This window comes from Streptomyces sp. P9-A2 (genome assembly GCF_036634175.1).
GTDB classification, from domain to species: Bacteria; Actinomycetota; Actinomycetes; order Streptomycetales; family Streptomycetaceae; genus Streptomyces; species Streptomyces pratens.
Map to the genome: position 1 here is coordinate 5089358 of NZ_JAZIFX010000001.1, position 115343 is coordinate 5204700.

97 protein-coding genes and 5 pseudogenes (2 of these 102 running past the window's edge) are annotated in these 115343 nt (G+C 70.9%); 56 read left to right on the top strand and 46 right to left on the bottom strand.

The features are described 5' to 3' along the window. Both V4Y04_RS23285 and afsQ1 read right to left on the bottom strand, forming a co-directional pair. Positions 1 to 433 carry the 5' end (the start) of an ATP-binding protein gene (locus tag V4Y04_RS23285; protein ID WP_332430258.1) on the bottom strand. 1385 nt of this gene lie to the left of the window's left edge, so 433 of the gene's 1818 nt are visible here — the first part of the coding sequence; the start codon lies at positions 431 to 433; its stop codon lies off the left edge, out of view. Then, on the bottom strand, positions 430 to 1107 hold the full coding sequence (gene afsQ1, locus V4Y04_RS23290) for a two-component system response regulator AfsQ1 (protein WP_332432972.1): 678 nt from the start codon (positions 1105 to 1107) through the stop codon (positions 430 to 432). The genes V4Y04_RS23285 and afsQ1 overlap by 4 nt, the downstream gene beginning before the upstream one ends. Before the next feature lie 267 nt (positions 1108 to 1374). On the opposite strand from afsQ1, the gene V4Y04_RS23295 reads away from it, so the two are divergent. Next, complete coding sequence (locus V4Y04_RS23295; protein WP_332430259.1) at positions 1375 to 2127, top strand: SigE family RNA polymerase sigma factor; 753 nt, start codon at positions 1375 to 1377, stop codon at positions 2125 to 2127. Positions 2128 to 2422: 295 nt separating this feature from the next. Here V4Y04_RS23295 and V4Y04_RS23300 read toward each other — a convergent pair whose 3' ends face one another. Then, positions 2423 to 3094, bottom strand: coding sequence for a uridine kinase (locus V4Y04_RS23300; RefSeq protein ID WP_443080068.1), 672 nt, complete (start codon positions 3092 to 3094; stop codon positions 2423 to 2425). A 143-nt stretch (positions 3095 to 3237) separates the two neighbouring features. On the opposite strand from V4Y04_RS23300, the gene V4Y04_RS23305 reads away from it, so the two are divergent. Then, entirely contained in the window at positions 3238 to 3645 is a 408-nt protein-coding gene (locus V4Y04_RS23305) for a hypothetical protein (protein ID WP_332430261.1), read from the top strand. 112 nt (positions 3646 to 3757) lie between these two features. On the opposite strand, the gene V4Y04_RS23310 is transcribed toward V4Y04_RS23305, so the two are convergent. Genes V4Y04_RS23310 through deoC form a run of 3 tightly spaced genes read right to left on the bottom strand, consistent with a single transcriptional unit; the run spans position 3758 to position 7306 of the window. After that, the gene (locus V4Y04_RS23310) at positions 3758 to 4714 is read right to left on the bottom strand and encodes an aldehyde dehydrogenase family protein (RefSeq protein WP_332430262.1); all 957 of its coding nucleotides are present in this window, start codon (positions 4712 to 4714) and stop codon (positions 3758 to 3760) included. Next, the gene (locus V4Y04_RS23315; RefSeq protein ID WP_332430263.1) at positions 4707 to 6302 is read right to left on the bottom strand and encodes an aldehyde dehydrogenase family protein; all 1596 of its coding nucleotides are present in this window, start codon (positions 6300 to 6302) and stop codon (positions 4707 to 4709) included. Before V4Y04_RS23315 ends, V4Y04_RS23310 begins: the two co-directional genes overlap by 8 nt. Before the next feature lie 5 nt (positions 6303 to 6307). Continuing rightward, entirely contained in the window at positions 6308 to 7306 is a 999-nt protein-coding gene (deoC, locus tag V4Y04_RS23320; protein ID WP_332432973.1) for a deoxyribose-phosphate aldolase, read from the bottom strand. 247 nt (positions 7307 to 7553) lie between these two features. On the opposite strand from deoC, the gene V4Y04_RS23325 reads away from it, so the two are divergent. Beyond that, positions 7554 to 8378, top strand: a complete 825-nt coding sequence (locus V4Y04_RS23325) for a PH domain-containing protein (RefSeq protein ID WP_332430264.1) — start codon at positions 7554 to 7556, stop codon at positions 8376 to 8378. 136 nt (positions 8379 to 8514) lie between these two features. On the opposite strand, the gene V4Y04_RS23330 is transcribed toward V4Y04_RS23325, so the two are convergent. The 4 genes and pseudogenes from V4Y04_RS23330 to V4Y04_RS37805 form a co-directional block, all read right to left on the bottom strand. Further along, positions 8515 to 10161 (bottom strand): phospho-sugar mutase, encoded by a 1647-nt coding sequence (locus V4Y04_RS23330; protein ID WP_332430265.1) that lies wholly within the window; start codon positions 10159 to 10161, stop codon positions 8515 to 8517. Positions 10162 to 10300: 139 nt separating this feature from the next. After that, a complete protein-coding gene (locus tag V4Y04_RS23335; protein ID WP_332430266.1) occupies positions 10301 to 11125 on the bottom strand; it encodes a purine-nucleoside phosphorylase in 825 nt (274 codons plus the stop codon). A 257-nt stretch (positions 11126 to 11382) separates the two neighbouring features. Next, a pseudogene (locus V4Y04_RS37800) lies at positions 11383 to 11685 on the bottom strand (gamma-glutamylcyclotransferase); the annotation flags it as partial. A gap of 105 nt (positions 11686 to 11790) precedes the next feature. Beyond that, a pseudogene (locus V4Y04_RS37805) lies at positions 11791 to 11931 on the bottom strand (gamma-glutamylcyclotransferase); the annotation flags it as partial. A 97-nt stretch (positions 11932 to 12028) separates the two neighbouring features. On the opposite strand from V4Y04_RS37805, the gene V4Y04_RS23345 reads away from it, so the two are divergent. Then, on the top strand, positions 12029 to 13477 hold the full coding sequence (locus V4Y04_RS23345; protein WP_332430268.1) for an NAD(P)H-quinone dehydrogenase: 1449 nt from the start codon (positions 12029 to 12031) through the stop codon (positions 13475 to 13477). 210 nt (positions 13478 to 13687) lie between these two features. Beyond that, the gene (locus tag V4Y04_RS23350; protein ID WP_332430269.1) at positions 13688 to 14650 is read left to right on the top strand and encodes a DeoR/GlpR family DNA-binding transcription regulator; all 963 of its coding nucleotides are present in this window, start codon (positions 13688 to 13690) and stop codon (positions 14648 to 14650) included. Positions 14651 to 14781: 131 nt separating this feature from the next. Here the strand turns inward: V4Y04_RS23350 and V4Y04_RS23355 are convergent, their stop codons facing one another. Next, positions 14782 to 16554, bottom strand: coding sequence for an acetyl/propionyl/methylcrotonyl-CoA carboxylase subunit alpha (locus V4Y04_RS23355; protein ID WP_332430270.1), 1773 nt, complete (start codon positions 16552 to 16554; stop codon positions 14782 to 14784). Positions 16555 to 16918: 364 nt separating this feature from the next. On the opposite strand from V4Y04_RS23355, the gene V4Y04_RS23360 reads away from it, so the two are divergent. Beyond that, complete coding sequence (locus tag V4Y04_RS23360; protein WP_332432974.1) at positions 16919 to 17443, top strand: hypothetical protein; 525 nt, start codon at positions 16919 to 16921, stop codon at positions 17441 to 17443. On the opposite strand, the gene V4Y04_RS23365 is transcribed toward V4Y04_RS23360, so the two are convergent. From V4Y04_RS23365 to V4Y04_RS23380, 4 genes are all read right to left on the bottom strand, one after another. Beyond that, positions 17412 to 18038 (bottom strand): Maf family protein, encoded by a 627-nt coding sequence (locus V4Y04_RS23365; RefSeq protein ID WP_332430271.1) that lies wholly within the window; start codon positions 18036 to 18038, stop codon positions 17412 to 17414. The two genes, V4Y04_RS23360 and V4Y04_RS23365, sit on opposite strands and share 32 nt — an antisense overlap. 77 nt (positions 18039 to 18115) lie before the next feature. Beyond that, positions 18116 to 18244 (bottom strand): morphogenic membrane protein MmpB, encoded by a 129-nt coding sequence (mmpB, locus tag V4Y04_RS23370; protein WP_332430272.1) that lies wholly within the window; start codon positions 18242 to 18244, stop codon positions 18116 to 18118. 326 nt (positions 18245 to 18570) lie between these two features. Further along, on the bottom strand, positions 18571 to 18783 hold the full coding sequence (locus V4Y04_RS23375) for an acyl-CoA carboxylase epsilon subunit (protein WP_332430273.1): 213 nt from the start codon (positions 18781 to 18783) through the stop codon (positions 18571 to 18573). A 16-nt stretch (positions 18784 to 18799) separates the two neighbouring features. Then, the gene (locus V4Y04_RS23380; RefSeq protein ID WP_332430274.1) at positions 18800 to 20404 is read right to left on the bottom strand and encodes an acyl-CoA carboxylase subunit beta; all 1605 of its coding nucleotides are present in this window, start codon (positions 20402 to 20404) and stop codon (positions 18800 to 18802) included. A gap of 267 nt (positions 20405 to 20671) precedes the next feature. Here V4Y04_RS23380 and V4Y04_RS23385 point away from each other — a divergent pair, with 267 nt between their 5' ends. Together V4Y04_RS23385 and V4Y04_RS23390 are read left to right on the top strand one after the other, a co-directional pair. Beyond that, the gene (locus tag V4Y04_RS23385; RefSeq protein ID WP_332430275.1) at positions 20672 to 21568 is read left to right on the top strand and encodes a biotin--[acetyl-CoA-carboxylase] ligase; all 897 of its coding nucleotides are present in this window, start codon (positions 20672 to 20674) and stop codon (positions 21566 to 21568) included. 211 nt (positions 21569 to 21779) lie between these two features. After that, positions 21780 to 22949 carry an adenylate/guanylate cyclase domain-containing protein gene (locus V4Y04_RS23390; protein ID WP_332430276.1) on the top strand — a complete coding sequence of 390 codons (1170 nt, stop codon included), beginning with the start codon at positions 21780 to 21782 and terminating at the stop codon, positions 22947 to 22949. A gap of 33 nt (positions 22950 to 22982) precedes the next feature. Here the strand turns inward: V4Y04_RS23390 and V4Y04_RS23395 are convergent, their stop codons facing one another. After that, on the bottom strand, positions 22983 to 23735 hold the full coding sequence (locus V4Y04_RS23395) for a hypothetical protein (RefSeq protein WP_332430277.1): 753 nt from the start codon (positions 23733 to 23735) through the stop codon (positions 22983 to 22985). A 213-nt stretch (positions 23736 to 23948) separates the two neighbouring features. Here V4Y04_RS23395 and V4Y04_RS23400 point away from each other — a divergent pair, with 213 nt between their 5' ends. From V4Y04_RS23400 to hutH, 3 genes are all read left to right on the top strand, one after another. After that, positions 23949 to 24749 carry an enoyl-CoA hydratase/isomerase family protein gene (locus V4Y04_RS23400; RefSeq protein ID WP_332430278.1) on the top strand — a complete coding sequence of 267 codons (801 nt, stop codon included), beginning with the start codon at positions 23949 to 23951 and terminating at the stop codon, positions 24747 to 24749. Positions 24750 to 25015: 266 nt separating this feature from the next. Further along, on the top strand, positions 25016 to 26167 hold the full coding sequence (locus V4Y04_RS23405) for a GGDEF domain-containing protein (protein WP_332430279.1): 1152 nt from the start codon (positions 25016 to 25018) through the stop codon (positions 26165 to 26167). Positions 26168 to 26345: 178 nt separating this feature from the next. Beyond that, on the top strand, positions 26346 to 27926 hold the full coding sequence (gene hutH / locus V4Y04_RS23410) for a histidine ammonia-lyase (RefSeq protein ID WP_443080199.1): 1581 nt from the start codon (positions 26346 to 26348) through the stop codon (positions 27924 to 27926). Positions 27927 to 27984: 58 nt separating this feature from the next. On the opposite strand, the gene V4Y04_RS23415 is transcribed toward hutH, so the two are convergent. After that, entirely contained in the window at positions 27985 to 28323 is a 339-nt protein-coding gene (locus tag V4Y04_RS23415; RefSeq protein WP_332430281.1) for an LPXTG cell wall anchor domain-containing protein, read from the bottom strand. Between the two features lie 108 nt (positions 28324 to 28431). On the opposite strand from V4Y04_RS23415, the gene V4Y04_RS23420 reads away from it, so the two are divergent. From V4Y04_RS23420 to V4Y04_RS23435, 4 genes are all read left to right on the top strand, one after another. Continuing rightward, positions 28432 to 28890, top strand: coding sequence for a hypothetical protein (locus V4Y04_RS23420; protein WP_332430282.1), 459 nt, complete (start codon positions 28432 to 28434; stop codon positions 28888 to 28890). Positions 28891 to 29223: 333 nt separating this feature from the next. Continuing rightward, positions 29224 to 30477 (top strand): L,D-transpeptidase, encoded by a 1254-nt coding sequence (locus V4Y04_RS23425; RefSeq protein WP_332430283.1) that lies wholly within the window; start codon positions 29224 to 29226, stop codon positions 30475 to 30477. A gap of 315 nt (positions 30478 to 30792) precedes the next feature. Further along, positions 30793 to 32001, top strand: a complete 1209-nt coding sequence (locus V4Y04_RS23430) for an RNA-guided endonuclease InsQ/TnpB family protein (RefSeq protein WP_332432975.1) — start codon at positions 30793 to 30795, stop codon at positions 31999 to 32001. Between the two features lie 164 nt (positions 32002 to 32165). Beyond that, complete coding sequence (locus V4Y04_RS23435; protein WP_332430284.1) at positions 32166 to 32849, top strand: ABC transporter ATP-binding protein; 684 nt, start codon at positions 32166 to 32168, stop codon at positions 32847 to 32849. 372 nt (positions 32850 to 33221) lie between these two features. Here V4Y04_RS23435 and V4Y04_RS23440 read toward each other — a convergent pair whose 3' ends face one another. From V4Y04_RS23440 to V4Y04_RS23460, 5 genes are all read right to left on the bottom strand, one after another. Beyond that, a complete protein-coding gene (locus tag V4Y04_RS23440) occupies positions 33222 to 36236 on the bottom strand; it encodes a hypothetical protein (RefSeq protein WP_332430285.1) in 3015 nt (1004 codons plus the stop codon). After that, on the bottom strand, positions 36233 to 37354 hold the full coding sequence (locus V4Y04_RS23445) for an ATP-binding protein (RefSeq protein ID WP_332430286.1): 1122 nt from the start codon (positions 37352 to 37354) through the stop codon (positions 36233 to 36235). Before V4Y04_RS23445 ends, V4Y04_RS23440 begins: the two co-directional genes overlap by 4 nt. Positions 37355 to 37458: 104 nt before the next feature. Next, positions 37459 to 38943, bottom strand: a complete 1485-nt coding sequence (locus tag V4Y04_RS23450; RefSeq protein ID WP_332430287.1) for a vWA domain-containing protein — start codon at positions 38941 to 38943, stop codon at positions 37459 to 37461. Next, on the bottom strand, positions 38940 to 40364 hold the full coding sequence (locus tag V4Y04_RS23455) for a hypothetical protein (RefSeq protein ID WP_332430288.1): 1425 nt from the start codon (positions 40362 to 40364) through the stop codon (positions 38940 to 38942). Before V4Y04_RS23455 ends, V4Y04_RS23450 begins: the two co-directional genes overlap by 4 nt. Next, positions 40334 to 40837, bottom strand: coding sequence for a hypothetical protein (locus tag V4Y04_RS23460; RefSeq protein WP_332430289.1), 504 nt, complete (start codon positions 40835 to 40837; stop codon positions 40334 to 40336). Before V4Y04_RS23460 ends, V4Y04_RS23455 begins: the two co-directional genes overlap by 31 nt. A gap of 412 nt (positions 40838 to 41249) precedes the next feature. Here V4Y04_RS23460 and V4Y04_RS23465 point away from each other — a divergent pair, with 412 nt between their 5' ends. Next, positions 41250 to 44561: a S8 family peptidase gene (locus V4Y04_RS23465; protein ID WP_332432976.1), complete on the top strand. Its 3312-nt coding sequence runs from the start codon at positions 41250 to 41252 to the stop codon at positions 44559 to 44561. An 80-nt stretch (positions 44562 to 44641) separates the two neighbouring features. On the opposite strand, the gene V4Y04_RS23470 is transcribed toward V4Y04_RS23465, so the two are convergent. After that, on the bottom strand, positions 44642 to 45760 hold the full coding sequence (locus V4Y04_RS23470; RefSeq protein WP_332430290.1) for a hypothetical protein: 1119 nt from the start codon (positions 45758 to 45760) through the stop codon (positions 44642 to 44644). A 106-nt stretch (positions 45761 to 45866) separates the two neighbouring features. Between V4Y04_RS23470 and V4Y04_RS23475 the strand changes: the two genes are divergently transcribed. Beyond that, positions 45867 to 47024 carry a cystathionine gamma-synthase gene (locus tag V4Y04_RS23475; RefSeq protein ID WP_332430291.1) on the top strand — a complete coding sequence of 386 codons (1158 nt, stop codon included), beginning with the start codon at positions 45867 to 45869 and terminating at the stop codon, positions 47022 to 47024. Between the two features lie 284 nt (positions 47025 to 47308). Here the strand turns inward: V4Y04_RS23475 and V4Y04_RS23480 are convergent, their stop codons facing one another. Continuing rightward, complete coding sequence (locus V4Y04_RS23480; protein ID WP_332432977.1) at positions 47309 to 47815, bottom strand: MarR family winged helix-turn-helix transcriptional regulator; 507 nt, start codon at positions 47813 to 47815, stop codon at positions 47309 to 47311. Positions 47816 to 47977: 162 nt separating this feature from the next. Between V4Y04_RS23480 and ilvA the strand changes: the two genes are divergently transcribed. The 3 genes from ilvA (at position 47978) to V4Y04_RS23495 (ending at position 51350) form a co-directional block, all read left to right on the top strand. Further along, positions 47978 to 49207 carry a threonine ammonia-lyase gene (ilvA, locus tag V4Y04_RS23485; RefSeq protein ID WP_332430292.1) on the top strand — a complete coding sequence of 410 codons (1230 nt, stop codon included), beginning with the start codon at positions 47978 to 47980 and terminating at the stop codon, positions 49205 to 49207. A 200-nt stretch (positions 49208 to 49407) separates the two neighbouring features. Further along, positions 49408 to 50508, top strand: a complete 1101-nt coding sequence (locus V4Y04_RS23490) for an ATP-binding cassette domain-containing protein (protein WP_332430293.1) — start codon at positions 49408 to 49410, stop codon at positions 50506 to 50508. Then, positions 50505 to 51350 (top strand): ABC transporter permease, encoded by an 846-nt coding sequence (locus V4Y04_RS23495; RefSeq protein WP_332430294.1) that lies wholly within the window; start codon positions 50505 to 50507, stop codon positions 51348 to 51350. The genes V4Y04_RS23490 and V4Y04_RS23495 overlap by 4 nt, the downstream gene beginning before the upstream one ends. Positions 51351 to 51450: 100 nt before the next feature. Here V4Y04_RS23495 and greA read toward each other — a convergent pair whose 3' ends face one another. Together greA and V4Y04_RS23505 are read right to left on the bottom strand one after the other, a co-directional pair. Next, entirely contained in the window at positions 51451 to 51948 is a 498-nt protein-coding gene (gene greA, locus V4Y04_RS23500; protein WP_332430295.1) for a transcription elongation factor GreA, read from the bottom strand. A gap of 183 nt (positions 51949 to 52131) precedes the next feature. After that, a complete protein-coding gene (locus tag V4Y04_RS23505) occupies positions 52132 to 52530 on the bottom strand; it encodes a DUF4307 domain-containing protein (RefSeq protein ID WP_332430296.1) in 399 nt (132 codons plus the stop codon). Between the two features lie 207 nt (positions 52531 to 52737). On the opposite strand from V4Y04_RS23505, the gene mca reads away from it, so the two are divergent. Together mca and V4Y04_RS23515 are read left to right on the top strand one after the other, a co-directional pair. Further along, positions 52738 to 53619, top strand: a complete 882-nt coding sequence (gene mca, locus V4Y04_RS23510) for a mycothiol conjugate amidase Mca (RefSeq protein WP_332430297.1) — start codon at positions 52738 to 52740, stop codon at positions 53617 to 53619. Beyond that, positions 53612 to 53869, top strand: coding sequence for a hypothetical protein (locus V4Y04_RS23515; RefSeq protein ID WP_332430298.1), 258 nt, complete (start codon positions 53612 to 53614; stop codon positions 53867 to 53869). The genes mca and V4Y04_RS23515 overlap by 8 nt, the downstream gene beginning before the upstream one ends. A gap of 565 nt (positions 53870 to 54434) precedes the next feature. On the opposite strand, the gene V4Y04_RS23520 is transcribed toward V4Y04_RS23515, so the two are convergent. Then, positions 54435 to 57653, bottom strand: coding sequence for a tetratricopeptide repeat protein (locus V4Y04_RS23520; protein ID WP_332430299.1), 3219 nt, complete (start codon positions 57651 to 57653; stop codon positions 54435 to 54437). Between the two features lie 326 nt (positions 57654 to 57979). Here V4Y04_RS23520 and V4Y04_RS23525 point away from each other — a divergent pair, with 326 nt between their 5' ends. After that, complete coding sequence (locus V4Y04_RS23525) at positions 57980 to 60022, top strand: thioredoxin domain-containing protein (RefSeq protein WP_332430300.1); 2043 nt, start codon at positions 57980 to 57982, stop codon at positions 60020 to 60022. Between the two features lie 256 nt (positions 60023 to 60278). Here V4Y04_RS23525 and V4Y04_RS23530 read toward each other — a convergent pair whose 3' ends face one another. The 3 genes from V4Y04_RS23530 to trhA all read right to left on the bottom strand — a co-directional run bounded on the left by V4Y04_RS23530 (position 60279) and on the right by trhA (position 64162). After that, the gene (locus tag V4Y04_RS23530; RefSeq protein WP_332430301.1) at positions 60279 to 62366 is read right to left on the bottom strand and encodes a serine/threonine-protein kinase; all 2088 of its coding nucleotides are present in this window, start codon (positions 62364 to 62366) and stop codon (positions 60279 to 60281) included. 230 nt (positions 62367 to 62596) lie between these two features. Beyond that, positions 62597 to 63349, bottom strand: a complete 753-nt coding sequence (locus tag V4Y04_RS23535) for a Mut7-C RNAse domain-containing protein (RefSeq protein ID WP_332430302.1) — start codon at positions 63347 to 63349, stop codon at positions 62597 to 62599. 81 nt (positions 63350 to 63430) lie between these two features. Beyond that, positions 63431 to 64162, bottom strand: a complete 732-nt coding sequence (trhA, locus tag V4Y04_RS23540) for a PAQR family membrane homeostasis protein TrhA (RefSeq protein ID WP_332430303.1) — start codon at positions 64160 to 64162, stop codon at positions 63431 to 63433. Between the two features lie 1048 nt (positions 64163 to 65210). Here trhA and V4Y04_RS23545 point away from each other — a divergent pair. Together V4Y04_RS23545 and V4Y04_RS37810 are read left to right on the top strand one after the other, a co-directional pair. Further along, positions 65211 to 67031 (top strand): phosphoenolpyruvate carboxykinase (GTP), encoded by a 1821-nt coding sequence (locus V4Y04_RS23545; RefSeq protein WP_332430304.1) that lies wholly within the window; start codon positions 65211 to 65213, stop codon positions 67029 to 67031. Between the two features lie 784 nt (positions 67032 to 67815). Continuing rightward, positions 67816 to 68004, top strand: a pseudogene (locus V4Y04_RS37810) (Tn3 family transposase); the annotation flags it as partial. Between the two features lie 198 nt (positions 68005 to 68202). Here V4Y04_RS37810 and V4Y04_RS23550 read toward each other — a convergent pair. Further along, positions 68203 to 68805 (bottom strand): TetR/AcrR family transcriptional regulator, encoded by a 603-nt coding sequence (locus V4Y04_RS23550; RefSeq protein WP_332430305.1) that lies wholly within the window; start codon positions 68803 to 68805, stop codon positions 68203 to 68205. 82 nt (positions 68806 to 68887) lie between these two features. Here V4Y04_RS23550 and V4Y04_RS23555 point away from each other — a divergent pair, with 82 nt between their 5' ends. Both V4Y04_RS23555 and V4Y04_RS23560 read left to right on the top strand, forming a co-directional pair. Further along, positions 68888 to 69733, top strand: coding sequence for an SDR family oxidoreductase (locus tag V4Y04_RS23555; RefSeq protein WP_332430306.1), 846 nt, complete (start codon positions 68888 to 68890; stop codon positions 69731 to 69733). Between the two features lie 507 nt (positions 69734 to 70240). After that, the gene (locus V4Y04_RS23560; protein WP_443080200.1) at positions 70241 to 71047 is read left to right on the top strand and encodes a DUF3152 domain-containing protein; all 807 of its coding nucleotides are present in this window, start codon (positions 70241 to 70243) and stop codon (positions 71045 to 71047) included. 340 nt (positions 71048 to 71387) lie between these two features. Here V4Y04_RS23560 and V4Y04_RS23565 read toward each other — a convergent pair whose 3' ends face one another. The 4 genes from V4Y04_RS23565 to V4Y04_RS23580 all read right to left on the bottom strand — a co-directional run bounded on the left by V4Y04_RS23565 (position 71388) and on the right by V4Y04_RS23580 (position 76428). Beyond that, a complete protein-coding gene (locus tag V4Y04_RS23565) occupies positions 71388 to 71810 on the bottom strand; it encodes an SCO4983 family protein (RefSeq protein WP_332430307.1) in 423 nt (140 codons plus the stop codon). Between the two features lie 95 nt (positions 71811 to 71905). Then, positions 71906 to 73117, bottom strand: a complete 1212-nt coding sequence (locus tag V4Y04_RS23570) for a pyridoxal phosphate-dependent aminotransferase (protein WP_332430308.1) — start codon at positions 73115 to 73117, stop codon at positions 71906 to 71908. A gap of 411 nt (positions 73118 to 73528) precedes the next feature. Then, a complete protein-coding gene (locus V4Y04_RS23575) occupies positions 73529 to 75139 on the bottom strand; it encodes an N-acyl-D-amino-acid deacylase family protein (protein ID WP_332430309.1) in 1611 nt (536 codons plus the stop codon). Positions 75140 to 75150: 11 nt separating this feature from the next. Next, the gene (locus V4Y04_RS23580) at positions 75151 to 76428 is read right to left on the bottom strand and encodes an amino acid deaminase (RefSeq protein WP_332430310.1); all 1278 of its coding nucleotides are present in this window, start codon (positions 76426 to 76428) and stop codon (positions 75151 to 75153) included. Positions 76429 to 76793: 365 nt separating this feature from the next. On the opposite strand from V4Y04_RS23580, the gene V4Y04_RS23585 reads away from it, so the two are divergent. The 5 genes and pseudogenes from V4Y04_RS23585 to V4Y04_RS23605 all read left to right on the top strand — a co-directional run. Next, positions 76794 to 77903 (top strand): sugar kinase, encoded by a 1110-nt coding sequence (locus V4Y04_RS23585; RefSeq protein WP_332430311.1) that lies wholly within the window; start codon positions 76794 to 76796, stop codon positions 77901 to 77903. Then, positions 77900 to 78658, top strand: coding sequence for an IclR family transcriptional regulator (locus V4Y04_RS23590; protein ID WP_332430312.1), 759 nt, complete (start codon positions 77900 to 77902; stop codon positions 78656 to 78658). The genes V4Y04_RS23585 and V4Y04_RS23590 overlap by 4 nt, the downstream gene beginning before the upstream one ends. A gap of 59 nt (positions 78659 to 78717) precedes the next feature. After that, the gene (locus tag V4Y04_RS23595) at positions 78718 to 79164 is read left to right on the top strand and encodes a RidA family protein (protein WP_332430313.1); all 447 of its coding nucleotides are present in this window, start codon (positions 78718 to 78720) and stop codon (positions 79162 to 79164) included. Between the two features lie 130 nt (positions 79165 to 79294). After that, a complete protein-coding gene (locus V4Y04_RS23600; protein ID WP_332430314.1) occupies positions 79295 to 80782 on the top strand; it encodes a GntP family permease in 1488 nt (495 codons plus the stop codon). Positions 80783 to 80928: 146 nt separating this feature from the next. After that, positions 80929 to 81672, top strand: a pseudogene (locus V4Y04_RS23605) (hypothetical protein); the annotation flags it as partial. Positions 81673 to 81992: 320 nt separating this feature from the next. Here the strand turns inward: V4Y04_RS23605 and V4Y04_RS23610 are convergent. Then, entirely contained in the window at positions 81993 to 83339 is a 1347-nt protein-coding gene (locus V4Y04_RS23610) for a M14 family metallopeptidase (RefSeq protein ID WP_332430315.1), read from the bottom strand. A gap of 227 nt (positions 83340 to 83566) precedes the next feature. Here V4Y04_RS23610 and V4Y04_RS23615 point away from each other — a divergent pair, with 227 nt between their 5' ends. Further along, positions 83567 to 84898 carry an Nramp family divalent metal transporter gene (locus tag V4Y04_RS23615; protein ID WP_332430316.1) on the top strand — a complete coding sequence of 444 codons (1332 nt, stop codon included), beginning with the start codon at positions 83567 to 83569 and terminating at the stop codon, positions 84896 to 84898. 48 nt (positions 84899 to 84946) lie between these two features. Here V4Y04_RS23615 and V4Y04_RS23620 read toward each other — a convergent pair whose 3' ends face one another. The 4 genes from V4Y04_RS23620 to V4Y04_RS23635 form a co-directional block, all read right to left on the bottom strand. After that, positions 84947 to 86191 (bottom strand): hypothetical protein, encoded by a 1245-nt coding sequence (locus V4Y04_RS23620; protein ID WP_332430317.1) that lies wholly within the window; start codon positions 86189 to 86191, stop codon positions 84947 to 84949. Positions 86192 to 86258: 67 nt separating this feature from the next. Further along, on the bottom strand, positions 86259 to 86768 hold the full coding sequence (locus tag V4Y04_RS23625) for a SigE family RNA polymerase sigma factor (protein ID WP_332430318.1): 510 nt from the start codon (positions 86766 to 86768) through the stop codon (positions 86259 to 86261). A 78-nt stretch (positions 86769 to 86846) separates the two neighbouring features. Beyond that, entirely contained in the window at positions 86847 to 87038 is a 192-nt protein-coding gene (locus V4Y04_RS23630) for a hypothetical protein (protein WP_332430319.1), read from the bottom strand. Between the two features lie 12 nt (positions 87039 to 87050). Further along, complete coding sequence (locus tag V4Y04_RS23635) at positions 87051 to 87902, bottom strand: helix-turn-helix domain-containing protein (RefSeq protein ID WP_332430320.1); 852 nt, start codon at positions 87900 to 87902, stop codon at positions 87051 to 87053. A gap of 239 nt (positions 87903 to 88141) precedes the next feature. Here V4Y04_RS23635 and V4Y04_RS23640 point away from each other — a divergent pair, with 239 nt between their 5' ends. Further along, positions 88142 to 88645, top strand: a complete 504-nt coding sequence (locus tag V4Y04_RS23640) for an ATP-binding protein (RefSeq protein WP_332430321.1) — start codon at positions 88142 to 88144, stop codon at positions 88643 to 88645. Between the two features lie 217 nt (positions 88646 to 88862). Here V4Y04_RS23640 and V4Y04_RS23645 read toward each other — a convergent pair whose 3' ends face one another. Next, positions 88863 to 90626 (bottom strand): chitinase, encoded by a 1764-nt coding sequence (locus V4Y04_RS23645; RefSeq protein ID WP_443080070.1) that lies wholly within the window; start codon positions 90624 to 90626, stop codon positions 88863 to 88865. 478 nt (positions 90627 to 91104) lie between these two features. Here V4Y04_RS23645 and V4Y04_RS23650 point away from each other — a divergent pair, with 478 nt between their 5' ends. The 16 genes and pseudogenes from V4Y04_RS23650 to V4Y04_RS23725 all read left to right on the top strand — a co-directional run. Further along, positions 91105 to 92010 carry a hypothetical protein gene (locus V4Y04_RS23650; protein WP_332432979.1) on the top strand — a complete coding sequence of 302 codons (906 nt, stop codon included), beginning with the start codon at positions 91105 to 91107 and terminating at the stop codon, positions 92008 to 92010. Between the two features lie 104 nt (positions 92011 to 92114). Beyond that, complete coding sequence (gene cpaB / locus V4Y04_RS23655) at positions 92115 to 92822, top strand: Flp pilus assembly protein CpaB (RefSeq protein WP_332430323.1); 708 nt, start codon at positions 92115 to 92117, stop codon at positions 92820 to 92822. A gap of 9 nt (positions 92823 to 92831) precedes the next feature. Beyond that, the gene (locus tag V4Y04_RS23660) at positions 92832 to 94100 is read left to right on the top strand and encodes an AAA family ATPase (RefSeq protein WP_332430324.1); all 1269 of its coding nucleotides are present in this window, start codon (positions 92832 to 92834) and stop codon (positions 94098 to 94100) included. Between the two features lie 106 nt (positions 94101 to 94206). Next, the gene (locus V4Y04_RS23665; protein ID WP_332432980.1) at positions 94207 to 94539 is read left to right on the top strand and encodes a pilus assembly protein; all 333 of its coding nucleotides are present in this window, start codon (positions 94207 to 94209) and stop codon (positions 94537 to 94539) included. A gap of 241 nt (positions 94540 to 94780) precedes the next feature. Then, positions 94781 to 95101 carry a TadE/TadG family type IV pilus assembly protein gene (locus V4Y04_RS23670; protein WP_332430325.1) on the top strand — a complete coding sequence of 107 codons (321 nt, stop codon included), beginning with the start codon at positions 94781 to 94783 and terminating at the stop codon, positions 95099 to 95101. Positions 95102 to 95243: 142 nt separating this feature from the next. Next, a complete protein-coding gene (locus tag V4Y04_RS23675) occupies positions 95244 to 96581 on the top strand; it encodes a CpaF family protein (protein WP_332430326.1) in 1338 nt (445 codons plus the stop codon). A 10-nt stretch (positions 96582 to 96591) separates the two neighbouring features. Next, on the top strand, positions 96592 to 97536 hold the full coding sequence (locus V4Y04_RS23680; RefSeq protein ID WP_332430327.1) for a type II secretion system F family protein: 945 nt from the start codon (positions 96592 to 96594) through the stop codon (positions 97534 to 97536). Positions 97537 to 97594: 58 nt separating this feature from the next. Further along, positions 97595 to 98482 carry a DUF5936 domain-containing protein gene (locus tag V4Y04_RS23685; RefSeq protein ID WP_332430328.1) on the top strand — a complete coding sequence of 296 codons (888 nt, stop codon included), beginning with the start codon at positions 97595 to 97597 and terminating at the stop codon, positions 98480 to 98482. A 279-nt stretch (positions 98483 to 98761) separates the two neighbouring features. Then, on the top strand, positions 98762 to 100192 hold the full coding sequence (locus V4Y04_RS23690; protein WP_332430329.1) for a sensor histidine kinase: 1431 nt from the start codon (positions 98762 to 98764) through the stop codon (positions 100190 to 100192). A 77-nt stretch (positions 100193 to 100269) separates the two neighbouring features. Beyond that, positions 100270 to 101181, top strand: coding sequence for a response regulator transcription factor (locus V4Y04_RS23695; RefSeq protein WP_332430330.1), 912 nt, complete (start codon positions 100270 to 100272; stop codon positions 101179 to 101181). A gap of 160 nt (positions 101182 to 101341) precedes the next feature. Further along, positions 101342 to 101536, top strand: a complete 195-nt coding sequence (locus tag V4Y04_RS23700; protein ID WP_332430331.1) for a hypothetical protein — start codon at positions 101342 to 101344, stop codon at positions 101534 to 101536. Next, complete coding sequence (locus tag V4Y04_RS23705) at positions 101533 to 102135, top strand: pilus assembly protein TadG-related protein (protein ID WP_332430332.1); 603 nt, start codon at positions 101533 to 101535, stop codon at positions 102133 to 102135. The genes V4Y04_RS23700 and V4Y04_RS23705 overlap by 4 nt, the downstream gene beginning before the upstream one ends. A 34-nt stretch (positions 102136 to 102169) precedes the next feature. After that, entirely contained in the window at positions 102170 to 102751 is a 582-nt protein-coding gene (locus V4Y04_RS23710; RefSeq protein ID WP_332430333.1) for a hypothetical protein, read from the top strand. Positions 102752 to 102806: 55 nt separating this feature from the next. Beyond that, positions 102807 to 103403 (top strand): OmpA family protein, encoded by a 597-nt coding sequence (locus tag V4Y04_RS23715; protein ID WP_332430334.1) that lies wholly within the window; start codon positions 102807 to 102809, stop codon positions 103401 to 103403. Between the two features lie 610 nt (positions 103404 to 104013). After that, entirely contained in the window at positions 104014 to 104727 is a 714-nt protein-coding gene (locus V4Y04_RS23720; RefSeq protein WP_332430335.1) for a hypothetical protein, read from the top strand. A 110-nt stretch (positions 104728 to 104837) separates the two neighbouring features. After that, a pseudogene (locus tag V4Y04_RS23725) lies at positions 104838 to 104972 on the top strand (IS5/IS1182 family transposase); the annotation flags it as partial. A gap of 19 nt (positions 104973 to 104991) precedes the next feature. Here the strand turns inward: V4Y04_RS23725 and V4Y04_RS23730 are convergent. The 3 genes from V4Y04_RS23730 to V4Y04_RS23740 form a co-directional block, all read right to left on the bottom strand. Next, entirely contained in the window at positions 104992 to 105606 is a 615-nt protein-coding gene (locus V4Y04_RS23730; RefSeq protein WP_332430336.1) for a HEAT repeat domain-containing protein, read from the bottom strand. A 359-nt stretch (positions 105607 to 105965) separates the two neighbouring features. After that, on the bottom strand, positions 105966 to 106157 hold the full coding sequence (locus V4Y04_RS23735) for a hypothetical protein (protein ID WP_332430337.1): 192 nt from the start codon (positions 106155 to 106157) through the stop codon (positions 105966 to 105968). A gap of 10 nt (positions 106158 to 106167) precedes the next feature. Beyond that, positions 106168 to 107019: a helix-turn-helix domain-containing protein gene (locus V4Y04_RS23740; RefSeq protein ID WP_332430338.1), complete on the bottom strand. Its 852-nt coding sequence runs from the start codon at positions 107017 to 107019 to the stop codon at positions 106168 to 106170. 286 nt (positions 107020 to 107305) lie between these two features. Here V4Y04_RS23740 and V4Y04_RS23745 point away from each other — a divergent pair, with 286 nt between their 5' ends. Continuing rightward, positions 107306 to 107806, top strand: a complete 501-nt coding sequence (locus V4Y04_RS23745; RefSeq protein ID WP_332430339.1) for an ATP-binding protein — start codon at positions 107306 to 107308, stop codon at positions 107804 to 107806. A 14-nt stretch (positions 107807 to 107820) separates the two neighbouring features. On the opposite strand, the gene V4Y04_RS23750 is transcribed toward V4Y04_RS23745, so the two are convergent. Together V4Y04_RS23750 and V4Y04_RS23755 are read right to left on the bottom strand one after the other, a co-directional pair. Beyond that, a complete protein-coding gene (locus V4Y04_RS23750; protein WP_332432981.1) occupies positions 107821 to 108204 on the bottom strand; it encodes a DUF192 domain-containing protein in 384 nt (127 codons plus the stop codon). Positions 108205 to 108255: 51 nt separating this feature from the next. Beyond that, on the bottom strand, positions 108256 to 109800 hold the full coding sequence (locus tag V4Y04_RS23755) for an alpha-1,2-mannosidase (protein ID WP_332430340.1): 1545 nt from the start codon (positions 109798 to 109800) through the stop codon (positions 108256 to 108258). A 304-nt stretch (positions 109801 to 110104) separates the two neighbouring features. Here V4Y04_RS23755 and V4Y04_RS23760 point away from each other — a divergent pair, with 304 nt between their 5' ends. From V4Y04_RS23760 to V4Y04_RS23780, 5 genes are all read left to right on the top strand, one after another. Next, positions 110105 to 110779: a hypothetical protein gene (locus tag V4Y04_RS23760; protein WP_332430341.1), complete on the top strand. Its 675-nt coding sequence runs from the start codon at positions 110105 to 110107 to the stop codon at positions 110777 to 110779. Continuing rightward, entirely contained in the window at positions 110767 to 111801 is a 1035-nt protein-coding gene (locus tag V4Y04_RS23765; protein WP_443080071.1) for a hypothetical protein, read from the top strand. The genes V4Y04_RS23760 and V4Y04_RS23765 overlap by 13 nt, the downstream gene beginning before the upstream one ends. 230 nt (positions 111802 to 112031) lie before the next feature. Next, positions 112032 to 113663, top strand: a complete 1632-nt coding sequence (locus V4Y04_RS23770; protein WP_332430342.1) for an alpha/beta hydrolase — start codon at positions 112032 to 112034, stop codon at positions 113661 to 113663. A gap of 238 nt (positions 113664 to 113901) precedes the next feature. Then, the gene (locus V4Y04_RS23775; protein WP_332430343.1) at positions 113902 to 114228 is read left to right on the top strand and encodes a hypothetical protein; all 327 of its coding nucleotides are present in this window, start codon (positions 113902 to 113904) and stop codon (positions 114226 to 114228) included. After that, positions 114225 to 115343, top strand: partial view of a hypothetical protein gene (locus tag V4Y04_RS23780; RefSeq protein WP_332430344.1) — the 5' portion only. The gene runs 237 nt beyond the window's last position; the window shows 1119 of its 1356 coding nt (coding positions 1–1119); the start codon lies at positions 114225 to 114227; its stop codon lies off the right edge, out of view. Before V4Y04_RS23775 ends, V4Y04_RS23780 begins: the two co-directional genes overlap by 4 nt.

Genomic DNA, 115343 nt, shown 5'->3' on the forward strand with positions numbered 1-115343 from the left:
CCGGTACGTCCTGCAGCGAGAAGCCGCTCAGCCCGCCCGAACCGCCGTACACGGTACGGCCCTCGGGGTCCTCGGCGATCAGCAGTACCGAGAACCGCTGGCTGCTGTTGGCCATCTGTCCCGCGGTGTACTGCAGTTCCTCCTGCGTCGGCTGCTCGGGCAGCGCACCCGCCCGGTTCTGCATCTCCTGCTCGAAGTCGCCCAGGACCGCGTCCTGCGCGCGGGTGAGCACCGCCTCGCGGTTGAGCCAGTACGCGATGCCCGACGCGGACACCGCGGCGGTGAGCGCGACCAGCCCGAAGACGACGACGAGCCGCAGCCGCAGACTGGTGAAGCGCAGCCGGGACCAGACGCCCTTGCGCGCCGCGGACCAGCCGCGGGACCCGCCCTGTTGCTCCCGGTGTTCCTGTTGCTCTTGGTGCTTCTGTGTCACTGGGGCGGGTCCAGCCGGTAGCCCACGCCCCGCACCGTACGGATCAAGGTCGGGGACGACGGCACGTCCTCGACCTTGGCGCGCAGCCGCTGGACGCAGGCGTCCACGAGCCGCGAGTCACCCAGGTAGTCGTGCTCCCACACCAGTCGCAGCAACTGCTGCCGGGACAGTGCCTGGCCCGGACGCCGGCTCAGTTCGAGCAGCAGGCGCAGCTCGGTCGGCGTCAGCTGCAGGTCCTCGCCGTTCTTCGTCACGGTCATCGCCGAACGGTCGATGACCAGGCTGCCGAAGCTCGCCGAGTCGCTGGACTCCCGCTCCCCGCGGCGCAGCACCGCCCGGATCCGGGCGTCCAGCACCCTGCCCTGTACGGGTTTGACCACGTAGTCGTCGGCGCCGGACTCCAGGCCGACCACGACGTCGATGTCGTCGTTGCGGGCGGTCAGCAGAATGATCGGCAACTGGTCGGTGCGCCGGATGCGCCGGCACACCTCGAATCCGTCGATGCCGGGCAGCATCACGTCCAGCACGATCAGATCCGGCCGCTGCTCGCGCAGCAGCTTCAGACCGTCCTCACCGCTGGCAGCGGTCGCCACGTGGTGACCCTGGCGCGTCAGTGAGAGCTCCAGGGCCGTGCGGATGGCGTCGTCGTCCTCGATCAGCAACAGGGAAGGCACAGCATCATTCTGGCCCATGGAGGGCTCCCTGTCCGACCCGTGGGGGCAGATGCCCGTTGGGACCGGATAAGAGCGGCTACGCGCACCGACGCGTGTGAAGAAGGTGTGCGCGGTGACGGCTCCGCATCACGGACGGCTCCTGTGACAGGTCTGTGACAGTCGGCGGACACGGCGATGAAGTCGCCCGGGCAGGATTCTCGTCATCGGCAGGACGGCGAGCGGCACCGCAAGGCGAACACACCGGAAGTCCACGACGGGGGGCGCGAGATGAGCACGCTGCACGGCATCAGCACCAGCGCAGTTGTCACGCGCCTGCACGACGTGCACCGGGGTGGCGAGAAGGCCGGTGCCGCGACCAAACGGGGGTGCGGTCGCGGCACCGGGCGTCACACCGGCTTCATGACGGTGATCGACGCGCCCACGGGGGGCACGGGGAACACGGGGGAAACGCACGGGGGAAACGCGTACGGGGAGGAGCAGGGGGAGCGCCGTTCACCGGCGGAGGTGGAATTCACCACCTACGTCCAGGAGCGGCGAGCCTCCCTGTACGCGACCGCCTATCACCTGACCGGCGACCGCTTCGAGGCCGAGGACCTGCTGCAGAGCGCACTGTTCTCGACCTACCGGGCGTGGGACCGGATCAGTGACAAGGCCGCGGTCGGCGGATACCTCCGCCGCACCATGACCAACCTGCACATCAGCGCGTGGCGCCGCCGCAAGCTGAACGAATACCCGACCGAGGAACTGCCGGAGACGGTGGGCGACACGGACGCGATGCGGGGCACCGAGCTGCGCGCGGTCCTGTGGCAGGCGCTGGCCCGGCTGCCGGAGCTCCAGCGCACCATGCTGGTCCTGCGCTACTACGAGGGCCGTACGGACCCGGAGATCGCGGACATCCTCGGCATCAGTGTCGGCACGGTGAAGTCGAGCATCTGGCGGTCGCTCCGCCGGCTGCGCGACGACGAGGTTCTCAGCTTCGGCCGTGACGAGGAGGACGCCTTCGGCGAGTTGGTCGCCTGAAGGTACGGGGGGAGCCCGGGGGCACGGGGGAAACGGGAAACCGAGGGGATCGGGGGATCTCCAGGGGAACCGGGTGAATCCGGGGGAACGAGTAACGGGGGACGCGAGGACGTCGGGGGACGTCACCGCGGAGTGGGGGAGCCGCAAGGGATCCGGGGGAGCCCGAGGGGATACGGGGGAGCACAGGGGAGCGGGACGGGAAGGCCGGGGGGCCTTCCGGTCCCGCTTCTGTGTGCGAGGGGGTCGTGTGCGGTGGGTCAGGTCGGTGTAGTGGCGGCTGTGCGAGCTGTGCGGACTACGCGGGCTGTGCCGGCTGTGCGGCCGTATGAGCCGCGGCCGTACCGGTTTCGACCCGCCCGCTGCCGCCCCGCGCGGCCGCCAGGCGGGTCAGGGCCTCGTCGCGGTCGCAGGCGTGGGCGCCGAGCGCGGTCTGGCGGGCGACGATCGACCGCTCCAGCCGCATCAGCCGCCAGCCGCGGCGCAGCAGGAGCGGCACGGACTTGCGGCCCTCCCTGAGGTCCCGCAGGAAGCGGCGGCGGAAGGTCTTCACCGGACCCCGGCTCAGGCACAGCGCGTCGGCCAGGAGGCCCAGTTCGCCGCAGCGCGTGACGATCTCCGCGGCGAAGATGCCCTCCGCGATGAACAGCGGGGCGGCGCCGAAGTCCACGTGCGACGCGCCCGTACGGGCGCTCAGCCCGATGTCGTAGACGGGCACATCTGTGCGGCCCGTACGGCACAGCCGGTCGATCGCGGCGACGGCGGCGTCCGCGTCCCAGGAGCCGGGGTGGTCCCAGTCGATGTCGGAACTGCCCGTCACGAGGGGCAGGGACGGGTCGTCGCCCTCCTTGTAGAAATCGTCGAGCCGCAGCACGGGCAGGCCGGAGCGGGCCGAGAGGAGGGACTTGCCGGAGCCGGAGGGGCCGCAGAGCAGCACGACACGCGCGGAGAAGGGCGACTGGGAACTCACGGGACACCAGTCTGAGGCATCGAACGGGTGTTGTACGACCGTACGGGTCCGTTTTGAGGCGCGTACCACATCTCAACTACGCTGCGCACCGACCCGATTACTCGCTGGGAGTGAGTCGGTGAAGGCAAGAGGTGGAAGCAGCGATGGCCCGACACGCAGCACCCCGGAAGCCGGCCGCCCGGCGCGCCCTGGTCGCCCTGGCGACCGCGGGAGTGGCCCTGGGAGCGAGCGCGACGACGGCGGCAGCGGTGGACTCGGAGGCGACCCAGGGCCCGCGCACCACGCGTCCCGCGTCGCTCGGCGCCGTCGACCCGCAGGCCGGTGTCCAGCCCCTGACGGGCACGGTCGGCCATGTCGCGGGCCCGGTCTCCGGCCTGAAGCCCAACCCGCTGGCCGGTACGGGCGTCGACCCGCTCGACAACGGCGTCGGCACCCAGGTCGCCGATTTCAGGCCGGTGTCCTCCCAGGACCTGACCGGCCCGGTGGCCCAGGCGGAGTCGGTCGACGGCATTCCGGTCGCCGGGCAGGCGACCGGAATACTGGGCGGCTGAGCCACGGCGCGTTCACCGGAACATACGGAATACCCGGAGCGTCCGGAGCGTCCGGAGAGCCGCGCCCCTTCCGGACGGGGGCGCGGCTCTCCGGGCTGCGGCGGCTTCTCCGTCAGTAGGCGGAGCCCGAGGCGCCCAGTGAACCCGTCGGGTGCCAGACCGTCTTGGTCTCCAGGAACGCCGTCATGCGGTCGGTGCCCGGCGTCGCCGTCCAGTTGTCCACAGGCTGTGGACGCAGGACGCGCTTGAGGTTGTCGGCCGCGGCGATCTCCAGTTCCTTCGCGAGCGCCTCGTCGGCGCCCGCCAGGTCGATCGCGTTGACGTCCTGGTGCGCGGCCAGCGGCGCGGCGATCTCCGCCGTACGGCCGGACAGGATGTTGACCACACCGCCCGGCACGTCGGAGGTGGCCAGGACCTCGCCGAGCGACAGCGCGGGCAGCGGGAACTTCTCCGAGGCCACCACGACCGCCGTGTTGCCCGTGGCGATCACCGGGGCGATCACCGAGACCAGGCCCAGGAAGGACGACTCCTGGGGCGCCAGGACGGTGACCACGCCGGTCGGTTCGGGGGAGGACAGGTTGAAGAACGGGCCCGCGACCGGGTTCCCGCCGCCGACGATCTGGGCGATCTTGTCGGTCCAGCCCGCGTACCAGACCCAGCGGTCGACCGCCGCGTCCACCTGCGCCGCGGCCTGCGCCTGTGACAGGCCCTCCGCGTCGGCGACCTCCGCGGCGAACTGCTCCCGGCGGCCCTCCAGCATCTCCGCGACACGGTAGAGGACCTGACCGCGGTTGTACGCCGTCGCCCCAGACCAGCCGCCGAACGCCTTGCGGGCGGCGACCACCGCGTCACGGGCGTCCTTGCGGGACGACAGCGGGGCGTTCGCCAGCCAGTTGCCCTTCGAGTCCGTCACCTCGTACACCCGGCCGCTCTCGGAACGCGGGAACTTCCCGCCGACGTACAGCTTGTAGGTCTTGAAGACGCTCAGCCGCCGCTGCCCGGTCCGGCCGGCCGTGTCGGCTGCGTCGGCCGTGTCGGTCTTCACGTTCTTGCCGGTCTTCTCAGACATCGAGGTACGCCTCCAGGCCGTGGCGGCCGCCCTCGCGGCCGAATCCCGACTCCTTGTAGCCGCCGAACGGCGAGGTGGGGTCGAACTTGTTGAACGTGTTGGACCAGACGACACCCGCGCGGAGCTTGTTCGCCACGGCCAGGATGCGGGAGCCCTTCTCCGTCCAGATGCCCGCCGACAGGCCGTACGGCGTGTTGTTGGCCTTGGCGACGGCCTCGTCCGGGGTGCGGAAGGTGAGGACGGACAGCACCGGGCCGAAGATCTCGTCCCGCGCGACCGTGTGCGCCTGGGTGACGCCGGTGAACAGCGTCGGCGCGAACCAGTAGCCGTTCTCGGGGAGTTCGCAGGGCACCGACCAGCGCTCGGCGCCCTCCGCCTCGCCCTGTTCGACGAGCGAGGTGATCCGCGCGAGCTGCTCCGCGGAGTTGATCGCGCCGATGTCGGTGTTCTTGTCCAGCGGGTCGCCCAGGCGCAGGGTGGAGAGCCTGCGCTTGAGGGAGTCGAGCAGCTCGTCGTGGATCGACTCCTGGACCAGCAGGCGGGAGCCCGCGCAGCAGACCTGGCCCTGGTTGAAGAAGATGCCGTTCACGATGCCCTCGACGGCCTGGTCGATCGGGGCATCGTCGAAGACGATGTTGGCGCCCTTGCCGCCGAGTTCGAGCGTGAGCTTCTTGCGGGTCCCGGCGACGGTCCGCGCGATCTGCTTGCCGACCGCCGTGGAGCCGGTGAAGGCGACCTTGTTCACGTCCGGGTGGGCGACCAGCGCGGCGCCCGCGTCGCCGTATCCGGGAAGGATGTTGACGACGCCCCGGGGCAGACCCGCCTGGCGGCAGACGTCCGCGAAGAACAGGGCGGAGAGGGGGGTGGTCTCGGCCGGCTTGAGGACGACCGTGTTGCCGGTGGCGAGCGCCGGGGCGATCTTCCACGCGAGCATGAGCAGCGGGAAGTTCCAGGGAATGACCTGGCCGGCCACGCCCAGGGGGCGCGGGTCGGCTCCGTAGCCGGCGTGGTCGAGCTTGTCGGCCCAGCCCGCGTAGTAGAAGAAGTGCGCGGCGACCAGGGGCAGGTCGGCGTCCCGGGTCTCCTTGATCGGCTTGCCGTTGTCCAGCGTCTCCAGGACGGCCAGCTCGCGGCTGCGCTCCTGGATGATCCGGGCGATGCGGAACAGGTACTTGGCCCGTTCGGCGCCGGGCAGCGCCGACCAGGTCGCGAAGGCCTTCCCCGCCGCCTTCACCGCGCGGTCCACGTCCGCCTCACCGGCCTGCGCGACCTCGGAGAGGACCTCCTCGGTGGCGGGGCTGACGGTCTTGAAGACCCGGCCGTCGGCCGCCTCGGTGAACTCGCCGTCGATGAACAGGCCGTAGGACGGGGCGATGTCGACGACCGCGCGGGACTCGGGCGCCGGTGCGTACTCGAACACGGACGGCCGCTTCGGCACGGCCTGCGTGGCCTGTGGGGTCTGCGTGACCTGTGCGGCCGTTGCGCTCCGCGTGGTGCGTGTGGCCGACATGGCGGCGGCGGTGGTCCCGTCGGCCTCGGTGGCCGCCTCGACGGCTGCCTGCCTGGTCTTCTTGGTCTTCTTGGTCATGGTGATCAGTCCACCGTCACGTAGTCGGGGCCGGAGTAGCGGCCGGTGGCCAGCTTCTGGCGCTGCATCAGCAGGTCGTTCAGAAGCGAGGAGGCGCCGAAGCGGAACCAGTGGTTGTCCAGCCAGTCCTCGCCGACGGTCTCGTTGACCAGGACGAGGAACTTGATCGCGTCCTTGGTGGTGCGGATACCGCCGGCCGGCTTCACACCGACCTGGACCCCGGTCTGCGCGCGGAAGTCGCGGACCGCCTCCAGCATCAGGAGCGTGTTCGCGGGCGTGGCGTTCACCGCCACCTTGCCGGTCGAGGTCTTGATGAAGTCCGCGCCGGCCAGCATGCCGAGCCAGCTCGCCCGGCGGATGTTGTCGTACGTCGACAGCTCGCCCGTCTCGAAGATGACCTTCAGCCGGGCGCTCGTCCCGCAGGTCTCCTTCACGGCGGTGATCTCGTCGAACACCTTCCGGTAGTTCCCCGCGAGGAACGCGCCGCGGTCGATGACCATGTCGATCTCGTCGGCACCGGCGGCGACGGCCTCCCGGACGTCGGCCAGCTTGACGGCGAGTGGGGCGCGGCCGGCCGGGAAGGCGGTCGCGACGGAGGCCACCTTGACCGTGGAGCCGGCGACGGCCTCCTTGGCCGTGGTCACCATGTCGGGGTAGACGCAGACCGCGGCCGCGGCGGGGGCCGTACGGTCGGACGGGTCGGGGCGGACCGCCTTCGCGCCGAGCGCCCGGACCTTGCCCGGCGTGTCCGCGCCTTCCAGCGTCGTCAGGTCGACCATCGAGATGGCGAGGTCGATGGCGTACGCCTTCGCGGTCGTCTTGATCGAGCGGGTGCCGAGAGAGGCGGCACGCGCCTCCAGACCGACCGCGTCGACGCCGGGCAGTCCGTGCAGGAAGCGGCGCAGCGCGCTGTCGGACGCGGTGACGTCACTCAGCGCGGCGGGAGCACCGCCTCGCTCGGGTGCCGGTGAGGGCTGGGGGGAGGTGGGTGCAGTGGAGGACATGGTCACCAGCCGAGCATATCTACGCGCGTAGCGGCTGTACAGCCCTTCGGCCGGTCCGGGGACAGGGGCGGGCCCCGTCCTTGTTTCCGCCGGATCCCCGCCTTGCCCCCGCCGGATCCCCGCCTTGCCCCCGCCGGATCCCCGCCTTGCCCCCGCCGGGTTTCCGCCCTTGTCCCCGCCGGGTTTCCGCCCTGTCCCTGCCCACCGCCTGCCTGCGCGGATGCGGGCGTCGGGCAGAATCGGGGGCATGACGACCCCCGAGCCTCAGCCGTCCGACCGGGAGCCCACCGAGCCTGCCCAGTCCACCGAGCCCGCCGACTCTGCCGACTCCGCCACCTCCTCCGAACCGTCGGAGTCTTCGGCGGCGTCGGAACCCGCGGACTCTCCGGCAGCGGCTTCAGCGGCGTCGGAGGGATCGGCGGCCTCGGAGCCCAAGTACGCCGACCGGGTCTACCGGTCGACCTCGGGGTTCGTCGGCGGCGTGCTGATCCTCGGCCTCGCCTGCTGGCTCGGTGTCGACGCCGTGGTCGTCGGTGAGGGCGACACCCCGTGGCTGGCGCTCGCCGCGCTGCTGTTCCTCGTGCCCCTGGTAGCCGCCTACACCCTGGTCCCCGCGGTGTACGCCAACGAGGACCGGCTGCGCGTCCGCAACCCCTTCCGCACGATCACGCTGCCCTGGGGGCGGGTGGTCTCGCTGCGCTCCGGCTACACCAACGAGGTCTTCTCGGACGAGGGCGACAAGTACCAGCTGTGGGCCCTGCCCGTGTCGCTGCGGGCCCGCAAGAAGGCGTCACGGCGGGACCTGCGGGCCATGGGGGACCGGGCGCTGGGCGCCGAGGCATCCCTGGGAGGGGGCGCGGCCCGGCGCGGGAGTTCCGCCGCGGGCGTCTCGGACCGGCAGGTCGAGCGGGCGCAGACCGACCGCTCGATGGACGAACTGCGTGAGCTGCACGAGAGCCGTGGAAGCGGGGCGGGCGCGCAGGGCGAGGCGAGCGTGCGGTGGTCCTACGAGATCATCGCCCCCTCGGTGGCCGGCGCCGTGCTGCTGGCGGTCCTGCTGGGGCTCGGCTGAGGGACCTCGGCCGACCGGGGGGCGCGGTACGTCAGGAGGGGCTGCCGGATCCGGCAGCCCCTCCTGACGCTTTTCCGCATGCTTCCCCGCGCGTTCTCCCGTGCGTTCTCCGGCGTGTGGTCCCCACGCCGGTCGCTCAGATGCCGGCCGCCGCCTTCAGGTCCCGCTTGATCGCGGTCAGCAGGGCCGCCGCCTCGGTGCGGGCCGCGGGAAGATCGTCCCGGGCGGTGACCGGGACGACGACCTCCAGGTAGCACTTCAGCTTGGGCTCCGTACCGCTCGGACGGACGATGACGCGGGCGCCCCGGAGGGCGTAACGCAGGCCGTCGGTGGGCGGCAGGGCGTCCGTGCCCCGGGTCAGGTCCTCGGCCTCGGTGACCGGCAGGCCGGCCAGTTCGGCCGGGGGGTTCTCCCGCAGCCGGCGCATCGCGTCCGCGATGAGGGAGAGGTCCTCGACGCGGGCGGAGAGCTGGTCGGTGGCGTGCAGGCCGTGGGTCACGGCGAGGTCGTCGAGGAGGTCCAGGAGGGTGCGGCCCTCCTCCTTCAGCTCGGACGCCAGCTCGGTGAGGAGCAGAGCGGCCGTGATGCCGTCCTTGTCGCGGACGCCGTCCGGGTCGACGCAGTAGCCCAGCGCCTCCTCGTAGCCGTAGCGCAGGCCCTCGACCCTGGCGATCCACTTGAAGCCGGTCAGCGTCTCCTCGTACGGCAGACCCGCCTGCTCGGCGATGCGGGCGAGGAGGGACGACGAGACGATCGACTCGGCGAACGTGCCGGTCGCCCCGCGGCGGACCAGATGGGCGGCGAGCAGCGCCCCCACCTCGTCGCCGCGCAGCATGCGCCAGCCGCCGTCACCGCTCGTGCTCAGGTTCTTGACGGCCGCGGCGCAGCGGTCGGCGTCCGGGTCGTTGGCGATGACCAGGTCCGGCTCCGCCTCACGGGCCGCCGCGAAGGCCAGGTCCATCGCCCCGGGCTCCTCCGGGTTGGGGAACGCGACGGTGGGGAAGTCAGGGTCGGGTTCGGCCTGCTCGGCGACCAGGACCGGTTCGGGGAAACCGGCCCGCGCGAAGGCGGCGAGCAGAACGTCCTTGCCGACGCCGTGCATCGCCGTGTAGACCGTGCGGGCGGTACGGGGGGAGCCCTCGGCCAGGACCGCGTCCGTGCGGGCGAGGTAGGCGTCCAGGACGGAGTCGTCCAGGGTCTCCCAGCCGGCGTCGGGGCGGGGTACGTCGTTCAGGGACCCGACGGCCGCGATCTCGGCGGCGATCTCCGCGTCGGCCGGGGGGACGATCTGGGAGCCGTCGCCGAGGTACACCTTGTAACCGTTGTCGCGGGGCGGGTTGTGACTGGCGGTGACCTCGACCCCGGCGACCGCGCCGAGGTGCCGTACGGCGAAGGCGAGCACCGGCGTGGGCAGGGGCCGGGGCAGGACGGCGGCCCGGAGCCCGGCGCCCGTCATGACGGCGGCGGTGTCGCGGGCGAAGTCCGCCGACTTGTGGCGGGCGTCGTAACCGATCACGACGAGGCCGCCGGTGTGCCCCTGCCGCTCGAGGTACGCGGCGAGGCCGGCGGCGGCGCGGATGACGACGGTGCGGTTCATCCGCTGGGGGCCGGCACCCAGCTCGCCGCGCAGGCCCGCGGTGCCGAACTGGAGGGTGCCGCTGAAACGGGCGGTGAGTTCGGTGACGTCGCCGGCGTCGAGGAGCGCCGCGAGTTCCGCGCGGGTCTCGGGGTCGGGGTCCTCGGCGAGCCAGGTGCGGGCGCGAGCGGTCAGGTCGTCGTGCACGTGTCGGTCAGCCTCTCGAATGGTTCGTTGTGTCGTCCCGCCCCGCGAAGAGGCCCCGTCGCAGGGCCCCGGGCGCGGGGCCCGGCACGGGCCCCGCGGAAGGGCGCCGGGAGAAGGGGTCCTGCCGGAGGGGGTTCCCCTACAGGCGGCCCAGTACCTGGGTCAGGAGGGTGCCCATCCGGGTGGCCGAGTCGCGGCCTGCCTGGAGGACCTCCTCGTGGTTGAGGGGTTCACCGGTCATACCGGCGGCGAGGTTGGTGACCAGGGAGATGCCGAGCACCTCGGCGCCCGCCTCCCGCGCCGCGATGGCCTCGAGCACCGTCGACATGCCCACGAGGTCCGCTCCGATCACCCGTGCCATGCGGATCTCCGCCGGGGTCTCGTAGTGCGGGCCGGGGAACTGGGCGTAGACGCCCTCCTCCAGGCTCGCGTCGATCTCCTTGCACAGGGCCCGCAGCCGCGGGGAGTACAGGTCGGTGAGGTCGACGAAGTTGGCACCGACGATGGGGGAGGTGGCGGTGAGGTTGATGTGGTCGCTGATCAGGACCGGCTGGCCGGGGCGCATGCCCTCGCGCAGTCCGCCGCAGCCGTTGGTCAGGACGACCGTCTTGGCGCCGGCGGCGACGGCGGTGCGGACGCCGTGCGCGACGGAGGCCACGCCGCGGCCCTCGTAGTAGTGGGTGCGGCCCAGGAAGACCAGGGCGCGCTTGGTGCCGATGCGGTAGGACCGGATCGTGCCCCCGTGGCCCTCGACCGCGGGCGGCGGGAAACCGGGCAGCTCGGTGACCGGGAACTCGGCGTCGGGGGTGCCGAGGGCGTCCACGGCCGGTGCCCAGCCGGAGCCCATCACGAGGGCGACGTCGTGGGTCTCGGCGCCCGTGAGCTCACGCAGGCGCGCGGCTGCGGCGTCGGCTGCGGCGTGGGGGTCGCCCTGGATGTCGTCCGGAAGAAGAGAAGCGTTCACGCGGATGAGAGTAGCCGGTGTTCGCCTACGCGCGTAGATGTCGTAGCTCACGGGCTTGCGATCGTTGTCCTGTCGTTTCCGGCGAGGAGGCGGGGAACGGGTCGAATCCGATGCCCGCCGTCGCGCGCCCGCCGTCGCGCCCGCCATCGCGCCCACCGTCGTACGGGCGGCGTCGCACGGGCGACGTCAAGGAGGAAGCGTCCACGGGCGGGCCCCACGGGCCGGTGCGCGAAGCCGCTCCGTGTGAGCGCCCGCGCTCAGCAGGGGCGCTTGCGCAGTTCCATCACGTAGTCGTGGGGCGCGCCCGCGGATTCCGCCGCGTCGGCGACCTGGCCCAGGTAGCGGGCCGAGGGCAGACCGCCCTCGTAGGTGTTCAGGACGTAGGTCCAGGCGGATTCCTCGCCGTCCAGGGTGTGCACGCGGACGCGGGTGCGCCGGTATATGTCCAGGCTCGTGCCCTCCCAGCGGTCCATGGACTCCTCGTCCATGGGGGCGATGTCGTACAGCGCGACGAAGACCTGTGCGAAGTGGTCCTCGACGATCGTCGCGAGCGCCCCGGCCCCGCTCTCCTTCGGGTTCCCGGTTCCGCTCCCGAACCCGGTTCCGCTCCCGACTCCTGTCCCGGTTCCGTCCTCGGCAGACAGGCCGCCGTCCGGTCCGTCCGGCCAGGGAAGACCCCAGGTGTCGCCCCCGAAGGTCAGCCGCCACCCGTTCAGCCAACCGGTGGCACGCAGCGGCGAATGCGGGGCGCGGCGGGACATCAGCCGCGCGTCGAGGTTGCCGGCGTACGCGGCGTAGAGCGACATGGTGGAGAGCGTACGGCAGCCGCACCGAGGGCCACTCCGGTAACAAGGGAGCCACGGCCGGACCCCGGGGCGGTCGCACGGTGAAGTGTGCGGGACAATGGAGTACGTGACTCGGATCGTGATCATCGGTGGCGGACCCGGCGGATACGAAGCGGCGCTGGTGGCCGCTCAGCTCGGCGCGGAGGTGACCGTCGTCGACAGTGACGGCCTGGGCGGGGCGTCGGTCCTCACCGACTGCGTGCCGTCCAAGACTCTGATCGCCACGGCCGAGGTGATGACCACCTTCGACTCCTCCTACGAGGAACTGGGCATCATCGTCGCCGACGACACCCCGCACATCGAGCAGGCCGCCCGAGTGGTGGGCGTGGACCTGGGCAAGGTGAACCGCCGTGTGAAGCGGCTGGCCCTGGCCCAGTCGCACGACATCACCGCGTCCGTGACGCGGGCCGGCGCGCGGGTGCTGCGCGGCCGCGGACGGCTCGAGGGCATGCAGGCCCTGGACGGATCGCGCAAGGTCGTCGTCCGGGCCGCCGACGGGACCGAGGAGACGCTGACCGCCGACGCGGTGCTCATCGCCACCGGCGGCCACCCGCGCGAACTGGCCGACGCCAGGCCGGACGGCGAGCGCATCCTGAACTGGACCCAGGTGTACGACCTGAACGAGCTCCCCGAGGAGCTCATCGTGGTCGGTTCCGGTGTGACCGGTGCCGAGTTCGCCGGCGCGTACCAGGCGCTGGGCTCGAAGGTCACGCTCGTGTCGTCGCGCGACCGGGTGCTGCCGGGCGAGGACCCGGACGCCGCCGTGGTGCTGGAGGACGTCTTCCGCCGCCGCGGGATGAACGTCATGGCGCGCTCGCGCGCCCAGTCCGCCAAACGGGTCGGGGACCGGGTGGAGGTGACGCTCGCGGACGGGCGGGTCATCACCGGGTCGCACTGCCTGATGGCGGTGGGCGCCGTCCCGAACTCCGCGGGCATGGGGCTCGAGGAGGCCGGGGTCAGGCTGCGCGACTCGGGGCACATCTGGACCGACCGGGTCTCCCGTACCGGCGCCCCCGGCGTGTACGCGGCCGGTGACGTCACCGGGGTCTTCGCGTTGGCGTCGGTGGCGGCGATGCAGGGACGCATCGCCATGTACCACTTCCTGGGCGACGCGGTCGCCCCGCTGAACCTGAAGACCGTCTCGTCGAACGTGTTCACCGACCCGGAGATCGCCACCGTCGGCTACACCCAGGCCGACGTCGACGCGGGCAAGATCGAGGCGCGGGTCGTGAAGCTGCCGCTGCTGCGCAACCCCCGCGCGAAGATGCAGGGCATCCGCGACGGGTTCGTCAAGATCTTCTGCCGGCCGGGCACCGAGATCGTGGTGGGCGGCGTCGTGGTCGCACCACGCGCCTCGGAGCTGATCCACCCCATCTCGCTCGCGGTCGACAACAACCTGACGGTCGAGCAGATCGCGAACGCCTTCACCGTGTACCCCTCGCTGTCGGGTTCGATCGCCGAGGTGGCACGGCAGTTGCACACGCGGAAGGTGCCCGGGGAAGCCTGACGAGCCCGGCCCGGCCCCGCCGAGGCCTTACCGACTCGCCGTCAACTCCCCGTTGGTCACAGGGAGTTGCGGGACGTGTGTGCGGTATGAGCGACACAACCAAGCCATCACTTGGCGCTTATACCACTTGACGGTCGGGTGTGCGAACAACTTCTGCTATTCAGCGTAAAGTGCTGAAAGTGGACGGTCGCTGGAGTTACTGTCAGTTTCGTGTTCGCTGCAGAACGTCGCCAATTGATCCTCGAAATGGTGCGAGCGAACGGGGCCGTGTCGCTCCGTGAACTCGCCCGCGTCGTCCAGACCTCCGAAGTGACCGTACGGCGGGACGTGCGCGCGCTGGAGGCAGAAGGACTCCTCGACCGACGGCATGGCGGTGCGGTACTGCCGGGTGGTTTCACGCGAGAGTCCGGCTTCCCGCAGAAGTCCCATCTCGCGACCGCCGAGAAGACCGCCATCGCCGACCTCGCCGCGAGTTTCGTGGAGGAGGGCGAGGCCGTCGTGGTCGGTGCGGGCACCACCACGCAGGAGCTGGCGCGCCGGCTGGCCCGGGTGCCCGGGCTGACCGTCGTCACCAACTCCCTGCTCGTGGCCCAGGTGCTGGCGCACGCCAACCGGGTCGAGGTCGTGATGACCGGCGGCACGCTGCGCGGTTCGAACTACGCCCTCGTCGGCAGCGGTGCCGAACAGTCCCTCCAGGGGCTGCGGGTGTCCAGGGCCTTCCTCTCCGGCAGCGGGCTGACCGCCGAGCGCGGGCTGTCCACGTCCAACATGCTGTCGGCCTCCGTCGACCGGGCGCTGGTGCAGGCCGCCGCGGAGGTGGTGGTCCTCGCCGACCACGGCAAGCTCGGCATGGACACCATGTTCCAGACCGTGCCCACGGACCTCATCACCCGCCTGGTGACGGACGAGCCGCCCGCGCACGACGACCGCGCGGGCACGGAGTTGCAGGCGCTCGCCGACCAGGGCGTCCAGATCGCCGTGGCCGGAGCGCCGGGAGGCACCGCGGGCCCGGGGGGTGACGGGGCCCCGGCACGTCAGCAGCAGCGCCGGGACATGCCGCTGCCGGGGCCCCGTCGACAGGGTCCGGGACTGCGGTCGGCGGTGGGCCTGGGAGCGGCCGAGCAGGCCCAGAACACGGAGCGGGCACGGGTCGCGGACCTGCGCAGACGGTGAGCACACGGCAGGCGGTGAACGCGGGGTGGCCCGTGGGCACTCGATAGCCGCGTAGACCTGAGGTGGGCCCGTACGCACGAGGCGCCCGGCGGACCTACCTGGTCCGCCGGGCGCCTCGTGCGTCGTACGGATCAGTCCTTGATCTCGCAGATGGCCGCGCCGGAGGTGACGGAGGCGCCGACCTGTGCGCTGAGGCCCTTGACGGTGCCGGAGCGGTGGGCGTTCAGCGGCTGTTCCATCTTCATGGCCTCCAGGACGACGACGAGGTCGCCTTCCTTGACCTGCTGGCCCTCCTCCACCGCGATCTTGACGATGGTGCCCTGCATCGGGGAGGCGAGGGTGTCGCCGGAGGCGACGGGACCGGACTTCTTCGCCGCGCGGCGTTTGGGTTTGGCCCCGGCCGCGAGGCCGGTGCGGGCCAGCGACATGCCCAGCGAGACGGGCAGGGAGACCTCCAGGCGTTTGCCGCCGACCTCGACGACGACCGTCTCGCGGTCGGCCTCCTCGTCGGTCTCGGTGTCCACGGCCGCGGTGAAGGGTTTGATCTCGTTGACGAACCCGGTCTCGATCCAGCGGGTGTGGACCGTGAAGGGATCGGCGGAGCCGGTGAGCTCGGGGGCGAACGCGGGGTCCCTGACCACGGCGCGGTGGAAGGGGATGGCGGTGGCCATCCCCTCGACCTGGAACTCGTCCAGGGCGCGGGCCGCCCGCTGGAGCGCTTCCTGACGGGTGCGGCCGGTGACGATCAGCTTGGCCAGCAGGGAGTCCCAGGCCGGGCCGATCACGCTGCCGGGTTCGACGCCAGTGTCCAGGCGCACGCCCGGGCCGGTCGGCGGGGCGAACGTGGTGACGGTGCCGGGGGCGGGCAGGAAGCCGCGGCCCGGGTCCTCGCCGTTGATGCGGAACTCGAAGGAGTGGCCGCGCAGCGGCGGGTCGTCGTAGCCGAGTGCCTCGCCGTCGGCGATGCGGAACATCTCGCGCACCAGGTCGACGCCGGCGACCTCCTCGGTGACCGGGTGTTCCACCTGGAGGCGGGTGTTGACCTCCAGGAAGGAGATCGTGCCGTCGGCGCCGACCAGGAACTCCACCGTGCCGGCGCCGACGTAGCCGGCCTCCTTGAGGATGGCCTTGGACGCCGCGTACAGCTCTGCGGTCTGCGCGTCGGACAGGAACGGCGCCGGGGCCTCCTCGACCAGCTTCTGGTGCCGGCGCTGCAGCGAGCAGTCGCGGGTGGAGACGACGACCACGTTGCCGTGGGTGTCGGCCAGGCACTGGGTCTCCACGTGCCGCGGCTGGTCGAGGTAGCGCTCGACGAAGCACTCGCCGCGGCCGAAGGCGGCCACCGCCTCGCGGACCGCGGAGTCGTACAGCTCGGGGATCTCCTCGAGGGTGCGGGCGACCTTCAGGCCGCGGCCGCCACCGCCGAACGCGGCCTTGATCGCGATGGGCAGGCCGTGCTCCTTCGCGAAGGCGACGACCTCGTCGGCGCCGGAGACCGGGTCGGGGGTGCCCGCGACCAGGGGCGCGCCGGCGCGCTGGGCGATGTGGCGGGCGGCGACCTTGTCGCCGAGGTCGCGGATGGCCTGCGGCGGCGGGCCGATCCAGACCAGTCCGGCGTCGAGGACGGCCTGGGCGAAGCCGGCGTTCTCGGAGAGGAAGCCGTAGCCGGGGTGGAGGGCGTCGGCCCCCGATTCGCGGGCGGCCTTCAGCACCTTGTCGATGTCGAGATAGCTGGTCGCGGGAGTGTCACCGCCCAGGGCGAACGCCTCGTCCGCGGCGCGGACATGCAGAGCGTCCCGGTCCGGGTCCGCGTAGACGGCCACGCTCGAGATACCGGCATCCCGACAGGCTCGGGCCACGCGGACAGCGATTTCGCCACGGTTGGCGATGAGCACCTTGCGCACGATTGAGGCTCCCTCCTTGAATCAAGCCGAGTTTAGGGACTGCCGACACGGCACTACGACCCGTCCCCAAGGGTGAGCTTGCCCACACGGAGCGTGATTCGAGGCTCGCTCGACCCGCGAAATCCCATGTCACACCTTGGTACGCAAGACTCCTCCGGGAAACCCTAACCGTCCCATGTGGTCAAGGTCTCTGTGAGAGCGTGCTGCGGCCCACTCTGTTTTTTTGTCGAGTCCCTACGAATGGCCCAATGATTCTTTGCCGTTCGCGGGACCCTTGTCCCTGGCTTTACTTATCAGTAACGTTCGCGCTGCCTCGAACGCACTCGGGGTAACCACAGTCGTGCTCGGAAGTGGGCGGGGGCCGGTGGTCCGCAGGCCGGTGGCGTGGATCGTGGCACTCGTGCTCTTCGCCGAAGGGCTCGGCGTCGCCGCCCTGAACTGGTTGCTCGGGGTCGTCGTCGACCGGCAGCACATGTCACTGGCAGGCCTCGACCCGCACATGACGTCGGTGTCCTCGAAGGCCTCCGGCGTCGTCCTCGGGCTCTGTTTCGCCCTGTGCGGCCTCGTCGCGCTGCTGGTCGCCCTGCGCGACCGCGCGCCCGCCGGGGCGGGCCGGGCCCTGCTGATCAGCGCCGCCGTGGTGCACGCGCTGCTGGGTGCCTTCGCGTGGGGACTGGTCGGCGCGTCCGCGTTCCTCTCCATGGTGACGGTGCTCGCCCTCATCGTGCTGCTCCTGATGACGTACGACCCCGAGGGCCGCCTCGGAGGACCCGCCGACGTCACCGGACCCGCAGACGTCACCGGACCCGCCGTACCCGCGGGCGGGGGCGGTGGATCCGGTGACGACGGGTCCCCGGTCACCTCTCCGGCGGCGCCCACAGCTGCGTGATGCCCACGCCCAGCCGGGCCAGCAGACGGCGCACCAGCGGCAGGCTGATGCCGATGACGTTTCCGTGGTCGCCGTCGATGCCCTCGATGAACGGGGCCGAGCGGCCGTCCAGGGTGAACGCCCCCGCGACATGGAGCGGTTCGCCGGACGCGACGTAGGCGGCGATCTCCTCGTCCGAGGGCTCGCCGAAGCGGACGACGGTCGACGCGGTGGCGGAGGCGTACCGGCTGCCGTCCGCGGTGGTGTCGTAGACGCAGTGGCCGGTCTGGAGGATGCCCGCGCGGCCCCGCATCGACTTCCAGCGCGCGGTGGCCTCCTCCGCGTCCGCGGGCTTGCCCAGGGCCCGCCCGTCCAGTTCGAGCACCGAGTCGCAGCCGATCACCAGGGCGCCCAGCGCCTCCGGCTTCGCCGCGACCACGGAGGCCTTCGCCTCGGCGAGGGCGAGGGCCAGCTCGGCCGGGGTGGGCGCGGTGACGGCGTCCTCGTCGACTCCGCTGACGATCACTTCGGGGGTGAGTCCGGCCTGGCGGAGCAGCCCGAGCCGGGCGGGGGACTGGGAGGCGAGCACGAGCCGACGGCGGGGCTGATCTGTCATGCGATCAGCGTATCGGCGGATCCGCCCCCCGGCGTGGCGGCCGGACGCCCCGCCCGGCCGCCCGACGACCGCACGCCTCACCGCACGCCGATCACGATCATCGCCAGCACCATGGCCAGCGCCACGAGAACGCCCAGCCGCCGCAGCATCTCCTGCGCATCCCGCAGTTCCTTCGGCGGTTCGTTCTCGGGGTCGGACCACAGCATGCTCTCCATCGTCCGGCCGCCCGTCCCGGCACCGCCTGAGTACGCGTACTCAACTTCCCGGCATGCCGGCGCGGTCATCACGCGGGGCCCGCGAGCCCGGCCCGATCCGGACGACGGGCTCGGGCTCGGGCTCGGGCTCCAGGGTCTGTCCGGCGGATCAAGCCGGAGGAGGGAGTAGACACGATGGGGGTACCCCCTGCTCGAGCTCGTCGAGAGCTCGGGGGAGTCGGCGAGTGACGACAACGCCGCTGGGGGTCCCCCCTGCTCGAAGAGCTTGGGGGAGGGCGTGCCGGCCCCCGCGTCTCCGGCATGATCCGCCGGACGCCCTAGGCCCCCGGCCAGTACGTCCGCGACCAGGCCGCCTGCCCCGGCCGGGGCAGGAGCCGGCCGGCGAGGCGGGACGGGTCGGACCAGGAGTCGCGGGGAGCGGGCGCGCCGGACGGCACGGCGGACGCCGCCGCGGCGCGTGCGCGGACCACCGCCAGTGCGGCGGCGAGTTCCTCCGGGGTCGGGTTGCCCCGTACGACCTTGATCGTCATGGTGGCTCCAACAGGTTCAGAGGGGGATGTTGCCGTGCTTCTTCGGGGGCAGGGATTCTCGTTTGGTGCGCAGCTGGCGCAGTCCGCGGACGATGTGGCGGCGGGTGTCGGACGGCATGATCACCGCGTCGATGTAGCCGCGTTCGGCCGCCGCGTAGGGGTTGAGCAGCGCGTCCTCGTACTCCTGGATCAGCCGGGCGCGGGTGGCCGCCGCTTCTCCTTCTCCGGCGGACTGCGATTGGGTGAGGGTGCGGCGGTGCAGGATGTTGACGGCGCCCTGGGCGCCCATCACCGCGATCTGCGCGGTGGGCCACGCCAGGTTGAGGTCGGCGCCCAGGTGCTTGGAGCCCATGACGTCGTAGGCGCCGCCGAAGGCCTTGCGGGTGATGACGGTGATCAGCGGGACGGTCGCCTCCGCGTACGCGAAGATCAGCTTGGCGCCGCGCCGGATGATGCCGTCGTGCTCCTGGTCGACACCGGGCAGGAAACCGGGCACGTCGACGAAGGTCAGCACCGGCACGTTGAAGGCGTCGCAGGTGCGCACGAAGCGGGCCGCCTTCTCGGAGGCGGTGATGTCCAGGCACCCGGCGAACCGCATCGGCTGGTTGGCGACGATGCCGACCGGGCGGCCCTCCACCCGGCCGTAGCCGGTGACGATGTTCGGCGCGAACAGCGGCTGCGTCTCGAGGAACTCGCCGTCGTCCAGGATGTGCTCGATCACCGTGTGCATGTCGTAGGGCTGGTTCGCGCTGTCCGGGACGATCGTGTCCAGCTCGCGGTCCTCGGCGGTGACGGTGAGGTCCGCCTCCTCCGGGTAGGCCGGGGGGTCGGAGAGGTTGTTGGACGGCAGGTACGACAGCAGCTGCTTGACGTACTCGATGGCGTCCTTCTCGTCCCCGGCCATGTGGTGGGCCACGCCCGAGGCGGTGTTGTGGGTGCGGGCGCCGCCCAGCTCCTCGAAGCCGACGTCCTCGCCGGTGACCGTCTTGATGACGTCGGGGCCGGTGATGAACATGTGCGAGGTCTGATCGACCATGACCGTGAAGTCGGTGATCGCGGGGGAGTAGACCGCGCCGCCCGCGCACGGGCCGACGACCAGGCTGATCTGCGGGATCACCCCGGAGGCGTGGGTGTTGCGGCGGAAGATCTCGCCGTAGGCGCCCAGCGAGGCCACGCCCTCCTGGATCCGGGCGCCGCCGGAGTCGTTGATCCCGATGACCGGGCAGCCGGTCTTCAGGGCGAAGTCCATGACCTTGACGATCTTCTGTCCGTACACCTCGCCCAGCGCCCCGCCGAAGACCGTGAAGTCCTGTGAGAACACGGCGACGGGACGGCCGTCGACCGTGCCGTACCCGGTGACGACGCCGTCGCCGTAGGGACGGTTGGCCTCCAGCCCGAAGTCGGTGGAACGGTGCCGGGCGAACTCGTCCAGCTCGGCGAACGACCCCTCGTCGAGCAGCAGATCGATCCGCTCACGGGCCGTCAGTTTGCCCTTGGCGTGCTGCTTCTCCACGGCCCGTTGCGAACCGGCGTGCGTCGCCTCGTGAATGCGCCGCTGGAGGTCCGCGAGCTTGCCCGCGGTCGTACGAATGTCGGGCTGCTGCACTTCCGGCTCGGACATCGGGATACGGCTCCCTGCCTGCTCAAAAGGGGGGACGGTTACTCATCCGTAGCGTAGTGGGGGCCCTGCGGATCGGCAGTGCGGTGTTTCCCACACCGCACCCCCCTTCACAGACCGGGCAACGGACTCGGGCCCGCCCCTGATCCGCCCTCGCGATCCGGCCCCCTGATCCGCCCTCATGATCCGTCCCCCGGGCCCGACCCGATGATCTGTTCTCCTGATCCGTCCCCGATGCGGGGCGGAGGACGTCGTACCTAGGCTGGCGGTATGACGAAGCCACCGGATGACGATGACCCGACCGGCCCGGCCCTCCCGCCGGCCCCGGGACGCTGGACCGACCTCGACCGCCCGCCGCTGAACGCCGTCGGCCTGCGCAGGGGCCTGGTGCGCGACGGCGGGCTGTGGCGGCAGATCGACGTGGTGCAGCGCACCGGTTCCACCAACTCCGACCTGGTGGCCCGTGCCGAGAAGGGGACGGCCGACGAGGGGTCCGTGCTCGTCGCGGAGGAGCAGACCGCCGCGCGGGGCCGCCTGGACCGGCAGTGGACGGCCCCGGCCCGCTCCGGCCTCTTCTTCTCCGTCCTGCTCAGGCCCGTCGAGGTGCCGGTGGCCCGCTGGGGCTGGCTGCCGTTGCTCACAGGCGTCGCGGTGGCCACCGGACTGTCCCGGACGGCGGGCATCGACACGGCCCTGAAGTGGCCCAACGACCTCCTCGTCACCGTCGGCGGCGAGGAGCGCAAGGCCGCCGGAATCCTCGCGGAGCGGGCCGGGGACGGCGGGGTGGTGATCGGCGTCGGAGTCAATGTCAGCCTGCGCGCCGACGAACTGCCGGTGCCCACCGCCGGGTCCCTGGCACTGGCGGGCGCGGTGACCACGGACCGGGACCCCCTGCTGCGGGGCGTGCTGCGGTCGCTGGAGGACTGGTACGGGCGCTGGCGGACGGCAGGCGGCGACCCGGCCGCGAGCGGCCTGCAGGAGACGTACACGGCGGGGTGCGCGACCCTCGGGCGGGCGGTGCGGGCCGAGCTGCCGGGCGACCGGGTGCTGGTGGGCGAGGCGGTCGCCGTCGACGGGGACGGGCGCCTGGTGCTGGCCACGGAGGAGGGGGTCCAGGAACCGGTGGGGGCGGGCGACATCGTGCACGTACGCCCCGTCGTCCCGTAGGCCCCGCCGTCCCGTGGACCCCGTTGACCCGGGGGGCGGGTGAGGGGCGCACGCGGGCACGGGTGCGGATGCGTACGGTGGGTACCCCGATGCCGGGTGCGCCGGTCGTGCCTCCCGTCGGCGCGACCGGACGGAGTGAGCTGGGGCACACCTGCCGTAGAGTTGAGGCCGGTCGAGACATGGCCGTGGCAGATCGGAAGGGCAGCAACGCGTGACCGTCGACGACTCGGGCTCCGGAACGGAAGCGCAGGGCCGCGCGGAGCCTTCGCCATCCTCGGCCTCGCGCAAGCAGCGCGAGCGGGGGGACGACTCCCGTCCCGCCGACAACGGCGAGGACCCGCTCGCTCTGCGTCTCGAACAGCTCATCCTGGGTGCCGAGCGCCGTTACACCCCCTTCCAGGCGGCCCGCAGTGCCAGCGTCACCGTGGAAATGGCCACGCGCTTCTGGCGGGCCATGGGGTTCGCCGACGTCGGACAGGCCAAGGCATTGACCGAGGCCGACGTCCTGGCCCTGCGCCGGCTGGCCGGTCTGGTGGAGGCGGGGCTGCTGAGCGAGGCCATGGCCGTGCAGGTGGCGCGGTCCACGGGACAGACCACCGCGCGACTGGCCGAGTGGCAGATCGACTCCTTCCTGGAAGGGCTGACCGAGCCGCCCGAGCTGGGCATGACCCGCACCGAGGTCACGTATCCCATCATCGAGCTGCTCCTGCCCGAGCTGGAGGAGTTCCTCGTCTACGTCTGGCGGCGGCAGCTCGCCGCCTCGGCCGGGCGGGTGCTCCAGGCCGCCGACGACGAGGAGATGGTGGACCGGCGGCTCGCCGTCGCGTTCGCCGACCTCGTCGGGTTCACGCGGCTGACCCGGCGGATGGAGGAGGAGGAGCTCGGCGAACTCGTCGAGGCCTTCGAGACGACCGCCGCCGACCTCGTGGCCGCGCGCGGCGGGCGGCTCATCAAGACCCTCGGTGACGAGGTGCTCTACGCCGCCGACGACGCGGGAACGGCCGCGGAGATCGCCCTGCGGCTGATCGAGACCATGGCGAACGACGAGACGATGCCGGAACTCCGGGTCGGCATGGCCTTCGGCACCGTCACCACCCGGATGGGCGATGTCTTCGGGACGACGGTGAACCTGGCCTCCCGGCTCACCTCGATAGCTCCTCGGGACGCCGTACTCATCGACACCGCCTTCGCCGAGGAACTGATCCGCACCGGTGACGCGCCCGCCTCCGAGGCCGCCGCTGCCGAGGCGGCGGCCGCGGCGGAGAAGGAGGGCGAGGAGCCGCCGACGTACCGCTTCGGGCTGCAGCCGATGTGGCAGCGGCCCGTGCGTGGCCTGGGCGTGGTGGAGCCGTGGCTGCTCACGCGCCGGGACAGTCCCTAGAGGTTTTCGGAGTTCTCCGGCCACCCTTGGGGGTCAGCCCTTGAGGTGGGGGCCGCCGCCCACGCACAGGCCGATGACCGGTACGCAGAGGACGGGGTCGTCGTCCGGTGCGCCCGGCCGGTCCGGCGGTGGGGGCGGGGTCTGCCGGTCCGGGGGCCGAGGCCGCGGCGGTGTGCGGGCCGGAGGCGTCGGCGGGGGAGTGGGGCCGTCCGGCGGGGCGCCGGCGGGGGCCGGCGGCTTCGGGGCCCCTGGCGTGTCCGGGGTGCTCGGGGCGCCCGGAGCGCCCGGAGCGCCCGGAGTGGTGGGGGACGAGGCCACGACGGTCGGTGCGGCGGTGCTGCCCGGGGTGGCCGGGGTGAGCAGTGGCGCGCTCTGACCGCCCAGGGCGGTGGTCGAGGAGGGACCGGCCCCCGGGGCCGGGACGGCCGGAGCAGTGGCGCCGCCCGTGCCGGGGCCCGTGGCGCCCGTGCCGGGGCCCGTGGCGGGGCTCGTGGCGGTCGAGGGGTCCGGGACGACCGGGCGGGGGCCGGCCTCCGCGCCGATGTCCGCGGGCCCCGGGGCGGACGCCAGGCGTACGAGGCTCAGGGCGCCCGCGGTCAGCGCCAGCCCGCCGCCGGCCAGCAGGAGTTTCCGGGGGCGGGGTCTGCGGTGGCGGCCCCGGATGCGCGCGCTGAAGAGGCCGAATCCGGTGTGTGCCGGTGAGTCCTCGGCCGTCTCCGGTCCGATGGACCGCGGTTCGGTCGCTCTGGTCGGTTCGGTCGCTCTGGTCGGCGTGTTCGTCGGCATGGTGATTCCTCCCCCTGCGTACGCGCCCCCACGCGCCGCTGTGCATCGCACGCTAGGGCTTCCCGTACGGGACCGGACCCGAGTGGCCGGAATGTCACTCGAACGGGTGGACGGGGGGTGATGAGGGAACTGGACGCGCGCCCTTTTGCCGGAGGGTGTCCGACTGCGATGATCGGGACGACGGATGTTAGCCAGCGTTAACCGGAGGCTGTCGTGAGTGAGGAACGGTTCGGGGAGTTCGTGCTGGTGCGGCGGCATGAGCAAGGGCATGTCGCGGAGCTCGTCCTCGACCGGCCCCAGGCCATGAACGCCGTCTCGACCGCGATGGCCCGGTCCCTCGCCGGAGCCTGCGCGGCGCTGGGGAGGGACCCGGCCGTACGAGTGGTGGTGCTGACCTCGTCGCACGAGCGGGCCTTCTGCGTGGGGGCCGATCTGAAGGAGCGCAATTCCTTCAGCGACGCCGATCTGGTGCGTCAGCGGCCGGTGGCACGCGGGGCCTACACCGGCGTGCTGGAGCTGCCGGTGCCGACGGTGGCGGCGGTGCACGGGTTCGCGCTGGGCGGCGGATTCGAACTGGCCTTGTCCTGCGATGTGATCGTCGCCGACCGTACGGCCGTGGTGGGTCTGCCCGAGGTTTCCGTCGGGGTGATTCCGGGCGGCGGCGGTACCCAGCTGCTGCCCAGACGGGTGGGCGCGGCGCGGGCCGCCGAGCTGATCTTCACGGCGCGCCGGGTGGAGGCCGCCGAGGCCCGGGAGCTGGGACTCGTCGACGAACTGGTGGAGACGGGCCGGGACCGGGAGGAGGCGCTGGTCCTGGCTGCCCGGATAGCCGCCAACTCGCCGGTGGGGCTGCGGGCGGCCAAGCGGGCGCTGAGGCTCGGGCAAGGGCTGGACCTGCCCGCCGGCCTCGAGGTGGAGGACGCCGCCTGGCGGTCGGTGGCGTTCTCGGGCGACCGTGCGGAGGGCGTTGCCGCCTTCAACGAGAAGCGCAGGCCGAACTGGCCGGGGGAGTAGAAGCGGCGCCGGACCGCTGGAGCGGAGCATCCGCCGCCGGGGGGAGTGTCGCCGGTCAGAGCGGAGCGGTGGAGCGGGAGGGGTGGCAGAGGGGGAGGGCGGGAGGAGCGGGCGAAGCGGCGGAGCATCCGCCACCGGGGAGAGCGTCGCCGGTCCGAGCAGAGCGGTAGGGGCGGGAGGAGCGGGAGGGGCGGCGGGGCATGGTGGTACTTCCCGTTTGCTCCTTAAATATCCCTGTTCGCGCTGAACGTCCTTAGCCTGGAGGGATGGGTGAGGACAGCCGGCTGGCGGCGGTGGTGACGCTGGCGCAGGGCATGGCCGCCGCGCACAGTTCGCGGGAGGTCTGGCGGGCCGCGGCCCGCGGGGCCCGCCGGGCGCTCGGCGGGAGTTTTGCCGCACTGTCGGTGTGGGAGCGCGAGCTGGGGCGGCTGCGGGTCCTGGTCAACGTCGGTGAACTGGCCGAGGGTGAGGAGGAGTTCCCGGACGATGAGGCCTACCCGGTGCACCAGTTCGCCGAGATCACCGAGTTCCTGCATGAGCGGTGGGCGGCCGGTGGCGGCGAGCCGGACGCCTGGGTGGAGACCGCCCGGGGAACGACGGAGGGACAACCCGGCTACACCCACCAGAGGGTGGCGGCCCTGCGCCGGCGAGGGCGCGGCTGCTGCGTGGTCGCCCCGATCGTGCTGCACGGGCGGGCGTGGGGCGAGCTGTATGTGGCCCGGCCGACCGGTGCCCCCGTCTTCGCGCGGGGTGACGCCGACTTCGCGACGGTGCTGGCCGCCGTCGTCGCCGCCGGGATCGCGCAGACCGAGCGGCTGGAGGAGGCGCGGCGGCTCGCGTACACGGACGCGCTCACCGGGCTGGCCAACCGCCGGGCCGTGGACGTGCGGCTCGACGAGGCGATCGAGCGGCACCGCCGGGACGGAGCTGTCGTCAGCCTCGTCGTGTGCGATCTGAACGGGCTCAAGCGGGTCAACGACACGCTGGGGCATGCCGTCGGCGACCGGCTCCTCGAGCGGTTCGGGACCGTGCTGTCCCTGTGCGGGGCCATGCTGCCCGGTGCCCTGGCGGCGAGGCTGGGCGGGGACGAGTTCTGTCTGCTGGCGGTGGGGCCGTCCGCCGACGAGGTCGTCAAGGCGGCCGACGAAGTCTGCCGTCGCGCCGTGGAGTTGGAGATCGGGGACGGGGTGGCCTGCGGGGTGGCCTCCACCGGGGACGCCATCGGGCCGGTGCGCTCCGCCCGGCGGCTGCTCCGGTTGGCCGACGCGGCGCAGTACCGCGCGAAGGCCGAGCGGGCGTCCCGTCCCGTCGTGGCCGGACGTGAGGGCCCGGGTGACCCGGTCGTGAGCCTGGTGGACGAGCCGGCGGGGAAGCCGGACGGGGAGCGGCGCCGGTTCCGGGGGCGGCACTCGCCGTAGGGCCTGTCCGGCACACACCCGTCGTTCGCCCGGAGGGCGGGCGTATCGGTGACAAGGGGGCGGGCGTGTCGGTAAGGGGTGATCGCGGTCCCCGGTGATGACATCATTGAATTCACTGCGTACGCTCCTGAATATGGATATGCATACCGTGATGAACGGGGAAGACGTGAAGCGCGGCCTGGAAAGGGTGGTGGTGGGTGACGGACGGGCGGCCGGGGTAACCGCGTCCGACGTGCTCGCCGTGGCGCGCGGCGGTGCCCGCGTCGAGCTCTCCGGCGAGGCACTCACCGCCCTCGCCGCGTCCCGCAGGATCGTGGACGCCCTGGCCGCCGAGCCGGACCCCGTGTACGGGGTGAGCACCGGCTTCGGCGCCCTGGCGACCCGGCACATCGGCCCCGAGCTGCGTGCCCGGTTGCAGCGCAACATCGTCCGCTCGCACGCCGCGGGCATGGGACCCCGCGTCGAGCGCGAGGTCGTCCGCGCCCTGATGTTCCTGCGGCTGAAGACCCTCTGCTCCGGGCACACCGGCGTACGCCCCGAGGTCGCGCAGATGATCGCCGACGTGCTGAACGCCGGGATCACCCCCGTGGTGCACGAGTACGGTTCCCTCGGCTGTTCCGGCGATCTGGCTCCGCTGTCCCACTGCGCGCTCACCCTGATGGGGGAGGGGGAGGCCGAGGGGCCCGACGGGGCCCTGCGGCCCGCCGGCGATCTGCTCGCCGAGCACGGGATCCGGCCCGTCGAACTGCGCGAGAAGGAAGGGCTCGCCCTCCTCAACGGCACCGACGGCATGCTCGGCATGCTGATCATGGCCCTCGCCGACCTCGACACCCTCTACCGGTCCGCCGACGTCACGGCCGCGATGAGTCTGGAGGCGCTGCTCGGCACCGACAAGGTGCTCGCCCCCGAACTCCACGCCATCCGCCCCCACCCGGGCCAGGCCGCCAGCGCCGCCAACATGCTGGCCGTGCTCGCCGGTTCGGGGATGACGGGGCATCACCAGGACGACGCCCCCCGTGTCCAGGACGCCTACTCGGTGCGCTGCGCCCCGCAGGTGGCGGGCGCCGGACGGGACACGATCGCGCACGCCCGGCTGGTCGCCGATCGCGAACTCGCCGCTGCCATCGACAATCCGGTGGTGCTGCCCGGCGGCACGGGTTCAGGGACGTTCGGCTCCGAGGGCGGGCGGGTGGAGTCCAACGGCAACTTCCACGGCGCCCCGGTGGCCTATGTGCTGGACTTCCTCGCCATCGCCGTCGCCGATCTCGGCTCCATCGCCGAGCGCCGTACCGACCGGCTGCTGGACAAGAACCGCAGCCATGGGCTGCCGCCGTTCCTCGCCGACGACCCCGGTGTCGACTCCGGTCTGATGATCGCTCAGTACACGCAGGCCGCGCTGGTGAGCGAGCTGAAGCGGCTGGCCGTACCGGCGTCGGCGGACTCGATCCCGTCCTCCGCGATGCAGGAGGACCACGTCTCGATGGGCTGGTCGGCCGCGCGCAAGCTGCGTACCTCGGTCGACAACCTCACCCGGGTCATCGCCGTCGAACTGTACGCCGCCGCGCGTGCGGTGGAGCTGCGCGAGGGGCTCACCCCGGCGCCCGCGACCCGGGCCGTCGTCGAGGCCGCGCGACAGGCCGGTGTGGGCGGGCCCGGCCCGGACCGTCATCTCGCGCCCGACCTCGCCGCCGCGGAGGCGTTCGTACGGGACGGACGACTGCTGACGGCGGTGGAGAAGATCACAGGCCCGCTGCGGTGACACACCGGGGCCGCCCGGAGATCACGGTCAAGGTCATCTCAAGGCAACGTCAAGCGAGTTAAAAGTCGAGGCGCTCCCGGCGTACCGAGTAGACGACGAAGCCCGCGCCGAGGGTGAGGCAGGCGGTGCCGCCCACGACGTACGGCGTGCTGTTGAAGCTGCCGGTGTCGGCGAGTCGGACCTCGCCGGCGGTGCCGTCGTACGACGCGGTCGAGGTGCTGGTCGAGGTGCTGGAGATGACCCTCGCCTGCTCTGTGACCTGCGGAGACGGGCTTGCCGGAGTGGTTCCTTCAGCCGGGGTGTCCGAGGTCGCGTTGGCGGACGGGACGAACCACAGGGCGCACAGGAGGGTGCCTGCGGCGGTGGCTGTCAGCAACGGGCGGAGAGCGGATGACACGGAATATCGATCCCCTTGTGGCGCTGGCGAATTGGCCGTGTGGACTGATGTTAGTGAAAATCTCGGGTCACGGGAAAGTCACGGGAGCGGGAGTCGTACGCTCCGGGCATGAGCACTCCAGAGACATCGCGATTTGTACGGCTTCGGGTTGACCTCGTTCTCGAGGTCGACGATGTGGACGCCGTGACCGGCGCCGCGCTTGCCAGGGTCGCGGACGACGACGACCTGTCCGCGGAGGAGCGGGTGCCCGCCCGGGACGCGGTGGCCGCCGACATGGCCGAGGCGCTCGCGTACCTCGTCGACCCGTTCGGTCTGGTCGGCGACGTGCCGGGGGTGGAACTCCAGCAGGCCTCGTGGAGCAGTGAGCAGATCGCCTACGACCCGGACTCGCCCGAGTGGGACCTCGACGAGGACCTCAATGAGGACCTCGACGGGGACGGCGACGAGGTCCTCGACGGGGACGGCGGCGAGTTCTACGGCAACGGGTCCGATGGGGCGTCAGGTAGCGACATGAGTGACATTTCGGGCGAAAGCGGCAGATGGCTGGAAGTAGGCATTGCTCGTTAATCCACCAATGGTGACGAACTGTGAAATATGACGCAATGCTCGCAAGTGGGGGGCGTGGAAGGCGGGTTGCGTCGAGGGGAGGTGACTGGCCGGCACGGTTTGGGGAAATCGTGACCCCGGGCGGCAACCGTCGCCCGGGCCGTGACGTCTCAGGTGACGCGCGGGCCGAACAACCCCCTCCCCGGCCGCGATGGACGTGGTGAGCCCCACATTCGCGGCCCGTATGGAACGGGATCTACCGGTCGTAGCGTTGAAGTGTTTGACGGGGACTCTCGGCTTCGGGTGCGGGGGCCCGTGGGGTTCGGGGAAGCGGCGACGATGGAGAAGCGTGTGATGACGGAAGGTAAGCGGCGCAGGGGTCTGATGGCTGCGTCCGCTCTGCTCGGTGGAGTGATGGTGCTCTCGGCGTGTTCCGGCGGCGGTGAGGACGCCGACTCCGGTGGGAGCGGCAAGGGCACATCGCAGGCCCAGGTCGACGAGGCGGCGGCCAAGAAGACCTCCGAGGCCCAGATCAAGATCACGCCGAAGGGCGGCTCGACCAACGCCTCCATCAACAACTCCGCCGCGGTCGCCGTCACCAAGGGCACGCTCACCGAGGTCACGATGACGACCTCCGACGGCACCGCCGTCGAGGGTGAGATCACCGCGGACAAGAAGAGCTGGAAGCCCAGTGTTCAGCTGGAGCGCGCCACCACCTACAAGCTGACGGCCACCGCCGAGGACTCCAAGGGGCGCGCCGCCCACGAGAACGCCTCGTTCACCACGGTCTCCCAGGACAACAGTTTCATAGGCAACTTCACCCCGGACGACGGCTCGACCGTGGGCGTCGGCATGCCGGTGTCGATCAACTTCGACAAGGCGATCGCCAACAAGGCCGAGGTCCAGAAGGGCATCACCGTCTCCAGCAGCAGCGGCCAGGAGGTCGCCTGCCACTGGTTCAACGCCAACCGCATGGACTGCCGTCCCGAGGACTACTGGCAGGAGAACTCCACCGTCACCCTGAAGCTGGCGCTCGACGGGGTCGAGGGTGCCGAGGGCGTCTTCGGCGTCCAGCAGAAGACGGTCAACTTCAAGATCGGCCGCAACCAGGTCTCGATCGTCGACGCCGCGACCAAGCAGATGAAGGTCACGCAGGACGGCAAGACCGTCCGGACGATCCCGATTTCCGCCGGCTCCCCCGAGAACAAGACGTGGGAGGGCCAGATGGTCGTCTCCGAGAAGTTCAAGGAGACCCGGATGGACGGCGCGACCGTCGGCTTCACCGACGACGACGGCAAGGGCGAGTACGACATCAAGGACGTGCCGCACGCCATGCGCCTGAGCAACTCCGGCACCTTCCTCCACGGCAACTACTGGGGCGCCAAGTCCATCTTCGGCAGCGCCAACACCAGCCACGGCTGCATCGGCCTGGCCGACACCCAGGGCGCCGACGACCCGAACACGCCGGGCGCCTGGTTCTACGACAACTCGATCGTCGGTGACGTGGTCGTCGTGAAGAACACCGGCGACAAGACCGTCGCCCCGGACAACGGCCTCAACGGCTGGAACATGGACTGGGCCCAGTGGAAGGCGGGCTCGGAGGTCTGACACCGGCCGCCCGGCACCAGCCGGTACCCCTGCCCGACCCACCCGACCGATGCCGCCGTCCGCCCTTCCGGGCGGGCGGCGGCATCGGTCCGTTCAGGCGGCCCGGACCTCTTCTCATGCGGCTCTTATCCCGGGCTCAACACTTCATCACGAGGCGTCCCTGGCTTGCCCTCATCGAATCCTCCTTGCGTGGAAATCCCCGACTCCAGCTGGGGGAGGAAACGCATCCCTGTTTCGGAGCCGCGCAGCGGCGGAGTGCACTCCGCCGACTACCCGACACGGATTGCTCACACAGAAACTGATAGAATGTGAGACATAGCGCAGCAGGTCAAGCGGGCTTTCAAGTACCGCTTCTACCCCACGGACGAGCAGGCAGCAGAGCTGTCCCGCACGTTCGGCTGCGCCCGCCTCGTGTACAACAAGGCGCTGGAAGAGCGCACCACCGCCTGGTACGGCGAGCAGCGCCGCATCTCCTACATCCAGTCGTCGGCCGCCCTGACGGAGTGGAAGAAGACCGAGGAACTCGCCTTCCTGACGGAGGTGTCCTCGGTGCCGCTTCAGCAGGCCCTGCGCCACCTGCAGACGGCGTTCGCGAACTTCTTCGCCGAGCGGGCGAAGTACCCGCGCTTCAAGTCGAAGAAGAAGTCCCGGCAGTCGGCCGAGTACACGCGCTCCGGCTTCACGTGGCGTGACGGCAGGCTGACGTTGGCAAAGATGTCCGCCCCGTTGGACATCCGCTGGTCCCGTCCCCTTCCCGAGGATGCCAAGCCGTCCACGGTGACCGTTTCCCGCGACGCCGCGGGCCGCTGGTTCGTGTCCCTGTTGTGCGAGGACACCATCACCCCGGCTCCGGCCACCGATCAGGCGGTCGGCATCGACGCCGGGATCACGTCGCTGGTGACGCTGTCCACCGGGGAGAAGGTCACCAACCCCCGCCATGAACGCCGTGACCGGGCCCAGCTGGCTCGCGCGCAGCGGGAACTGTCCCGGAAGACGAAGGGATCGGCGAACCGGGAGAAGGCCCGCCGGAAGGTGGCCCGCGTCCATGCGCGGATCGCCGACCGGCGCCGGGACTTCCTGCACAAACTGTCGACTCGACTCGTCCGTGAGAACCAAACGGTCGTGATCGAGGACCTCACCGTCCGCAACCTGGTCAAGAACCACACGCTGGCGCGCGCCATCTCGGACGCGTCGTGGACCGAGCTGCGGACGATGCTGGAGTACAAGTGCGCCTGGTACGGGCGCACCCTCGTGACCGTCGACCGCTTCTTCCCCAGCTCGAAGCTGTGCGGGGTCTGCGGCACGGTGCGGGAGAAGCTGCCGTTGAGCGTCCGCGAGTGGACGTGTGACTGCGGCGCGGTGCATGACCGCGACGTGAACGCGGCACGCAACATCCTGGCCGCCGGGCTGGCGGCGTCTGCCTGTGGAGACGGTGTAAGACCTCAACGGGAGTCCTCCCGGACGGGGCGGTCGTCGGTGAAGCAGGAAACCCGGCGGGCAACCGCTGGACTCCCCCGCTTCTAGGCGGAGGAGGAAGTCAAGTTCTTCACCTACCTGAGGCGCGAACTGCGCCGCCGCAGAAAGGCGGCCCTCGTCGTCGCCTCCGGTCTCGCACTCGGCATCGCGCTGGTCATCGTCGTCAGCTCCGTGTCCTCCGGGATGGGCAAGGCGCAGGAAGGAGTTGACCCATGTACGAACTCAAAGGCGTCACCCGGCGCTACCCCCGGGGCAAGGAAACCGTTCACGCCCTCGACGGCGTCGACCTGACGATCCCCGACGGCGACCGGCTCGTCATCCAGGACCCCACCGGCGGCGGCAAGTCCACCCTGCTGCAGATGCTCGGCGGACTCGACCGTCCCAGCTCCGGCGAGATCATCCTCGACGGCACCGACCTGGCCAGGCTGCCCGAGGCCCGGCTCACCCGGGTGCGCAGCGAGAGCATCGGCTTCGTCTTCCAGTCCTTCAACCTGATCCCGACCCTCACCGCACAGGAGAACGTCGAGACCGCGCTGGTCCCGCTCGGGGTGAGGACGAAGGAGCGGCGCGAGAAGGCGGCCGAGGCGCTGGCCGCGGTCGGACTCGGCGAGCGGCTCGGGCACCTGCCCGCCGAGATGTCCGGCGGCCAGCAGCAGCGGGTGGCCATCGCGCGGGCGCTGGTGAAGGAGCCGAAGGTGCTGCTCGCCGACGAACCCACCGGAAACCTCGACGAGTCGATGCGCGACGAGATCATGGAGGTCCTGATCCGGATGTGGAAGGAACTCGGGCTCACCTTCGTCATGGTCACCCACGACTCGACCCTGGCGAAGCAGGCCCCGCGCGTGGCGACCATCCGCAAGGGCCGCATCACGGTCGAGGAGAACCCGGGCGCCTGACCGCCACCGCCGCGCGGCAGCGTTCCCCGTACGCGGAACGCACGGGGAACGCACGGGGAACGACGCACGCTTCCGATCCGGGGTACGAGCCCCGCGGCCGGGAGCGTGTGGCCGCCCGTCACTTTCCCGCGGAGAGCTGTTCGTCGGCCGTCGCGGGGTCCGGGCACGGGGCGCAGGGTTCGCGCGTTCCGGCGCGGCGGCCGGCGGCCGGTGGTCGACGGTCGGCGGCAGTGCCTGAGTGCGGTCGTCGGCCGTGTCGGACACGGGGCCGCGTGCGCGGGAGGCCCGAGCGGGCGGGCCAGCACGCGGGGCGCCCGACGGTGCGCTCCCGGCCGGGGTGGGACCTCGCGGCCGGGAGCGCGTTGTCGTCGGTCAGGTGCCGGCGAGGAGGGACTCCAGCGCCGTCGCCGAGTCCGGATGACGGGCGGTCAGGACCGCGCCCGCCGGGGCCGCCGGGGCGGCGGTGGGTGCCCAGCCCTCCGTGCAGCCGAGCAGGTCCGCCACCGCGTCGCAGGTCGCCGGATGCGCGGTCAGCAGCGCTGTGCCCGCCACGCCCGCCGTGCCCGCCGGGGCGGTGGCCGGTGCCCACCCTTCCGCGCGGCCCAGCAGCTCCGCCAGCGCGTCGAACGCGGCGGGATGAGCCGGTGCCAGCGCGACGCCTCGGCGGACACCGGCCGCCTGCCCCGCCGCCCGTGCCGCGCGGCGTACAGGGACCGGAGCCGGTGCGCGCCACGGCGGCACCCACGCGTCCAGCGCCGCGAGCCGGGCCGGGAAGATCCGTCCGGCCTCGCGGATCAGCAGCGGGGCCAGGTCCGCGGCGCCCGCCCGCAGCGTGCCGATCAGCGTCGGGAGCCATGGCAGCAGCACCGCGTCGGGCAGCCGCCCGAACGCGTTCGACACCGCCTCCACGACCACGTCCGCCAGACCCGGCACCGGCTCCAGCGCGTGCACGAAGCCGCTCAGGTAGCGCGGATACGCGGGCACCACCAGCGGGTTGGCCAGCAGTTCGTCGCACCGCGCCCGCAACCGCTCGCGGGAGAGGGTGCCGAGCTGCACCTGCGCCGCCCACAGCAGTGCCGTCTTCGACGGGTCCTCGGGGTGGGACTGCGCGACCGACAGCTCCAACTGCGTCCTGTCGCAGCCCAGCGAAAGCGCCAGGCTCTCCATGCTGAACAGGAAGCCCAGCATCGCGGCGACCTGACCCGTCGTCGCGTCCTCGTCCGTGAACGCGGTCGGCAGCAGGGTGCAGTAGTGCGCGTAACCGGCCTTGACGAAGGACTCGAGCCACGGCGGCAGCACCGGCTCGCTCGTCCGGTAGTACGCGAGCAGCCGGCGCACCCGGCGCAGCACCTCCGGCGCCCCGTCGACACTGCGCTCGGACGTCAGGACCGCCAGCGCGCGCGTGCCCAGCTCGTCGGTGAGACGCCGGCCGCCGCCCAGGTACAACGCCGCGTCCTCGACGGCTTCCAGGACCGCCGCCGCCGTCGCCTGCGGAGCGTAGGCGGCGCGGCGCAGGCGCTGCTCCAGGACCTGCTCGATGCTGACGCCGTCGTAGCCGAGCTCGATGAGGGCCCGCTGGTGGGTGCCGAGCGCCAGGTCCCACGACTCCTGGACCGACCGCTCGCCCAGCGCGCGCTCGCCCATGACGGTCCGGGCCGCGCCCTGCGGCAGCAGCCGGCGCAGCATCCACAGCACGTCGGAGCAGTCCCGCAGCTCCGGCCGGGACGCCATGTCCAGCAGGGCCCGCCGCACGCCCCGCTGCTGGAGTTTCAGCCCCAGCGGCTCCAGCCGGTCGTGCACGTCGCGGGCCAGGGGAGGCAGCGAGTCGTAGCCGACCCGGCCGACCCGGTCGCCGCCCATCATGATCTCGACGAGCCGCCGGACGTCCCGCCGGCCCGGCACCGCGTCCTTCTCGATGCAGGTGACCGCCGCGTCCTGGAAGTCGTACGGCGTGGGCTTGGCCCGGTCCCGCATCCCGGCGAGCAGGATCGACGTCTCGAAGACGGCGATCGCGTCGGCGGTGGAGGCGAGATAGCCGCCTCGCCGGGCCGCGCTCACGATGTCCACGGACCAGCCGACGAGTTCGGCCTCGTCCAGCGCGTCCAGGACCGGCCGACGGCCCAGGAAGCCGGACAGCATGTCCGTCGCGGCGGGCCGCGCCGCCCCCGCCGCCGGTACGGCGGTCTGCTTCGCCCGGGACTTCTTCGTCCCGGCCTGGCCCGCCAGCCGGTACGGCCGGACCCGGGTGCGCTCGAGGCTCTTCGCCCACTCGGTCGCCGCGATGGACACCGAGCCGGCGGCGAGACCGAACTGCGCCTCGATCGCCGCGTGACTGGACGGGATGAGCCCGTGCTGCCAGGTGGTGGCGGAGCGCGGCGAGATCTCGTACGCGGCGGAGCCGGCCACGCCGAACTCCTCCACCCTGCTGGCCGCGTGGAACGCGCCGCAGACGTACAGGCAGTCCTCGGGGTCGGTGCCGGTCGCGGCCAGGTGCTCCCGCATCCGGGTCCACATGTACCGCTCGCGGTCCTCGTCGACCCGCACCCGTGACGGGTCGCCGGGGGCGAGCCGCCGGAACAGGCTGCCGATGAGGAACATGACCTGGCGGTAGGTGTCGTGGTCGCCGTCGCCGAGCGGCAGCTCGACGTACTGGTGCCACCACTCCGACCAGTGCCGCACCTTGCCGTGCCGCAGCAGGTGCTCCTCCAGTTCGGCGAAACGCGGCCGCAGGTCGCCGATCTCCACGCCGACGGCCTCGCCGTGCAGCGCGGTCTCCGTCGCGTCCTCGTCCGCGGCGGTCCCGTCCGCGGCGGTCCTGTCCCCGTCCGGCCCGTCCCCGGCCGTCTCCGGGGTGTCGCGGCCCCGGCTGTCCCACTGGAAGACGTGGTCGGAGGACCGGTCGACGAGGACCAGCTCGACGTCCGGCGTGTCCAGCGCGTACGCGATCGCCTGGTACTCGGCGGACGCCTCGGTGATCGGTGCGACCACCGACAGCGGCGCCCACTCGGGCGGGAAGCCGTCCACCTCGCTCGCGAACGCCTGGACGGCCACCGGGAGACGGCAGTTGCGCAGTTCGGTGAGGAGCGGCGCCATGTCCTCGCACAGCTCCAGGTACACCACCTTGGGCTGCTTCTCGCGCAGCCGGCGGGCCATCGCGAGGGCGGAGGCGGGCGAGTGGTGGCAGACGGGGAAGATCTCCAGCGGCTCGCGCACCGCGCGGTCCACGTCGTCGACCATGCCGAGGAGGATGCCCTCCAGGGCGTCCGGCCCGCCGGCGAACGTGGCCGCGGCCTCGTGGAGCTGTCCGCGCAGCCCCGCGAACGTGTTCTCCCGCGCCGCGCGCGTGCTCTCCCGCACGACGGGCGCGCTCTCGGGTGCGGCGCTCATGACAGCGTCGCGATCGCGTCCCGGCCGCCCTCCAGGAACTCGGGCCACGAGCCGCCCTGCTCCTTGCTGCGCGGCTCGACGACACCGTGCAGGTACTTGTTGAGGATGGCCAGGTCCTCCGGCTCACGGCGGGCGAGGGAGCCGACGAGCGAGGAGGCGAGGGAACGGGCGGTCAGGGTGCGCTCACCGAAGAAGTTGCTGTGCAGGACCGCGTCCTCCAGCACACCGATCTGCTCGGCCGTCGACAGCGCGGACTCCAGCTTCTCGTCGTCGCTGCCGGCCGCGGCGGCGGAGGCGCGCAGGTCGGCGAAGCTCTGGAGCAGCACGTCGAGCAGGGTCGGCGGCACCTCCAGCTCTATCGAGTGACGGCGCAGCAGCTCCTCGGTGCGGAAGCGGACGATCTCGGCCTCGCTCTTCTTGTTCGTCATGACCGGGATGCGGACGAAGTTGAAGCGGCGCTTCAGCGCGGACGAGAGGTCGTTGACCCCGCGGTCGCGGCTGTTGGCGGTGGCGATGACCGAGAAGCCGGGCTTGGCGAAGACGATGTTGTCGCTGCCGCCGCTCTCCAGCTCCGGCACCGAGATGTACTTCTCGGAGAGGATGGAGATCAGCGCGTCCTGGACGTCGCTGGTGGAACGCGTCAGCTCCTCGAAACGGCCGATCGACCCGGTCTCCATCGCGGTCATGATCGGCGAGGGGATCATCGACTCCCTGGACTGGCCCTTGGCGATGACCATGGACACGTTCCAGGAGTACTTGATGTGGTCCTCGGTGGTGCCGGCCGTGCCCTGCACCACGAGGGTGGAGTTGCGGCTGATCGCGGCGGACAGCAGCTCGGCCAGCCAGCTCTTGCCGGTGCCGGGGTCACCGATCAGGAGCAGGCCGCGGTCGGAGGCGAGGGTGACGATGGAACGCTCGACGAAGCTCCGGTCGCCGAACCACTTCTGGGAGACCTCCCGGTCCAGGCTGTCGGAGCGCTCCGAGCCGAGGACGAACAGCCGGACCATCTTCGGCGACAGCCGCCAGGAGAAAGGCTTGGGACCGTCGTCGACCGACTCCAGCCAGTCCAGCTCCTCGGCGTACTTGATCTCGGCGGGCGCGCGCAGCAGGTCGGACATCAGGTGAGGGCCTTTCCGTTCAGGGCTCGAAGAAAGAAGTCGGGAGAAGCTGGGGAGAAGTCGCGAGAAGGGGAGGGAAGTCCGGGCGGGAGGGAACGGACGGATCAGGTGAGAAACGTCTTGAGCTCGTGCACGAGCTTCTTGATGTGACCGGAGATCACCGGCGTGCCGAGGTCCTTGAAGCGCTCCCGGAACCACGGGTTGACGCTGCCGCGCCCGGCGCTGGTCACCGAACCGACCGGGATGAACTTCGCGCCCGAGCGATGGACGGCGGACATGCTCTCGAACAGCTCGTCGGTACGCCATTCGTAGAAGTCGGAGATCCACACCACGACGGTGTTGCGCGGCTCGGCGATCTTCGGCTGGGCCAGCGCCATGGCCACGGTGCCGTCCGTGCCGCCGCCGAGCTTGGTGCGCAGCAGGGTCTCGAACGGGTCGTGCGCCCAGGGCGTGAGGTCCAGCGCCTGGGTGTCGTAGGCGATCAGGTGGACGTCCACCTTCGGCAGCCCGGCGAAGATGGAGGCCAGGATGGTGCAGTTGACCATCGAGTCGACCATGGAGCCCGACTGGTCCACGACGACGATCAGCCGCTGCGGTGTCGTCTTGCGGCTGGTGTGCCGGTAGTAGAGGCGGTCGACGTAGAGCCGCTCCTCCTCCGGGCTCCAGTTGGTGAGGTTCTTCCAGATGGTCCGGTCGATGTCGAGGTTGCGGAAGACCCGCTTCGGCGGGACGGACCGGTCGATGTCGCCGACCGTTGCCTTCTCCACCTGGGTGCGCAGGACAGCGGAGACCTCGTCCACATAGCGGCGGATCAGCGACTTGGCGTTCGCCAGGGCCACGCCGGAGAGGTTGTCCTTGTCCCGCAGCAGCTGCTCGATCAGGGACATGCTCGGGGTCAGCCGCGCGGCCAGCCGCGGGTCGGCCAGCACCTCGCGCAGCCGCATCCGTTTGACCAGACCGGCCTCGAGGGAGCCGAGTTCCGGGCCGATGGCGGGGATCAGCCGGCTGAGGTCGGGTGTGCGCCGGCCACCGCCGGTACCGGTGGGGCTGACACCCTGGCCGCCCGCGCCGGCACCCACCGCCCCGACGCCGCCCGCGCCGGCGCGTCCGCCCCGCAGGTCGCCGGGCCGGCAGCCGAGCGCCCGCTCCAGCCAGCCCGCGTCGGACTGCCAGCGGGACAGCTGCTCGGCGGTGACGGCGCCGCAGCCGGTGGAGAAGACGTTCAGCAGGACCTTGGAGACGAGGGCCGCGCGCCGCACCTCGGCGGCCCGGTCGCGGGTGTCGTCCTCCTCCGGCCCGGGGGCCATCAGCCCGTCGAACTCGGCGGCCAGCTCCGGGTGCCGCTGCACCACGGAGTCGACGGAGGCGCCCGGGTCGAGCAGCGCGGACGGCAGCCCGATGTCCTCGACCACGGCCAGGCTCGCCGACTCCAGCGAGGCCTGCTCCTCGGGGTCGAACAGCCGGGCCAGCAGCCGCCAGTAGAGCACCTGGCGCCGGTTGTCGTTCGGGTCGGGCACGGCGGACTCCGCAGGTGCGGAGGGCCGGGACGGGCCGGGCACAGTGGTCGGTGCGGTGGTGGGGTCGGTCATTTCCGGAGCAGCCTTCCGGCTCGTTCGCGGAGCGCGTCGACGGCGCCGGTGGCGGCCTTCTCCGCGCGGACGCCGGCCTTGTCGGTGGTGCCTCCGGCCCACGCCCCGGCGTGCACCGCGACGGCCTTCTTCCGCACGGTCTTCTCCACGGCCAGCGGCTGGACGTGGAACTCCCCGGCGTCCCACCGGAGCAGCGCGATGCACGCGCCGGACACGGCGACGGCCTCGGCGGTGAGCGGTCCGGCGGCCGGTATCCGGTCGGTGTCGACGGCCAGGCGGTGCCCGGCGATCCGGAACGCGACCCCGTCGTCGTCCTGCTCCGCCTCGTACCCCTCCAGCAGGACGGGGACGGAGATCCGGGCCGGGTGCCGGTCCAGCGGCGCGGTCGCCGCCGCGGCGGCGGTGGGCAGGGCCACGCGCGCGGTGGCGAGGGAGTCGGCCGGCTCGCCCATGCGGGCGTGCGCGCCGTCCCAGACCAGGTCGCCCTCGGCGGTGACGGGCATCGCGCCGAGGTCCATCGCGCGGCCCTCGCTCACCGCGGTCAGCAGGGACAGGTGGGGGCGCAGCAGCTGCCACAGGCCCGCCCCGACGACGGTGTCGGGCTTCGGGACGGACGCGGCGGCCCGTACCAGCCGGGACGCGCCGCCGTCGGCGGGCTCGAACACCGCGTGGACCTGGGCCTGTACGGCGGTCGCGTGCTCCTGCACGTCGATCCCGAGCGGCAGCAGACGACCGGTGGCCGTGTCCGCCGCGGGGGCGCCGGTCGCACCCGGCAGCGTCAGGAGCAGAGCGCGCGACCACAGGTCCGCCCACCGGCGTACCGGGATCCGCTCCAGGGTGGCCCCCGGGCAGGACGCGGCGAGTTCGGCGGCGAACCCGTCCAGCAGCGTGGCCTGCCGGCGCAGCGCCGGGTCGGGCAGCATCGCCGTGACGACGGGCGCGGCGCCGCCGACCAGCTCGTGGTCGATGCCCTGCCAGCCGGCGCGCGCGAGGTCGCTCAGCCAACTGCGGGCGGCGGCGAGGAGGTTCGCGGTGTGGTCCGCGCCACCGGCCCCGCCCGGGGCGGCCTCCTCGGCGACGGGCCGGCCGACGGCCTCCGTCACGCGGGCGGTCAGCGCGTCGTGCACCGAGCCGAGCAGGGCGGCTCGGGCGGCGGCGAGCGCGACGAAGTGGTCCTCGCCCGCGGCCCCGGCCACCGTCTTGTCGGCCGCCTCGGCGACGCGCGCGGCGAGCGGGGTTCCGGCGACGGCGTCGGCCAGTTCCACCACACCGGCGGCCTGGTCGGGCTGCGGCCGGAGCAGACCGGCGACGAGCGCCGCGTCGAAGGCGTCCACGGCCGCGAGGGCCTCGTCGAGACCGTCGACGGGGTCGAACAGCAGATCGGCACGCATCAGGCCACCGCCCTCGTCGTCGGGAACCACTGCATCTCGGGCAGCGGCGCGGTGCTCGGCGCGAGCTCCAGGTACGCCAGGTGCCGCAGGAACCGGCTGAACACGGGCGCCGCGGCCGAGGTGTCGCCCTGCGCGGGCCGCGTGCGCGTCATGGCGGTGGTGACGGAGTCCGCGTCGAGCCCGCCGTCCGCCACCTCGACCTTCAGGTACCGGGCCACGCGCTCGGCGCCGTACTGCAGCACGGCCTCGTCGACCAGCGCCCGGATGTGGTTGCAGAACCACCCGCGCGCGCCGCCGCAGGGGCGGTTGTTGTTGGTGCTGCACGCGAACGCGTAGGTCCCGGCGGCGACGGACGACACGTACACGCGCCCGATGTCCGACCCGCTGGAGACCACCCCCTGCAGCCGGCCGTCCGCCAGCTCGACGAACGGCACCTTGGACAGCTTCCGCGGCCTCGCGGGCGGCACCACCCGCGCCGTGCTCGACTTCTCCCAGACGGACAACGCACCATCTCCCCTGCATGCGAAAGCAGATGTCCACGCCACCTCGGCGCAACACGATCGAAGCTATCCCCGACCACTGACATCGAGAGTGGTGCGCAGGTCCCGGGAGGCGGGGCTCGGGGTTCGGGCCCCGGCAGCCGGACGCGGATCCCACGCGCCCGTCCGCGCGCCCCCAATTCGTCGATCCCGTAACGGAAGCCCGGCGGTGGTGTCACAGATTCCCGTCGACTTGGGGTTCTCCCCAGCAGCCCCTTGAGGCGCTTGAACACGGCTCGGCATACTGCATCATCCGGGGGGTGCGCACATGCGTACGAGACCACCCCCGGCCGGGTGATGGGGAATCAGCCCGGTACATCAGCTAGGGGGAACCTTGCGCAGACAAGTGAAGAGAGCGCGCGCGACGGGCGCGGCCATGGTCGCCACGGCAGCCGCCGTGGCGCTCGTGGCGGGCATGACCGGCCCGGCGTCGGCGAACGGGGAACGGACGGCCGCGGACACCGCGGCCGGTACCGCCGCACAGACGTCGTCCTCGCTGAAGGCCAAGCACCGCATCACCCTCATCACCGGCGACCGGGTCGCCGTGGACGCCAAGGGCCGCGTCGTCGGCCTGGAGCGGGCCAAGGGCCGGGAGCACATACCCGTCCAGATCCGCAGGTCCGGCGGCCACACCCACGTACTGCCGGCGGACGCCGCCCGGCTGATCGCGAGCGGCCGGCTCGACCGGCGGCTCTTCGACATCACCGAACTCGGCAAGGACTCCACCCGACGCTCCCAGCAGCGCGGTCTGAAGGTCATCGTCGGGTACCAGGGCCGCGCCGCCGCCGCGAAGTCCGACGTCCGCGACGCGGGCACGCTCCGCCGGACCCTCGGCACCCTGAACGCGGACGCCGTGCAGACCCCGCACGAGGACACGCCCGACCTGTGGAAGGCGGTCACCGACGGCGACCGGACCGCGTCCGGCATCGCCCACGTCTGGCTCGACGGCGTCCGCAAGGCCGCCCTGGACAAGTCCGTCGCGCAGATCGGCACCCCCAAGGCGTGGGCCGCCGGCTACGACGGCAAGGGCGTGAAGATCGCCGTCCTGGACACCGGTGTCGACGCGACCCACCCGGACCTGAAGGGCCAGGTGACCGCGTCCAAGAACTTCACCACCGCGCCGAACACCGGCGACAAGGTCGGCCACGGCACCCACGTCGCCTCCATCGCGGCCGGTACCGGCGCCAAGGGCGGCGGTAAGTACAAGGGTGTCGCCCCCGGTGCCAAGATCCTCAACGGCAAGGTCCTCGACGACTCCGGCTTCGGTGACGACTCCGGCATCCTCGCCGGCATGGAGTGGGCGGCCGCGCAGGGCGCCGACGTCGTCAACATGAGCCTGGGCGGCGGAGACACGGCGGAGATCGACCCGCTGGAAGCGGCGGTCAACAAGCTCTCCACGGACAAGGGCATCCTGTTCGCCATCGCCGCGGGCAACTCCGGCCCCAAGTCGATCGGTTCGCCCGGCAGCGCCGATGCCGCCCTCACCGTGGGCGCCGTCGACGACAAGGACAAGCTCGCCGACTTCTCCTCCACCGGCCCCCGCACCGGCGACGGCGCCGTCAAGCCGGACGTCACCGCGCCCGGCGTCGACATCACGGCCGCCTCGGCGAAGGGCAACGAGATCGCCAAGGAGGTCGGCGAGAAGCCGGCCGGCTACATGTCCATCTCGGGCACGTCGATGGCGACCCCCCATGTCGCGGGCGCGGCCGCGCTCCTGAAGCAGCAGCACCCCGACTGGACCTACACGGAGCTGAAGGGCGCGCTCACCGGCTCCACCAAGGGCGGCGCGTACACGCCGTTCGAGCAGGGCTCCGGGCGGGTCCAGGTCGACAAGGCCATCCAGCAGACGGTGATCGCCGACCCGGTCTCGGTGAGCTTCGGCGTCCAGCAGTGGCCGCACACCGACGACAAGCCCGTCACCAAGCCGCTGACCTACCGCAACCTCGGTACCAAGGACGTCACCCTGAAGCTGACGTCCACCGCCACCAACCCCAAGGGCAAGGCGGCCCCGGCCGGCTTCTTCACCCTGGGCGCCACTACGGTGACGGTCCCCGCGGGCGGCACGGCCTCCGTCGACTTCACCGTCAACACCAAGCTCGGCGGCACCACCGACGGCGCGTACTCGGCGTACGTGGTCGCGACCGGCGGCGGCCAGAGCGTCCGCACGGCCGCGGGCGTGGAGCGGGAGGCCGAGTCCTACGACGTGACGCTCAAGGTCCTCGGCCGCAACGGCAAGGCGACCGCCGACTACATGGCCGGCCTGAGCGGCACCTCCGGCGCGGCCACCGACGAGTGGTACATGCCCTACGACCCCGACGGCACCGTCACCGTCCGCGTACCCAAGGGCGACTACGTCCTGGACGCCGCGGTGTTCGCCGGCTCCGACCCGCAGAAGTTCGACGGCGCCGACTGGCTCTCCCAGCCGAAGCTGAGCGTCACCAAGAAGACCACGGTCACGCTGGACGCCCGTAAGGCCAAGCCGGTGAAGATCACCGTGCCGGACAAGGCGGCCAAGCCGGAGTTCGCCTCGGCCGACTACACCGTGGAGACGAAGAACGGCCTCTACGGCTTCGGCTGGTGGCTGGAGTCGTACGACAACTTCCGTTCCGCCCACCTCGGCCCGCAGATCACCGACGGCTCGCTGAGCCAGCAGTGGGACGCCCACTGGAGCAAGGGCACCAAGGCGCAGTACGACACCGTCGCCGGCGGCAAGGTCAAGAAGCTCGCCACCGGCTACACCCGCGCCTACAAGGCGTCCGAACTGGCCACGGTGCAGGTCGGCCTGGGCGCCGCGGCGAGCGGCAAGAAGGGCGCGCTCAGCGCCATCGGCTGGCTGCCGGACAGCTACTCCGCCTCCTCGGTCGGCATCCCGCAGACCCTGCCCGGCACCCGCACCCTGTACCTGTCCACCACGGGCGGGGTGCAGTGGGGCCTCGACTTCGAGCAGCAGAGCGGCGTCGACGCCGAAGGCTGGCCGATCATCGACTCCGGCTACACCTTCGGTGGCGCCTTCACCTTCAAGGCCGGCAAGAAGTACTCCAAGACCGTGAACACGGCCGTCTTCGGGCCGCGACTCACCTCGGACTACGGCCTTTTCCGCGAGGGCAACGACATCTACGGGTTCCTCCCGCTGTTCGCCGACGGCAAGGGCAACCCCGGCTCCTCGAAGTTCACCTCGGTCACCACCAGCCTGTACCGCAACGGCACCAAGGTCGGCTCCCACGACGACCCACTGTTCGGCGAGGAGGCGTTCAAGGTGCCCTCCGCCGACGCCTCCTACCGGCTGACGACCTCGGTCAAGCGCAGTTCCAAGGTCGCCGCCGCGTCCACCCGCATCGACGCGAGCTGGACCTTCCGCTCCAAGAAGGTCTCCGGCATGAAGCAGCTGCCCGCCTCCTCGGCCCGCTTCCAGGCGGTCACCGGGCTGGACAGCAAGGTCACGGCGGGCAAGAAGGTCACCTTCCCGGTCACCGTCGAGGGCGCGGCCAAGGGCAAGAACCTCAAGTCGCTGACGGTGTGGGTCTCCTACGACGCCGGGAAGACCTGGAAGAAGACCACCGTCACGAAGGGCAAGATCACCGTCAAGAACCCCGCGAAGAAGAAGGCGATCTCCTTCCGCGCCAAGATCACCGACAAGAAGGGCAACACGTCGACGATCTCGATCCACAACGCCTACTACGGCAAGTGAGCCGGCCGGCCCACTGCTGAGCAGGGGCGGGGGCCCGCCGGAAGCCATGGCTTCCGGCGGGCCCCCGCGCGTGCCGCCCCTCAGTGCGGCAGCGTCGCCGGGCTGCCGCCGTTGGCCTCGTAACCCGCGACCGCCAGGGCCCGGTAGACCGCGAACTCCGCGGCGGGGTCGGGGGACAGGGTCCAGGGGAGCGCGCCGACATGGCCGTCGATGTGCATCAGCTGGGTCATGGCCTCCGCCCAGCGCTCACCGCGGACCAGGAAGAAGACCAGCAGGTGCCGGACGTGCGCCGCCATCGGGTCGTCGGGGCGGGCCGCGTGCACCGCGTGCAGCGCGCCGTGGACCGCCTTCGTCACCACCTGGCTCTGGTAGAAACCGCTGACCAGGTTCACCTCCGGCAGGTGCTCGAACACCGCGAACAGCGGCATCGCGGCCAGCAGCGAACCCTGCGGCGCCCGCGCGGCCGCGGCCTCCGCGAACGAGTACGCCAGCTCCCGCGAGCCGTGCCACTTCTCGCACCAGTAGTGCAGAGCGGCCAGATGCGCGCCCATGTGGGCCGGCGCACGGTCCAGGATCTTCAGCCAGACCTGCTCGAAGTCCTTCCGCTCGTAGGCCAGTCCACGGGCCACCGAGAGCTCCACGATGTACGGGACCGGGTCACCGGGGGCCAGCAGCGCCGCCTCGCCGCACGCCGCCTTCGCCTCCTCCATGATGATCCGGAACTCGTCCGTCCCGCGCGTCGCCGTACGCCACGCCTGCTGCACCAGGAACTCGGCGTGCACCGCCGCGCCCCCCGCGTCCTTGGGCACCTCCGCACGCCACACCCGCAGCCACTGCCCGCCCGGCGACTCGCCGGCCCCGCCGGGCCGCGCGGCGAGCTCCAGCGAGGCGGCGCCCGCGAAGGCCTGCACGCGCTGCCAGCGCAGCTCGCTCGTCGCGTCGGTGCCGGCCAGCAGCTGCCGGGCCCCGCGGTAGTCCTGGGTGCGCTGCACCAGGTCCAGGACGTCCAGCAGGTCCTGGTCGGGGCCGGGCATGCGGACGTCCAGTTCCTCCTCGAGGGCGAAGCCGTACCCGGCCGGGTCCGCCGCGTCGGGGTGGCCGGCCGGCACCTGCGTGATCCCGCCGCGCCCGCGCCTCAGGAACGGCAGCACCACGAAGCCGATCATGACCATCGCGAGCAGGACCAAGAGAATCTCCATGTCTCAAGCGAACCAGATCGCGTCGGTACTTGGCCAACGTGGTGCCGGGCCTGTGGACGACCCGGCTGCCGTCATCGGGTGCGCGGGCGGACTACCCTCGGTGCACATGAGCGACACGCACATCAGTCAGCACTTCGAGACCCTCGCGATCCACGCGGGCAACACGGCCGATCCCCTCACCGGCGCGGTCGTGCCGCCGATCTACCAGGTCTCCACCTACAAGCAGGACGGGGTCGGCGGCCTGCGCGGCGGCTACGAGTACAGCCGCAGCGCCAACCCGACCAGGACCGCCCTGGAGGAGAACCTCGCGGCCCTGGAGGGCGGCCGCCGCGGCCTCGCGTTCGCGTCCGGGCTGGCGGCCGAGGACTGCCTGCTGCGCACGCTGCTCGCCCCCGGCGACCACGTGGTGATCCCGAACGACGCGTACGGCGGAACGTTCCGCCTGTTCGCGAAGGTCGTCGCCCGCTGGGGCGTGGAGTGGTCGGTGGCCGACACCAGCGACCCGGCCGCCGTCCGGGCCGCCCTCACCCCGAAGACCAAGGCGGTGTGGGTGGAGACCCCCTCCAACCCGCTGCTCGGCATCACCGACATCGCCGCCGTCGCCCAGATCGCCCGGGACGCGGGCGCCCGCCTCGTCGTCGACAACACCTTCGCCACCCCGTACCTCCAGCAGCCGATCGCGCTCGGCGCGGACGTCGTCGTGCACTCCCTGACCAAGTACATGGGCGGCCACTCGGACGTCGTCGGCGGCGCCCTGGTCACCGGTGACACGCAACTCGGGGAGGAGCTGGCCTACCACCAGAACGCGATGGGCGCGGTCGCCGGACCGTTCGACTCCTGGCTGGTGCTGCGCGGCGCCAAGACACTCTCCGTGCGCATGGACCGGCACAGCGAGAACGCCACCAAGGTCGCCGACATGCTCAGCCGGCACGCGCGCGTGACGAGCGTCCTCTACCCGGGGCTGCCCGAGCACCCCGGCCACGAGGTCGCCGCCAAGCAGATGCGGTCCTTCGGCGGCATGATCTCCTTCCGCGTGGAGGGCGGCGAGGAAGCGGCCGTCGAGGTCTGCAACCGGGCCAAGGTCTTCACGCTCGGCGAGTCCCTGGGCGGTGTCGAGTCGCTGATCGAGCACCCCGGACGCATGACGCACGCGTCCGTCGTGGGCTCCGCCCTCGAGGTCCCCGCCGACCTGGTGCGCCTCTCCGTCGGCATCGAGAACATCGACGACCTGCTCGAGGACCTCCAGCAGGCACTCGCCCGTTAAGGGTCTGCCGGAGAACAACATGTGGGTGGTTAGCGCGCTGACTTGCGGCATCAAGTCCGGAAACCCACAGGTTGTCTCCCTGCGAACCCTGACGACCTTACCCGCGACAGCGAGCGGGCTCCCGGCGCCCTGCGACTTGGCCGCCGGCGTTGTCGCGGGTGAGGTCGTAAGAAGCAGGCCCCAGGGGCCGTCGAAACCCGTACGCACGGGGTGGAGCCGTACCCGACGGCGGCTCCGCCCCTGCCGTACCCGGCTCGGAGCGAGGGGGCCGTGCACGGCGGGGCTCAGGAGGAGGGCTGCTCCTCCTGCCCCGGTACGTCCGGGGCCGACATCCGCGCGGACAGGGCGCCGTTGAAGCGCGTGAGGAGCGCGCAGAAGGCCTCGCGCTCCTCCTGCTCCCAGTCCTGCGTCAGTTCGGCCATCAACTGACGCCGTGAGGAACGCACTTCCTCCAGGCGTGCGTGCCCGCGCGGAGACAGTTGGAGCACCACCGCCCGGCCGTCCTCGGGGTGCGAGGTGCGTTTCACCAGGCCGGTGTCGACCAGCGGGGCCACCTGACGGGTGACCGTCGACGAGTCGATGCCCATGCTCGCGGCGAGCGCCTTGACCCCCATCGGGCCTTCGCTGTCGAGGCGGTTGAGCAGCAGATAGGCGGCGCGGTCCATGAAGGTGCGCGCCTGGCCGACGCCGCCGAGCCGGGTCTGTTCGGCGCGGCGGGCGAACAGCGCCACCTCGTGCTGCAGCGTGTCGAGGAGGCCGGTGTCACCGACGGTCGTCGTGTCCATCGACATGTCAGGTGTTGTGGGCATGGCCGGAGGCTCACTTCGTGAAGGGCTGCTAATTGGGGGACAGGGTACGCGGCCGGGAGGCGGCCCGTACCGGCGCTGGGGAAAGCCGGGTCCGCCCGCCGGCCGCCGCGCACGCCCGCGCCCGTGAACTGCGATGCTGGAGTCATGAGCTACGGCACGGCTGACTCCTTGCGCACCGTCACCCTCGACGATGTGCGCGGTGCCCGGAAGATGCTCCAGGGTGTCGCGCGGGTGACCGCGATGGAGAGCAGCAGACACCTGTCCCGCACGGTGGGCACCCCGGTGCACCTGAAGTGCGAGAACCTCCAGCGCACGGGTTCGTTCAAGCTGCGCGGCGCGTATGTCCGGATCGCCGGGCTGCTGCCGGAGCAGCGCGCCGCCGGTGTCGTCGCCGCGAGCGCCGGAAACCACGCGCAGGGCGTCGCGCTCGCGTCCTCGCTGCTCGGGGTGGGCTCGACGGTGTTCATGCCGAAGGGCGCCCCGCTGCCGAAGATCAGCGCCACCCGGGAGTACGGGGCCGAGGTGCGCCTGCACGGCCAGGTGGTCGACGAGGCACTGGTCGCGGCGGAGGCGTACGCGGCCGAGACGGGCGCCGTGCTCATCCATCCCTTCGACCATCCCGACATCATCGCGGGCCAGGGCACCGTGGGACTGGAGATCCTGGAGCAGTGCCCGGAGGTGCGCACGATCGTCGTCGGTACCGGCGGCGGTGGGCTGATCGCCGGGATCGCGGTCGCGGTGAAGGCACTGCGGCCGGACGTACGGATCATCGGGGTGCAGGCGGAGGGCGCGGCCGCGTATCCGCTCTCGCTGGCGGCCGGGTACCCGGTGTCGGTGCGCAACCCGGCGACGATGGCCGACGGGATCAAGGTGGGGCGGCCCGGCGACGTGCCGTTCGGGATCGTCGGCGAACTGGTGGACGAGGTCCGCACCGTCACCGAGGGCGAGCTGTCGGCCGCGCTGCTGCTGTGCCTGGAGCGGGCCAAGCTGGTCGTGGAGCCGGCCGGCGCGAGTCCGGTCGCGGCGCTGCTGAGCCGTCCCGACTCCTTCGAGGGGCCGGTCGTGGCGGTGCTGTCCGGCGGCAACGTCGACCCGGTACTGATGGAGCGGGTGCTGCGGCACGGGATGGCGGCGCAGGGCCGCTACCTGGCCGTACGGTTGCGGCTGGCGGACCGGCCGGGCGCCCTCGCGACGCTTCTCGGGGCATTGTCAGTGGCCGACGCTAACGTCCTCGACGTGAGCCATGTACGGACCGACCCCCGGCTCGGGCTCACGGAGGTGGAGGTCGAAGTGCACCTCGAGACGAAGGGCCCGGCGCACCGCGCCGAGGTCGACCGGATCCTGCGCGACGCGGGCTACACGATCATCGACTGACTCAGCGGTCACCCTTTGTCACTCGTACGTGTCAATGCGTTGAGAGACGCGATACATCGCGTTATGGTGTGTGTCGTGCGTCCCGCCCCGGCGCGACAGGGGTGATCGAGGGCGACAAGGCACGGAATGGCACGACAAGGAATGGCGCAGCGCACATTCCTGGGCTTTTCAGAAGATTCCCAGATGACGTGGAGACTCATATGCCAGGCGCCATCTATGCCGAAGGCCTGGTGAAGACCTTCGGCGACGTAAAGGCACTGGACGGTGTCGACCTCGATGTTCCCGAGGGCACCGTCCTGGGCCTGCTCGGGCCGAACGGCGCGGGCAAGACCACCTCCGTCCGCTGCCTGACCACCCTGCTGCGCCCCGACCGCGGAAGGGCGGTGGTCGCCGGTATCGATGTGCTCAAGCACCCTGACGCCGTGCGCCGCTCCATCGGCCTGTCCGGCCAGTTCGCGGCGGTCGACGAGTATCTGACCGGCCGCGAGAACCTGCAGATGGTCGGGCAGCTCTACCAGATGCGGGCCAAGGCGGCGAAGGCGCGCGCGGACGAACTGCTGGAGCAGTTCCACCTCGCGGACGCCGCCGACCGCACCGCGAAGACCTACTCCGGCGGCATGCGCCGACGGCTCGACCTCGCGGCGGCCCTCGTCGTCTCACCGCCCGTGATGTTCATGGACGAGCCGACCACCGGCCTAGATCCGCGCAACCGCCAGCAGCTGTGGGAGGTGATCAAACAACTCGTCTCCGGCGGTACGACGCTGCTGCTGACCACCCAGTACCTGGAGGAGGCCGACCACCTCGCGCACGACATCGCGGTGGTCGACCGGGGCCGGGTCATCGCCCAGGGCACCTCCGACCAGCTCAAGGCCCGCACCGGCGGGGAGCGCGTCGAGGTCGTGGTGCACGAGCGGGAGCACATCCAGGCCGCCTCCGCCCTCCTGGACAGGTTCAGCCTGCGCGGCTCGGACCAGGGTGACACCAAGGTCGAGGAGCACATGCGCAAGATCACCACACCGGTCTCCGGCGGCGCGAAGCTCCTGGCCGAGATCATCCGCGAACTCGACATCCGCGGCATCGAGATCGACGACATCGGTCTGCGCCGCCCGACCCTCGACGACGTCTTCCTCTCCCTCACCGGTCATGTCGCGGAGGCCGGGGGAGAGGACGGCGGGCCACCCGGCGCCGGACGGGGCAGCGCCGGACAGGGCAGCGCCGGACGGGGCAGCGCCGGACAGGGCAGCGCCGGACAGGGCGGCGCTGGACAGGGACATCCGCACAGGAAGGAGGCCGCCAAGTGAGCGCCGTCACCGACGCCGTGCGGATCGCGGCACCCGGAAACCCCCTCGCCCAGTCGATCCGGGACTCCCTGATCGTCGCCAAGCGCAACCTGATCAGGATGGCCAGGATTCCCGAAGTGGTCATCTTCGGGCTCGTCCAGCCGATCATGTTCGTGGTGCTGTTCTCCTACGTGTTCGGCGGGTCCATGAACATCGGGGGCACCACGAGCCCGCAGGTCTACCGCGAGTTCCTGATGGCCGGCATCTTCGCCCAGACCGTGACCTTCGCCACCGCCGGAGCCGGTGCGGGTATCGCGGAGGACATGCACAAGGGGCTCATCGACCGCTTCCGTTCCCTGCCCATGGCCCGCGGCGCGGTGCTCACCGGCCGTACCCTCGCCGACCTGGTGCAGACGGCGCTCACCCTGCTGGTGCTCGCCGTGGTCGCCCTGCTGGTCGGCTGGCGCACCCACACCGGCGCCGGCGAGGTGCTCGCCGCCTTCGGGCTGCTGCTGCTCACCGGATACGCGTTCACCTGGATCGGCGCGGTCATCGGCCTGTCGGTCCGCTCCCCGGAGGCGGCCACCTCCGGCGGCCTGGTGTGGCTCTTCCCGGTCACCTTCGTGTCGAACGCGTTCGTGGACACCGATCAGATGACCCCCTGGCTGCGTCACATCGCGGAGTGGAATCCGTTCAGTGCCACCGTCCAGGCCTGCAGGGAGCTCTTCGGCAACCCCGGAGTCTCCACCTCGGACGCCTGGCCCATGCAGCACCCGGTGTGGGCCTCGCTGATCTGGTCGGTCCTGATCATCCTCGCCTTCAGGACGCTCGCCGTACGCAAGTACCGTTCGGCGACGGCATGACAAAACCCCCGGCAGCCTCCCGTGAGGGAGAGCCGCCGGGGGCCCGGTCATGGACCCGCGGGTGCGGAACGCAGGGGGAGCCGGCTGGAGCCGGCGCGGGTCAGCCCTTGTACGGCTCGGCCTTGAGGATCTTCACCGAGGCCTTCTTGCCGTTCGGCAGCTCGTACTCCGCTTCCTCGCCGACCTTGTGGCCGTTCACCCCGGTACCCAGCGGGGACTGCGGTGAGTACGTCTCGATGTCCGAACTCGCGTATTCGCGCGAGGCGAGGAGGAAGGTCAGCGTGTCGTCCTCGTCGCCGTCGAAGGCGATCGTGACGACCATGCCGGGCCCCACCGTGCCGTCGGCCGCCAGCGCCTCGCCGACCTTGGCGTCCTCGAGGAGCTGGGTGAGCTGCCGCACGCGGAGCTCCTGCTTGCCCTGCTCCTCCTTGGCCGCGTGGTACCCGCCGTTCTCCCGCAGGTCGCCCTCCTCGCGCGCGGCGGCGATCTTCGCGGAGATCTCCGTACGCGCGGGACCAGTAAGGTACTCAAGCTCGTCCTTGAGCTTGTTGTACGCCTCCTGGGTCAGCCAGGTGACGTTCTCGCTGGTCTGGGTCACTGGTGCTCCTCGTAGGTACGTGGGAATACAAAGCATCGCCCTCCCTGAAGGATGTTCCTCCACGGATGGGCGAAACCACGAGCCTAACAATTCAACGGCGGAAGGGGGAGGACATAAGCCACCGGAGTCATGTTTCCGCAGGTCGAAGAGGGGTCGATACCCGCAGGACCGGTCGGGTCGGACTCAGTCCGCGTGGCACCCGATGAGCTCGGCCGAGGAGCCCGGAGAGGTCGTGCGGAGCGTGACGACCTTGTCGATGCGGGTGTCGTCCCCGCCGAAGCGGAAGTCGGCGCGGCCCACCTCGGCGCCGTCCGCGGCCTGGGACCGCACCGTGCAGTAGCCCTCGACCCCGGCGTCCTTGTGCACCTCCAGGCGCACCTGCACCGCGGTCTTCGAGGTGTCGAAGCCGATCAGCTCACCGCTGATCTCGTTCTTGACGACGTAGTGGTAGCCGAACCAGCCGAACAGGGCGAGCATGACCACGGCCAGGGCCGCGCCGGTGATCTTGAGAACGCGGTCGGCACGTTCGTCCGAAGAGCGGCCGTAACGGCCCTCGGGCGGTCGCGTGCTCGCCGTACTCATGATCGTCTCCTCGGCAGGAACGGGACGCGTGCCCCCCCGGAAAGGCCCGGAACCGGGCTCCCGGAATTATTCATCCCCGGCTTCGGTCACTATAGAAGCCTTCCGTCCACCGCCCGCCCGCCGCCCCACCGCGACGTCCCACGGGACGGCCGCCGGCGGAAGCGCGTGCCGGGTGCGCGGGGCGCCTACCGACTTGAGGAATGAGTCTTGACTGACCAGCTGCGACTGATGGCCGTGCACGCCCACCCCGACGACGAGTCGAGCAAGGGCGCGGCCACCATGGCGAAGTACGTGTCCGAGGGGGTGGACGTGCTGGTCGTGACCTGCACGGGCGGGGAGCGCGGCTCCATCCTCAACCCCAGGCTGCAGGGTGATCCGTACATCGAGGAGAACATCCACGAGGTCCGCAGGAAGGAGATGGACGAGGCCCGGGAGATTCTCGGGGTGAAGCAGGAATGGCTCGGCTTCGTCGACTCCGGTCTGCCCGAGGGCGACCCGCTGCCCCCGCTGCCCGAGGGCTGCTTCGCCCTCCAGGACGTGGTCAAGGCGGCCGGTGAGCTGGTGCGGAAGATCCGCGCGTTCCGTCCCCAGGTGATCACCACCTACGACGAGAACGGCGGCTACCCGCACCCCGACCACATCATGACCCACAAGATCACGATGGTGGCGTTCGAGGGCGCGGCGGACACCGGGACGTACCCGGAGGACGAGTTCGGCCCGGCCTTCCAGCCGCTGAAGGTCTACTACAACCAGGGTTTCAACCGGCCCCGCACCGAGACGCTGCACCAGGCGCTGCTGGACCGCGGCCTGGAGTCGCCGTACGGGGACTGGCTCAAGCGCTGGGCGGAGTCCGAACGCAAGGAGCGCACGCTGACCACGCACATTCCGTGTGCGGACTTCTTCGAGATCCGTGACAAGGCGCTGATCGCGCACGCCACACAGATCGACCCCGACGGGGGCTGGTTCCGGATCCCGATGGAGATCCAGAGGGAGGTCTGGCCCACCGAGGAGTACGAGTTGGCGAAGTCCCTCGTGGCCACCTCCCTCCCCGAGGACGACCTCTTCGCGGGCATCCGCGACAATGCCTGATATGAGCGCAAGCGCACACCTGGCAATGAGCCACCTGGTCACCCTCGCCGAGTACGACAAGGACAAGGTCACCCCCGGTGCCCTCGGCTTCATCGTGTTCGCGGTGATGGCCCTGGCGGTCTGGGGCCTGATGAAGTCGATGACCCGGCACATGAACCGGGTGGACTTCGCCGAGCCCGGGTCCCGGGCGGCGGAATCCGAGAACGCCGGGCAGCCGGCCGCGGACGCGGCAGGGAAGAAGCAGGGCTGATCCGCGCAGTCTTCCGACGGTTCCGGAAGGCTGCGCGGCAGCACACCACGCGGCAGCACACCACGCGGCAGCACGCTGCGGGGCGGCACACCACGCGGCAGCACGCTGCGGGGCGGCACACCACGCGGCAGCACGCTGCGGGGCGGCACACCACGCGGCGGCACACCACGCGGCGGCACACCACGCGGCGGCACACCACGCGGCAGCACGCTGCGGGGCGGCACACCGCGGTGTCACCCGTGTCACAGGGTGGCCCGCGTCACAGCTGTGCCTGCCCGCTCACCCGCTCGCCCAGCCGGGTTGCTCGCGTCGCCGCGCCGCCGGTCGACGCGGACCCACGGCAGGGTCTCGTCGGCCTGCTCCGGGCGGCCGATCCAGGACGTCTTCCGCCACCGGCCCGCCCCGCCACCGCCCCGCCACCGGCCCGCCCCACCACTGCCCCGCCCCACCCCGCCCCGCCACCGGCGAACAGCAGCCGGCAGCAGCAGTCACCAGGAGCAGTCACCAGCGGTTCCGGCGGCGCCGGCCGGGCCCGCCGGACACGAGGTCCTGGAGCACACCGGCGTCACCCCACCGGGCCGCCCCGCGTCTTCGACCCCATGGGCACCCCCATCACCTCGCGTGCGTGGCGGCTGGGGACCATGCCCAGGCGCCAGGCCTGCCAGCCCGCCTCCAGGCTCGCCCCCCGCTCCAGCAGCAGCTGGTAGGCGTCCACGTAGTCGCCCAGCTTCTCGTCGCGGGTGGCGTGCGTGGTCCGGCCGAGCTGGGCCAGCTCCTCCTGGGCCACCGCCGTACCCACCTCCGTACCGCCCGGGGCCGCGTACGGGAGCAGGGTGCAGCGCAGGAACCGCGCCCAGTCCTCGCCGCGCCGGTCCCCGTAGGACGCGAACAGCGCCGCCGCCTCGTCGCACAGGGCCAGCGCCTGCTGGGTGCGGGCGTTGCCCGCGTCGACGACCGCCAGCTCGAGGCAGGTCCACGCCTCGCCGTGGGCCACCCCGATGCGCTGGAAGTCCGCGCGGGCGTCGACCAGCAGCTGACGGGCGAAGCCGGAGTTGCGCAGCGAACCGGTCTGCGCGGCCCGCTGGTCGCGGGTGACGCGGGCCGAGTGGTGCCGGGCGCAGGCCAGCCCGTACACGTCCCGCATCCGGGAGAACATGGTGCGGGACCGCTCCAGTTCGCGCACCGCCAGGTCCAGGTCGCCGGTCTCCTCCAGTGCCTGGCCCAGGTAGTACAGCGTCCACGCCTCCCCCCGCGCGTCCTCGTTGTCCCGGTGCCGGGCGGTGGCCCGCCGCAGGTCCTCCACGGCCGGCGAGGCGTCCCCCTCGATCAGCCGGGCACGGGCCAGCTGGGTCAGCGCCCACGCCTCGCCGCGGGCGTCGCGGGTGCGGCCGTACAACTCGAGCGCGGTGCGCAGTTCCGTCTGGGCGCGGGGGACGTCGCCCATCCGCAGGTTCAGCTGCCCGAGCTGGAAGTGCGCCCAGGCCTGGCCGTGCACGGACTCGCCCGCCCGGTGCAGCACCAGCGACTCGGTGAGCAGGTCCAGGGCCTCGGACAGCCGGGCCCGGTCGCGTTCCACCGCGGCCAGCGCGTGCATCGTCCACGCCCGGTCGGTGGCCAGCTGGGGCGCGGACTGCAGGTCCATCGCCTCCCGCAGCCGCGCCGAGGCCTCCGTCAGATTGCCCTGGTGGTGCAGTGTGATGCCCAGCGAGGTCAGCGCCCGCGCGGCGCCCGCGTCGTGATGCGCCTCCCGGTACAGGTCGACCACCGACGTCAGGGTCGTCCGCGCCTTGTCCAGTTCGCCCAGCTGCCGGGCCGCGATACCGGTGCGCCACTGCACCGAACGCACCAGCAGTCCCTCGTCCACGGTCTGCGCCAGCTCGTTGATCTCCCCGAGCCGGTACAGGTCGCCGCGCAGCAGGCAGTAGTCGCACAGGGCGCCCAGGAGGTTCAGCACCGCCCTCCGGTCGACGCCCTCCGCGTGCCGCAGTGCCGCCGTGATGAAGCTCGACTCGTCGTCCAGCCAGCGCAGCGCCTCGTCCAGGGACGTGAAGCCGTACGGGCCGAAGCGGTCCGAGCGGGTCGACATGTTCCCGTCGACCAGCCGCAGCACCGAGTCGGCCAGCTCGGCGTAGTTCACGATCAGCCGCTCCTGCGCCGCCGCCCGCTCGGCCGGGTCCTCCTCGTCGAGGAGACGGGCCAGTGCGAAGGCGCGGACGAGGTCGTGCAGCCGGTAGCGGCCCTGCCGCACCGGGGTGATCAGACCGGCCCGGGACAGCGCCTCCAGATGCCGCCGGCCCTCGGCCTCGTCGGTGCCGAGCACCGCGGCCGCCGCTGCCGCGCCCAGCGAGACCCGGCCCGCCAGCGCCAGCCGCCGCAGCAGCCGCCGCAGTGTCTCCGGCTGGTCGGTGTAGCGCAGCCACAGGGCGCGCTCGACCGGGTCGACCGGTCCGTAGACGCTCAGGTCCGAGGCCAGCGCACGCGGTGAGCGCGCACCCAGTGAGGAGCCGGCGATCCGCAGCGCCAGCGGCAGCCCGCCGCACAGTTCCCGGATCCGGTCGGCGGACTCGGCGTCGTAGGGCTCGGACAGGTCCTGCGCGGCGGCGGTCAGGAGTTCCTCCGAGCCCGCCGGGTCCAGCGCCTCCACCGGCAGCTGGTGCACCCGGGCCGGCAGGTCGTCCGGCAGGCCGAGCGGAGCCCGGGAGGTCACCAGGACCAGGCTGTCGGAACGCTCCGGCAGCAGGGTGCGGACCTGCTGCGGGTCCGCGGCGTCGTCGAGGACGATCGTCACCGGCATGCCCGTCACATGCTGGTGGTACAGCTCGCTCAGCCGTCTGACCTGCTGGTCGGGCGAGGACCGCTCACGGAACAGCAACTGCTCGCGGGGCGCCCCCAGCCGGTTCAGCAGATGCAGCAGCGCGTCCCGGGTGGGCAGCGGCGCCTCGCCGGGGCTGTCGGCGCGCAGATCGACCACGCAGGCGCCGCGGAAGTGGTCCTTCAGGTCGTGCGTGGCGCGCACCGCGAGCGTGGTCCGGCCGCTGCCGGGCGCCCCGTACAGCACCACCACCGTGGGCAGTGTCTCCGTGGTCGCGCGCGCGGCCTGCGCCCACTGCCGGATCTGCGCCATCTCCCGCCGCCGCCCCGCGAACGTCCCCACCGGCTCGGGCAGTTGGCCGAACGACTGCTCGAGGACACTGCGCCCGCGGGCCGCCGCGCTCTTGTCGGCGCCGCGCAGCCGCGGTCCCGTCCGCCGGGACCCGGTGGACGCGGCGAGCATCCGCTGCTGGTCCAGGAACGGCCGGATGCCGCGCACCTCCAGCGCCGTCAGCCACTGCAGCCGCAGCTGCTCCGGTCCGCCCGGCTGGCTCACGGCGCCGGCCCGGTGGTGGGCGGCGGGCACATGCGCGCCCACGACCTTCACCACGGTCGCCGCCGCCCCGGCCACCCCGACGGCCACGCCCGCGCCGAGCGCCGTCCCGGTCCCGGTGCCGAGGAAGAGGTCGGCGACCACGGCCGTCGCCCCGGCCACCCCGGCCACCAGTAACGGCGTCCCGGCGCCCTCACGGGCGTACCGCTGGCGGAGGGTGAGCTGTCCGGCCGCCGCGTCGTCCAGAGCACGGGTGTACGCCTCGTACTCCTCGGCCGCCGTCCGCGCCATCGCCTCCAGCGCGCCGCGTGCCCGGGACACCAGCAGCTTCCCGTCGGTGCGCCCGCCCGACCGGCGCACCTCTTCCTCCACAGCCCGTGCCAACAACCGCTCGGCGTCCGCACGATGACTGTCCCGCATGTCACGTCCCCCTCCGGGGGCCCCGGCCGCCCCCGGTGTGCCCGGGTGTCCTGGGGTCCCTCCCGTCCCCTCCCCGAGACCCTTTCGGGTTATGCGTGAGCCTGGTGTCCTGTGCACGCCATATCTCGGGGAGGGAGGACAAGCCGCCGCCCGAGGAGACCCCCGGGCGGGCACCCGAGGAGACAGCCGGGCGGGCACCTGGGCGGGGCATCCGGGCCGGCACCCGGCCGGGCGCTTGGGTAGCGGACAGCGGACAGCGGACAGCGGACAGCGGCCGGGTACCCGGCCGCAGCGGTGCCGTGCCGGTCCTGGGGCAGGATGGACCCATGCCGAACCGACTGGCCCACGAGACGTCCCCCTACCTCCTTCAGCACGCCGACAACCCCGTCGACTGGTGGCCCTGGTCGGACGAGGCCTTCGCCGAGGCGCGCGAGCGGAACGTGCCCGTCCTGCTGAGCGTCGGGTACGCGAGCTGCCACTGGTGCCATGTGATGGCGCACGAGTCGTTCGAGGACCGGGCCACCGCCGACTACCTGAACGCGCGCTTCGTGAGTGTCAAGGTGGACCGCGAGGAGCGCCCCGACGTGGACGCCGTCTACATGGAGGCCGTGCAGGCGGCGACCGGGCAGGGCGGCTGGCCGATGACGGTGTTCCTCACCCCGGACGCCGAGCCGTTCTATTTCGGCACCTACTTCCCGCCCGAGCCCCGCCAGGGCATGCCGTCCTTCCGGCAGCTGCTCCAGGGCGTGCACCAGGCCTGGGACGAGCGCCGGGAGGAGGTCGCCGAGGTCGCCGGGAAGATCGTGCGGGACCTGGCCGGACGGGAGATCTCCTACGGCGACGCGCAACCGCCCGGCGACGAGCAGCAGTCGCAGGCACTGCTCGGCCTGACCAGGGAGTACGACCCGCAGCGCGGCGGATTCGGCGGGGCGCCGAAGTTCCCGCCGTCCATGGTGATCGAGTTCCTGCTCAGGCACCACGCCCGCACCGGCGCCGAGGGCGCCCTGCAGATGGCGCGGGACACCGCCGAGCGGATGGCGCGCGGCGGGATCTACGACCAGCTCGGCGGAGGCTTCGCCCGCTACTCCGTCGACCGGGACTGGGTGACCCCGCACTTCGAGAAGATGCTCTACGACAACGCCCTGCTGTGCCGCGTCTACGCCCATCTGTGGCGGTCCACCGGGTCGGAGCTCGCGCGCCGGGTCGCGCTGGAGACCGCCGACTTCATGGTCCGCGAACTGCGCACGCCGGAGGGCGGGTTCGCGTCCGCACTCGATGCCGACAGCGACGACGGCACCGGGCGGCACGTCGAGGGGGCCTACTACGTCTGGACGCCGGCGCAACTGCGGGAGGCGCTCGGTGAGCAGGACGCCGAACTCGCCGTGCGCTACTTCGGGGTGACCGAGGGGGGCACCTTCGAGGAAGGCGCCTCCGTACTCCAATTGCCCCAGCAGGAAGAGGTGTTCGACGCCGACCGGATCGCCGGCCCCGGCGGGATCAAGGAGCGGCTGCTCGCGGCGCGCGGCGCCCGTCCCGCTCCCGGCCGGGACGACAAGGTCGTCGCCGCCTGGAACGGGCTGGCCGTCGCCGCGCTCGCCGAGACCGGCGCCTACTTCGACCGGCCGGATCTGACCGAGGCCGCCGTCGCCGCCGCCGACCTGCTGGTCCGGGTGCACCTCGACGACCACGCCCGGATCGCCCGGACCAGCAAGGACGGCCGGGTCGGCGGCAATGCCGGCGTCCTGGAGGACTACGCCGACGTCGCCGAGGGCTTCCTCGCACTGTCCTCGGTGACGGGGGAGGGGGTGTGGCTGGAATTCGCCGGGCTGCTGCTCGACCATGTGCTGGCCCGCTTCACCGACCCGGAGTCGGGCGCCCTGTACGACACGGCGTCCGATGCCGAGCGGCTCATCCGGCGCCCGCAGGACCCGATGGACAACGCCGTCCCGTCCGGCTGGACGGCCGCCGCGGGCGCGCTGCTCGGGTACGCGGCGCAGACCGGTTCCGCGGCTCATCGCACCGCCGCGGAAAGGGCGTTGGGCGTGGTGAAGGCGCTCGGCCCGCGGGTTCCGCGGTTCGTCGGCTGGGGGCTCGCGGTGGCCGAGGCGGCGCTGGACGGGCCGCGGGAGGTCGCGGTGGTCGGCCCGGCGCTCGACGATCCGGCGACGAAATCCTTGCACCGTACGGCACTTCTGGGCACCGCCCCGGGCGCGGTGGTCGCCGTCGGGGTGCCGGAGAGCGACGAGTTCCCGCTGCTGGCCGACCGGCCCCTGGTGGGCGGTGAACCGGCCGCGTACGTCTGCCGCAACTTCACCTGTGACGTGCCGACGACCGATCCCGACCGGTTGAACGCGGCCCTGGGCGGCTGAGCCGGCGGCCGACGCGGCGAGGCGGACGGGCGGCCGGGTTCAACCGGGCCGGGTTCAACCGGGCTGAATTCAACCGGGCCGGGTTCGACCGGACTTCCTGACGCCGGTGGTGGCCGGTGTTGGCCGGTGATCAGGGTGAGGTGTGTCTCTCCGTGGCCCTGCCGCCCGGCGCTGAGGTGCTGGAGACCGGTGGCGCGCACTGCGCAACCGGGCCGCCCCGGTCTTCGAGGGCCGGGCCCCCGCGGCCACCGCCCCGTCAGTGTCCCTCGCACTCCGTCAGGTCCGGGCGGCCCGGCGGGTTCTTGTTGCCCGTCAGGCCGGACAGGTGCTTCGTGTACATGTTCTCCCAGGTCTTGCCGGCCAGGATGGTCCGGAGTGCCGAGCACACCTCGTTCTTCAGGAGCGGGGTGCCCGGCCGCATCGCCACGCCGTAGCCCTCCGCGCCCTGGATGTTCTCCAGTTGCCGCACCTTGCCCGGGTTCGCCGCCACGTACCCGGCGAGGATGATGTCGTCCGAGGCCACCGCGTAGACGTCGGACTTCGGGTCCAGCAGCTTGTCCAGGCAGTCCTGGTAGGTGTTGGGCTGCGACTCCGCCATGGTGAAGCCCAGGTCGGGCAGCGTGTCCTCGTACGTCGAATCCCGCGCGGTGCAGACCGCGACGCCGTGGTCCCGCAGATCGCTGGAGTCGTTGATCGTGTACCGGCTCGACTTCTCGCGGACCAGGAAGCTCCGGCTCGCCTCGTAGTACGGGCCCGCGAAGTCGACGCTGTACTCGCCGGGTGGGGCGGTCTTGCGGTCGTCCGTGATGGTGTACGACGCGACGATCAGGTCCACCTTTTTGGTCTTGAGCGCGGTGCTCCGGTAGTCGGTGGCCACCGTGGTGAAGGCGACATCGCTCCTGTCGTAGCCCATGCTCGCGGCAACGGCGTAGGCCAGGTCGATGTCGTAACCCGAGTATGTCCGGGTCTTCTCGTCATACTTGCTCAGTCCGGGTTGGTCGCCCTTGACACCGATTTTCAGGCGGGTGTGTGCGGGTGTGTCCTTCCACCGCTGCTGCGCACCGCTTCGGCCCGGGTCCTGGTCCGAGCCGGCCCGGTCGCCGGACGTGTCGTCCCGGCCGTCGCCCTGCGAGACGAACCAGCCCGCGCCGGCCAGCAGCGCGACGCACACCACCGCTGTCGCCACCTTCCAGCCCCGGTACCGGCCGCGTTTCCCGCTCGCCGCCGGAGGAGCGGGGACGGGCGCGGCAGGTACGGGTGCCGGGGGAGCGGTGGAGGGCTCCGGCGACGGGTCCGGGTCCGGGTCTGGTGTTTGCGGGCCGGGTGAGCCCGGGGCCGTCGGCGGGCGCGTGGCCGTGGCGATCCGGGCGGCGTCGGGCGTGGCGGGGCCCCCCAGCACATCACGGAGCATCTCCTCCGCCGAGGCCGCGTCCAGGCGCTGCCGTGGGTCCGTGATCAGCAGTCCCTGAATGACCGGAGAGAGGGGTCCGGCGTACCGGAGGGTCTGCTCGGGGGACTGCCTGATGTTCTCCTGGACCTCCCAGACCTCGTTGCCGGCGAAGGGGACGCGGCCCTCGACCATCTCGTACAGCGTGACCCCCAGCGCCCACAGGTCCGACGCGGGCGTGGGGCCTCGGGACGTGGGGGTGAAGAGTTCGGGTGCCAGGTACGAGGGTGTGCCGACGACGCTTCCGGAGCGGGTCACCCGGGTCGCGCCGTCGAACGTGGCGATCCCGAAGTCCACCAGGATCGCGAGCCCGTCGTCCCGGACGAGGACGTTGCCCGGCTTCACGTCGCGGTGGACGACCGACGCGCCGTGGACCGCCCGCAGGCCCTGGAGGATCTGGAGGCCGATGTCCGCCGCCCGGGGCACGGAGAGCACCCGTTCGCTGCGCAACAGGTCCGCCAGAGACCTCGCTTCGAGCAGCTTCATCACGATCCAGACCTGGTTGTCGGTCTCGATCCGGTCGTGGACCGTCACCACGTTCTGGTGCTCGATCTTGGCGATGGCCTCCGCTTCACGCCGCGCCCGCCGCATCGCCGCCGTCCGCGCGTCCGCGGTCATGGCGTTCCGGCCGAGCAGCCCCTTCACGGCGACCAACCGGCGCAGTCGCCGGTCGTGGGCCTTCCAGACCTCGCCCATCCCCCCGCTGCCGATCGGCTCCAGCAGCTCGTAGCGGCCGTCGATCACGGTGCGGGAGGACGGCTGATCGCCGTGCGGCGGCGTCCCCGGCCACTGCTGCGGCGCGCCCGTGTCCGCGCGCTGGAGGCCGTCGCCCGCCCAGCGGTCGGAACGCCCGGCAGTTCCGTCGGCTGCTCCGCCGGCTCTGTCTTCGCTGTGCATACGACCCCCCGCGCAATGCGTGAACCAGGCCACACTAGTTGCCGTTTCCTCACGCTCGGACGCGACATTCTGACGTGCCGGTTCACGCCCGGCGGCCCGGTGGTGCGGACGCCTCTCAGGAGCGGAACCGCCGTTGCTCTTCGGTGACCGGCCGTTGACCCACTGGCCTGCGGGAGAGCACAGGGACTCCAGCACAGGGACTCCAGCACAGGGAGTCCACCTCGCCGGCCTCAGCCAGGAGTGCGCCGGGCTTCTTCCCCCTGGGCGACCCGGCTCAGCGCGCTTTCCACGATCGCCTCCAACTTGTCGTGGTGCGCGCCCCGCCAGTAGGCGCGGCCGCAGTCGGCGCACTGGGCGAACACGTCGTACGAGCGGTGCGTGCCGCTCTTCAGCTGGTCGGCGACCTCGTCCTTGGTGGCGGTGCGGAGCAGTCCGTTGCAGGCGGTGCAGCGGGTCCAGGGGCGCAGCTCGGGCCGGAACCGGTCCAGGACGTACGGGAGCTGCTCGTCGGGCCCGGTGCTGTAGACGAACGCGCCGGCCCACAGTTCCCGGCGGCGCAGCAGCCCGCGGTCGCGGCTGAGCATCACCCGCTTCTCGGCCGCGGACCGGGCGGCCAGGGCGGGGTCGCCGATGTCCGTCGACTCGTACGCCGTGTCGACGCCCAGCAGCCGCAGCCGGCGGGCCAGTGTGCCGAGGTGGACGTCGAGGAGGAAGCGGAGCGGGGCACCGGGTACGTGCTGGGGGTGGGCGACGGGGTGGACGGTGACCGACTCGCCCGTGGCCGGGAGGTGTGAGACGGGCACCTCGCGGCCGTCCACGAGCAGTGCGCCGACCTCGGTCAGCGGGACGCCGAGGGACTCGACGACGTGACCGAGGGTGGAGACGCCGTCGGCCGGGGCCACCGCGCCGCCGGTGGTGCGTGCCCGGGGGACGAAGACGAGCAGGTCGGGGGCGAACTCGACGTGGATCTCGGGACCGTTCACCGGATCAGGATGTCATGCGCGCGGCCCGTGGCTCCGGGATTTCGGGGCGCCCCGGCCCGGTGGTCCGGGGCGCCCCTCGGCTCATCCGTGCTGGGAGGCCACCAGGAAGATGCCCACGTAGTGGGCGATGAAGGCGGCCAGGGTCAGGGAGTGGAAGACCTCGTGGAAACCGAACCAGCGCGGTGACGGGTTGGGCTTCTTGAGGCCGTAGATCACCCCGCCCGCGCTGTAGAGCAACCCGCCCACGATCACCAGGACCAGGACGGCGATGCCGCCGGCGCGCATGAAGTCGGGGAGGTAGAAGACGGCGGCCCAGCCCATCGCGATGTAGCAGGGGGTGTAGAGCCAGCGCGGGGCTCCCACCCAGAACACGCGGAAGGCGATGCCGGCGAGGGCCGCCGCCCAGATGCCCCACAGCAGCCATTGGCCCTTGGCGTCCGGCAGGAGCAGCAGGGTGAGCGGCGTGTAGGTGCCGGCGATGATCAGGAAGATGTTGGCGTGATCGAGGCGGCGGAGCACTCCGTCCATGCGCGGGCTCCAGTCGCCTCGGTGGTACAGGGCGCTCACACCGAACAGCAGGCAGGCCGTCAGCGCGAAGACCGCGCAGGCGATCCGGCCCCGGGTCGAGTCGGCGAGGGCGACGAGCACCAGTCCGGCGACCAGGGCGGCGGGGAACATACCCAGGTGCAGCCAGCCGCGGAGCTTGGGTTTGACCGGATGGGGGAGCGAGAGCGGGACCGGGCCGCGGCCTTCGGCCGGCTGTTCTGTGGGTGCGTCAGGCGCGTCGGGGGCGTCGGGGGCGAACGCTGTCATAACCGCCATCGTACCTACGGAGCCGTAAGTTACGGGCCGGTGTGCCGGGATCGATCTTGCCGGAGTGGCCATCCTCTCACGTGACGTACTCGTCAGTACGCCCCGTGGCGCATCCCGGGCCGGCGGGGGAGGTCGTGCAGGGAAGTCGCATGCGGAAGCCCTCCGGCGGGGCCGCCCGGGAAAGCCCTCCGGCGGGCCGTTCGGGATGGCCGTTCGGGGAGGTCGCCCGAGTGTGCCGTCCGGTGGGGCTGTCTGAGGATGCCGTCCGGCGGGGCTGTCCGGGATGGCCGTTCGGGGAGGTCGCCCGAGTGTGCCGTCCGGTGGGGCTGTCTGAGGATGCCGTCCGGCGGGGCTGTCCGGGATGGCCGTTCGGGGAGGTCGCCCGAGTGTGCCGTCCGGTGGGGCTGTCTGAGGATGCCGTCCGGCGGGGCTGTCCGGGATGGCCGTTCGGGGAGGTCGCCCGAGGGTGCCGTCCGGTGGGGCTGTCCGAGGATGCCGTCCGGCGGACCGTTCGGGATGGCCGTTCAGGGAAGTCACCCGAGGACGCCGTCCGGCGGGCTGTCTGAGGATGCCGTCCGGCGGGCCGTCCGGGATAGCCGTTCAGGGAGGTCGCCCGGGGCGCTGTCCGGTGGGGCCGCCGAGGTGGCGGTCCGGTGAGGTCACTCGGGGCGGCTCTCCGGCGAAGCCGTCGGGGAGGTCACCCAGGGGGTCATCCGGGGAGGCCGTCCGGCGAAGCCGCCCGGGGAGGTCGCCGGGCGAGGCCGTCCGGGGGCGGCCGAGAGGGAGTCGAGGGCGAGGCGGTAAAGAGATGGTCGGATGAACGCAACGCGCCCGTAAAGAAACCCAGCGTGCATGCCTTCCCTTCCCGGAAACAGTGGTCAGCGTCACTCTGCTCACATGTGAGACCCCCTGGACAGATGGGCACTCGCATCGGAGGATCAAATGAGTGCGGTCGGCACCGGATGAGCGCCAGGGTTCCATCGTGAAGTATCCGGGCCGCAGCCCCCACGGGGCCCTCCAGTCAAAGAACCCTCACTTAGGAGCAATCGTGGCGCGCGACATCGCGGCTCCCGGCGTCCCCACCACCCACCAGGGACTCATCTCCTGGGTCAACGAGATCGCCGAGCTGACCCAGCCGGACCACGTGGTCTGGTGCGACGGCTCCGAGGCCGAGTACCAGCGGCTGAGCGAAGAACTGGTCGACAAGGGCACGTTCCGCAAACTCGACCCGATCAAGCGCCCCAACTCCTACTACGCGGCCTCCGACCCCAGCGACGTCGCCCGCGTCGAGGACCGCACCTTCATCTGCTCCGAGAAGGAGGAGGACGCCGGGCCCACCAACCACTGGAAGGCCCCCGGCGAGATGCGGGAGATCTTCACCGGTGAGAAGGGCGTCTTCCGCGGCTCCATGAAGGGCCGCACGATGTACGTCGTGCCCTTCTGCATGGGCCCCCTCGGCTCGCCGCTCTCCGCGATCGGTGTCGAGATCACCGACTCCGCGTACGTCGCCGTCTCCATGCGCACCATGACCCGCATGGGGCAGCCGGTCCTGGACGAGCTCGGCTCCGACGGCTTCTTCGTCAAGGCCGTGCACACCGTCGGCGCCCCCCTGGAGCCCGGCCAGGAGGACGTGCCCTGGCCCTGCAACAGCACCAAGTACATCTCGCACTTCCCCGAGGACCGCGAGATCTGGTCCTACGGCTCCGGCTACGGCGGCAACGCCCTGCTCGGCAAGAAGTGCTACGCCCTGCGCATCGCCTCCGTCATGGCCCGCGACGAGGGCTGGCTCGCCGAGCACATGCTGATCCTCAAGCTGACCCCGCCCACCGGGGAGTCCAAGTACGTCGCCGCCGCCTTCCCGAGCGCCTGCGGCAAGACCAACCTCGCCATGCTGGAGCCCACGATCTCCGGCTGGACCGTCGAGACGATCGGTGACGACATCGCCTGGATGCGGTTCGGCGAGGACGGCCGCCTCTACGCGATCAACCCCGAGGCCGGCTTCTTCGGCGTCGCGCCCGGCACCGGCGAGCACACCAACGCCAACGCGATGAAGACCCTGTGGGGCAACTCCGTCTTCACCAACGTCGCCCTCACCGACGACGGCGACGTGTGGTGGGAAGGCATGACCGAGGAGACCCCGGCCCACCTGACCGACTGGAAGGGCAACGACTGGACGCCCGAGTCGGGCACGCCCGCCGCCCACCCCAACGCCCGCTTCACCACGCCCGCCGCCCAGTGCCCGATCATCGCGCCCGAGTGGGAGGACCCCAAGGGCGTGCCGATCTCCGCGATCCTCTTCGGCGGGCGCCGCGCCACCGCCGTACCGCTGGTCACCGAGTCCTTCGACTGGAACCACGGTGTCTTCCTCGGGGCCAACGTGGCCTCCGAGAAGACCGCCGCCGCCGAGGGCAAGGTCGGCGAGCTGCGCCGCGACCCGTTCGCCATGCTGCCTTTCTGCGGCTACAACATGGGCGACTACATGGGCCACTGGATCGACGTGGCGAAGGACAAGGAGCAGTCCAAGCTGCCGAAGATCTACTACGTCAACTGGTTCCGCAAGAACGACGAGGGCACGTTCGTCTGGCCCGGCTTCGGTGAGAACAGCCGCGTCCTGAAGTGGATCGTGGAGCGCCTGGCGGGCAAGGCGGACGGCGTCGAGACCCCGATCGGCGTCCTGCCGACCAAGGAGTCCCTCGACACGGACGGCCTCGAACTGGCCGACGCGGACCTGGACTTCCTGCTCAGCGTCGACAAGGAGGTGTGGCGCGAGGAGGCCGCCCTGGTCCCCGACCACCTCAACACCTTCGGCGACCACACGCCCACCGAGCTGTGGGACGAGTACCGCGCCCTGGTGCAGCGCCTGGGCTGATCACGCCCGCTTCCCCGAACAGGGGAACCAAGAACGCCGCGGCCGGCTCCGATCGCGCCCTGACCAGCACCATCGTCACGGCCGGCCGCGGTGAACACCCCAAGCCGGCAGCACCACGAACCGGCAGCACCACAGACCGGCGAGGCCCCGCACAACGGCGTGGGGGGCCCTGGGCCTGTCGTCACCATCCCGTCCGCCCCGACGGGAACGGGCGGCGACGGGCCTTCGCCCTTTCCCGGACCGCTCACCGGTCCTCCGCCGTCCGGACCGCTCACCGGTCCTCCGCCGCTTCCGGCCGATCCCGGCCCTCGGCCACTTCGACCGGCCCTCCAGGCACTGCGAGAGCGGCTGTCGCCGCTTCTCCTCCCGCACGCTCTCGACCCGCTGCCGTGCCTCCTCGTGGAGCAGCCCGAGCCGGCACTCGAGATGCCGCTCCGGAGGTTCCCGGCCCGGTGCGAGCCGCGCCCACCAGCGGGTCCGTACGGAACGAGTCGACGGCTTCCGGGATGTCCTGCCGCACCGCCCGGGACAGGGCGCGGACGGCCTCCGGGGCCCGGGCGAGGATCTCGGGCGTCCAGTCGGGGTCGCGCTGCGGGCGGCCGAGGAGATGCTGACGGCGAGGATCGCGGCGCGGCTGACGGTGGAGAGCACCGAACGGATCCCACTTACGCGGCGCTGCTGGAGGTCGGCCGCGCCCGGAAGACCATCTTCCTGGCCCGCTACCTGCGTCTTCGGGATCTGTCTTCGGGATCTGCAGCGGCAGATCGAGGAGGGCCTGAACGTGATGGAGTCCTCCGACGGCGCCAATTCCGTGATCGCGTACGGCAAGGGCGGGGAGATCGCCTCGAACCGGCACGACGAGCAGGAGATGTTCGTGCTGTGCCTGCGCGTCCTGCGGTCTGCCCTGGTGTACGTGAACACCCTGATGCTCCAGGACGTCCTCGGTAAACCGGAGTGGGCCGACCTCCTCACCCCGGCCGACCGGCGCGGCCTGACCCCGCTGTTCTGGTCCCATGTGCGCCCGTACGGCGAGGTGAACCCCGACATGGGCGCCCGCCTGAACCTCATCACGGCCACTGTTCCCGGCCTCGTACCCCAAACGAGCCGGACGAGCCGAATGCGACCCGGGAGATGCAGGCGGGCGAGTCCGGCTGATGATCGCCCCTCCGAGTCAGGCGGTCTGGTCCGGGCTCTTGAGGGAGTCGAGCCAGCGCAGGAGACGGGCTCCCTGGCGGGCCATGATGTCCGGGTCGCGCAGGGCGTTGGCCAGGAGCGACATGCCCTGATATGCGGAGACGAGGGTGACGGCGAGGTCGTCCGGTTCGGGCAGGCCCAGGGCGCGGAACTGGTGTCCGGTCCACTCCAGCAGGCGCCGGATCACCGTGCCGGCCTCCGCATCGAGGGTCCCGTCGGCGCGTTTGTCGAGTTCGACGGCGAGGGTGCCAGTGGGGCAGCCGTAGCGGGCGGCGACCTCGCGCTGGTCGACCCAGGCCTCGATCAGGCCCTTGAGGCGGTCGCGCGGGTCGGACAACTGGTCCAGGCGGATGGTGAGTTCGTCCAGGTGTGCGCTGTGCTCGGAGAGCGCGGCCAGGACCAGCTCGTCCTTGGTTTTGAAGTAGTAGTAGACGTTCCCGACAGGAACGTCGGCCGCGCGCGCGATGTCGGCGAGGGTCGTGCGCTCGACGCCCTGCTCGTGCAGGACACGGGCCGCCTCGGTCGTCAACCGTCGACGCTTGTCGGCTGCCGGTACCCGGGACTTCGCTGAGTCAGTCACCCAACTGACTATAGACAACCTCCAGCGGAACCGTGCTACGGTCCGTGTTAGTCAGTCAACTAACTCACACGAGGGAATTGCAATGATCGTGGTGACAGGCGCAACCGGCAACATCGGACGGACCTTGGTGCCCCTGCTGGCCGAGGCGGGCGAGGATGTCGTGGCCGTCTCGCGACGTCCTCGCCCCGAAGGGCTCCCCGCCGGGATCCGGCGCGCCCAGGCCGACGTCGGGAACAGCGCGAGCATGCGGCCGGTCCTCGACGGTGCCGACGCCTTCTTCATCCTGCTGGGCGGCGAGCTCAACGGCCACGGCGAAAGCCCGAACGCCCTGCTCGACGCGGCCCTGGACGCCGGGGTCAAGCGGATCGTCCTGCTCTCCTCCCAGATCAACGCCACCCGCCCCGAGGCCCTCTCGCACACCCGCCTGCGCGACTACGAAGCCGCCGTGCGCGCGTCCGGAGCAGACTTCACGATCCTGCGCCCGGGCGGATTCGCCTCCAATGCCCTCGCGTGGGCCGAGCCGATCCACATCAAACGCACGATCTTTGCCCCGTTCGGCGATGTGGCCCTGCCAGTCATCGACCCAGCCGACATCGCCGCGGTCGCCGCAGTGGCACTGCGTGAAGAGGGGCACGCGGGCTGTACATACGAACTCACCGGGCCCGAGGCCATCAGCCCGCGCCGGCAGGCCGCAGTGATCTCCCAGGCCCTGAGCGAGGAAGTCACCTTCGTGGAACTGTCCCGTGAACAGGCCCACGCCCACATGGCGCAGTTCATGCCCGAAGAGGTCATCGACGGCACCCTGGACGTCCTCGGCATCCCGCTGCCGGCCGAGCAGGCGATCGGTCCCGATGTGGAGAACGTCCTCCGCCGTCCGGCGAGGCCCTTCGGCGAGTGGGTGGCGCGCAACCTGCCGGCCTTCCAGTAGGAACTCGCCCCGGGCGTGCGGAATGCCGCGCGGGCCCGGGACGGCCCTTGGCCGACGGACCGGAGCCAGGGGGCCGTGTCGGGGTCCGAGGAGTATCCGAGCAGGGATCACCACTACAGCGTTCAGTTTCCTGAACGCTCATGGGCGGTGCGGGGCAGGGCCGGTGTCTCGTCACGGGCCAGGTGCCGCGGGTTCCCCGCCGCTGCGGCAACGGGCGGCGGCGGCATGGATCCCGTCGCATGACACCATGTCAAAGGACGTGGTTGGTACACCAGTTTGACCATCAAGTGTTTGTGCTTCTCGAGTCTGTCCTGGTCAGGGCGGTCTGCTCGGCGCACGTCGTCGCGCAGTTCCGCACCGTCAAGAGGAAGGTCTGCCGTGAGTCGGCCAGCATCCCGTCGGCGCCGGCGGACCTCGTCCGTTGCTCCGAACCGCAGACGCCTCCCCCGTTCCCGAACAAAAACCGGTGGACGGAGTGCGGGACGGAGATGGGCGACGGGACTGTTCATCTGTGCCGTGCTGGGCGGGGGCGTCGCCTTCACGCAGTGGCAGGCGGGTCGCTCCGGGGCGGTGGCCGGCGGCACGGCGGACGTCACCGCCTCGCCGACGGCCGAGCCGGGTGGAGCCGGCGGCGCGTCGCCCAGCGGCAGTGCCGGTCCGTCCGGCACGAGCAGTCCGCCCCCGGAGGCCGAGGGGTCCCCGTCGCCGTCCTCACCGTCCCCGGACGACGACCGGGTCATCGCCGTTCCCGCCGCCGGCCCCGGTACGTTCACGACGGCCCGCACCGACGGGGAGGCCGTCGGCACCGGCGACCGGGTGATGCGCTACAAGGTGATGGTCGAGGACGGCATCGACATCCCGGCAGCCGAAGCCGCGGCCGAGGTCTCCGCCGTCCTGGCCGACGAGCGGGGCTGGACCCGCGGCGGTACGCATGCGTTCCAGCTGGTGGGTTCGGGGACGTACGACCTCGCGGTGAAGATCGCGACGCCGGGCACGGTGGACCGGATCTGCGGCGAGGCCGGCCTGCTGACCAGGGGCGAGGTGAACTGCCGGGTCGGGGAAAACGTTGTCGTGAACCTCAAACGGTGGGTGCGGGGTTCGCCGGAGTTCGACGGGCCGATCGGCGACTACCGGGCGCTGATCATCAACCACGAGGTCGGCCACGGCATCGGCCGGGGCCACGAGACCTGCCCCGGGCCGGGCAAACCCGCCCCGGCGATGATGCAGCAGATCAAGGGCCTGCAGGGCTGCGTCGCCAACGCCTGGCCCTACGACCGTTCCGGCGACTACCTCGGCGGCCCCTCGGTCCCGTGACCAGAGACCGTTTCACCCCGGACACGATCTGTCCCGTGCTCGGGAACAAGCCCGCACAGCCGATCATCCGGGCCGAGGCGGAAGGCAGGCGCACCGATGCCGCCGCGCGGCTCCCGCTCGGTTCCCGCTCGGTTCCCGCTCGGTTCCCGCGCGGCTCCCGCACGGTGGGCCGTGCGGGTGATCCCCGCGGGTGACCTCTGCGGGGAAACGGCGACGGGGCACCCCGGGCGGCGTGCCCGGAATGCCCGTCGACCGTGCGCGCGGTGCGTGGCGCCCGGTCCGCGTGTCGTTGTGGAGGCGCGCGGACCGGGGCCGTCGGGGGGAGCCCCGGGGGTGAGGCTCAGCGGGCCGCGAGTTCGCGTGACTCGAGGGCCGCGGTGTGTGCGTCCATCCGTTCGGCGGCCAGGATCGCGGCCACCGTGTCGGCGCGGGACGCGGCGACGACCAGGGCGCGGCCCGCGAGGGCGTGCGCCTGACGGTGCAGGGCGGTGACGCAGGGCGCGCTCCCGCTCGTGGTCGCCGACGCACGGGCCGGCTTACGTCCTCCCCGCAGGCGGGTCACCTGCTCGGCGAGCCGCTCGGCCGCCGTGTCCAGATCGGCCGAGGGGGCCGCGACGCGCAGCTCGTCGGTGACGACGAGCAGGGCGGCGAGATGGCCCGCGAGCTGGATGTCCAGTTCCGCCTCGCGGGAGCGGCCGGGGAAGTCGTCAGGAGAGCCGGCCATCGTGCGGTGGACCGACTTGGTGCGGATCGGTTCGTACATGGATGGCCTCCAGAATGCTGTCAGGAAGCCATCCTAGCTTAGAATTCGTCTAAAGTTGATCGATTGACAGAACCGGACGAGCTGAACACGCAGCGTCAGGGCTGGTGATAGCCGTCCAGGAAGCGGGCGATCCGGCCCACCGCGTCCCGCAGGGCGTCGGCCGACGGCAGGGTCACCACCCGGAAGTGGTCGGGCTCGGACCAGTTGAAGCCCGTGCCGTGCACGACCATGATCTTCTCTCTGCGCAGCAGGTCGAGGACCATCTGCCGGTCGTCCTTGATCTTGAAGACCTTGGGGTCGAGGCGCGGGAAGAGGTACAGCGCCCCCTTCGGCTTCACGCAGGTCACACCCGGGATCTGGGTGAGCAGCTCGTACGCCGTGTCCCGCTGCTCGCGCAGCCGGCCGCCCGGCAGTACCAGGTCGTTGATCGTCTGGCGTCCGCTGAGCGCGGCGACCACGCCGTGCTGGCCCGGCATGTTCGCGCACAGGCGCATGTTCGCCAGGATCGTCAGGCCCTCGATGTAGGAGTCGGCGTGCGCGCGGGGCCCGGAGATCGCCATCCAGCCCACCCGGTATCCGGCCACCCGGTACGCCTTCGACATGCCGTTGAAGGTGAGGGTGAGCAGGTCGGGGGCGATCGCGGCGGTGGGGGTGTGCGTGGCGTCGTCGTAGAGGATCTTGTCGTAGATCTCGTCCGAGCAGACCAGCAGGTTGTGCCGGCGGGCGATGTCGGTCAGGCTCCTGACCATCTCCTCGTCGTAGACCGCGCCGGTCGGGTTGTTCGGGTTGATGATGACGATCGCCTTGGTGCGATCGGTGACCTTGCTCTCGATGTCGGCGAGGTCCGGCATCCAGTCGGACTGCTCGTCGCAGCGGTAGTGCACCGCCGTACCGCCGGACAGGGCGACGGCCGCCGTCCACAGCGGATAGTCCGGTGACGGGACCAGCACCTCGTCCCCGTCGTCGAGCAGCGCCTGCATCGCCATCACGATCAGCTCGGAGACGCCGTTGCCGATGTAGACGTGCTCGACGTCGGTCTCGATACCGAGGGTCTGGTTGTGCATCACGACCGCACGGCGCGCGGCCAGCAGTCCCTTCGCGTCGCCGTAGCCGTGCGCCGACGACACGTTGCGGAGGACGTCCTCCAGGATCTCGGGCGGGCACTCGAACCCGAACGCGGCCGGGTTGCCGGTGTTGAGCTTGACGATGCGGTGCCCGGCCGCCTCCAGCCGCATCGCCTCCTCGAGCACCGGGCCCCGGATCTCGTAACAGACGTTGGCGAGCTTGGTCGACTGGATCACCTGCATGTAGGGGAGCTTACGGCCAGGTAGTGCCGTTCGGGCCGTGTTCTCCACCACGTGAGACGCGTCGGTTCGGGTGATATGCCCGGCCGCCTGCCCCGGCCGCCCGCCCTGGGTGGCGGCCCCGGGGCCCGCCGTCGGGCAGCCGTCGGGCAGCCGTCGGGCCGACGGCGGGCCGCCGTCAAGAGCACCGCGGAAGCCGCCGTGGAAGTGGCTGTGGGCGCCGCCTCCGTCACCTTCACACCGGGCCTCCCCGGCGCGGACGGCGTGCTCGGCCTCGCCTCGAGTGCCTGCACCCTGCCCAAGCCGCAGGCGAAGGGCCGGCCGCACCGGAGGCGAAGGGCCGGCCGCACCGGAGGCGAGGTGGGCCGGAGGCGAGGCGGGCCGGGCGGGCGGGTGGCGGACCGGGCGGGTGGTTCAGCGGGGTGACCTGCGGACCGCCCGTCCCGCCAGGACGTCGGTGCGCCGCCCGTCCTCGATCACGAACCGCCCGTCGACCAGCACGTACGGGATGCCCGTCGGCAGCGCCCGGGGCTGTTCGAAGGTGGAGCCGGCGGCCACCGTCCGCGGATCGAAGAGCACCAGGTCCGCCCGGTAGCCCTCGCGGACCAGCCCGCGGTCCGCGAGCCGCAGCCGGGCGGCCGGCCGGGACGTCAGATGCGCGACGCACTCCTCCAGCGACAGCACGCCCGACTCCCTTACGTACCGGCCGAGGTACTGCGGGAAGGTGCCGTACGCGCGCGGGTGCGGCTTGGCGCCCTGGAGGATGCCGTCCGAGCCGCCGGTGTGCACCCGGTGCCGCATGATCTCCCGCACGTTCTCCTCGTGGCCGACGTGCTGGAGGATCGACGGCCGCAGCCTGTCCTTGAGCAGCAGTTCGCGGGCGAGGGCCCACGGGCTCTCGCCGCGCAGTGCGGCCGACTCCTGGACCGTGCGGCCCACGTACTCGCCCAGCGCGGGGTCGCCCACCCCGGAGATCTCGATGGTGTCCCACTCCATGGGCACGCCGTGGCAGCCGTCCGAGCCGGTGACCTCCAGGTGGTGCCGGATCCGCTCGGCCGTCGCGTCGTCCGCGAGCCGCCGGAGGGTCTCCTCCGGGCCGCCCTCGCCCGCCCAGCTCGGCAGCACCGCGGCCAGCGTGGTACTGCCCGGTGTGTACGGGTACGTGTCGAGGCTGATGTCGGCGCCGGCGGCGAGCGCGTCGTCCAGCAGGGCCAGCAGCTCGGGCGCCCTGCCCTTGTTCACGCCGAAGTTCATCGTCGCGTGCGCCAGGTGCAGCGGGCAGTCCGCCTCCCGGGTGAGCGTCACCATCTCCTCGTACGCCCGGAGCGCGCCCGCGCCGTAGGAGCGGTGGTGCGGGCAGTAGTAGCCGCCGTAGCGGGCCACCACCCGGCACAGTTCGGTGAGTTCGGCGTCCTTGGCGTACATGCCGGGCGTGTACGTCAGTCCCGACGACATGCCGACCGCGCCCTGTTCCATGCCCTCCGCGACCAGTTGCCGCATCCGGTCCAGCTCGGCGGGGGTGGCCTCCCGGTCCTCCCAGCCGACGACGAGGGCGCGGACCGTGCCCTGCGGGATCAGGTACGCGGCGTTGACCGCGATGCCCTGATCGAGCCGGTCCAGGTACTCGCCCACCGACCGCCAGTCGAAGTCGATGTCGTCCCCGTCGCCGTTCCATCCGGCGATCGCGCGGCGGACCTCGCCGAGCGTGCGGTCGTCGACCGGCGCGTACGACAGGCCGTCCTGGCCCAGCACTTCGAGGGTGACGCCCTGCGCGGCCTTGGCGCTGTGGTCGGGGTCGCGCAGCAGTGCCAGATCGCTGTGGGCGTGCATGTCGATGAAGCCGGGGGCCAGGACGAGCCCCTCGGCGTCCAGTTCGCGGCGGGCCTTCGGGCGTTGACAGCCCGCTGCCGCCGCCTCCTTCACGATCGAGACGATGCGGCCGCCGTCGACGACCACGTCCGCGCGGTACGAGCTGTCGCCGGAGCCGTCCACGACGTCGGCGTCCCGGATGACGAGTTCTTCCATGACAGGGCCTCCTAGAAGAACGTACGGATGTAATCGACCACCGTGCCGTCCGCCTCCGCCAGAGGGATGAGTACCCATTTGTCGAAGGAGGTGCACGGGTGGGAGAGGCCGAGGCCCAGCCAGTCGCCGACCTCCAGGTCGGCCTCCGGGGCGGTACGCAGCCAGGCGTGCTGGTCGGAGAGGGAGGTGACCGAGATCCCGGTGGCCGGGCGCTCCGTGCCGTCCCGGCGGACCACCTGGGCGAACGGCAGGTCGAGGTCGTAGGCCGCGTCCCGCTTGCCCGCGTTGGCGAAGGCCTGCCCGGCGGACGGCCGGGACACGATCTGCGTCCACAGCCGGAACGCCGGCTCCAACGCGCCTTCCTCCGGTACCCGGTTGAACGGGGTCAGCTCGCGGTAGTGCCCGTCGTCGTGCGAGACGTACGCGCCCGAGCGCAGCAACTTCAGGACGGGGAGGGAGAGTTCCGGGACTTCGGCGAAGACGTCGGCGACCGCGTCGAACCAGGCGCTGCCACCCGCGCTCACCACGATCTCGTCCACGCCCGCGAACCGCCCGGCCTTGTCGAAGTCCACCGCCAGGGCCACCAGACGCCGCAGCCACGCCCGCACCCGTTCCGGGTCGGCGTCCGGCACCTCGCCCTCGTACCCGGCGACCCCGACCAGCCGCAGACCGCGCGCGCCCGCCACCGCGTCGGCGACGGCGGCGCACTCCGCCTCCGTCCGCACCCCGGTCCGGGCGCCCTCGCCCCCGGCCAGTTCGACCACGACGTCCACCGGGCGGACGGACCCGGCGAGGGCCGCGTCCATCAGCTCGACACCGCGCACGGAGTCGACGTAGCAGACGAACCGGAAGCCGGGGTCGGCGTCCAGGTCGGCGGAGATCCACCGCAGAGCCGCCGGGTCCACCAGCTCGTTGGCGAGGAAGACCCGCCGCACGCCGAACGCCCGCGCCACCCGCACCTGGTGCGGCACCGCGAGCGTGATGCCCCAGGCGCCGTGCTCGAGCTGGCGCCGGAAGAGCTGCGGGGCCATGGACGTCTTGCCGTGCGGGGCGAAGGCGAGGCCGTGCCGGGCCGCGTACGTCTCCATCAGCGTCAGATTGTGCTCCAGGAGCTCGGCGGACAGCGCGAGCACCGGGGTGGTGAAACCGCCGGTGAACAGGTTCCGGTGCTGGGCGGCCAGTTCGCCGACGGTCAGCCCGTCGGCGTCCGGCGGGAGGCCCTTGAAACGGTGGTCGACGCGTTCCTCCGTAAGGAGTGTGTAGGCGTCGGAACCGGGGTCGAGGACCATCAGAGCCTCCCTGATCTGGTGTGTTGCATTCCTTGCAACACCCATTGCGTATGTCGCTTACCGCTGTCTAACATCTCGGCCACACGGGGTCAATGGAAACGGGTCCCGACGGCCGACGAGGACAATGCGGGCAGACACCGACGATCCGCCCCCACCCGGCCCCACGCCACCCGTCCCGCCCCGCACCAACGACACCACCCCGCGCCACCCGTCCCGCACCAACGACACCACCCGACCTGCGCCATCGACATCGCCCGTCCCACACCACCGGCCTCGCCCGACCTGCGCCATCGACATCGCCCGTCCCGCACCACCGGCCTCGCCCGATCCCGCCCGATCCCGCCGCACCGAGGAGCCACCCCGCCGTGACCGCCACCGGACCCCGCACCGCCCCCGACGTCGACGTCGTGGAGACCGTCGATGTCGTCGCGCTGGGCGAGTCCATGGTGACGTTCCTGCCCTCCCGGCCGGGCCCCCTCGCCGACGTGCCCTCCTTCGAGCGGGCCATCGGCGGCGCGGAGTCCAACACCGCCTGCGTCCTCGCGGCGGCCGGCCACTCGGCGCGCTGGATCAGCGCGGTCGGCCGGGACGGCTTCGGCGACCACCTCCTGCGGGCGATCGGGGCGTACGGCGTCGACGTGTCCTCCGTCCGGCGCGACCCGCACCGCCCCACCGGCGTCTACTTCCGCACCGCCGGCGACCGCGCCTCCGACGCCCACGAGGTCGCCTACTACCGGGCGGGCTCCGCGGCCTCCGCGATGACCACCGCCGACGTCGACCTGGAGGCGGTGCGCGCCGGGCGCGTCCTGCACCTGTCCGGCATCACCGCCGCGCTCTCCCCCGGCTGCCTGGAACTGATGCGGGAGCTCACCACTCCCCGTCCCGGCCGCCCGCTCGTCTCCTTCGACGTCAACCACCGCCCCGGACTGTGGCGCGACAGCGACGCCCACGACCGCGGCTCCGGCCCCGAGGTGCTGCTGGAACTGGCCCGCGGCGCCGACCTCGTCCTCGTCGGCGACGACGAGGCGCGTGAGGCCTGGGGCCTCGCGGACGCCGCCGCCGTGCGCGAGGCGCTGCCCGAACCGGAGATCCTCGTCGTCAAGCACGGCGGCCGCGGCGCCACGGCCTACGGCCCGCACGGCGCGGAGACCTTCGTCCCCTCCCTCGCCGTGGACGTCGTCGCCGCCGTCGGAGCCGGGGACGCCTTCGCCGCCGGGTTCCTCTCCGCCACCCTGCGCGCCCTGCCCGTACGGGACCGGCTCCGGCACGGCCACCTCACGGCCGCCGCCGCCCTCACCGTCCCCGGCGACCTCGCCGCACCCCCCGCCCGCGACCTGGCCGACCGGCTGGCCGCCCTGGACGACACGGCGTGGGGGAAACTGCGTCTCGGCCCCGGCTGGACCGAGACCGCCACCGCGGACGCGCACACGGATGCGGGCGCGGACCGGGCCGAGGAGGAGGTACGCACCCCATGAGCCAGACCGTCGACCGCGCACTGAACATCCTGCCGCTGCTCGCCGAAGGCCCCGCCGACCTCGGGCAGGTCGCCGAACGGCTCGGCGTGCACAAGTCCACCGCCCTGCGGCTGCTGCGTACCCTGCACGAGCACGGACTCGTCTACCGCCAGTCCGACCAGCACTACCGGCTCGGCGCCCGCCTCTTCGCCCTCGCCCAGGAGGCGATGGAGAACCTCGACGTCCGCGAGATCGCCCACGCCCACCTCGTCCGCCTCAACGAGCAGTGCGGCCACACCGTGCACCTCGCCGTCCACGAGGAGAACGAGGTCCTCTACATCGACAAGGTGGAGAGCCGCTACCCGGTCCGCATGTACTCGCGGATCGGCAAGCCCGTCGCCATCACCGTCGCCGCCGTGGCCAAACTACTCCTCGCCGACCTGCCCGAACACGAGCGCCGCGACCTCGCGGAGAAGCTCGACTACCCCCTGTACACGTCCCGTTCGACGCCCAGCCCGGCCGCGTTCCTGCGCGAGCTGGAGAAGGTGCGCGAACAGGGCTGGGCCACCGACCTCGGCGGCCACGAGGAGTCCATCAACTGCGTCGCCGCGCCGATCCGCGGCGCCGACGGCCGGGTGGTCGCCGCGATGTCGGTCTCCGCGCCGAACGTCGTCGTCACCGCCGACGAACTCCTCACCCTGCTCCCGCTGGTCCGCCGCACCGCGGACGCGATCAGCGGCGAGTACTCCGGCCGGACCCCGGCAGAACCCCAGTGACTCCAGTGACCCCAGTGACCCCAGTGACCCCAGTGACTCCAGCGAAGGACCGCCCCCTCATGACCGAGAAGAACGAGAAGACCGAGAAGACCGAGAAGACCGAGAAGGTCGCCCTCACCCCGAGCACGCACACCACCCCGCCCGCGAAGTTCTCCCACGGCGTACGCAAGGGCAACATCCTCCAGGTCGCCGGCCAGGTCGGGTTCCTCCCCGCCGAGGAGGGCAGGCCGCCCACGACCGCCGGCCCCGGCCTGCGCGAGCAGACCCTCCAGACCCTCGCCAACGTCAAGGCGATCCTCGAGGAGGGCGGCGCGACCTGGGACGACGTGATGATGCTCCGCGTCTACCTCACCGACGTGGACCACTTCGCCGAGATGAACGGCATCTACAACACCTACTTCGAGGAGCAGGGCCTCACCCAGCCGCCCGCCGCGCGCACGACCGTCTACGTCGGCCTGCCCGCGGGGCTCCTCATCGAGATCGACGCACTGGCCGTACTGGGCTGACGCGCACTCATCTCTTCCCGTAACCCCCTCACACCCCGTGTGCCACGGCACGGCGTCCGCCACCTCTGTGACGCCGTGCCGCGATCCCCCCTGCCCGAAAACTTCATGCGCTCAAGCAGAGGACCCCCTGATGTCCCACCCGTCCCTTTCGCTCGCCGCCGACGCGGCGGCCGAGACACCCCCGCACACCGGAGGACTCCTCCTCCTCGTCGACGGCACCGCCGGTCTGCTGACCGTCGCCGCCATCGGCATCGCGCTGCTCCTCTTCCTGATCATCAAGGTCCGGCTCCAGCCGTTCGTCGCCCTGCTGGGCGTCTCCATAGCCGTCGGCCTGATGGCCGGTCTGTCGGTCACCGAACTCTTCGGCACGGTCCAGCGCTCGGACGCGGTGTCCACCATCGAGTCCGGCATGGGCGGCATCCTCGGCCATGTCGCGATCATCATCGGCCTGGGCACCATGCTCGGCGCGATCCTCGAGGTCAGCGGCGGCGCCGCGGTCCTGGCGTCCCGGCTGCTCGGCCTGTTCGGCGAGAAGCGGGCCCCGCTCGCCATGGGCATCACCGGCCTGATCTTCGGTGTCCCGGTCTTCTTCGACGTCGGCATCTTCGTCCTTGCGCCGATCGTGTACGCCGCCGCGAAGCGCTCCGGCAAGTCGATCCTGCTCTACTGCCTGCCCCTGCTCGCGGGCCTGTCCGTCACCCACGCCTTCCTGCCCCCGCACCCCGGCCCGGTGGCCGCCGCCGGACTGCTCGACGTCGACCTCGGCTGGGTCATCCTCATGGGTGTCGTCACCGGCCTCCCGGCCGTCGTCGCCGCCTGGGTCTACTCCGCCTGGATCGGCAAGCGGATCTTCGTCGCCGTACCGCAGGACATGGTCGAGGCCGCCGAGGAGTCCCGTCAGGCCGTCCTCGACGAGCAGCGTGCGGCGGGTGTGGAGCCGCGTGAGACGCCCGTGCCGCTCGGCACCGTCCTCGGCATCATCGGTACGCCGCTCATCCTGATCCTCGCCTCGACGTTCTCCTCGATCGCCCTGGACGAGTCCACGCTGCGCTCGGTCGTGGAGTTCTTCGGCCACCCGTTCGTCGCGCTCACCATCGCCCTGTTCATGGCGTACTACCTGCTAGGCATCCGGCGCGGCTGGTCCCGCAAGTCCCTGGAGACCGTCTCGACGTCCTCGCTGAAGCCGGTCGGCAACATCCTGCTGGTCGTCGGCGCCGGCGGTGTCTTCGGCGCGGTCCTCAAGGGGAGCGGCGTCGCCCAGGCGCTGTCCGACACGTTCAACGACGTCGGCCTGCCGGTGATCGTCCTGTCCTACCTGATCTCCGTGGTGCTCCGGGTCGCGCAGGGCTCGGCGACGGTGGCGATCGTCACCACGGCGGGCATCGTCGCCCCGCTGCTGTCCGAGGGGGATCACTCCCAGGCGTTCGTGGCGCTGGTCATCATGGCCATCTCCGCGGGCTCCATCTTCGCCTCGCACGTCAACGACGGCGGATTCTGGATGGTCGCCAAGTACTTCGGCATCAGCGAGCGGGACACGCTGAAGACCTGGACGGTGCTGGAGAGCGTCCTGTCGGTGGCGGGCTTCGTGGTCGCGGCGGTACTCAGCCTGTTCGTCTGACGCCGCGTTCGTCTGACGCCGCGTTCGTCCGACCCCGTGTGATCATCCTCCGATTCATGCGAACGGTGGGGCGCATGTAGGCGTCTGATAACGAAGTGAGGGGCTGGCTGTGCTCCACACAGGATCGTCGACCATACTCATCCGGTGTGGAGCAGCGCATAGGTTCGAGCAGCCAGCCCCAGCCCCTGGAAGGCGCCGGATTCGACCCGGCCTTCATCCCCGGGCTCACCGCACCCGTGTCCGGCACGCCCGACCGCAAGGCGGACGCGAAGGACGCGAAGAGCGGGAAGGAACCCGAGGGCGCGAAGCCCGCCGCGGAGCCGGAGGACGCGGCGCCCGGGACGGAGGCGGACCCGGCCACGGAATCGGGGAAGGAACCGGCGACGAAGAAGGAGCCGGAGCTGGAACCGGAGGCCGGGACGTCGTCCGCGAAGGCGACCTCGCTGGAGAAATCCGAGGCTGCCGGGGCCTCCGAGGAGGAGCCCGCCCCCGAGGGCCCCGTCTTCGAGGCGTCCGACCGCCGTGCCGGGATCGTCGCCGATCACAGTGGCGTACGGCTCCGGCTGGACGACCAGGCGTGCGAGTTCGGCTGGGACGAGATCGGCGCGGTGGAGACGGAGACCGCCCGCTTCGGCAAGCGGTACACGGTCACCGTCCACACCACGGAACGCCGTTGGTACCCGATCGAGATCGAGGCCACGTCCCGCAGCCGCTTCGCCACGTGGGACACGGAACTGGACGCGGTCCTGGACGCCTACTTCGACGACGAGGCCCCCGAACCCGAGGAGCCCGAGGCGGACGCCTCGGACACGGACGCCCCCGGCACGGACGCCTCCGGTACGGACTCACCCGACGCCGACTCGTCCGACACGGACGCCTCCGGTACGGACTCACCCGACGCCGACTCGTCCGACACGGACGCCTCCGGTACGGACTCACCCGACGCCGACTCGTCCGACACGGACGCCTCCGGTACGGACTCACCCGACGCCGACTCGTCCGACACGGACGCCTCCGGTACGGACTCACCCGACGCCGACTCGTCCGACACGGACGCCGACGCCGGGAAGCCCGAGCCGGACGCCGACGCCGAGACGTCCGAGCCGGACGCCGACGTGGACCCGTCCGACGACAAGGACAAGCCCAAGCCGGCCACCGACCCCGTGGCCTAGGCACCACGACGACTCCTCGCGCCGGGCGGCGCCGCTGACTAACCGCAGTACTGCGCCGCCTTGCCGATGGAGCGGTACATGCAGTCCGCGTTCTCCAGGAGTTGCAGGACGGCGTCCCGGTTCCGGGACGTCTCCCGCTCGATGACCTCGTCGGGCGGGTAGAAGCCGCCGCCCGACGAGGACCTCGGATACATCTCGTAGGTGTAGCCGAAGATCTTGTGCGTGCCCCACAGGTAGTCGTCGATCGACCCGTCCGTGATGTACAGGTCGCTGGACTGCTGGGCCGTGTAGCCGTTGCTCGCGGCCATCTTCTGGCCGACCGTGCGGAAGGCGGCCTGGTCGTCGGCCGTCATCCCGGTCGTGGTGTCGGAGTAGGTGTAGCCGAACGGCCACAGCACCAGCTCGCTGTACGTGTGGAAGTCGACGCCCGCCTTGATCTGCTGCACCCCGCCCACGACCCGGCTGCGCACGAAGTCGGCGACGACCTTCACCTCGGGCGCGGACTCGGGAGCCGACCCCCGGTAGGTCTCGGAGGACGTGGAGCCGGAGGAACCGCCGCAGCAGCCCCAGCGGTAGTCCCAGTTGCGGTTCAGGTCGGTGCCGACGTACGACGAACCGGAGTTGGGCTGCCGGTTCTTGCGCCATGAACGGTAGGAGCCGGTGGCGATGTCGTACTCGCCGCCGTCCGGGTTGAGGTCCGGGACGATCCAGATCTCCCGGCCGTTGACCATGTTGGTGATCCGCGAGTCGCTGCCGTATCCCGCGCCGAGTTCACGCAGCAGATACAGCGCCATCTCCACGGTCATGTGCTCGCGCGCGTGCTGGTGGTGGGTGAACAGCACCTCGGGCTCGTTCTCGTCCGCCGTCACGTTGTCGCTGATCTTGATGGCGACGATGTCCCGGCCCTGGTAGGACCGGCCGATCACCCGCTTGCTCATGATGTTCGGGTACGCCGACAGCCGCTGGTCGATCTCCGCGTTCATCTCGGCGTAGTTGTGGTAGCGGGAGTCGGCCGAGGGGAAGTCGAACAGGCGGATGTCGTCGGCGGCGGACGAGCGGTCGGGTGCCGCGCCCAACGGCGTGATCTCGTACCCCTGTTGGCGCAGGGTCCGGATCTGGTCCGCGCGGCCGGAGACGACCACCGTCTCCTCGTCGGCCTCGTCCACGGTGACCCCGGACTGCTGGATCGCCGTACGGGTCACGGCGGTCGTGTGCTGGTGGATCTCGTACTGGCGGATGTCGTCGGCGGAGGGTGCCGCCCGTTTCGCGCTGTCGGCGCCGGCCTCCGTGGCCGTCATCGACACGGGCGCGGCGAGGGCCAGGGCGAGGAGTGCGGCGAGCGCGGCGGAGCGTCTGCCGCGCCTGCCGCGTGTGCGAAGTCGCATGAAGTGTCCTTGTGGGAGGTGGGGTTGTTCATGGCGACGTGCGTGGTGCGGTGCCGACATAGTCCGTGCGTGACATGATCAGGTCAAGATTGCGTCCGGGTTCGCCACCCACGGCCACGTACATCCCGTCACGTACATCTCGTCACGTACATCTCGTCACGTACATCCCGTGAAGATCCCGGCACGCCCTCTTGCCCGACCGGCACCCATCCGCTTTCTTGGCCCTCATGGCGGACACCACGGGAAACACCCAGGACACCGGAGCCCCACCCGGCGCCGGCTCCGGCCCCCAGCCCCGCAAGTCCAGTTGGAGGTACATCGGCCCCGGCATCGTCGTCGCCGCGACCGGGGTGGGAGCCGGCGACCTGGTCGCCACCCTCATCGCGGGCAGCAGCTTCGGCTACACCCTCCTCTGGGCGGCGGTCATCGGCTGCCTGGTGAAGATCTCCCTCGCCGAGGCGGCGGGCCGCTGGCACCTGGCCACCGGCCGCACCCTGTTCGACGGTTGGGCGAGCCTGGGCCGCTGGACGACGTACTTCTTCGGCGTCTACGTCGTCATCTGGGGCTTCGTCTACGGAGCGGCGGCGATGTCGTCGAGCGCGCTGCCCCTGCAGGCCCTCTTCCCGGACGTGATGGACCTCGAAGGGTGGGGCATCGCCTGTGCCCTGGTGGGTCTGGTCTTCGTCTGGTTCAACAGATACGCGGTCTTCGAGAAGGTCATGACGGTCCTGGTGGGCGTCATGTTCGCGGTGACCGTCTACCTGGCGATCAGGGTGGCACCGAACCTCGGGGACGCCTTCGCCGGACTGCTCCCGGTCCTTCCCGACGCGGACGACTCGGTCCTCTACACCCTGGGCCTGATCGGCGGCGTCGGCGGCACGATCACGCTGGCCGCGTACGGCTACTGGGTCAACGCCAAGGGCTGGACGAACACCGGCTGGATGAAGGTGATGCGCCTCGACAACCGCGTCGCGTACGTCACCACCGGCATCTTCGTCGTCGCGATGCTCTTCGTCGGCGCCGAGCTCCTGAACTCGGCGGGGCTCGCGCTGGAGAAGGGCGACCAGGGCCTGGTGCAGCTGAGCGACATCCTGGAGGAAAGGTACGGCACCGCGACGGCGAAGTTCTTCCTGATCGGCTTCTTCGCCACGTCGTTCACGTCGCTGATCGGCGTGTGGCACGGGGTGAGCCTGATGTTCGCCGACTTCGTGACGCGCGGCCGGAAGAAGGCGAAGGTGTCGAGGGGCGAGGCCATCGCGTCCGGCCGCCCGGAGAAGTCCTGGCCGTTCCGCGCCTACCTGCTGTGGCTGACCTTCCCACCCATGATCCTCCTGTTCGAAGGCCAGCCCTTCCGCCTCATCATCCTCTACGGCGTCCTGGGCGCCGCCTTCATGCCCTTCCTCGCCCTGACCCTGCTCTGGCTCCTCAACTCCACCCGCACACCCCGAGAATGGTGCAACGGGGTCCTCAGCAACACCATGCTCGTCATCGCCGGCCTCCTCTTCCTGGTCCTGTGCGTCAAACAGGTCTGGGACCAGCCCTGGTCGGAGTTCTTCTAGCGGTCGGGGCGAGTCGAGCCGGGTCGGGTCAGGCCGGTTCGGGCCGGCTCACTCAAGGTCGTCCCACCAGGGGCTGAGGGCGATCGTCCGGAGTTCCTCCATGCTCAGCGCGGGGGTGCCGAGTGCGGCGTCCTCGTGCTGAGCACCGGTGCTGAAGGCACTGGCCATCACACGCCTGCCGTCGGTCCGCAGAGCCTCCACGGTCCACACGACGACACCGGCGGCGTCCTCCTTGCGCGGCTTCTCCCAGGTGGCGACCCGGGTTCCGTCCTCCAGCTTCTCGACGGGACCGTAGATCTCGCCGACGAGGTCCGACATGCCGTGCCGGACGCTGATCCGGACGAAGCTCCTCCCCTTGCCGTCGTCGACGACGACATGGGCGTCCTCTTTCCCCTGACTGCCCTTCGACACCACGTCGAGACGGTCGGGGACGAGACCCGCGAGTCTCTCCAGGACCGCCGGTCCGGCGGCGCGCGGCGGCGGTGCGCTCCAATCCGCGGGCTTCGGGATGGCGTCGACGGCGGCCCGCCACTGCGGAGCCGTGGCGAGTTCTTCGAGCTGCGAGGCGGACAGCGGAGGCGCGGGCCGGCTGACGGGCTCGCCCTTCTCGGCGGCCGAGTTCCATTCGCCCGCACTGATCATCTGCCCCTGGGGAGTGACCAGTACGGCGCTCCACCCTCTGGTGTCCGTGCGCCGGTCCGGATCCAGGTACCCCTTGAGCATCATGAACTTCGACCCGTCCGCCAGAACGCTGGTGGCACAACTGTCGTACGGGGTGAGTACCTTGTCCGGGCACAGGGTGGCCTCGCGGGCCTGGGAGCCTCCCGGCTTGACGCGTTGGAGACCGACGCCGACGGCTGCGGGCCCCTCGCCGTCGTCGTACACGACCTTGGCGAACGGCCCGAGGGACGAGTCGGTGCCGCGCCCCTCCTCCCCGCTGAACCTTCCGTCGGGGAGGAGCCCCTTCAGTGTGCGGATGAGTTCCTTGCCGGAGATGGGCGCCGGAGTGTCCTGGGCGCCGGCGGTGACCTCGGACCCCGAGACCGCCGACGTCCGCCCGTCCTCTCCGCCACCGTTCCCGCCCGGCAGAAGGAGCGCCCCGCCCACCCCCACGAAAGCGATCCCGGCCGCGCCCCCGAGGACGGCGGCCCTTCGCCGCGCCCGTATCCGCCTCCCCCGAGTGAGCCCCACGTCGGTGAGGGTGCCCCGGTCGGCCTCGAAGGTGTCGCCGGCGTCGTGCAGAGCGGCGGAGAGCCGCTCCTCGAAGGGGTCGCTGTGCTGGTCGACGGACATGAGGAACCACCGCTTCCGTGAGGTGAACGTGGGGAGAGTGAGGAGAGGAGGGACGGCCCGCGGCCGGTCAGGTCCGGGCGTATTCACCGAGGTCCTCTCCGAGCAGTTCCCGCAGCCGGGCCAGGGCGCGCACGCTGCGCGTCCGCACCGCCGCCGAGCTGACGTTCATCGCGTCGGCGGTCTCCTGGACCGAGCGGTCCTCCCAGTACCGCAGGACGACCACCGCGCGGTCCTTGGTGGGCAACCGGGCGAGGGCGTCGAGCAGGGTGAGCCGCAGGGACGGGTCGTCGTCGGTGCTCGGCCGCTCCGGGAACGCGGCGGCCGAGCGCTCGGTGCTGCTGCGCCGCCGCTGGTGGGTGAGGAACGCGCGGGTGAGTACGGTCTGCGCGTACCCGGCGGGGTTGTCCGCGCGGGAGACCCGCCTCCAGTGCACGTACACCCGCCCGAGGGTCTCCTGGACGAGGTCCTCGGCGAGGTATGTGTCCCCGGCGGTGAGCAGACACGCGGACCGGTACAGATGCCCGGCCCGCGCCGCCGCGAAGTCCCCGTACCCGCCCTCGCGACCGTCCTGCCCCATGCGCGCATCCCCCTAGGCTTTCCCCGTTGCTCTCACCTCATTGATGCGCCGGGCCCCGGGAAATGTTTCACTCCCATGTCACAGCAGGTGGTCGGCCTTCCCCGCCTTGATGTCGAGGATCATGCGCCGCAACGCGTCACGGCTGTCGGTGAGATGGTCGTCCTCGGCGCCGGCTATGGCGATGTAGCCGTTGCCGTCCTGGTCGGTTCCGAGGCGGAAGCAAGCCGATCCCTCGGCGCAGAACGGTTCTTCCCAGGCGATGTCGGGCATGGCGGCGTCTCCTCAGAGCTGTTCGGCGATGTCCTGGATGAAGCTGTGGGAATCCGCGGGCGACAGGGAGTGCTGCTCCATCCAGTCGAGCTGAGCCCGGTACTTGGACAACTGCGCTTCGTGGTACACGAATTCCGGACCGTGGGTGCTGTCGATCTGTACGGTGTCGAGGCGCCGTACCGGCCCCTCCATGTAGACGACGGTCTGGCCTGCGCCGGGAAAGGCTCCGGCCGTGAACGGGATGACCTGCAATGACACATGAGGGAGGCTGGACATGGTGAGCAGATGCTCCAACTGCCCACGTGCCACCTTCGGTCCGCCGAACTGCATGCGCAGAGCTGCTTCATGGAGTATCCCGACGTATGTGGTGGGGCTGTCGCCTTCCAGCACTCGCTGGCGTTCCAGGCGGTGGGCCAGCCGCAGTGCGACCTCATGCTCCGGCAGCGGAGGCAGCGCGGCCTTGAAGACGGCTTGTGCGTGAGCAGTCGACTGGAGCAGTCCGGGCATGTGAATCAGGTGCACACTCCGTAGCCGTACCGCGTGGTGCTCCAATTCGGCGATGTCGAGCAGCCCGACCGGGAGGCTGCCCCGGTATTTGTCCCACCAGTCCTGTCCTGCGGACCGTGCCATCTCGACCAGGGCGTCAACGTAGGCATCGTCGTCGCAGTCGCAGTTGCAGGCCAGCGTGCGCAGCCGCTCGGGGCTGATGGTGCGGGTCCCGGACTCGATGTTGGAGATTTTGCCCCGGTCCACACCGAGCAGTCCGGCGGCGAACTCGCCGGTCATGCCGGCGGCCGTACGCATCCTCCGGACCTCTGCGCCCAGCCTCTTCTGACGTTCGGTCGGCGACGTCCTCGCGCCCATGCTGCCCCTCCTCTGGCTCGCGCCACTCTATGGGGTGTCTTTGTTGCCAAATATGGGGGCAACATAACCCCGCCATGCTTACATTAAGTAGCGCACAAGCTACCTGGCGCAGTCGGCAGTGCATTGCGTGAGCCTGCCCGCGCGACGGAGTCACCGACTGCCGCCGACCGTCATCGACCACTGACCGCCGACTGCTGCCCACGGCAGGGCGCTGCCGTACCCCACCGAAGGAGCCACCGATGTCTGTGTCCCGCTGCCCCGTCGTACCCGTGCTCTCCGCCGATCCCACGGCCCCCGTCCCCGAAACCCTGGCCTACAGCTTCACGTTGCCCGCGCGGCTCACGAGCCCGGGACTGGCGCGAGCGGCGTCACGGGAGATGCTGAGGGCGCACGGGCTGACGGATCTGCTGGACCCCGCGCTGCAAGCGGTGAGCGAACTGGTGACGGTGGCCTGCCGGTTCACGGAGTCGACGGACGTGTACCTCTCCCTCCGCTACCGTGCCTCCGCTCTCCGGGTGGTCGCGTACGACAGCCACCCGCGCCACACCCACCCCCGCCTGGCCGCTGCGTGCGACACGCGCCGCCGTGCGGCTCTGCGCTTCCTGTCCTGTGTCTGCCGAGCCTGTGACGGCACCTGGGGCTTCGGCGAGGCCCGTGAACCGGGCGGCGGCACCCGCATGTGGGCAACGCTGCCCAGGGTGAGCGCGAGGTCATACGGCAGCCCACCCGCCGTGTCTCGCTGAAAAGCGTGAACACTTTGCGGCCGATTGTCACGTGAGCGCTCGAACGAGCGGCATCCGGACAGTGGCGGTCGAAGTGCTCACGCTTTCGGGAGAGGGTGCGGTGCTCCCGGTCACCACCGGCGGCCGTGGTGCGGCAGAGGGTGCCGCTCCGCCCGTGACGAAGCGGGCGAAGCGGGCGGAGCGGCACCCTCGAGGCGGGGCGATGGGAGGGGCCGGATTACGGCAGGGCGTGGACGTGCGGGCCGACCGCGTTGGACCAGGCGTTGCCGGAGGTGGCGTCCCAGTTGGTGGACCAGGTCATCGCGCCGCGCAGGGACGGGTAGGTCTTCGACGGCTTGAAGGTGCCGCAGTTGGTGCCCCTGGTCAGGCAGTTCAGCGCGTTGTTCACCACGGTCGGGGAGACGTAGCCGCTGCCCGCGCCGCGGGTGGAGGCCGGGAGGCCGAGGCCCACCTGGGACGGGTCGAGGCCGCCCTCCAGTTGGATGCAGGCCAGCGCGGTGAGGAAGTCCACCGAGCCCTGGCTGTAGACCTTGCCGTCGCAGCCCAGCATCGAACCGCTGTTGTAGTACTGCATGTTGACGACCGTGAGGATGTCCTTCACGTTCAGCGCGGTCTGGAAGTACGAGTTGGACGTGGACTGCATGTCGATGGTCTGCGGAGCCATCGTCAGGATCATGCCCGGGCCGGTCTTCGCGGACAGCGACCGCAGCGCCTGCGTCATGTAGGTCGCGTTGAGGCCGTTCTCCAGGTCGATGTCGACGCCGTCGAAGCCGTACTCCTGCATGACGGCGTGGACCGAGTTCGCGAAGTTCGTCGCGGAGGCGGGGTTGTTCACCGACACGGCGCCCAGTTCACCGCCCACCGAGATGATGACCTTCTTCCCGGCCGCCTGCTTCGCCCGTACGTCCGCCTTGAACTGGGCCACGGTGTAGCCGTTCAGACCCGCCGAGTCCAGGTTGAAGGTGACCGCGCCCGGCGTGCCCGTCGCGTCCGCGAAGGCGACCGCGATGATGTCGTACTGGGCCGGGACGTCCGAGATGCGCTGCACCGCGGCGCCGTTGTTGAAGTTCTGCCAGTAGCCGGTCACCGCGTGCCGGGGTAGGTCACCACCGCCACCGCCGTTGCCCTCCGTCGTCCGGGCCGTCACGGCCGTCGACTTCGGGGACTCGCCCGCCGCGTTGGTCGCCGCCACCTGGAAGGAGTACGAGGTGGACGCCGCGAGGCCGGTCACCGTCGCCGACGTGCCCGTCACCGCCGTGATCTTCGTACCGTTGCGGTAGAGGGAGTAACCCGTCGCTCCCGATACGGGGTTCCACCTCAACGACGCCGTCGACGACGTCGTACCCGAGACGCTGAGGCCTCCCGGCGTGCCGGGGACGGTCGGAGCCGGGTCACCGCCTCCGCCCCCGTCGGGGCCGAAGACCGACAGGTCGTCCGTGTAGTAGGGCTGCTGCCCGTACCAGCCGTGGGTGTAGACCGTGACGGACGTGGTGGCGGAACCGGTGCGGAAACTCGTCGTCAACTGCTTCCAGCTGGTGGAGTCCGGGGTCCAGGTGGAGACGTCCGTCGTGCCGGTACCGGTCACGCCCAGGTAGGCGTAGCCGCCCTGCACCCAGGTGCTCAGGGAGTACGTGGAGTCGGGCCGCACGGCGACGGTCTGGGTACAGCGGGCGTTGTCCTGGCCGGCCGGGGTGGCCTTGAGCGCGGCCGAGCCGCCGTGTACGGGGGACGAGACGGTCGTCCCGCTGTTCGCCGAACAGGTCCAGTTACTCAGACCCGACTCGAAACCGGCGTTCTTGGCGTTGTTCACGTCCGCCGCGGATGCCTGGCCCGCGCTCACGAGGGGGAGGGTGAGAGCGAGGGCGGAGACGAGGGCGCCCGCCCAGAGGCGCCCCCTGCGGCCGGCCGGGTTCCTGCCTGCGTCTCCGCCTGCTTCTCTGTCTCTGCCTCTGGGTTCGGGCGTGGCTGGTGCGCGGTCCACTGAAGCCTCCTGTGGGGGGAAGGGGCGGGATACGGGGGTACAGAGGTAATGGGGAGTGGAGTGGGAGGAGAGCCATGGGGACGGCAGTCGTCGCCACTGGACCAATAAGGTGGTCCAGACCAATGGGGTTGTCAATGGGTCCAGACCAATTGCGGGGAGCCGGGTCGCCTTCGACCGCTCGGCTCTCCTGGGTGCCGGTCGCCTCCATGGCGGGGTTCCGGCGTCAAGGCGGTGCACGCGATCTCCGCCCTGCGGGTCATGCCGAGACCGGCAAGATGCTCAACGTGCCCCGTTTTGGCGCAACTTGTGCAACGCCAGTTGCTTACGAGCTACACAAACGCTGTTCTCCAGCCATAAAGCCGTGGTTACAGTGCTCGCATAGTCACGCAGCGAAGTCATCGGGGTGCACCGGAGTGACTCCCGGTGGGCCGAGGTGCATGGGGAGAACGGGGAGCCGCGCGTGCCAACTGCCATTGCCGTGACCAGTGCCGACCTGGCGCTGCCACCGCAGGACGAACGAACCCTGCCCGCCGTGGTGCTGCGGGACATCGCCACCCTGCCGCTCGAACAGGCGCTGACCGAACTCCAGGCGCTGATCGAGCAGCACGGGCATGTCATCGTGGTCTGCTCCCGGGCGACCCCCGTCGCCGTCCTGCGGCGGCTGCACACCCTGCGCTCCCTGCTGGAGAGCGACCGGATCGCCCTCTTCAGCCCCGATCTGCCCCCGCTCGGACTCGCCGTACTGGCCCGCCAGTTACGGCAACTGGGCTCCTGCGATCTCAGCCCCGGCGTGCTCGCCTCGGCCGGCCGGCTACTGGTCCACTACATCCACTCCGGCGCCGTGCTCGGCTCCGTCGCCCGGCTCGACCGGATCCCGGTGAACCTGAAGCAGCATGCCAAGTCCTGGATGCCCGGCAGTCAGTTCGCCGTCCTCGCCCACCCGCAGCCGCAACTCGTCCGCCTCGGCCCCGAAGCCGCTCTGGACGGACCGGAGTTCGGCACCTGGATGCTCGTCGCCAAGGGGCAGCTCCAGTCCGACTGGGTCACCGGCACCCTGGCGCCCTCCTGGAAGGTGCAGGGACTGCGCGAGGCGCCGCTTCCCGCCGAGTCCCCGAGCTGGTGGGGGACCGGCAAGGTCATCGAGTTCTGCACCTATCTGCCCGACCTCTCCGTCCTCTACCAGCTGGTCACGAGCGTGCGGCGCGGCATCTGTCACTGGTGCGGCATCGACGTCATCGGCGACCGGTGCGTGTTCTGTTCGGCCACGCCACCGTCCGTCCCCGCCCACGACAGCAGCCGCGACGGCACCCGCGGCATCAACCGTGACAGTGCCCGCGGCATCAACCGTGGTGCCGGCAGCAGAGCCCTCGTCCGCGGCACATGAAGGGGCGTACCTGAACCGGCGTACGGCAGCGCCGTACCCCCACCCGAACCACGGTCTCCCACCGTCCCGATCGGCCCACATCCCCCAATGAGGTTGCACGGTCTATGAACTCCCGTCAGCGCCGCGGCGTGATACTCCTGCTCCTGTCGATCCTGTGCGCCCTCGCCGCGTTCGCCGGCGTGCTCTCCGTCATCGACGACGTGGAGTCCAAGGTCGGTCCCGAGGTCACCGCGTACCGACTGAAATCCGACGTGGCGCCCTACACGCCGCTCAGCACGGGCCAGTTCGAGAAGATCGAGATGCCCGAGCGCTGGCTGTCACAGAACGCGGTCACCGATCTCGGCGACATCCGGGGCAAGATCGCCGTCACCACGCTGCGCGAGGGCTCCCTCCTGCAGAGCGACATGATCGTGAACCAGCCCGCCCTGCAGCCGGGGCAGCAGGAGGTCGCCATCATGATCGACGCGGCCACCGGCGTCGCCGGAAAGATCACGGCGGGCTCGTCGGTCAACGTCTACGCCACCTTCGAGGGGGAACGCGAGGGCGCCCCCGCCCAGTCCAAGATCATCGTGACCAACGCCAAGGTCCTCGACGTCGGCCGGATCACCGCCCTGGAACCCGACGAGAACGACCGCGGCCGGCAGCCCACGGACGCCGTCCCCATCACCTTCGCGCTGTCCACCATCGACGCCCAGCGCATCACCTACGCCGAGTCCTTCGCCCAGCGGGTCAGGCTCGCACTCGTCGCCCCCGGCGGCGACAGCACGGTCCCCGAGCAGGACCGTACGTACGAACTCGCGAAGGACAAGTGAGAGGCCCGCATGCCCACGAGGATCCTCCCGGCAGTCGGTGACGCGGACGCCGTCCGGTCCATCACCACACTGCTCAGCCAGCTCCCGGACGCCGAGCCGATGGCCCCGGTGATCGACTCCACCCAGCTCGTCGACACCCTCGCACGCCTGGCCGCCGAGTCGATCGACGAGCTGCCCGAGGTCGTGGTCGTGCACGAGCGCATCGGACCGGTCCCCGCGCTGGAACTGATCCGCGAAGTGGCCCTGCGCTTCCCCGCCGTCGGGGTCGTCCTCGTCACCTCCGACGCCAGCCCCGGCCTGTTCCAGGCCGCCATGGACTACGGAGCCCGCGGCCTGGCCGCACTGCCGCTCAACTATGAGGAACTCGCCAACCGCGTCCACGCCGTCGCCCAGTGGTCGTCCGGCGTACGCCGCCACCTCGGCGCCGGCGGCGACGTGTTCACCGGCGTCGGCGGCACGGTCGTCACCGTCAGCGGCGCCAAAGGCGGCGTGGGCGCCACCCTGACCGCCATCCACCTCGCCCTCGCCGCCCAGGCGTCCGGCCGCAGCACCGCCCTGGTCGACCTGGACCTCCAGAGCGGGGACGTCGCCTCCTTCCTGGACGTCCAGTTCCGGCGCTCCGTCGTGGACCTCGCGACGATCACCGACATCTCCCCGCGCGTCCTGGCCGACGCCGTCTTCCGCCACGACACCGGCCTCACCCTGCTCCTCTCCCCCGCCGAGGGCGAACGCGGCGAGGACGTCACCGACAGGGCCGCCCGCCACATCATCGGCGCCCTGCGCTCCCGGTACGAGGTCGTGGTCGTCGACACCGGCGCCCAGCTCGTCGGGGCCGGCGCGGCCGCCGTCGAGACCGCCGACACCGCGCTCCTGGTCACCACCCCGGACGTGGTCTCCGTCCGGGGCGCCAAACGGACCGTACGGATGTGGGACCGGCTCCAGATCCGCAAGGCGGAGGAGACCACGATCGTCGTCAACCGCCACAGCCGGGGCACGGAGATCCAGCCACCGCTCATCCAGAAGATCACCGGCACCGGGGTCGCGGCCACCGTGATCCCCGCCAACTTCAAGGAACTCCAGCAGGTCGTGGACGCCGGCCGGGTCCACGAGCTGGAGAACAAGAGCGTGGTGAAGCAGGCCCTGTGGACCCTGGCCGGAGAACTCGGCCTGGTCAAGCCCACCGAGGGCGCACACAAGTCCGGCCGGCTGCGCGGAGACCGGCTGCGCGGCGACCGCGGAGCGGTCAGCGTCCGGCGGCGCAAGGGCGGAGGAGGATGAGGTGAAGGGGAAGGAGGCGCACACCCGCTCGGGCCGGGGCCTCGACCTGGACCGGAGCCAGGGCCATGGCCAGGACCGGGGCCAGGTCACCATCGAGTTCCTCGGCATGATCCCGACGATCCTGGTGACGCTCGTGGTGCTGTGGCAACTCGTGCTGCTGGGATACACGTTCACCCTCGCGGGGAATGCTGCGGACGAGGCGGTACGGGCGGCCACCGCCGCGGACCCGGGCGCACGCGACGGCGCCTGCCGGGCGGCGGGGCTGGACAAGCTGCCCGGCGCCTGGGAGGGAGCGGCGACGGTGACCTGCGGGACCGGGGGCGGCTATGTCACCGCCGACGTGACACTGCGCGTCCCCGTCCTCTTCCCCGGCACCGTCGACTTCCCCTTCGAGGTGAAGGGTCACGCGGGCGCGGTGGAGGAGGAGGTGGGGGACTGACATGGCGTACGACGAGAGGCGAGGCGACCACACGCGAGACGGCCGTGGGCGAGACGACCGCGGGCTGGGCGAGCGCATGCTGGGCGAGCGAGGGTGGGGCGAGCCGACGCGGACCGACCGCACGCGAGGCGACCGCGAGTGGGGCGAGCCGACGCACACCGGGGGTCGCACGCGGGGCGGTTCAACGCGCACCGGTGGCCGCTCGCGGAACGAGCGCACACGGCACCGGGACCGCGGGCAGGTGGCGATCGAGTACCTGGGCTTCCTGCCGGTCCTGATCATCGTCGCCATGGCCGCCGTCCAGCTGGGCCTGATCGCGTACACCGCTCAGCAGGCCGGCACCGCGGCCCGCGCGGGGGCGCGCAGTGCCTCGCTCGACAAGGCGGCGGAGCCGGCCTGCACCGTCGCGGTCAGCAGTTGGCTGGCCGACCGTACCGACTGCGGGGAGTCCGGGGGCGGCGACGAGGTCACCGTCACGGCCACGATCGACATCCCGTCGATCGTGCCGGGCTGGAACTTCGACCCGGCCCGGAAGACCGCCACCATGCCCGTCGACCACTGACCACCCGCCACCCGCCCACCCGCCACCCGCCGGAAACCGACCACAGCAGTAGGAACCCCGAACCCCGAACCCCGAACCCCGAACCCCGAACCCCGAACCACGAACCAGGAACCACGGACCAGGAACGAGGAGCGCCGGACTCATGAGTCTGCGGGCACGTATCAACTCCCCCGAGGAGAAGGGCGACCGGGGCGAGGACGGCCATCTTGTCGCCTCCTACCGCGCCAAGCTCCTCGAGGAGATCGACCTCGCGGAGATGAGTTCGCTGGCCGCCGCCGAGCGCCGGGCGAGACTGGAGCGGGTGCTCGGACACATCATCAGCCGCGAAGGCCCGGTCCTGTCGACCGTGGAGCGCGCGCAGTTGATCCGCAGGGTCGTCGACGAGGCACTCGGCCTCGGCATCCTGGAACCGCTCCTCGAGGACGCCTCCATCACGGAGATCATGGTCAACGGCCCCGACGCGATCTTCGTGGAGCGCGGCGGACGGGTCGAGCAGCTGCCGATGCGCTTCGCCTCCCACGACCAGTTGATGCAGACCATCGAGCGCATCGTCTCGACGGTCAACCGCCGCGTGGACGAGTCGAATCCGATGGTCGACGCGCGCCTGCCGTCCGGCGAGCGCGTCAACGTCATCATTCCGCCGCTGTCCCTGACCGGCGCCACCCTCACCATCCGCCGCTTCCCGCGCTCCTTCACCCTCCACGAGCTGATCGGCCTCGGCTCGCTCGACGAGCACATGCTGTACCTGCTGGCGGGCCTGGTGCAGGCCCGCTTCAACGTGATCGTGTCGGGCGCGACCGGCACCGGGAAGACGACCCTCCTCAACTCCCTCTCCGGCCTGATCCCCGAGGGCGAGCGCATCATCACCATCGAGGACTCCGCCGAACTCCAGCTCCAGCAGCCGCACGTGATCCGCCTGGAGGCGCGCCCGCCGAACGTCGAGGGCACGGGCCGCATCACCATCCGCGACCTGGTGCGCAACTCGCTGCGCATGCGCCCCGACCGGATCGTCGTCGGTGAGGTCCGCGGCGGCGAGTCCCTGGACATGCTCCAGGCGATGTCCACGGGCCACGACGGCTCGCTCGCCACCGTCCACGCCAACAGCGCGGAGGACGCGCTGATGCGGCTGCAGACCCTCGCCTCCATGTCGGAGGTGGAGATCCCCTTCGTCGCGCTGCACGACCAGATCAACAGCGCCGTCGACGTCCTCGTCCAGCTCACGCGCTTCGCCGACGGCGCCCGCCGCATCACCGAGATCGCCCTGCTGGAGAGCCACGGGGGTGAGCCGTACCGGCTGGCCACGGTCTCCCGGTTCAACGCGCAGCCGATGGCCTCCGACGGCCGTATCTACGGGGCGTACGAGCACCACCCGCTCCCGCGCCGGGCCGCCGAGCGCCTCTACATGGCGAGTCAGCCCGTCCCGCAGGCTTTCGGCATCGCCCGCTCCCTCGACCAGCTCACCACCCGAGAAGCCAGGTAGGACCGCCGTCATGGAGCTGCAGAACCTGATCACGCTGACCACCGGTGTCGCACTGCTGACCTGCGTCCTCGCGGTGACCGGCGCGCACCTGTACGCCGAGGGCAGGGCTCAGCGGCAGGCGCTGGTGGACCGGTTGACGCACACCGGCCAGGTCACGGTCAACGGGCGCCGGCGCCACTTCCCCACCCTGGACCGCCGGCTGCGCCGCACCACGTTCGGCAGGAAACTGGAACTGCGCCTGACCGCGACCGGCCTCGACATCACCCCCGGCGAGTTCTTCGCCGGCATGATCGCCCTGGGCCTGGGCCTCCTTCTCACCGGCCAGGCCGTCCTGGCCCCGTTCTTCGGCCCGCTGGCCGGACTGCTCGGCATCTGGGCGGCGTTCCAGTTCCTCGACTGGCAGCGCCAGAAACGCATCGAGAAGTTCATCAACCAACTCCCCGAACTCGCCCGCATCCTGGCCAACGCCACCCAGGCCGGCCTCGCCCTGCGGACGGCGATCGGCATGGCGGCGGAGGAGCTGGAGGCCCCGGCCGGCGAGGAGCTGGTCAAGGTGGACAACCAACTGGCCCTCGGCGCCTCGATGGACGACGCCCTGGGGGAACTCGCGGAGCGGCTCCCCTCCCGCGAACTCGTTGTCCTCGTCACCACCCTGGTGCTGTCCAACCGGGCCGGCGGCCAGATGGTCAGCGCCCTGCGGAACCTCACCGACACCCTGGAGGAACGCAAGGAGACCCGGCGCGAGGTCCGTACCCAGCTCTCCCAGGTGAGCATGACGTCGTACGCCGTCCCCGTCCTGGGGGTCGGCTCGTTGTTCCTGATGAACGGGGTGAAGGACGGCGCCCTGGAACGCATGACCGACTCCCCGGTCGGCCAGGGCGCCGTGATCGTCGCCTTCGGCCTGTACGCGATCGGCTTCGTCCTGATCCGCCGCCTGTCCCGTATCGACGTCTGAGCAGCCCGACCGTGGAAGGCGGAGAGAAACGTGGAAGGCAGAGGAGGGAGTGACTGACATGGGACTTCTGCTGGCGCTGGTCATGGCCGTCGCCGTATGGGGCGTCTTCGCCGGTGTGCGCATGTACCGCGCCGACGCGAAACTCCCCACCGACCTGGCCCTCGCGCTGGAGGTCGGCGCCACCCGCACCGGCGCGGTGGACTCGCTCGTCGACCGCATGGGCATGCGCTACGCCCCGGCCGTCCTGCGCGTCATGGGCCCCCAGCGGGTCGCCAAGTACCGCCGCAGGATCGACCTCGCGGGCAACCCCGGCGGCCTCACCATCGACCGCTACGCCGCCCGCCGCGCGGTCTACGGCTTCCTCGGCGGCCTCGGCTTCCTGGTCTTCCTCATGCGCGGGCAGTTCTTCGTCGCCCTGCTGCTGCTCGCCTTCGGCGCGTTCTGGACGGAGGTCGGCATCTGGTCGGCGATCCGCATCCGCCGGGACGTGATCGAACGTACGCTCCCCGACTTCCTGGACGTCCTCGCCGTCGTAGTCAGCGCGGGCCTCGGCTTCCGGCAGGCCCTGGACCGGGTCGCCACCAGGTACGAGGGCCCGTGGGCGGACGAACTGCGCATCACGCTGCGCCAGATGGACCTCGGCATGAGCCGCCGCCAGGCCTTCACGGAACTGCGCCGCCGCAACGACTCCGAACAGGTCGCCATGTTCGTCACCGCGTTGCAGCAGGGCGAGGAACTCGGCGCCCCCATCGTGGAGACACTGGTCGCCCTCGCGAAGGACATGCGCCGTACGGACGCGCAGAACGCCCGCCGCAAGGCCGCCCGCGCGGTCCCCAAGGCCACCATGATGATCACCACGTTCATGGTCCCGGCCACGATGATCCTCCTCGGCGCGGGCCTGATCCTGGGCTCCGGCACCGACTTCGGCTCGATCACGGGCGAGTAGGGGGCGGGGGCGGTGGACGGCGGGACGACGACGAACGGGGAGCGCGGCGGGCGGCGCCTGGGACGTAGGGGCCGACTGGAGCGCAAGGGCCGGCGGAGGGGCGGAAGAGGGCTGTGGCGCCGCGCCCGGCCGCCCCGGGCCGCCAGGCCCTCGGCGGGCGTCCCGGCCCTCCCGGAGCGTTCGGCCCTCCCGGAGCATGGCGTCAGAGGCATGCCGGGCACTCCGGTGCCACCGGGGTCGCCGGTGCCACCGAGATCGACGGTGCGACCGGTGCGGCCCATGAACGGCAGCCGCCCCGCGAGGCACCGAGGAGCCCTCCACCCACCCGCACCGGATGTCGACCTCCAGATCAACGCCCTCCAGGCCCTGTGCCGGCAGGTGTTCGGCTTCCGGCTGGCGGTGATCGCGCTCGCCGCCCCCGCCGCCCTCCTCAACGCTGGGCCGGGCTGGGGAGTGCGCCTGGTCGGCAGCGCGGTCGTGGTCACCTTCATGGCGTCCTACGTCCTCGTCCGGGACTGGGAACGCTTCGGCCCCCTCCTCCTGCGCCACCCCAGCCTGCTCGCCGTGGACACCCTCTTCGGCTCCCTCCTCCTCGTCTCCGCCGGCCCCGACAGCCTCCTCGCCTACGCCGGCGTCTGCACCCCGCTCCTCGCCGGTCTGGTCTACGGCTGGCGGGGGGCGGCGGTGTTCGCCTCCCTCCAGGGCCTGATCCTGCTCCTGGTCCACGCGACCCTGGCGGACGCGGACCCGCACACGAGCCCCACGGAGACACTGTTCCTGCCGGGCCTCTGCGTCATCACGGGCGCGGTCGGCTCCAGCCTGCGCAACCTCCTGCTCCGCTTCGGCACGGCCACCCGGGCCCTGACCACGGTCCAGGCCCGCCTGGCCGCCGCGGAGGCGGTCAGCGAGGAACGCGCCCGCCTGGCCCGCGAGATGCACGACTCGGTGGCGAAGACCCTGTACGGAGTCGCCCTGGCCGCCGACGGCCTCGCCGGCTCGGCGAACGCCGGCCGCGTGAACGTCCCCCTGGTGCGGCAACAGGCGGAACTGGTCGCCCGCTCGGCCCGCAGAGCCGCCGCCGAGTCCCGCGAACTCCTGGCGGACCTGCGCGGCGAGCCGCCCCGCGGCGCGGCGGCGGGCACGGGAAGGGGCGAGGGCTCGGGCGCGGGGACGAGTGAGCGGACGGACAGGGAGACGAACGCGGAAACGAACGCGGGAAAGGACTCGGGGCAGAGTGTGAACTTACTGGCCGAACTGGCACGGTGCACAAGCGACTTCAGCACCCGCACCGGTCTCCCGGCGGCATTCGGCCGGACCGGCGACAACACGGCCCCGTTGCACCGCCCCGTCATGGCCCCCCTCCCGGTGGCCCGCCAGGTCCTCACCATCGTCGGAGAGGCCATGGAGAACGCCCATCGTCATGCCCGCCCGACCCGGGTCGCCGTCGGCGCGGGCGTCCACGGCGGCCTGCTCCGCGTCATCGTCCACGACGACGGCCGCGGCCTCCCTCCCGGCACGAACCTCGAACAACTCCGCAGGGACGGCCACTTCGGGCTGGTCGGAATGGTCGAGCGCGCGGCGGCGATCGGCGCCCGCATCCGCGTCGGCCGAGGCACCCACCCACGCGGCACCGAAGTCCGCCTGGAACTCCCCCTGGCGCCCGTCGGGCCACGCACAGGCACGTCCATGCCGGCGAAGGCGGCCCGATGACCCCGCACCTCACACCCCCGTACACCCACATCCCCGCAACCCCACACCCTCGTCCACCCCGAGAGGAGGCACCCCCGATGACGCGGACGATGCCGAACCAGGCGCCCCCGGCCACCGCGACCCTGCGGGTCCTCGTCGCCGACGACAACCCGGTGGTCCGCGCGGGCCTGACGGCCCTGCTCTCCGGCCGAGAGGGGATAAGAGTCGTGGCGGAGGCGACGGACGGCAGGGAGGCCTGCGAGGCGGCCCGCGACCACCGCCCCGACGTCATCCTCCTCGACGTCCGGATGCCGGGCATGGACGGCATCACAGCGCTTCCGTACCTGGTGCGGATCGCCCCGGTGATGATGCTGACGTACAGCGGAGAGTCGGAGATCGTCGAGGAGGCGCTGCGCAGGGGAGCGGGCGGATACCTGGTCCACGGCGAGTTCACGGCGGACCAACTGGTCTCGGCGGTGAGGGACATCAGCCACGGCCGCCCCCACTTCACCCCCACGGCGGCGGAAGCGCTGCTGGCCCAGCTCCGCAAGACCCCCTCGGGCCCGCCCCTACCGGAAGGCCTGGGAGGCCGAACGGATGCGACTGCATACGAACTTTCCACGCCGAAGCTGCCGTATATGAACCTCCAACAAGCAGAACTACCAGGCAGATCAAGCGCATCGCACCCCGCACCCCCACCTATTTCTTCACAAAACCTTTCGCAACTGCAACCGAATGTGGGACAGTTGTCGTCGGGGTGGGCAAGTGGTCGTCCGGCAGCCGCTTTCGACAGGTCGAGGTTCCAGCTGAGCAGCAGGGAGGCGGAGATCATGAACCACATCGCATCCGGCATGAACAACCAACAGATCGCCGCCACTTGTTTCATCAGCGAGAAGACGGTCAAGAACCACATCAACCGCATCTTCGCCAAGCTCCACAGCACCAGCCGTTCCGAAGCCGCCGCGAAGTGGCTCGGCACGGCCCCGGACTCCGCACGAGAACTGGGGTGACCTGCGGTGACGAGAGGGAGGACGAAGCGGCGGCCCGGCAACTGGGCCCGGGATTGGGTCCTGGGGCCCTCTGGCGGACCGGGAGATTCGCCGTACGTTGCTGATATCGAATGCGGCACCCTGAAGGAAGCCGCAACCGCGTCAGCCGGAGGGGAACACCATGAGCAACTGGATCAACACCACGGTCACCTACCTCCAATCCCGCACCGCCCGCAACGACAGGGGCCAGACGGCGGTGGAGTACCTGGGCATCATCGCGGTGGTGGTGGCGATCGTGCTGGCGATCACGGGGACGGACATCGGACAGACGATTTACACGGCGATCACGGCGAAGATCGCAGAAGTGACCGGTTGACGCGGCCCCGTAGGTACGGCGACACAGGGCAGGCTTTCCCTATCTACATCACGGTGGTGGGAGGCCTGCTCTTCCTTGCGTTTGCGTACTTCGCAGTCGGCCAGGCGACAGTGAACCGGAACGGCGCCCAGACCGCCGCCGATGCGGCTGCTCTCGCAGCCGCTCAGGACAGACGAGATCAGCTCGCGGGTGCGTGGATCCAGGACCTCCTTGATCCGATCAAGTGGGATGAGATCTTCGACGGTGCGGCGGACGGACTCGCGCTGTCTTGCTGGCGCGCGGATCAACTCGCGGCTCAGAACGCTGCCGAAGTGCTGAACTGCGCTCCTGAAGGTCTTCTCGGTTATACGGTCGAGGTCAGGAGTACCGAGTCCGTGGGGGAGTCCATTGTCCCAGGTACGGAAGATTTCAAGTCTGAGGCGACTGCCACAGCCGTAATCAAATCCCTTTGCGGATTTGAGCTTCCGGCGGAGGATGCGGAGGAGGAAACGCTGCCTCTGCTCACTTGCAAGGACAGGGAATGGGAGCTGGATCCGGAAGATTCCGAAGAGCTTCTCCCAAAGCCTGAGGACCTCTTCGATGTCCACCTGTCCGACTGATCGGCAAGAAACGAGTGAATAGGGAAGCAGGGGCATGAGTATGTGGTTCACGATGCGGGCCCGCAGAGGGATGGTCGCGCTGACTCTGGCAACCGGACTGTCCCTAGGGGCTGTCGGGTGCAGCAGCGACGGAGGCGGCGATGAAAAACCGAACGCTTCGGCATCTACACCTAAGGAAGAAGGGTCCGACCCGAGTGCTCAAGAGGGGCAGTCGGCGGAGCCGTTGGCCGAGCTGAAGGGCCCGTCTGGCCTGCTGCTCAAGATCATCGCGGCGCAGCGGGACTCAGGTGGCTTCCTGACCGTGAGCGGTGACTTGAAGAACGATGCGAGTAAGGTGTCTGTCGTCCCTGCTCAGGTAAGTGGCAATGAGACAGAGATCATTAAGAATGGTAGGTCTCTTGGTGGTGCCACTCTGGTGGACTCCAAGGGAAAGAAGCGCTACTACGTATTGCGGGACACAGACGGCCGCCCGCTCACGACAACAAATTTCCCTAATCTGAAGCCAGGTGATTCAATTCCCGTCTTCATGCAATTCCCCGCACCGCCTGCGGAGACGACTGAGTTGACGTTCCAGCTGCCCATGTTCTCAGCTGGCGTCATCGGGATCACCGGGTGATGCCCGAATGACCACGTCTCGAATCCCACATGCCACAGCGGGCAAGTGGTTTGCCATGACGGCAGTTGCGGTCCTGCTCGCCACGAGCGTCAACGAGGTTGCTGCACACGCCGCCGACGACCCCAGCGTCCCCCCCGGCACCGAAGCCACTGCCTCCGCCCCCGTCGAGCTCGACGGCAACGACCCGGACCTGAAGCTCCCCGACGGCGCCACCCTCGCCGAACCGAAGGTCCTGGACATCAAGCAGGTCGTCGAGGAGCAGAGCGGTGACGAGCGCCGCGAGGACACCAACGCGGAGGTGACATTCGCGCTGCAGGCCGAGGTGCTGTTCGGCAAGGACAGTGCGAAGCTCGGCGCCCAGGCGAAGGCCCGTATCGGCACGATCGCCGAGGAGATCAAGAAGCAGAACGCGGCGAGGATCCGTGTCTTCGGTTTCACGGACGACCTGGGCTCCTCGGCCCACGGCGACGTCCTGTCCCGCAAACGCGCGAACGCAGTGCACACCATCCTGGGTCAGGAGCTCAACGACCCCAACGTCACGTACGAGGTGCGCGGCTACGGGGAGCAGTACCCGATCGCCGACAATTCCACCGAGGCCGGCCGCAAGAAGAACCGCAGGGTCGAGATCTCGTTCCCCCGCACAGCGAGCTGACGACCTGGGCTCCAGCCGTCGCCCGCACTGTAGGGTCTCAGAACTCGCTGCATAATCTCAGCGAGAACTGCACGACGGCGGCACTTATGCCGCTCCCGGGCCTGTACTGGTCGGCGACGACCAGGCGGCATGTCGGGTTCGAGTCGTGGCTGGAGCGTGATTGCGCGATCTTGATGGATTTCGATCCGCAGGTCGTGGGGTTCGCCGCGCAGCCGTTCTGGCTGTTCTGGCGTGATGAGGTGTCGGGCCGGGGCGGTCGCACGTGTCGGACTTCTTCGCGCGGGCAGCGGAGGGGACCGTCGACTAGATGTTCTGAGCGAGGACCCGTTCGGTGATCCCCACCGTCCCTCCGAAGCCAGGATCGAACTGGTCGCCTCTCCCGAAGCTGTCGTTCTCAATGGCCTGTTCGCCTCACCACACTGGCGAAACCACCCCCAACTGCCCGCCGGAGCAGCACGGCGTCTCGCCATCACTCCCGCTCATCTGCCCTTGTTGACGATCACGTAGTGCCCCCGAGGGCCGGCTGATGGGCTTTCGGGGGGAGCGTCCCTCTTGCCACGAGCGGAAAACCGTTCGACGGGCCGGGCCGGAGTCGTCATGATCCGCACTTGTGACGACTCCGAAGCAACTCCTGGTCCGGGCCGCTGCCCACAACAACGCCGAGTGGTGCGCGGCGATGAGCCGATCACACGGCTTGGCAGGCGAGTTCGGGGCGCAGGCGTGGACCGCTCCGTCTCGCACGCCGCTCTACTACCCCGACGCGGTGACGCTGGTGCCGAACGCCGACCGGACCGTGCTGGCGGCCCGGATCGACACCACCGCGCCCGGCGCCTCCATCAAGGACAGCTTCGCCGACCTCGACCTGGCGGAGGTCGGCTTTCAGGTGCTGTTCGAAGCGCAGTGGATCCACCGTCCGGCGAGCACACCCGCCCCCGCGTCGGGCCTCGACTGGGATGTGGCGGGCGACCCGGACACGCTGCGGGCCTGGGCGCTGGCCTGGGACGACGGGAACGGCAACGCGGACCTCTTCCGGCCCGAACTGCTCGATGACCCCGCCATCCGGGTGCTCGCCGGACAGTCAGCCGACGGCCGGGTGATCGCCGGCGCGGTGGCCAGCCTCAGCGACCACATGGTCGGAATTTCCAATGTCTTCGCACTGGACGGCGGCCCTGACGCGGCCTGGCCGGTCGTGCTGGACGCGGTGAACAGGCTGTTCCCCGCCCTGCCGGTGGTCGGCTACGAGCAGGGTGACGACCTGGCGGAAGCCATCCGCCATGGCTTCGAGCCGGTAGGTCCGCTGCGGATCTGGCTACACGGTCAGTAACCCGACCGCTTCAGGGCAGCACGCCCCATCTTCCAGCATGGGTCGGACTGGGTCCGAGGAAATGCCATGGGAGTTGAGACACAGGTGCGGGAACGCGTTCTGAGGTAAAGAGGCTTCACCGCGTCGTTCTCGGCGACCCCGGAACCCGCGGAGAGCTGGACTGGTCGCGGTGTGCAATCGACTCGGTCAGCCTGCGGGCCACAAAAGGGACGACTGAGTTGAACCCGCCCAGCCCAACTGCGCGCCAGAGGTCGTTCGGCCACGCTAGAGCGGGCGATAGGTCTGGTACTTGCTTTCCAGCGACGAGGACGCTGCATCAGCCACGTCCGCCCGCGGACCTGCCACACACCTCTCCAAAAATGCGCGGACCCGCTCACCCGGCCATCCGGCTGCTGCCGCTGCGGCCCAGAAACGCAGTCCATCATGAGACTGCAGCGGTGCAAGAAAGTCGAGGATGTAGTCGACGGTCTCCGGCTCCGGCACCGAGCGCAGCATGGCGACAGCGCGGAGGGCTCCGTCGGCAAGCATGGGCGTTCCGCTCTCCAGGCACGATCGCACAGGGACCGAGGTTCCCTCTTCGGCGCCGCGCAGGCGCACGATCGAGTCACCAAGGGCGACATACACCATCGTGGCATCCAGGGGCCGCTGAGCCAGATCGCTCAGGAACGGGACCGCCGGCCGGTGATCGCACGCTCCGAGAGCCATGACCATCTGGTACTGAGTTTCCCACGTCCGCAGGTCGCGAACCTCACGCTGGAGGGCCCGCAGCAGCGACGGGCCGGCGGTCTCGGCAGCGAGTCTGCGTAGTCGTTTCGCGGCCGCACGGCGTTTCGCCGAGGACCTGTCGTCAAGCTGAACAACCGCCTCGTCCAACGTCAACACCGCGTATGCCTCCTGATGAGATCTGCTCGAACTGCAACGCTAGGTGCTTCCACTGACACTGAACGGCGGGCAATGACTTCGGGCATCAGGCAGCCATAAGAAAAGACGTCTTACTCGGCTGAGGGCCGAGTGGATGGGAGAGAAGGGCTGGCCCAGGGGGAACTTTCCCTCCGGTTGCCGCAGTTTCCCCGTGCCGTTCAGTGGAACGGGTGGGCGGTGAAACGGCTTGTCGGTCTCACGGGTGACGGGATCGAGGCGCGGCTGCTCTGGCCCGAGGCCCTGCGGCCGTGCCGCACTCCGACCAGTGGGTGATCTGATGAGCGCCGAGGACTTGAGTGTTCCGGGCGAGGGCTGTCCTACAGCAGGTGGTCGGCCTTGCCGGACTTGATCTCGAGGATGAGGTGGCGGAGGGCTTCCCGGGTGTCGGTGAGGGGGGTGCCCTCCTGGCCGGCGACGGCGATGTAGGCGTTGCCGTCGGTGTCGGTGCCTATGCGGAAGCAGTTGGCGCCCTCGGCGCAGAAGGGCTCTTCCCAGGTGATGTCTGCCATGGGGTGCTCCTCAGAGGTCGCTGGCGATGGTGTGGATGAAGTCGCGCGAAGCGGCCGACGAGAGCGAAGCCTCTTCCATCCAGTCGAGGTGTGCACGGTACTTGGCCAGTTGGGACTGACCGTGAAGGAACTCGGGCCCGTGAGCCGAATCCAGTTCCGCCGTGTCGAGTTGGGGTACTGCCGCCTCCGCGTAGGTGAGCCCTTGACCGGCTCCGGGGAAGGCTCCGGCCTTGAAGCGGATCACCCGCACGTCGATGTTCAAGAGTTCCGACAGGTCGCAGAGGTGGTCGAGCTGCGCGCGCATGGTTTTCGTGCCGCCGAACTCGACGCGCAGCGCGGCCTCGTGCACGTAGCCGACGTACATGATCGGGGCTTTCCGATGCAGGGCCTGTTGACGTTGCATGCGATGCGCCACTCGCAGTTCGATCTCGGCCGGTGACAGGGGCGGTAGAGCGGCGGCGAACAGTCTGCGTGCGTAGGCGTCGGTCTGCAACAGGCCCGGTACGTGCAGAGCCAGCCCGCCCCGGACTCGTCCGGCTCGCCATTCCATCTCGGCAATGTCCAGCAGAGCTGCGGGGAGTTGACCGCGATACGACTCCCACCAGCCCCGGGTCCGGTCGCCGGCCATGTTCGCGAGGGCCTCGACGTATTCCTCGTCGCGGCAGTCGTAGTTGCACGCGAGGGTCCGCAGGCGTTCGGGGGTGATGGTCCGGACCCCTGCCTCGATATTGGAGATCTTTGCCCGATCGAGGCCGAGCAGCCCGGCTGCGTATTCCGTCGACACCTCTGCTGCGAGACGCATCTTCCGCAGTTCCGCGCCCAGTCGTCGCTGGCGTTGAGTGGGCGTTGCCCTCGGCGGCATCTGTCACTTCCTCCAATGGTCGCGGCGTCAGTCTGCCCCTTGTCGGTTCGGTAGGTCCACCCAGACGAGTGGCAAATTCGACCATTGGGTGGCAATTTGCCACCTCGATCATCTACTGTCGGCGATGAAGCAGTCGCGATTCGTGACGGTCGGAAGTGCATCACACGAGCTCACCCGCGCCCTCCTGCCCTGGGATGGGTGTGCCCGTGTCAGGGAGACAGGCCACTGGCCGGACCGCTTCGCAGACCAGCAACCAGCAGCCAGTAACCAGCCATCGGGAGTTGCCATGCCTGAGCCCTCGTCCCTCTGTCCGATCGCCGCACCCGTCGACCGGCCGCCCGCTCCGCCTGCTCCCGACACCCTCGCCTACAGCCTGACTCTCCCTTCGGCCCCGCGGAGTCCCGCCATCGTCCGCGCCGCGACCCGGACCGTCCTGACGGCCCATGGTCTGGACGACGTGATGGATGCCGCGGTACAGGTGGTGGGTGAACTGGTGGCCTGCTCATACCGGTTGGCGCCCTCCGCTGAGGTGTACGTCTCCCTGCGATACCGGGACGACGCCCTCCGCGTGGTCCTCTACGACGCCCACCCCCGCCACACGCACCCCCGGCTGGCCGCGGCCTGCGATGCCCGTCGCCGGGCGGCGCTCCGTGTGCTGGCCTGCGTGGTCAAGGCCTGTGCGGGGGAGTGGGGCTTCGGGGACGCGCGGGAGCCGGGTGGCGGGACCCGGATGTGGGCGGTTCTCCCCAGGAGTGGCGCACGTGGGTACGTGACGGGGAAGTCCTGAGACCTGGCCCGGCTTCACGGTATGGGGTCGGGAGGGCTCGTCACCACGGTCACCCGCACCCCGCTCCGCAACCCCCACCCCGCCATCGCGCCGGCCTCGGACTCGACGACATGCCGTGCCCGCACCCTCGGCAGTCCGAGCCGCCCCGGCGGCATGGTGCGTACGGCGATGACACGGAGACGCCGGTCGAGGTAGGCGACGTCGATGGGCATGCGCATACGGAAGGTGTGGATGCTGTTGGCGGGGGAGAGGAGCAGCGCGCCGTCGAGCGATGTCCGCCCCAACAGCCCCTTGGTGCGGGCGCGGTAGGAGGCGGCGATCTCCAGAGGCACGCACACGTCCGGTCGCCCCTCGTCACCCGGCACGACCAGCTCCCCGCGCCCGTCCCGCCACGCCACCGTCACCACACTCCCGCCCCGCCCCGCTCCTGCTGTTTCTTCCCCCTATGGTCAGTTGTTGCGGAGGCGGGCCGCAAGGGCGGCCAGGGACTGGGCGGTCTCGGTCAGGCTCGCCACGGCGGCGTCCAGGTCCGAGGCGAGGCGGGGCGCCGGAAGGGTGGCGGCCGGCGCGGAGGGGACCGGCGTACCCCGGTAGCCGATGGGGCCCTCGTTGTAGCGCTGGTAGTAGCCGGTGAATCCCTTGCCGGTGGGAGCCTCGATGAAGCGGACTCCGGTGAGCTGGGTCTCGTGGCCGCCGGAGTTGCGGGTGATGTCGAGGCGGTAGTGGCGGAAGGCGGGCATGTCGGCGTGGGGGCGCAGGAAGAACTCCCTCGTCTCGAAGCGGTCGGTGAACCGCTCGCCGATGCGTACGTCCAGGGGCGTCCAGGCATTGCCGTCGTGGGAGCCGAGGAGGGTCCAGTCGCGGGGGTCGCGCTCGGCGCAGTCGTTCGCGGACGTCAGGGTGTACGAGGTGATGGCGGCGGGACGGGCGAGGGTGAAGTCGAGCAGCGCGACGTCGTCGTCGGCCAGCCACTTGTCCCGGGACTCGTCGATGAGGTTCGCCGCGATCTCTCCCGCTTCCTCGAACTCGTCGCTCGCCTCGACATCGGTGGCCTCGACCTCGTTCGACAGTGTGTGCAGCACGGCCACGCCGGAGTTGCCGCGCTGGTCGCGCCAGGTCACCCGTTCGACGGGGGCGGGGCCGCCGTCGTCGACCAGGATCCGCAGTTCGTGGGAGCGGTGCCAGCCGCCGCCCCAGCCCTCCTCGGTGCGGAAGCGGTGCAGGTGGTGCGAGCCGGAGATCGGGGCGTTCGGCATGCCCTCCGCGTACGGCCACCTGCCGGTGAGGCGGCCCCGGTACTCGTACGCCGTACCGTCGGCGGCATGGTGGACGCCGTGGAAGTCCGACATGTTGGACTGGAAGCTGATGGCCGTCTCGGTCCCGTCGTCGCCCTGCCAGCCGAGCTGCGCGGGCAGCGAGCGCTCGTCCCGGTCGAGGTGGAACAGCAGCCGGGGAGCCGCCTGCCAGGGGCGGGACGAGGAACCGTGGGCGGGGCGGCGCTCGGTCCGGTACGTGAAGACCGAGTCCTGGGCGGCCTGCGCGGTCCGCGCACGCTCGGAGCGGCCGCGCTCGCCGACGGGATCCAGAGTGACCCGGTAGAGCCAGAACATGCTGCGGGCCTTGGCGGAGGAGCGTATCTCCAGGGTGTTGGTACCGGCCTTGAGTAGATGTCCGGGCACCGCGAAGACGTTGTCCTGCGGGAGGTCGCCGCCGCCGGGCACGGTGAGTCCCTCGGCCAGCGCCTCCCCCTGGAGCAGAACGTCGACAGGGGCGTACCCCGGCTCGGGGCCGAGCTTGGAGACGAGAGCGGTCATGGTGAGCGTCGCCTGAGGGATGTCCGCCGGATCCTCCACCTCGAACTCCATGGTCACGGACCCGCCCGCGCCGAGCGCCAGATGGGACCCGGCGAACCGGCCGTCCTCGTGCCGGACCTCGGCGTTGGCCAGCCGGGCCGGATGGACGGAGAAGTCCGCGAAGGTGGCTTCCATGCTCATGACAGCAGCTCCTGATGAAGCGTCAACAAGGTGATATGAGCGGCGTGATGGCAATGAGTGCGCCACGGCCGACCCTATGAGCAGTGAACCTAGCGCCCCCCTGTGACAACGCCTTTGGTCAACAACGACGCCTGGACTGTCGGCGGTGCCGGCTTGCGTAACGGGTCCGTTCCAAGTGGGCTGCGCAGCAATGGTTTTGGCCGGATGTGCCCGGCAAGTCGTCACTCTTCTCTCTGGTGTCGTTACGTATCGCTGGATAGCGTTGGTTCGCTCGAGAGACGCCTCGCCCCACCGGGAGCCGACCGTGAACCGCCGTCCCACCCTGCTCGCAGCGCTCGCGCTGACCGCCACCGCAGCCCTGACGCTGACCGCCTGCGGCGGCAGCGGTGACGAGGGCTCCGCCAAGGACAAGGACAAGGACAGCGACAAGATCGCGGGCGCTGACACGGGCGGCGAGAAGTCGGCTCCGCCGAGCGAATCGGCTCCGGCTGCTGCGGGGCGCCCGAAGATCGAGCTGCCATCCGATGTCACGTACGAGTTCGAATGGAGCAAGACCGGCGATGCCGAAAAGGATGCTGTGCTCAGTGATGCCGAGCAGCGCATCAAGGCTGTGGACATGGCCATCGCCGAGCAGGATCCGCTTCACGGTGCGTACCGCTTCTACTCCGAGGGCGCGGCTGCTGCTGGGAGCCAGAAGTACATTCAGGACTTTGTTGATCACAAGGCGCGTACAACAGGCGTGACCCGCTTCTACAACGAGAGCGTGGCCGTAAAAGGGGACGGAACTGCCTCCCTTGTGTACTGCGAGGACCAAAGCAAGGCGTTCAACAAGTTCCTGGAGACCGGAAAGGCCGACGTCACGTCGGCGAGTAAGGACTCCTACGTCGTGTATGCCGGAAACCTGCGTAAGGACAAGGATGGCGTGTGGGTTACCGAGCGGCTCATCTCCCAGAGGGGGAGTGCGAAGTGCCGGCCTTGATTCGATATGAGCACCTACTGCTTCCCCTTGGGCTTGCAGCCCTTGTTCTCGCGGCTGCGACTCCTGCGTATGCGGAGAAGGGTTTCGGCGGTGGCACGGACGGCGAGACGCAGCAGCGGGCCGACGCCAGTGGCGACGGCACTGTTTCCGTCTCTGTGGGTGGGGTGGTGTTCGATCGTTCGAAGAATGGGCGTGGTGGTTCTGCGGGTGTGTTGAGGTCGTCGACGTCGTGGGTGCCGCCTGCTTGTTGGTATGCGCCCAAGTACACGCCGGAGCAGTTACAGAAGTATCTGGAGCCGATCTGGGAGGCCGGGTCGACGGGGCATGAGTGGGATGCCGCGCAGCGGAAGAAGTATCTCGATCCGGACGATTCGGAGAAGGATTTCCACAAGGACAGGACGGGGGAGGGGCACTGGTGGGGTTCTTACGTCAATGACAGTTATCCCCCGGGCTGGGATGCCTGTGACGAGGACTATTTCTGGGTGGACCAGGGTGATCCCCCGCCGGCCGGTATCGAGAACGCGGTGACTCCGGAGGTTCTGGCGGAGCTCGCCTATGCGGAGATCCGTGTTCCGGGTACGGAGGTGACGTTGGCTCCTGCCGGGGAGGCCAAGGTGAATCTTCCGACGTGGGCGTGGCTGGACGGGGCGGAGTTCAGGCCGGTGTCGGTCACCGCTTCCGTGCCGGTGATCGGTATCGAGGCGACGGCGACGGCGGTGCCGGTGTCGCTGGAGATCGAGCCGGGTACGCCGGACGCGGAGACGTTCCCCGCCTCGGGTGTCTGCGAGATCGACGGCGGGCGTATCGGTGAGCCCTATGCCAGGGGGAAGGCGGAGCAGGATCCGCCCTGTGGTGTGAGGTATCTGCGTTCCTCGGGTGATGGCACTTTCCCGCTCCAGGCCACGGTCACCTGGGAGATCGAGTGGACCGGTACCGGTGGCGCGGGCGGTGACCTTCCCGACGGCACCTTCGGCGCCACCCAGGACGTCGTCGTGCAGGAGATCCAGGCCATCAACCGCTGACCCACACACCCCTCCTCACCTGCGCACGGAACCGCACCGCCGGGACAGGGCCGGTGGTACTGCTCGTCACCGTGCGCGTTTCCGGGCCGCGGTGATTCGCTCATTCGGACGCACTGCCTCGCGTGCGCTGCCGGATCGCTGTGTCGTTGACACGGACGCGTGCCGAGGTCCGGGCATTGGCAGGCCCTCGGGCGCTCAGCGACGAAGAGCGAGAGGGACGGAGTACGCCCATGCCTCCTATACGCGGGTTCAGAGCGGGCCGCCGACGCCATGCCGCGGTCATCGCGGCGCTGGTGACCTGCTCGACGGCACTGACCGGGCAGGACCTCGCGGCGGCCGGCGGTGAACCCACGCCTTCCGTGCCCGCCCCGCAGTTGGACTGGAGCCCCTGCGTTCCGGGCAGCGAGTTCGACTGCGCGACCGCGAAGGTGCCGCTGGACTACGGCAATCCGGGTGGGCGCACCATCGAGCTGGCAGTCGTCAAACGCAAGGCCACCGACCCCGGCCGGCGCATCGGCACCCTCTTCTTCAACCCGGGCGGCCCCGGCGGGCCCGGAACGGTGCAGATGCCACAGAACTACGAGCGCTTCCCGCGCGAGGTGCGGGAGCGGTTCGACATCATCAGCTGGGACCCCCGAGGGATCGGCAGCAGCACCGCGGTGAACTGCTTCGCGAGTCCCGAGGAAGCCGCGGACTGGAGTGCGGGCAAAGCGGCGGGCTTCCCGGTGGGAGACAAGGAGCGGGCGGCCTTCATCGCCGCGTACAAGGACCTGGCCCGGCGGTGTGAGCAGCGCGACCCCGAGCTCCTGCGTCACGTGTCGACCACCGACACCGCCCGGGACCTCGACCAGCTCCGCCAGGCGGTGGGCGAGTCACAGCTCACCTACCAGGGGATCTCCTACGGAACGATCCTGGGCGCCACCTACGCCAACCTCTTCCCCGACAAGGTCCGCGCCATGGTCCTCGACAGCAACATCGACCCCGAGGCCTGGACGAACCACGCATCCGACGACGACCCCCGGCTCACCACCTTTCTGCGCATGGGCTCGGACCGCACCGCGGCAGCGACCCTGGACCAGTTCCTCACCCTGTGCGGATCCGCCACCACCGCCCGCTGCGCCTTCTCCGCCGGCAGCCCGGAAGCGACCCGGGACAAGTTCGACCGGCTGATGCAGAAGCTCCGCAAGCATCCTGTGGGCGCCTGGACCTACGCCGGCACCGTCGCCGACGCGGTGAACAGCCTCTACATCGTCCACCCCGGATGGACGGAACTCGCCGGCAGGCTGCAGGACCTGTGGCAGGGGCGTGTCGCGGAACCGTCCCCGTTCCCACCCCCGCCCGCGGTCCCGAACCCGAATCCGTACCTGGGTGAGGAACAGGGCGCCGCGGTCCTCTGCGGCGACAGCCCCAATCCACGCGACCCGAACGTTTACCACGGACTGGAGGAGGCCGCCGCCGCCCGTGCGGGCGACGCCGGACGCTTCTGGACCTGGGCCGTCGAAGGATGTTCGACCTGGCCCGCGGTCGCCGCCGACCGCTACGTCGGCCCGTGGAACAAGCCGACGGCACACCCCGTCCTGGTGGTCGGCACCATCTACGACCCCTCCACCCCCTACACGAACGCGCAGGCCATGGCCAAGCAACTGGCCAACGCCCGCCTGCTCACCCACAACGGGTACGGGCACACCGCACTGCTCAACCCCAGTAGTTGCATCAACACGTACACCGGCCGCTACTTGGTCGACGGCACCCTCCCACCGGCCGGGACAACGTGCCGACCGGACACGCCCCCCTTCTCCGCGCCCAGGCCGACCGGCGGCATCGCTACCGGCGGCGGTGGGACGGCCGGCACCGTCTCCTGAGCCGGTCATAGCTCCCGGCCCGGATACGCCCTCGGCCCGGGTACGGGTCCCCGACCCGGGCCGGACGGTTCCCACCGGGGCATGCACAAAGTCCAGGACAGTCCCGCAGGAGATCCAGGCCATCAACCGCTGAACCGCGCGCTCCTCCTAAAGAGGGCCCTCCGCTCCGGATGCGTCACGAAAGACGGAACCTCTCGTTCCTTCCATGGGTGCAGACGGATCGGGAGAGGGCGGGCGTATGGCTGAGCCGCGGTTGGCGGTCGACGGGGACGAGCTCGAGCGGTTCATGAAGTCGCTGCGCAAGTCCTCAAGTTCGCTCAAGGGCGTACGGCAGGCGCTCTCGGACGCGACAGTCACCGGACTCGGCACGGACGACCTCGACCGTGCCTGCGAGACCTTCCAGGACGACTGGAAATACGGGGCCGAGGAGATCGGCAAGCAGACCGAGGACCTCACCGAGATCATCGGCAAGAGCAAGGACAGCTACCTCGAAGTCGACAAGGCCCTGGAAGCGGCCCTCGAACGGGCCCGCGCCGGCAAGGGCGGGGACGGCGGCGGACGATGACCGTCACCCAGATCGACGACACCGGCGCGGCCCTCGACCCCAAATCGAGGGCCGACCTCGGCAAACCCCAAGGGCTCAAGTCCGCGCCCCGCATCCCGTACCCCGACTACCCGCACCTGGGCTTCAACCCCGTACCGGGTGACACGGAGACCATTCGCGGACTGCACAAGAAGCTGAACGGCTGCGCGAAGGTACTCGAGGACACCCACGAGCTGGTCACCAAGCTGTTGGACGGCAGCTACTGGAAGGGCGATGCCGCCGTCGCCTTCCGTGAACAGCTCGACGACGGACCACTGCCGCTGAACCTGAAGAACGCCGCCCGCTCCCTTCGCAAGGCGGCCAAGCAACTGAGCTGCTGGGAAAGCGACGTGGACGACTTCCAGCGGCATGCGAAGCGGTTGGAGAAAGACGCCGAAGAGGCGCAGGCCGCGGTGGACCTGGCGAAGAGGCGTGTCGGCAAGGCGGAGGACCACCCCGACCTGGAGAAGAAGGCAAACGGGGACAGTGCGGCGCAACGGGAACTGACCCGTGCCAACGCCGATTTCGAAGAAGCCCAGGCCGACCTCGACAAAGTCATCGGCAAGGCGAAGAGGCTGGCCGAGGAACACGAGCGCCAGGCCCAGCATCGCGCGAAAAAGATCCGCGACGCGACGAAGAAGCTTGCTCCGCATGAACCGGGCATGTTCGACACGGCACTCGACTGGCTGACGGACAACCTGCCGGACATCCTCAGTTTCACAGCCGGACTGATCGCCATCGCAGCCCTCCTCCTTTCCGGCCCTCTGGGATGGAGCCTGGCGACTGTAGCGGCGCTGATGCTCACTTCTTCTGCGGTGAGTCTGACTGCCTTCGCGCTGCGGCTCTCTAACCCTGAAGTGCAGATGTCTATGTGGGATGGAATCCGGAACGGTGAGCTGGACGCCGACTTCTGGAGTAATGCGGTATCAGTTGGCGCTGATTTTTTGGGAGCGTTGCCGGGGATCGGAGCAGTTGGAAAAGGGGGATGCGCAGGTATCCGGGCCGCGCTGAGCAGCACGGCAGGTGTCACCCTCGGCGATCGGGTGGCAGTGGTCGGAACGAAGACCATGGATGAAGCAAGGGCTGTGGCTGACCTC

Coding starts and splice junctions, on each gene's coding strand:
- V4Y04_RS23295 (WP_332430259.1), top strand. CDS start 1,375: ATGAGCACGCTGCACGGCATCAGCACCAGCGCAGTTGTCACGCGCCTG.
- V4Y04_RS23305 (WP_332430261.1), top strand. CDS start 3,238: ATGGCCCGACACGCAGCACCCCGGAAGCCGGCCGCCCGGCGCGCCCTG.
- V4Y04_RS23310 (WP_332430262.1), bottom strand. CDS start 4,714: ATGTCTGAGAAGACCGGCAAGAACGTGAAGACCGACACGGCCGACGCA.
- V4Y04_RS23315 (WP_332430263.1), bottom strand. CDS start 6,302: ATGACCAAGAAGACCAAGAAGACCAGGCAGGCAGCCGTCGAGGCGGCC.
- deoC (WP_332432973.1), bottom strand. CDS start 7,306: ATGTCCTCCACTGCACCCACCTCCCCCCAGCCCTCACCGGCACCCGAG.
- V4Y04_RS23325 (WP_332430264.1), top strand. CDS start 7,554: ATGACGACCCCCGAGCCTCAGCCGTCCGACCGGGAGCCCACCGAGCCT.
- V4Y04_RS23345 (WP_332430268.1), top strand. CDS start 12,029: ATGGAGTACGTGACTCGGATCGTGATCATCGGTGGCGGACCCGGCGGA.
- V4Y04_RS23365 (WP_332430271.1), bottom strand. CDS start 18,038: ATGACAGATCAGCCCCGCCGTCGGCTCGTGCTCGCCTCCCAGTCCCCC.
- mmpB (WP_332430272.1), bottom strand. CDS start 18,244: ATGCTGTGGTCCGACCCCGAGAACGAACCGCCGAAGGAACTGCGGGAT.
- V4Y04_RS23375 (WP_332430273.1), bottom strand. CDS start 18,783: ATGACGATCAAGGTCGTACGGGGCAACCCGACCCCGGAGGAACTCGCC.
- V4Y04_RS23380 (WP_332430274.1), bottom strand. CDS start 20,404: ATGTCCGAGCCGGAAGTGCAGCAGCCCGACATTCGTACGACCGCGGGC.
- V4Y04_RS23385 (WP_332430275.1), top strand. CDS start 20,672: ATGACGAAGCCACCGGATGACGATGACCCGACCGGCCCGGCCCTCCCG.
- V4Y04_RS23395 (WP_332430277.1), bottom strand. CDS start 23,735: ATGCCGACGAACACGCCGACCAGAGCGACCGAACCGACCAGAGCGACC.
- V4Y04_RS23405 (WP_332430279.1), top strand. CDS start 25,016: ATGGGTGAGGACAGCCGGCTGGCGGCGGTGGTGACGCTGGCGCAGGGC.
- V4Y04_RS23420 (WP_332430282.1), top strand. CDS start 28,432: ATGAGCACTCCAGAGACATCGCGATTTGTACGGCTTCGGGTTGACCTC.
- V4Y04_RS23425 (WP_332430283.1), top strand. CDS start 29,224: ATGACGGAAGGTAAGCGGCGCAGGGGTCTGATGGCTGCGTCCGCTCTG.
- V4Y04_RS23435 (WP_332430284.1), top strand. CDS start 32,166: ATGTACGAACTCAAAGGCGTCACCCGGCGCTACCCCCGGGGCAAGGAA.
- V4Y04_RS23440 (WP_332430285.1), bottom strand. CDS start 36,236: ATGAGCGCCGCACCCGAGAGCGCGCCCGTCGTGCGGGAGAGCACGCGC.
- V4Y04_RS23445 (WP_332430286.1), bottom strand. CDS start 37,354: ATGTCCGACCTGCTGCGCGCGCCCGCCGAGATCAAGTACGCCGAGGAG.
- V4Y04_RS23450 (WP_332430287.1), bottom strand. CDS start 38,943: ATGACCGACCCCACCACCGCACCGACCACTGTGCCCGGCCCGTCCCGG.
- V4Y04_RS23465 (WP_332432976.1), top strand. CDS start 41,250: ATGGTCGCCACGGCAGCCGCCGTGGCGCTCGTGGCGGGCATGACCGGC.
- V4Y04_RS23470 (WP_332430290.1), bottom strand. CDS start 45,760: ATGGAGATTCTCTTGGTCCTGCTCGCGATGGTCATGATCGGCTTCGTG.
- V4Y04_RS23475 (WP_332430291.1), top strand. CDS start 45,867: ATGAGCGACACGCACATCAGTCAGCACTTCGAGACCCTCGCGATCCAC.
- V4Y04_RS23480 (WP_332432977.1), bottom strand. CDS start 47,815: ATGTCGATGGACACGACGACCGTCGGTGACACCGGCCTCCTCGACACG.
- ilvA (WP_332430292.1), top strand. CDS start 47,978: ATGAGCTACGGCACGGCTGACTCCTTGCGCACCGTCACCCTCGACGAT.
- V4Y04_RS23490 (WP_332430293.1), top strand. CDS start 49,408: ATGCCAGGCGCCATCTATGCCGAAGGCCTGGTGAAGACCTTCGGCGAC.
- V4Y04_RS23505 (WP_332430296.1), bottom strand. CDS start 52,530: ATGAGTACGGCGAGCACGCGACCGCCCGAGGGCCGTTACGGCCGCTCT.
- V4Y04_RS23515 (WP_332430298.1), top strand. CDS start 53,612: ATGCCTGATATGAGCGCAAGCGCACACCTGGCAATGAGCCACCTGGTC.
- V4Y04_RS23520 (WP_332430299.1), bottom strand. CDS start 57,653: ATGCGGGACAGTCATCGTGCGGACGCCGAGCGGTTGTTGGCACGGGCT.
- V4Y04_RS23525 (WP_332430300.1), top strand. CDS start 57,980: ATGCCGAACCGACTGGCCCACGAGACGTCCCCCTACCTCCTTCAGCAC.
- V4Y04_RS23530 (WP_332430301.1), bottom strand. CDS start 62,366: ATGCACAGCGAAGACAGAGCCGGCGGAGCAGCCGACGGAACTGCCGGG.
- trhA (WP_332430303.1), bottom strand. CDS start 64,162: ATGACAGCGTTCGCCCCCGACGCCCCCGACGCGCCTGACGCACCCACA.
- V4Y04_RS23555 (WP_332430306.1), top strand. CDS start 68,888: ATGATCGTGGTGACAGGCGCAACCGGCAACATCGGACGGACCTTGGTG.
- V4Y04_RS23565 (WP_332430307.1), bottom strand. CDS start 71,810: ATGTACGAACCGATCCGCACCAAGTCGGTCCACCGCACGATGGCCGGC.
- V4Y04_RS23570 (WP_332430308.1), bottom strand. CDS start 73,117: ATGCAGGTGATCCAGTCGACCAAGCTCGCCAACGTCTGTTACGAGATC.
- V4Y04_RS23575 (WP_332430309.1), bottom strand. CDS start 75,139: ATGGAAGAACTCGTCATCCGGGACGCCGACGTCGTGGACGGCTCCGGC.
- V4Y04_RS23580 (WP_332430310.1), bottom strand. CDS start 76,428: ATGGTCCTCGACCCCGGTTCCGACGCCTACACACTCCTTACGGAGGAA.
- V4Y04_RS23590 (WP_332430312.1), top strand. CDS start 77,900: ATGAGCCAGACCGTCGACCGCGCACTGAACATCCTGCCGCTGCTCGCC.
- V4Y04_RS23595 (WP_332430313.1), top strand. CDS start 78,718: ATGACCGAGAAGAACGAGAAGACCGAGAAGACCGAGAAGACCGAGAAG.
- V4Y04_RS23600 (WP_332430314.1), top strand. CDS start 79,295: ATGTCCCACCCGTCCCTTTCGCTCGCCGCCGACGCGGCGGCCGAGACA.
- V4Y04_RS23610 (WP_332430315.1), bottom strand. CDS start 83,339: ATGCGACTTCGCACACGCGGCAGGCGCGGCAGACGCTCCGCCGCGCTC.
- V4Y04_RS23615 (WP_332430316.1), top strand. CDS start 83,567: ATGGCGGACACCACGGGAAACACCCAGGACACCGGAGCCCCACCCGGC.
- V4Y04_RS23620 (WP_332430317.1), bottom strand. CDS start 86,191: ATGTCCGTCGACCAGCACAGCGACCCCTTCGAGGAGCGGCTCTCCGCC.
- V4Y04_RS23625 (WP_332430318.1), bottom strand. CDS start 86,768: ATGGGGCAGGACGGTCGCGAGGGCGGGTACGGGGACTTCGCGGCGGCG.
- V4Y04_RS23630 (WP_332430319.1), bottom strand. CDS start 87,038: ATGCCCGACATCGCCTGGGAAGAACCGTTCTGCGCCGAGGGATCGGCT.
- V4Y04_RS23635 (WP_332430320.1), bottom strand. CDS start 87,902: ATGGGCGCGAGGACGTCGCCGACCGAACGTCAGAAGAGGCTGGGCGCA.
- V4Y04_RS23640 (WP_332430321.1), top strand. CDS start 88,142: ATGTCTGTGTCCCGCTGCCCCGTCGTACCCGTGCTCTCCGCCGATCCC.
- cpaB (WP_332430323.1), top strand. CDS start 92,115: ATGAACTCCCGTCAGCGCCGCGGCGTGATACTCCTGCTCCTGTCGATC.
- V4Y04_RS23660 (WP_332430324.1), top strand. CDS start 92,832: ATGCCCACGAGGATCCTCCCGGCAGTCGGTGACGCGGACGCCGTCCGG.
- V4Y04_RS23665 (WP_332432980.1), top strand. CDS start 94,207: ATGATCCCGACGATCCTGGTGACGCTCGTGGTGCTGTGGCAACTCGTG.
- V4Y04_RS23675 (WP_332430326.1), top strand. CDS start 95,244: ATGAGTCTGCGGGCACGTATCAACTCCCCCGAGGAGAAGGGCGACCGG.
- V4Y04_RS23680 (WP_332430327.1), top strand. CDS start 96,592: ATGGAGCTGCAGAACCTGATCACGCTGACCACCGGTGTCGCACTGCTG.
- V4Y04_RS23685 (WP_332430328.1), top strand. CDS start 97,595: ATGGGACTTCTGCTGGCGCTGGTCATGGCCGTCGCCGTATGGGGCGTC.
- V4Y04_RS23690 (WP_332430329.1), top strand. CDS start 98,762: ATGAACGGCAGCCGCCCCGCGAGGCACCGAGGAGCCCTCCACCCACCC.
- V4Y04_RS23695 (WP_332430330.1), top strand. CDS start 100,270: ATGACGCGGACGATGCCGAACCAGGCGCCCCCGGCCACCGCGACCCTG.
- V4Y04_RS23700 (WP_332430331.1), top strand. CDS start 101,342: ATGAGCAACTGGATCAACACCACGGTCACCTACCTCCAATCCCGCACC.
- V4Y04_RS23710 (WP_332430333.1), top strand. CDS start 102,170: ATGAGTATGTGGTTCACGATGCGGGCCCGCAGAGGGATGGTCGCGCTG.
- V4Y04_RS23715 (WP_332430334.1), top strand. CDS start 102,807: ATGACGGCAGTTGCGGTCCTGCTCGCCACGAGCGTCAACGAGGTTGCT.
- V4Y04_RS23735 (WP_332430337.1), bottom strand. CDS start 106,157: ATGGCAGACATCACCTGGGAAGAGCCCTTCTGCGCCGAGGGCGCCAAC.
- V4Y04_RS23740 (WP_332430338.1), bottom strand. CDS start 107,019: ATGCCGCCGAGGGCAACGCCCACTCAACGCCAGCGACGACTGGGCGCG.
- V4Y04_RS23745 (WP_332430339.1), top strand. CDS start 107,306: ATGCCTGAGCCCTCGTCCCTCTGTCCGATCGCCGCACCCGTCGACCGG.
- V4Y04_RS23755 (WP_332430340.1), bottom strand. CDS start 109,800: ATGAGCATGGAAGCCACCTTCGCGGACTTCTCCGTCCATCCGGCCCGG.
- V4Y04_RS23770 (WP_332430342.1), top strand. CDS start 112,032: ATGCCTCCTATACGCGGGTTCAGAGCGGGCCGCCGACGCCATGCCGCG.
- V4Y04_RS23775 (WP_332430343.1), top strand. CDS start 113,902: ATGGCTGAGCCGCGGTTGGCGGTCGACGGGGACGAGCTCGAGCGGTTC.